The sequence below is a fragment of the uncultured Flavobacterium sp. genome, assembly GCF_963975515.1.
Lineage (GTDB): Bacteria > Bacteroidota > Bacteroidia > Flavobacteriales > Flavobacteriaceae > Flavobacterium.
In genome coordinates this window covers 57672-173014 of the sequence record NZ_CAXBGY010000001.1, presented here as the reverse complement: position 1 = coordinate 173014, position 115343 = coordinate 57672, and the positions used below count along the sequence as shown (strand labels likewise).

At 29.9% G+C, this 115343-nt stretch carries 112 protein-coding genes and 1 pseudogene (2 of these 113 cut by a window edge); 47 read left to right on the top strand and 66 right to left on the bottom strand.

Translation table 11 applies throughout. The annotated features are described in order from the left end of the window. The 9 genes and pseudogenes from AAC008_RS00800 to AAC008_RS00760 form a co-directional block, all read right to left on the bottom strand. Positions 1 to 189, bottom strand: a pseudogene (locus tag AAC008_RS00800) (aryl-sulfate sulfotransferase); its annotated part reaches 654 nt to the left of the window's first position; the annotation flags it as partial. Positions 190 to 204: 15 nt separating this feature from the next. Beyond that, the gene (locus AAC008_RS00795; protein WP_339886831.1) at positions 205 to 525 is read right to left on the bottom strand and encodes a hypothetical protein; all 321 of its coding nucleotides are present in this window, start codon (positions 523 to 525) and stop codon (positions 205 to 207) included. An 89-nt stretch (positions 526 to 614) separates the two neighbouring features. Then, on the bottom strand, positions 615 to 1973 hold the full coding sequence (locus AAC008_RS00790; protein WP_339886830.1) for a YHYH protein: 1359 nt from the start codon (positions 1971 to 1973) through the stop codon (positions 615 to 617). Positions 1974 to 2045: 72 nt separating this feature from the next. Then, positions 2046 to 4352, bottom strand: coding sequence for a CotH kinase family protein (locus tag AAC008_RS00785; RefSeq protein WP_339886829.1), 2307 nt, complete (start codon positions 4350 to 4352; stop codon positions 2046 to 2048). A gap of 61 nt (positions 4353 to 4413) precedes the next feature. Continuing rightward, entirely contained in the window at positions 4414 to 5442 is a 1029-nt protein-coding gene (locus AAC008_RS00780) for a cytochrome c peroxidase (RefSeq protein ID WP_339886828.1), read from the bottom strand. Continuing rightward, a complete protein-coding gene (locus tag AAC008_RS00775) occupies positions 5439 to 6143 on the bottom strand; it encodes an MbnP family protein (RefSeq protein ID WP_339886827.1) in 705 nt (234 codons plus the stop codon). Before AAC008_RS00775 ends, AAC008_RS00780 begins: the two co-directional genes overlap by 4 nt. Then, on the bottom strand, positions 6133 to 6618 hold the full coding sequence (locus tag AAC008_RS00770; RefSeq protein WP_339886826.1) for a hypothetical protein: 486 nt from the start codon (positions 6616 to 6618) through the stop codon (positions 6133 to 6135). The genes AAC008_RS00775 and AAC008_RS00770 overlap by 11 nt, the downstream gene beginning before the upstream one ends. Positions 6619 to 6622: 4 nt before the next feature. Next, positions 6623 to 6889: a hypothetical protein gene (locus AAC008_RS00765; protein WP_339886825.1), complete on the bottom strand. Its 267-nt coding sequence runs from the start codon at positions 6887 to 6889 to the stop codon at positions 6623 to 6625. An 86-nt stretch (positions 6890 to 6975) separates the two neighbouring features. Next, entirely contained in the window at positions 6976 to 7524 is a 549-nt protein-coding gene (locus AAC008_RS00760) for an RNA polymerase sigma factor (protein ID WP_339886824.1), read from the bottom strand. Between the two features lie 131 nt (positions 7525 to 7655). Here AAC008_RS00760 and fabG point away from each other — a divergent pair, with 131 nt between their 5' ends. The 3 genes from fabG to AAC008_RS00745 all read left to right on the top strand — a co-directional run bounded on the left by fabG (position 7656) and on the right by AAC008_RS00745 (position 10779). After that, positions 7656 to 8402, top strand: a complete 747-nt coding sequence (gene fabG / locus AAC008_RS00755) for a 3-oxoacyl-[acyl-carrier-protein] reductase (protein WP_339886822.1) — start codon at positions 7656 to 7658, stop codon at positions 8400 to 8402. Between the two features lie 48 nt (positions 8403 to 8450). Further along, the gene (locus tag AAC008_RS00750; RefSeq protein ID WP_339886821.1) at positions 8451 to 8657 is read left to right on the top strand and encodes a hypothetical protein; all 207 of its coding nucleotides are present in this window, start codon (positions 8451 to 8453) and stop codon (positions 8655 to 8657) included. A 94-nt stretch (positions 8658 to 8751) separates the two neighbouring features. Beyond that, positions 8752 to 10779, top strand: coding sequence for a hypothetical protein (locus tag AAC008_RS00745; protein WP_339886820.1), 2028 nt, complete (start codon positions 8752 to 8754; stop codon positions 10777 to 10779). A gap of 123 nt (positions 10780 to 10902) precedes the next feature. Here AAC008_RS00745 and AAC008_RS00740 read toward each other — a convergent pair whose 3' ends face one another. The 4 genes from AAC008_RS00740 to AAC008_RS00725 form a co-directional block, all read right to left on the bottom strand. Then, positions 10903 to 11391, bottom strand: coding sequence for a hypothetical protein (locus AAC008_RS00740; protein WP_339886819.1), 489 nt, complete (start codon positions 11389 to 11391; stop codon positions 10903 to 10905). A 25-nt stretch (positions 11392 to 11416) separates the two neighbouring features. Further along, on the bottom strand, positions 11417 to 11692 hold the full coding sequence (locus AAC008_RS00735; protein ID WP_339886818.1) for a hypothetical protein: 276 nt from the start codon (positions 11690 to 11692) through the stop codon (positions 11417 to 11419). A gap of 108 nt (positions 11693 to 11800) precedes the next feature. Further along, complete coding sequence (locus AAC008_RS00730) at positions 11801 to 12895, bottom strand: glycosyl hydrolase (protein WP_339886816.1); 1095 nt, start codon at positions 12893 to 12895, stop codon at positions 11801 to 11803. 70 nt (positions 12896 to 12965) lie between these two features. Continuing rightward, positions 12966 to 15059 carry an LTA synthase family protein gene (locus AAC008_RS00725; protein ID WP_339886815.1) on the bottom strand — a complete coding sequence of 698 codons (2094 nt, stop codon included), beginning with the start codon at positions 15057 to 15059 and terminating at the stop codon, positions 12966 to 12968. A gap of 176 nt (positions 15060 to 15235) precedes the next feature. Here AAC008_RS00725 and AAC008_RS00720 point away from each other — a divergent pair, with 176 nt between their 5' ends. The 19 genes from AAC008_RS00720 to AAC008_RS00630 all read left to right on the top strand — a co-directional run bounded on the left by AAC008_RS00720 (position 15236) and on the right by AAC008_RS00630 (position 35369). After that, a complete protein-coding gene (locus AAC008_RS00720) occupies positions 15236 to 15670 on the top strand; it encodes a thioredoxin family protein (protein WP_339886814.1) in 435 nt (144 codons plus the stop codon). Next, a complete protein-coding gene (locus tag AAC008_RS00715; RefSeq protein ID WP_339886813.1) occupies positions 15670 to 16653 on the top strand; it encodes an FAD:protein FMN transferase in 984 nt (327 codons plus the stop codon). Before AAC008_RS00720 ends, AAC008_RS00715 begins: the two co-directional genes overlap by 1 nt. After that, positions 16654 to 16863, top strand: a complete 210-nt coding sequence (locus AAC008_RS00710; RefSeq protein ID WP_339886812.1) for a DUF4266 domain-containing protein — start codon at positions 16654 to 16656, stop codon at positions 16861 to 16863. Between the two features lie 6 nt (positions 16864 to 16869). Further along, positions 16870 to 18345 carry a DUF3570 domain-containing protein gene (locus AAC008_RS00705; RefSeq protein WP_339886811.1) on the top strand — a complete coding sequence of 492 codons (1476 nt, stop codon included), beginning with the start codon at positions 16870 to 16872 and terminating at the stop codon, positions 18343 to 18345. Between the two features lie 185 nt (positions 18346 to 18530). Beyond that, positions 18531 to 19193, top strand: coding sequence for a response regulator transcription factor (locus AAC008_RS00700; RefSeq protein ID WP_339886810.1), 663 nt, complete (start codon positions 18531 to 18533; stop codon positions 19191 to 19193). A gap of 12 nt (positions 19194 to 19205) precedes the next feature. Next, positions 19206 to 20603: a HAMP domain-containing sensor histidine kinase gene (locus AAC008_RS00695; protein WP_339886809.1), complete on the top strand. Its 1398-nt coding sequence runs from the start codon at positions 19206 to 19208 to the stop codon at positions 20601 to 20603. 86 nt (positions 20604 to 20689) lie between these two features. After that, positions 20690 to 21067, top strand: a complete 378-nt coding sequence (locus tag AAC008_RS00690; RefSeq protein WP_339886807.1) for a hypothetical protein — start codon at positions 20690 to 20692, stop codon at positions 21065 to 21067. 100 nt (positions 21068 to 21167) lie between these two features. Next, the gene (locus AAC008_RS00685) at positions 21168 to 25505 is read left to right on the top strand and encodes a CusA/CzcA family heavy metal efflux RND transporter (RefSeq protein WP_339886805.1); all 4338 of its coding nucleotides are present in this window, start codon (positions 21168 to 21170) and stop codon (positions 25503 to 25505) included. 65 nt (positions 25506 to 25570) lie between these two features. Next, positions 25571 to 26686 (top strand): efflux RND transporter periplasmic adaptor subunit, encoded by a 1116-nt coding sequence (locus AAC008_RS00680; protein ID WP_339886804.1) that lies wholly within the window; start codon positions 25571 to 25573, stop codon positions 26684 to 26686. 3 nt (positions 26687 to 26689) lie between these two features. Further along, positions 26690 to 27397, top strand: a complete 708-nt coding sequence (locus AAC008_RS00675) for a VIT family protein (RefSeq protein ID WP_339886803.1) — start codon at positions 26690 to 26692, stop codon at positions 27395 to 27397. Positions 27398 to 27649: 252 nt separating this feature from the next. Further along, on the top strand, positions 27650 to 28507 hold the full coding sequence (hisG, locus tag AAC008_RS00670) for an ATP phosphoribosyltransferase (RefSeq protein WP_339886802.1): 858 nt from the start codon (positions 27650 to 27652) through the stop codon (positions 28505 to 28507). 35 nt (positions 28508 to 28542) lie between these two features. After that, positions 28543 to 29832 (top strand): histidinol dehydrogenase, encoded by a 1290-nt coding sequence (hisD, locus tag AAC008_RS00665; RefSeq protein ID WP_339886801.1) that lies wholly within the window; start codon positions 28543 to 28545, stop codon positions 29830 to 29832. Further along, entirely contained in the window at positions 29825 to 30874 is a 1050-nt protein-coding gene (gene hisC, locus AAC008_RS00660; protein ID WP_339886800.1) for a histidinol-phosphate transaminase, read from the top strand. The genes hisD and hisC overlap by 8 nt, the downstream gene beginning before the upstream one ends. After that, on the top strand, positions 30867 to 32003 hold the full coding sequence (hisB, locus tag AAC008_RS00655; RefSeq protein WP_339886799.1) for a bifunctional histidinol-phosphatase/imidazoleglycerol-phosphate dehydratase HisB: 1137 nt from the start codon (positions 30867 to 30869) through the stop codon (positions 32001 to 32003). The genes hisC and hisB overlap by 8 nt, the downstream gene beginning before the upstream one ends. Beyond that, on the top strand, positions 32003 to 32584 hold the full coding sequence (hisH, locus tag AAC008_RS00650) for an imidazole glycerol phosphate synthase subunit HisH (RefSeq protein WP_339886798.1): 582 nt from the start codon (positions 32003 to 32005) through the stop codon (positions 32582 to 32584). Before hisB ends, hisH begins: the two co-directional genes overlap by 1 nt. Before the next feature lie 126 nt (positions 32585 to 32710). Then, positions 32711 to 33433, top strand: coding sequence for a 1-(5-phosphoribosyl)-5-[(5-phosphoribosylamino)methylideneamino]imidazole-4-carboxamide isomerase (hisA, locus tag AAC008_RS00645; protein ID WP_339886797.1), 723 nt, complete (start codon positions 32711 to 32713; stop codon positions 33431 to 33433). A gap of 72 nt (positions 33434 to 33505) precedes the next feature. Next, positions 33506 to 34261 carry an imidazole glycerol phosphate synthase subunit HisF gene (hisF, locus tag AAC008_RS00640; protein ID WP_339886796.1) on the top strand — a complete coding sequence of 252 codons (756 nt, stop codon included), beginning with the start codon at positions 33506 to 33508 and terminating at the stop codon, positions 34259 to 34261. Between the two features lie 77 nt (positions 34262 to 34338). After that, complete coding sequence (gene hisIE, locus AAC008_RS00635; RefSeq protein WP_339886795.1) at positions 34339 to 34938, top strand: bifunctional phosphoribosyl-AMP cyclohydrolase/phosphoribosyl-ATP diphosphatase HisIE; 600 nt, start codon at positions 34339 to 34341, stop codon at positions 34936 to 34938. Between the two features lie 41 nt (positions 34939 to 34979). Then, positions 34980 to 35369: a hotdog domain-containing protein gene (locus AAC008_RS00630; protein WP_339886793.1), complete on the top strand. Its 390-nt coding sequence runs from the start codon at positions 34980 to 34982 to the stop codon at positions 35367 to 35369. Positions 35370 to 35380: 11 nt separating this feature from the next. On the opposite strand, the gene AAC008_RS00625 is transcribed toward AAC008_RS00630, so the two are convergent. Beyond that, the gene (locus AAC008_RS00625; RefSeq protein ID WP_339886792.1) at positions 35381 to 36421 is read right to left on the bottom strand and encodes a T9SS type A sorting domain-containing protein; all 1041 of its coding nucleotides are present in this window, start codon (positions 36419 to 36421) and stop codon (positions 35381 to 35383) included. Between the two features lie 169 nt (positions 36422 to 36590). Between AAC008_RS00625 and AAC008_RS00620 the strand changes: the two genes are divergently transcribed. Then, positions 36591 to 37262: a DUF2461 domain-containing protein gene (locus AAC008_RS00620; RefSeq protein ID WP_339886791.1), complete on the top strand. Its 672-nt coding sequence runs from the start codon at positions 36591 to 36593 to the stop codon at positions 37260 to 37262. Here AAC008_RS00620 and AAC008_RS00615 read toward each other — a convergent pair. The 6 genes from AAC008_RS00615 to AAC008_RS00590 form a co-directional block, all read right to left on the bottom strand. After that, positions 37239 to 37649 carry a glyoxalase gene (locus tag AAC008_RS00615; protein ID WP_339886790.1) on the bottom strand — a complete coding sequence of 137 codons (411 nt, stop codon included), beginning with the start codon at positions 37647 to 37649 and terminating at the stop codon, positions 37239 to 37241. The genes AAC008_RS00620 and AAC008_RS00615 overlap by 24 nt on opposite strands. 82 nt (positions 37650 to 37731) lie before the next feature. Continuing rightward, the gene (locus AAC008_RS00610; RefSeq protein ID WP_339886789.1) at positions 37732 to 39018 is read right to left on the bottom strand and encodes an OmpA family protein; all 1287 of its coding nucleotides are present in this window, start codon (positions 39016 to 39018) and stop codon (positions 37732 to 37734) included. Between the two features lie 139 nt (positions 39019 to 39157). Continuing rightward, a complete protein-coding gene (locus tag AAC008_RS00605) occupies positions 39158 to 40393 on the bottom strand; it encodes a mechanosensitive ion channel domain-containing protein (RefSeq protein WP_339886788.1) in 1236 nt (411 codons plus the stop codon). Beyond that, positions 40380 to 40670, bottom strand: a complete 291-nt coding sequence (locus AAC008_RS00600) for a DUF3817 domain-containing protein (protein WP_339886787.1) — start codon at positions 40668 to 40670, stop codon at positions 40380 to 40382. The genes AAC008_RS00605 and AAC008_RS00600 overlap by 14 nt, the downstream gene beginning before the upstream one ends. Further along, the gene (locus tag AAC008_RS00595; protein WP_339886786.1) at positions 40667 to 41275 is read right to left on the bottom strand and encodes a short-chain dehydrogenase; all 609 of its coding nucleotides are present in this window, start codon (positions 41273 to 41275) and stop codon (positions 40667 to 40669) included. The genes AAC008_RS00600 and AAC008_RS00595 overlap by 4 nt, the downstream gene beginning before the upstream one ends. A gap of 126 nt (positions 41276 to 41401) precedes the next feature. After that, complete coding sequence (locus tag AAC008_RS00590) at positions 41402 to 41770, bottom strand: hypothetical protein (protein ID WP_339886785.1); 369 nt, start codon at positions 41768 to 41770, stop codon at positions 41402 to 41404. Positions 41771 to 41948: 178 nt separating this feature from the next. Between AAC008_RS00590 and AAC008_RS00585 the strand changes: the two genes are divergently transcribed. Further along, positions 41949 to 43868 carry a DUF294 nucleotidyltransferase-like domain-containing protein gene (locus AAC008_RS00585; protein ID WP_339886784.1) on the top strand — a complete coding sequence of 640 codons (1920 nt, stop codon included), beginning with the start codon at positions 41949 to 41951 and terminating at the stop codon, positions 43866 to 43868. Between the two features lies 1 nt (position 43869). Then, a complete protein-coding gene (locus AAC008_RS00580) occupies positions 43870 to 44475 on the top strand; it encodes a 3'-5' exonuclease (protein ID WP_339886783.1) in 606 nt (201 codons plus the stop codon). Here AAC008_RS00580 and AAC008_RS00575 read toward each other — a convergent pair. The 18 genes from AAC008_RS00575 to AAC008_RS00490 form a co-directional block, all read right to left on the bottom strand. After that, positions 44472 to 45101, bottom strand: a complete 630-nt coding sequence (locus AAC008_RS00575) for a hypothetical protein (RefSeq protein ID WP_339886782.1) — start codon at positions 45099 to 45101, stop codon at positions 44472 to 44474. The genes AAC008_RS00580 and AAC008_RS00575 overlap by 4 nt on opposite strands. Before the next feature lie 3 nt (positions 45102 to 45104). Beyond that, positions 45105 to 45587 carry a 4'-phosphopantetheinyl transferase superfamily protein gene (locus tag AAC008_RS00570; protein ID WP_339886781.1) on the bottom strand — a complete coding sequence of 161 codons (483 nt, stop codon included), beginning with the start codon at positions 45585 to 45587 and terminating at the stop codon, positions 45105 to 45107. Beyond that, positions 45584 to 45838 carry an acyl carrier protein gene (locus tag AAC008_RS00565; protein ID WP_339886780.1) on the bottom strand — a complete coding sequence of 85 codons (255 nt, stop codon included), beginning with the start codon at positions 45836 to 45838 and terminating at the stop codon, positions 45584 to 45586. Before AAC008_RS00565 ends, AAC008_RS00570 begins: the two co-directional genes overlap by 4 nt. 39 nt (positions 45839 to 45877) lie before the next feature. Then, on the bottom strand, positions 45878 to 47149 hold the full coding sequence (locus AAC008_RS00560) for a beta-ketoacyl-[acyl-carrier-protein] synthase family protein (protein ID WP_339886779.1): 1272 nt from the start codon (positions 47147 to 47149) through the stop codon (positions 45878 to 45880). A gap of 56 nt (positions 47150 to 47205) precedes the next feature. Beyond that, positions 47206 to 47628, bottom strand: coding sequence for a 3-hydroxyacyl-ACP dehydratase FabZ family protein (locus AAC008_RS00555; protein ID WP_339886778.1), 423 nt, complete (start codon positions 47626 to 47628; stop codon positions 47206 to 47208). 151 nt (positions 47629 to 47779) lie between these two features. Further along, positions 47780 to 48832: a type III polyketide synthase gene (locus tag AAC008_RS00550; protein ID WP_339886777.1), complete on the bottom strand. Its 1053-nt coding sequence runs from the start codon at positions 48830 to 48832 to the stop codon at positions 47780 to 47782. 89 nt (positions 48833 to 48921) lie between these two features. Further along, positions 48922 to 49623, bottom strand: coding sequence for a methyltransferase domain-containing protein (locus AAC008_RS00545; protein ID WP_339886775.1), 702 nt, complete (start codon positions 49621 to 49623; stop codon positions 48922 to 48924). Next, positions 49623 to 50765, bottom strand: coding sequence for an NAD(P)/FAD-dependent oxidoreductase (locus AAC008_RS00540; protein ID WP_339886774.1), 1143 nt, complete (start codon positions 50763 to 50765; stop codon positions 49623 to 49625). Before AAC008_RS00540 ends, AAC008_RS00545 begins: the two co-directional genes overlap by 1 nt. 97 nt (positions 50766 to 50862) lie before the next feature. Beyond that, positions 50863 to 53346: a zinc-dependent metalloprotease gene (locus AAC008_RS00535; RefSeq protein ID WP_339886773.1), complete on the bottom strand. Its 2484-nt coding sequence runs from the start codon at positions 53344 to 53346 to the stop codon at positions 50863 to 50865. Between the two features lie 91 nt (positions 53347 to 53437). Beyond that, entirely contained in the window at positions 53438 to 55345 is a 1908-nt protein-coding gene (gene acs, locus AAC008_RS00530; RefSeq protein ID WP_339886771.1) for an acetate--CoA ligase, read from the bottom strand. Positions 55346 to 55467: 122 nt separating this feature from the next. Beyond that, positions 55468 to 57363: an acetate--CoA ligase gene (locus tag AAC008_RS00525; protein ID WP_339886770.1), complete on the bottom strand. Its 1896-nt coding sequence runs from the start codon at positions 57361 to 57363 to the stop codon at positions 55468 to 55470. A gap of 97 nt (positions 57364 to 57460) precedes the next feature. After that, on the bottom strand, positions 57461 to 57826 hold the full coding sequence (locus AAC008_RS00520; protein WP_339886769.1) for a response regulator: 366 nt from the start codon (positions 57824 to 57826) through the stop codon (positions 57461 to 57463). A 2-nt stretch (positions 57827 to 57828) separates the two neighbouring features. Beyond that, positions 57829 to 60540 (bottom strand): sensor histidine kinase, encoded by a 2712-nt coding sequence (locus AAC008_RS00515; RefSeq protein ID WP_339886768.1) that lies wholly within the window; start codon positions 60538 to 60540, stop codon positions 57829 to 57831. Then, positions 60533 to 60727, bottom strand: a complete 195-nt coding sequence (locus AAC008_RS00510) for a hypothetical protein (RefSeq protein ID WP_339886767.1) — start codon at positions 60725 to 60727, stop codon at positions 60533 to 60535. Before AAC008_RS00510 ends, AAC008_RS00515 begins: the two co-directional genes overlap by 8 nt. A 123-nt stretch (positions 60728 to 60850) precedes the next feature. Next, positions 60851 to 62608, bottom strand: coding sequence for a sodium:solute symporter family protein (locus tag AAC008_RS00505; protein ID WP_339886766.1), 1758 nt, complete (start codon positions 62606 to 62608; stop codon positions 60851 to 60853). A gap of 28 nt (positions 62609 to 62636) precedes the next feature. Continuing rightward, entirely contained in the window at positions 62637 to 62897 is a 261-nt protein-coding gene (locus AAC008_RS00500; protein ID WP_339886765.1) for a DUF4212 domain-containing protein, read from the bottom strand. A gap of 27 nt (positions 62898 to 62924) precedes the next feature. Continuing rightward, a complete protein-coding gene (locus AAC008_RS00495; protein ID WP_339886764.1) occupies positions 62925 to 64145 on the bottom strand; it encodes a hypothetical protein in 1221 nt (406 codons plus the stop codon). Positions 64146 to 64242: 97 nt separating this feature from the next. Beyond that, positions 64243 to 64662, bottom strand: a complete 420-nt coding sequence (locus AAC008_RS00490; protein WP_339886763.1) for a hypothetical protein — start codon at positions 64660 to 64662, stop codon at positions 64243 to 64245. Positions 64663 to 64907: 245 nt separating this feature from the next. On the opposite strand from AAC008_RS00490, the gene AAC008_RS00485 reads away from it, so the two are divergent. The 11 genes from AAC008_RS00485 (at position 64908) to AAC008_RS00435 (ending at position 76833) form a co-directional block, all read left to right on the top strand. Further along, positions 64908 to 65513, top strand: a complete 606-nt coding sequence (locus AAC008_RS00485; protein ID WP_339886762.1) for a flavin reductase family protein — start codon at positions 64908 to 64910, stop codon at positions 65511 to 65513. A gap of 1 nt (position 65514) precedes the next feature. Continuing rightward, positions 65515 to 65994: an SRPBCC domain-containing protein gene (locus AAC008_RS00480; RefSeq protein WP_339886761.1), complete on the top strand. Its 480-nt coding sequence runs from the start codon at positions 65515 to 65517 to the stop codon at positions 65992 to 65994. 124 nt (positions 65995 to 66118) lie between these two features. Beyond that, positions 66119 to 68404 carry an FAD-dependent monooxygenase gene (locus AAC008_RS00475; protein WP_339886760.1) on the top strand — a complete coding sequence of 762 codons (2286 nt, stop codon included), beginning with the start codon at positions 66119 to 66121 and terminating at the stop codon, positions 68402 to 68404. 50 nt (positions 68405 to 68454) lie between these two features. Beyond that, positions 68455 to 70041 carry an AMP-binding protein gene (locus tag AAC008_RS00470; RefSeq protein ID WP_339886759.1) on the top strand — a complete coding sequence of 529 codons (1587 nt, stop codon included), beginning with the start codon at positions 68455 to 68457 and terminating at the stop codon, positions 70039 to 70041. A gap of 75 nt (positions 70042 to 70116) precedes the next feature. Next, complete coding sequence (locus AAC008_RS00465; protein WP_339886758.1) at positions 70117 to 71697, top strand: FMN-binding glutamate synthase family protein; 1581 nt, start codon at positions 70117 to 70119, stop codon at positions 71695 to 71697. A gap of 15 nt (positions 71698 to 71712) precedes the next feature. Then, positions 71713 to 72213, top strand: coding sequence for a YqiA/YcfP family alpha/beta fold hydrolase (locus AAC008_RS00460; protein ID WP_339886757.1), 501 nt, complete (start codon positions 71713 to 71715; stop codon positions 72211 to 72213). Between the two features lie 18 nt (positions 72214 to 72231). Next, positions 72232 to 72654 (top strand): acyl-CoA thioesterase, encoded by a 423-nt coding sequence (locus AAC008_RS00455; protein ID WP_339886756.1) that lies wholly within the window; start codon positions 72232 to 72234, stop codon positions 72652 to 72654. A 63-nt stretch (positions 72655 to 72717) separates the two neighbouring features. Beyond that, positions 72718 to 73698: a carbon-nitrogen hydrolase family protein gene (locus tag AAC008_RS00450; RefSeq protein WP_339886755.1), complete on the top strand. Its 981-nt coding sequence runs from the start codon at positions 72718 to 72720 to the stop codon at positions 73696 to 73698. A 235-nt stretch (positions 73699 to 73933) separates the two neighbouring features. Next, positions 73934 to 75043: a cupin domain-containing protein gene (locus AAC008_RS00445; protein ID WP_339886754.1), complete on the top strand. Its 1110-nt coding sequence runs from the start codon at positions 73934 to 73936 to the stop codon at positions 75041 to 75043. Between the two features lie 48 nt (positions 75044 to 75091). Next, positions 75092 to 76000, top strand: coding sequence for a fumarylacetoacetate hydrolase family protein (locus AAC008_RS00440; RefSeq protein WP_339886753.1), 909 nt, complete (start codon positions 75092 to 75094; stop codon positions 75998 to 76000). 86 nt (positions 76001 to 76086) lie between these two features. Next, entirely contained in the window at positions 76087 to 76833 is a 747-nt protein-coding gene (locus AAC008_RS00435) for an Asp/Glu racemase (RefSeq protein ID WP_339886752.1), read from the top strand. A 137-nt stretch (positions 76834 to 76970) separates the two neighbouring features. Here AAC008_RS00435 and AAC008_RS00430 read toward each other — a convergent pair whose 3' ends face one another. Beyond that, positions 76971 to 79331, bottom strand: a complete 2361-nt coding sequence (locus tag AAC008_RS00430; RefSeq protein ID WP_339886751.1) for an ATP-binding protein — start codon at positions 79329 to 79331, stop codon at positions 76971 to 76973. Positions 79332 to 79685: 354 nt separating this feature from the next. Between AAC008_RS00430 and AAC008_RS00425 the strand changes: the two genes are divergently transcribed. After that, the gene (locus AAC008_RS00425) at positions 79686 to 80582 is read left to right on the top strand and encodes a J domain-containing protein (protein WP_339886750.1); all 897 of its coding nucleotides are present in this window, start codon (positions 79686 to 79688) and stop codon (positions 80580 to 80582) included. A gap of 4 nt (positions 80583 to 80586) precedes the next feature. Next, on the top strand, positions 80587 to 80877 hold the full coding sequence (locus AAC008_RS00420) for a chaperone modulator CbpM (RefSeq protein ID WP_339886749.1): 291 nt from the start codon (positions 80587 to 80589) through the stop codon (positions 80875 to 80877). Between the two features lie 7 nt (positions 80878 to 80884). Here the strand turns inward: AAC008_RS00420 and AAC008_RS00415 are convergent, their stop codons facing one another. The 3 genes from AAC008_RS00415 to AAC008_RS00405 all read right to left on the bottom strand — a co-directional run bounded on the left by AAC008_RS00415 (position 80885) and on the right by AAC008_RS00405 (position 83118). After that, the gene (locus AAC008_RS00415; protein ID WP_339886748.1) at positions 80885 to 81778 is read right to left on the bottom strand and encodes a hypothetical protein; all 894 of its coding nucleotides are present in this window, start codon (positions 81776 to 81778) and stop codon (positions 80885 to 80887) included. 204 nt (positions 81779 to 81982) lie between these two features. Beyond that, positions 81983 to 82504, bottom strand: a complete 522-nt coding sequence (locus AAC008_RS00410) for a GNAT family N-acetyltransferase (protein ID WP_339886746.1) — start codon at positions 82502 to 82504, stop codon at positions 81983 to 81985. Between the two features lie 107 nt (positions 82505 to 82611). Further along, positions 82612 to 83118, bottom strand: a complete 507-nt coding sequence (locus tag AAC008_RS00405) for a VOC family protein (RefSeq protein WP_339886745.1) — start codon at positions 83116 to 83118, stop codon at positions 82612 to 82614. A gap of 129 nt (positions 83119 to 83247) precedes the next feature. On the opposite strand from AAC008_RS00405, the gene AAC008_RS00400 reads away from it, so the two are divergent. Next, positions 83248 to 83574, top strand: coding sequence for a helix-turn-helix domain-containing protein (locus AAC008_RS00400; protein ID WP_339886744.1), 327 nt, complete (start codon positions 83248 to 83250; stop codon positions 83572 to 83574). Positions 83575 to 83689: 115 nt separating this feature from the next. On the opposite strand, the gene AAC008_RS00395 is transcribed toward AAC008_RS00400, so the two are convergent. The 16 genes from AAC008_RS00395 to AAC008_RS00320 form a co-directional block, all read right to left on the bottom strand. Continuing rightward, positions 83690 to 84325 carry an NAD(P)H-dependent oxidoreductase gene (locus AAC008_RS00395; RefSeq protein WP_339886743.1) on the bottom strand — a complete coding sequence of 212 codons (636 nt, stop codon included), beginning with the start codon at positions 84323 to 84325 and terminating at the stop codon, positions 83690 to 83692. Positions 84326 to 84347: 22 nt separating this feature from the next. Beyond that, positions 84348 to 84770, bottom strand: a complete 423-nt coding sequence (locus tag AAC008_RS00390) for an organic hydroperoxide resistance protein (protein ID WP_339886742.1) — start codon at positions 84768 to 84770, stop codon at positions 84348 to 84350. Positions 84771 to 84772: 2 nt separating this feature from the next. Then, positions 84773 to 85192: a MarR family transcriptional regulator gene (locus AAC008_RS00385; RefSeq protein WP_339886741.1), complete on the bottom strand. Its 420-nt coding sequence runs from the start codon at positions 85190 to 85192 to the stop codon at positions 84773 to 84775. A gap of 356 nt (positions 85193 to 85548) precedes the next feature. Further along, positions 85549 to 86238: a hypothetical protein gene (locus AAC008_RS00380; protein WP_339886740.1), complete on the bottom strand. Its 690-nt coding sequence runs from the start codon at positions 86236 to 86238 to the stop codon at positions 85549 to 85551. A gap of 3 nt (positions 86239 to 86241) precedes the next feature. After that, positions 86242 to 86433, bottom strand: a complete 192-nt coding sequence (locus AAC008_RS00375; RefSeq protein WP_339886739.1) for a hypothetical protein — start codon at positions 86431 to 86433, stop codon at positions 86242 to 86244. Between the two features lie 240 nt (positions 86434 to 86673). Continuing rightward, a complete protein-coding gene (locus AAC008_RS00370) occupies positions 86674 to 87444 on the bottom strand; it encodes a patatin-like phospholipase family protein (RefSeq protein ID WP_339886738.1) in 771 nt (256 codons plus the stop codon). A gap of 45 nt (positions 87445 to 87489) precedes the next feature. Further along, entirely contained in the window at positions 87490 to 88254 is a 765-nt protein-coding gene (locus AAC008_RS00365) for an alpha/beta hydrolase (RefSeq protein ID WP_339886737.1), read from the bottom strand. A 106-nt stretch (positions 88255 to 88360) separates the two neighbouring features. Next, positions 88361 to 88870: a hypothetical protein gene (locus AAC008_RS00360; RefSeq protein ID WP_339886736.1), complete on the bottom strand. Its 510-nt coding sequence runs from the start codon at positions 88868 to 88870 to the stop codon at positions 88361 to 88363. A 147-nt stretch (positions 88871 to 89017) separates the two neighbouring features. Further along, positions 89018 to 90013, bottom strand: coding sequence for a phosphotransferase (locus AAC008_RS00355; RefSeq protein ID WP_339886735.1), 996 nt, complete (start codon positions 90011 to 90013; stop codon positions 89018 to 89020). 30 nt (positions 90014 to 90043) lie between these two features. Beyond that, on the bottom strand, positions 90044 to 90274 hold the full coding sequence (locus tag AAC008_RS00350) for a serine hydrolase domain-containing protein (protein ID WP_339886734.1): 231 nt from the start codon (positions 90272 to 90274) through the stop codon (positions 90044 to 90046). Beyond that, positions 90223 to 90426 carry a hypothetical protein gene (locus tag AAC008_RS00345; protein WP_339886733.1) on the bottom strand — a complete coding sequence of 68 codons (204 nt, stop codon included), beginning with the start codon at positions 90424 to 90426 and terminating at the stop codon, positions 90223 to 90225. The genes AAC008_RS00350 and AAC008_RS00345 overlap by 52 nt, the downstream gene beginning before the upstream one ends. Before the next feature lie 240 nt (positions 90427 to 90666). Then, positions 90667 to 91044 carry a hypothetical protein gene (locus AAC008_RS00340; RefSeq protein ID WP_339886732.1) on the bottom strand — a complete coding sequence of 126 codons (378 nt, stop codon included), beginning with the start codon at positions 91042 to 91044 and terminating at the stop codon, positions 90667 to 90669. Between the two features lie 205 nt (positions 91045 to 91249). Beyond that, positions 91250 to 93967 (bottom strand): response regulator, encoded by a 2718-nt coding sequence (locus AAC008_RS00335; RefSeq protein WP_339886731.1) that lies wholly within the window; start codon positions 93965 to 93967, stop codon positions 91250 to 91252. A 40-nt stretch (positions 93968 to 94007) separates the two neighbouring features. Continuing rightward, the gene (locus tag AAC008_RS00330) at positions 94008 to 94436 is read right to left on the bottom strand and encodes a response regulator (protein WP_339886729.1); all 429 of its coding nucleotides are present in this window, start codon (positions 94434 to 94436) and stop codon (positions 94008 to 94010) included. A 4-nt stretch (positions 94437 to 94440) separates the two neighbouring features. Next, positions 94441 to 99150, bottom strand: a complete 4710-nt coding sequence (locus AAC008_RS00325; RefSeq protein WP_339886727.1) for a PAS domain S-box protein — start codon at positions 99148 to 99150, stop codon at positions 94441 to 94443. A gap of 441 nt (positions 99151 to 99591) precedes the next feature. Next, positions 99592 to 99957 carry a hypothetical protein gene (locus AAC008_RS00320; RefSeq protein ID WP_339886726.1) on the bottom strand — a complete coding sequence of 122 codons (366 nt, stop codon included), beginning with the start codon at positions 99955 to 99957 and terminating at the stop codon, positions 99592 to 99594. Between the two features lie 729 nt (positions 99958 to 100686). Here AAC008_RS00320 and AAC008_RS00315 point away from each other — a divergent pair. Next, a complete protein-coding gene (locus AAC008_RS00315) occupies positions 100687 to 101760 on the top strand; it encodes an ice-binding family protein (RefSeq protein ID WP_339886723.1) in 1074 nt (357 codons plus the stop codon). 501 nt (positions 101761 to 102261) lie between these two features. Here AAC008_RS00315 and AAC008_RS00310 read toward each other — a convergent pair. The 8 genes from AAC008_RS00310 to AAC008_RS00275 all read right to left on the bottom strand — a co-directional run bounded on the left by AAC008_RS00310 (position 102262) and on the right by AAC008_RS00275 (position 110725). Continuing rightward, positions 102262 to 102978, bottom strand: a complete 717-nt coding sequence (locus tag AAC008_RS00310; RefSeq protein WP_339886722.1) for a DUF6090 family protein — start codon at positions 102976 to 102978, stop codon at positions 102262 to 102264. A gap of 513 nt (positions 102979 to 103491) precedes the next feature. Further along, positions 103492 to 104064, bottom strand: a complete 573-nt coding sequence (locus AAC008_RS00305) for a hypothetical protein (protein WP_339886720.1) — start codon at positions 104062 to 104064, stop codon at positions 103492 to 103494. 370 nt (positions 104065 to 104434) lie between these two features. After that, positions 104435 to 104953, bottom strand: coding sequence for a helix-turn-helix transcriptional regulator (locus AAC008_RS00300; RefSeq protein WP_339886719.1), 519 nt, complete (start codon positions 104951 to 104953; stop codon positions 104435 to 104437). Between the two features lie 235 nt (positions 104954 to 105188). After that, the gene (locus AAC008_RS00295) at positions 105189 to 107102 is read right to left on the bottom strand and encodes a hypothetical protein (RefSeq protein WP_339886718.1); all 1914 of its coding nucleotides are present in this window, start codon (positions 107100 to 107102) and stop codon (positions 105189 to 105191) included. Beyond that, complete coding sequence (locus tag AAC008_RS00290; protein WP_339886717.1) at positions 107089 to 107592, bottom strand: ABC-three component system middle component 5; 504 nt, start codon at positions 107590 to 107592, stop codon at positions 107089 to 107091. Before AAC008_RS00290 ends, AAC008_RS00295 begins: the two co-directional genes overlap by 14 nt. 1 nt (position 107593) lies before the next feature. Beyond that, positions 107594 to 108184 carry an ABC-three component system protein gene (locus AAC008_RS00285; protein ID WP_339886715.1) on the bottom strand — a complete coding sequence of 197 codons (591 nt, stop codon included), beginning with the start codon at positions 108182 to 108184 and terminating at the stop codon, positions 107594 to 107596. Between the two features lie 4 nt (positions 108185 to 108188). Beyond that, positions 108189 to 108365 (bottom strand): hypothetical protein, encoded by a 177-nt coding sequence (locus tag AAC008_RS00280; RefSeq protein WP_339886714.1) that lies wholly within the window; start codon positions 108363 to 108365, stop codon positions 108189 to 108191. Positions 108366 to 108748: 383 nt separating this feature from the next. Next, positions 108749 to 110725 carry a dehydrogenase E1 component subunit alpha/beta gene (locus AAC008_RS00275; RefSeq protein ID WP_339886713.1) on the bottom strand — a complete coding sequence of 659 codons (1977 nt, stop codon included), beginning with the start codon at positions 110723 to 110725 and terminating at the stop codon, positions 108749 to 108751. Positions 110726 to 110902: 177 nt separating this feature from the next. Between AAC008_RS00275 and AAC008_RS00270 the strand changes: the two genes are divergently transcribed. The 7 genes from AAC008_RS00270 to AAC008_RS00240 form a co-directional block, all read left to right on the top strand. After that, on the top strand, positions 110903 to 111856 hold the full coding sequence (locus AAC008_RS00270) for a 2-oxoglutarate and iron-dependent oxygenase domain-containing protein (RefSeq protein WP_339886711.1): 954 nt from the start codon (positions 110903 to 110905) through the stop codon (positions 111854 to 111856). 214 nt (positions 111857 to 112070) lie between these two features. After that, a complete protein-coding gene (locus AAC008_RS00265) occupies positions 112071 to 112463 on the top strand; it encodes a GxxExxY protein (protein WP_339886710.1) in 393 nt (130 codons plus the stop codon). Between the two features lie 132 nt (positions 112464 to 112595). Next, complete coding sequence (locus tag AAC008_RS00260; protein ID WP_339886709.1) at positions 112596 to 112928, top strand: translation initiation factor; 333 nt, start codon at positions 112596 to 112598, stop codon at positions 112926 to 112928. A gap of 147 nt (positions 112929 to 113075) precedes the next feature. After that, on the top strand, positions 113076 to 113942 hold the full coding sequence (locus AAC008_RS00255; RefSeq protein ID WP_339886708.1) for a nucleoside phosphorylase: 867 nt from the start codon (positions 113076 to 113078) through the stop codon (positions 113940 to 113942). A gap of 84 nt (positions 113943 to 114026) precedes the next feature. Then, on the top strand, positions 114027 to 114569 hold the full coding sequence (locus AAC008_RS00250) for a DUF1003 domain-containing protein (RefSeq protein ID WP_339886707.1): 543 nt from the start codon (positions 114027 to 114029) through the stop codon (positions 114567 to 114569). Further along, the gene (locus tag AAC008_RS00245) at positions 114569 to 114958 is read left to right on the top strand and encodes a VOC family protein (RefSeq protein ID WP_339886706.1); all 390 of its coding nucleotides are present in this window, start codon (positions 114569 to 114571) and stop codon (positions 114956 to 114958) included. The genes AAC008_RS00250 and AAC008_RS00245 overlap by 1 nt, the downstream gene beginning before the upstream one ends. Positions 114959 to 115021: 63 nt before the next feature. Next, positions 115022 to 115343, top strand: the 5' portion of a protein-coding gene (locus tag AAC008_RS00240; RefSeq protein WP_339886705.1) for a GNAT family N-acetyltransferase. Its footprint extends 206 nt past the window's final position; the window shows 322 of its 528 coding nt (coding positions 1–322); it begins with the start codon at positions 115022 to 115024; its stop codon lies off the right edge, out of view.

Genomic DNA, 115343 nt, shown 5'->3' with positions numbered 1-115343 from the left:
AATAGTTCCTGAAGTTAATCCAGTTGGTTGAATTTCAATAATTTTTTCAGACCATATTGTAGATGTTACTAATGAAGGGTTTCTACCTTTTGCAATGGCTTCAGTATTTGTTTTGGATTCCCACACAATAGCTAAAACATTACCATTTAGAAGTTCTTTTATATCATGATGTAAACAATCTAAAGTGTTTGAAACAGTATAATTTCAAGTAATATTTCCATTCCAATCTATTTTTTGAATGACACCACCTTTTCCACCAGCATTGAAAGTACTATTGTTTGTATTTCCAGTTCTTAATAAAAACCCATCATTTGTTAAATAGCATGATAATGCAGGTCTATAAGTACTTGGCCACGTTTTAACTTGTTTTCCGCATTTATCAATTAAATAGGTTGTTGTACTGCTAATTGGTGCAAATAAAACATAACCATTGTTTAGTGAACCTGAATCATTTTGAGTTAACCCAACAGTTTGTGCATTAGAATTTAAAAATAGAAATAAGAATAATAAAGGTATTTTTTTCATCAATATATTATTTAATATTAGACCTAAATAAACAAAAAAGGTTTAATCTAATTAAAGACTAAACCTTATAAAAATATAACTAAACTTTTCTATTTATTGATAATTACTTTTATGCTTTTAGAATTTTTTCCGTCAGAAATTTTCACAAAATACATTCCATTATAAATGGTATCAGTTTCTATGATACAAAAAGTAGTTCCTTGTAAAATTTTACTCTCTTTAACTATTTGACCTAATTCATTAATAAGTTCTACTTTTAATTCATTTTCTACAAAATCAGTTTGAACCGTAAAAAAGTCACTTGCTGGATTTGGAAAAACAGTAATACTTGCACTATTTAATACAAAATTTTCATTGGCAAGTACATAAGTAGTTGTAGATTCCGTGACACTTGTAACTTTTGCACCTGTTTTATTTCCATAATAAGTTGGACCAATAACATAAGGATATGCAGAAGAATTATCAGCATTTACAGTTGCAAAATAACAGTAAATTCCGTTTGGATATTCTGGAGTTATACAAAAACGTCCGTTATGCTCATCTAAATAAGTTGGGTCAGTTGGATGTGCTATATATTCATAATCTTCTTTAAAATAACCATTAAAAAAAGTTTGAGTACCTACAACTTGATTAACCGTAGGACCATTTGTTCTAGTAGTTTGGTTTTTTAATTGGTAACTTGATTTCATTCTTGCAATTGCACCTGTTCCATTTACATTAGTATAAGCATAAGCACCATAAATTGGAAAACCATCATAAGCAAAACCAATTAATGGAGAATGAGTAGATGTATTAATAGTGTACAAACCTTCAGAATCATATAAGTTACAGATTGAAGAATAAGTATTTGAAGTTGTGCTATCATATTTAAAAGCACTTGGGTTTTGATGGTGGTGATAATTTGTTCCTGCAGGATGTCCTTTTGCACAATCAAAACCTAATTTCTCAGCAGGAACAGCATCTCTGTTCCAAGCTTGAGTTGCACCCATTCCACCAGGACAAGTAGAGTTTCCCGGTCCACCACAAAGAGTACTAGTTGTATTATTCCATGCAACACCATCTCTATAATCAAATAAAGAAACACCATTAATAAAAACACCACAATTTCCAGCATTAGTTGCAGTAGGCGTACCAGTGTTTTGTGTTGGGTTTAATGGAAATTTATAAATTGCATTTTGATTTCCAGCTACATTTGGGTTTCCGTCACCAGAAAAAATACCTGTTGGATAAGCTGGAATTCCTGTTGCATTAACGTAAATCCAATTGGTTGAATATCGAACTTGTTGACAGTTTACCAAAATTCCATTAGAAATTGGAGTAGAGTTACCTGAAACATAATATGTACCTGTAGTAGTTGTGTTTTGCAACCATTTTGTTATTGCTGGATTGGTTTGTGCATTCATTAAAAATGCTAGAAATAATGCTAAGAGACTAATAGTTTTTTTCATTGATAGATTTTAAGAAGTATATAAGACTTAGATTTATTAATAAGGTTTAATAAATCAAAGTCTTTTTTTAAATTATTTTTTAATCACTTTAATATTTGTTTTATTATTTACATTAACAAAATACATTCCATTAGAATAATTTGACAAATCAATAGTAACTTCATTTTGATTTAAAGCATTGCTTTTATATAAAACTTGTCCTTGTAAGTTGATTACTTGAACACTTTCTATTGCAAAATCATTATTTGATATAGTTAAACTATTTGATGTAGGATTTGGATATAATTTCAAACTTGAATTAAAAAGTTCAAATTGATTAGCACTTAAAGATTCATTATTAGCATTAAAAGTAGGAGCTTGAATTACAAAACTTCCTGTTCCGTTTGGAATTCTAGCATACCCCATATCTGTTGTTTGTGCACCAAAAACGATATTTTCAACTTCTGTACCATTAGCATAAGATAATATACAATTTTCTCCACCCGCAGAAAATTTAAAATCTGCATGATAACCTGTTTGTGTTAAATCTTGATCAGCCCAAATAATTAAATATGTACCTGGAGCCATAGTTATACCTGAAGGAAAAACCCATTTTAATTTATTTGTTTGAGAGTCAGAAGCATATAAATTATCTAAACTTAAGGTTACTGATGAATTGTTATATAATTCAAACCAATCTTCATATTCACCATCTTGATCAGTTACAGTAGTAGCATTAGAAGCCATTATTTCATTTACCACTAATTGACCTGCTGTAATAGTTGGATAAGTAGCATTTATTGTATAAAATTCATGTTCTGCTCTTGCTGGTGAAAAAGCACCAACATTTGTGTTTTCTGCATAAATATAATATTGAACAGCTACAGCATTTACAGGAATAGAAGCACCATAAACGTTATCACCGGCTGCACCATCATTATGAGCTCCATCATCAAACATTTGAGTTTTTACAAAAATATCGTTCAATGCTGATCTATACCCTAAATAAACAGTTGAAGTTGTAGTGTTGGTTACATTTGCAGTAATTGAAACCGTTCCACCAACAGAAGGACTAGTTGTTGAAGGAGTTACAGTTGTTATACTTGGTTGTGTAGCTGTAAAATCAGATAAAGCAGATAAATATGTATTTCTAGCAGATAATAAACCTGTTATACCAGGAGCTGTATTACCTGTAACTGAAACATCAGTTGAATTTAAGTTATTAGTAAAGTTAGCGGTAGTTTGATAACTAAACTTATTAACATCAGCAACAAAATCTGCATATATTAATGTTTGCATTGCTTGTGCATCAGTCAAGAAGTATTCACTTCCAGTACTTGAAACTACTTCTGAAAGCATAGTTTTATAGTGTGCTAAATATCTTTTTTTATAGGTAGGAATAGCTAATAATTTTTGTACCAAAGGCCAAGCTGATTCTGTTGAATGTAACGTATGAGATAATTGTTTTTTTTGTGTTGTAGATAGAGTTCCTCCACCAGGACCACCAGTGCTAGAACCAGTACTACCAAAAACCCCAAAACACATGTTTAAATCCCAAATTATTGGATTAAATTGCCCATTGTCTGATTTATATAAATAATAATTTTGTTTAAATTGACCTATATAACTATCAAGATTAACAAATAAATTATGATACGCTAAAAACCACATTGTTCTATCAATATCTAATTTTGCTTCAAGTAAAGCCGTGTTTGCAGAAGTTGTTGTAGATAAAGTATTTGTTAAATCAATTAAATCATCCCATCCAGTATCTGATTTCATTTCATAAGCAGTTTCATAACTTGTATAATTTGTGCCTAAATACTGTAAAGAAGGCAAATTAGTAGAAGTTGGTCCAGCTCCAGCTGGTGGACTACAATCAAAAAAAGCATTTGTTTTTGAGCCAAAACGACTATCCACAAACTTTTTAGAAATAGATTCAACATTTGTATATAATCCGATATAAGTTCCGTTTACATATACTTTAGCATAATTAGCCAATGGAACATCCATATAATTTCCTAATATCTTATACCCTAATGCCTCTCTTACAAAAGAAGGGTCAAATATTACATTACTTAATTTAATATCGGTATATCCTTGATAATTTTGATCTACATAAGTATCTAATTCTAAATGCCAAGGATTTTTAACTTGACTTGCGTTATAAGAACTATTTCCTTTATATTTTGCTCCAACATTAGGAAACACTGTACCATTAATTGAAACTGATTGAGCAGAAATATAAGCGTCTGAAGCTTCTGCCGCATCTAATAATGCATCCCAATTGCTTTGAGCAAAGGTAATTTCGATAGTTTGTATCGTATTTAAATCATATAGACTTTGCCCAAATGTAGCACTTGAACAAACAGTTAATAGTAATAAAATAATTTTTTTCATCTTTAATTTGTTAGGATATATTTCTTTAGACGAAGAGAAAAATTTATTCTTGCAGTTTTATTTAATTATTTTCTTTAGGAAATGAAAATCTAGGATTAAATAAAAACTCTTTATCGGTTAAAGTCTTTAAAAACGCTACTAAATCTGTTCTGTCATTATCTGAAAGATTCATAGGTTTTTGAAGTTGTTTGGCTAATGTTGGACTATTTTCAATATCTGAATTATAATGTTTAATAACATCATTCAGAGTTTTAAATCGTCCATCATGCATGTAAGGAAAGGTAAATTGAGCATTTCTAAGTGTTGGAGCTTTAAATTTCTGTTTGTCTTTAATATCTTGGGTAATTCGCATTCGACCAAAATCATTTAAAGTACTATCAATGGCTAAACCATTATTTTCAAAATTATCACTGGTAAATAAAGGTTCTTTGTGACAAGAAGCACAATGTTGCTTGAATAAATCATAGCCTTTTTGTTCCATTTCAGTGAACTTTTCTTCCTTTCTAACTACTTTGTCATATTTTGAATTAGAAGTTGTTAACATAACCACAAATTGTGACAAGGCTTTCAAAGTTAATTGTCCAGTAATTTTATCAGTTCCAAAAGCTTTTTTATATAATTCTTGGTATTTTGGAATTTCCTGAAGTTTTTTGACCACATTTTCCATGGTTTCATCCATTTCAACTTCACTAGTAATTGGATGAATAAATTGAACGTCTAAATGATTGACACCACCATCCCACATAAATGTTTTGGACCAAGCTAAATTCATTAAAGTAGATGAATTTCGAATTCCAATTCTACCTTCAATTCCGTGACTTAAATCATGATCAACGTGAGTGAAACCTGTTTGTTGCAAATGACAACTGGCACATGAAATAGTATTATCACGAGAAAGAATAGGATCATAAAATAAATTTCGACCTAATTGAAAACCTTCTTCTGTTAATGGGTTTTTAGAAAAATCATAGACTGGTTTTGGCCAATCTTTAGGGATATCTAAATAAATAGGAGTAGAGTACCATTTTGAAAAAGAAAAAATTCCAAAAATAAAAATTCCAAATCCCAATATTAGCGTTATTTTCTTCATTCGATAGAAAATATTTTAGTCGTCAAATCAGCTATTTTCATGGCTTCTTTTCCTGGAATCATTATGGTATTGGTTTCTTTAAGTGATATTTCTGAAAATAACTTACCTAAATCTAAAACTAAATTGATTTTATTGTTTGGAATTTGGGATTTAATTATTGGAATTTCAATAGATTTCATACTATAATAAGGTTCCAAATAGCCTCCAACATGAAACTGAAATTTATTCTTTCTGGTTTTACAACTCGGGCTTTGGCCTTCAATTTTAAAATTAATTAAACCACTTTGCCAAGCCCAATACATTCCTTTGGTAGCATCTAAATCTCCTTCCAAAGCTCCAGAAACACTGGCTAAACTATCAACACCAATTTTGAATTTAATAGATGTTATTTCTTTATTGATGTGATTTGCAATTGAAAACTGCATAGTTTCAGGATTTTCAACATCAATTAAATGATAACTATTGTTTTCAGTGTAAGTTGATTGGTCTTTAAATTCTAATTGAAAACCAGTTAAATAAAACTTTACGGTTTCAAAAGACAAAGTATCATTTTGAGTAGAAACATAATTTGCATTCAATTTAAAATCTTCTTTATTGAATTTTAAACTAACATTAATATATAAGGAATCTGTTTTGTTTTGAGCATTTAAGCTAATACAAAGTAAAAATAAGCCAATAAAAATTTTAAATTTAATGTTCACGGTTTCTTTCCATTGGTGGTGGAAGTTGTCTAGGATTAAAGATTTTAGCTAATTCTGATGTTAAAGCTTCATAATCTTTTAATTGTTCTGGTTTACATAACTTTTTAATATCTAAAAAATGATTGTAATGTAACTTTTCAATAGAAGTTTGTGCATCAGCTATTTGAACAAATAAACTTTCTACAACTTTTTGATTATCAGATTTAGCTAATTCGCTATATAAACTGTTTTTATACATCTTAATATTATCATCAATCGCAGAAATTGTATCTCGATGAATTTTAATTAAAGCTACATATTGAGACACTTGTTCTTTATCAAAATGTAGTTTTTTAATAACAATTTCTCTAGGCAAAGGTCTTTTACCTTTCATATCGTTACTTTTTTCTCTCTTAAAAATAAAGAATGACAACGTAACAATGTTGATTAAAAACAACACTATTACTGCAAAGATTAATAATTTTGACTTACTCATATTTTTAATATAATTGATTATCAGTTGTTTTAACTAAATCTGATAATTCATAATTTTGACTTGTTTTTTGATTGGAATTTGATAAAATCCCCACATTTAAAGAAACTAACAATAAAATGGAAGCTGCAATAAGCCATTTTGTATAACTTTCGGCAGGTTTTTCATCTTCAAGTTTTGCTTGAATTTTACTTAACAAATCTTCGTTTGGATTTATTTTAATAATTCCATTAGTACTGTTTAGTATGTTTTCTATAAAATCTTCTTTTTTCATTTTTTCTGAACTTGTTTCAGAATCTTTCAATTCTGAGTTATTGTAACTTTTTAAAGTCTGACTTCTACATTGTTTGACGCATAATATTAATTTTTCTTGCGGTATTCTTCAAATTTATTTGATAATTTTTCTTTTAAACTATTTTTTGCCCTAAAAACTAAGGATTCAATAGCCGAAATACTCATTTCCATAATTTCTGCTACTTCAGGATTGCTTAATCCATCTACTTTTGCTAATATAAATGCTGTCTTCTGATTTTCTGGTAAAGTATTGATGACTTCAAACAATATTTTTGCATCTTCTTGATTTTCTAACAATATTCCTGGATGTTCAAAATCAGATGAATTATTATACTCATATTCGTTATCTGACTTCGTACCAAAAATAAAAAAACGTTTTTTACTCTTCTTTTTCTTGATAAAATCTAAAGATTGATTAATTGTTATGCGATAAATCCAAGTTTTTATATGCGATTCTTCTTTAAAAGTGTCCATTGATTGATATACTTTTACAAAAACATCTTGAGTAATTTCTTCAGCATCTTCAACATTTTGCAAATAATTCAATGCAACATTATACACCAATACCTTATGGGCTTGATAAATTTTGTTTAAATCAAATTGGTTTTTTTGCATGTAATCTAAAGCTCTTTATACTTTGACGATAAAAGTAAATATTTCTTTCACTAAAAATCTTTAAAAATCTATTTTTTTTAGAATTGCAAATTAATACTATCTTTGAACTTTATAATTAAAATTATTAGTTTATGAAATTATTAGACGGAAAAGTTGCCATTATAACAGGAGCAAGTCGTGGAATTGGAAGTGGAATAGCAAAAGTATTTGCTGAACAAGGTGCCAATGTTGCCTTTACATACAGTTCTTCTGCAGAATCTGCATTAGTATTAGAAAACGAATTAAACGCTTTAGGAGTTAAAGCAAAAGGATACAAATCAAACGCAGCAGATTTCAATGAAGCTCAAAAACTTGTTGATGATGTTATGGCTGACTTTGGAAATATTGACATATTAATCAACAACGCTGGAATCACAAAAGACAACTTGTTAATGAGAATGTCAGAAGAAGATTTTGATAAAGTAATCGAAATCAACTTAAAGTCTGTGTTTAACATGACAAAAGCGGTTCAAAAAATCATGTTGAAAAACCGTAAAGGTTCTATCGTAAACATGAGTAGTGTAGTAGGAGTGAAAGGTAACGCTGGACAAGCGAATTACGCAGCATCTAAAGCTGGTATGATTGGTTTTACAAAATCTATCGCTTTAGAGTTAGGTTCAAGAAATATTCGTTGCAACGCAATTGCACCAGGTTTCATAGAAACGGAAATGACTGCCAAATTAAACGAAGACGTTGTAAAAGGTTGGAGAGAAGCTATTCCTTTAAGAAGAGGTGGAACACCAGAAGATATTGCAAACGTTTGTGTATTCTTATCGTCAGATATGAGTGCTTACGTAACAGGACAAGTTATTAATGTTGATGGTGGAATGCTTACTTAAAAAGTTGGCAGTGATCAGTATTTAGTAGGCAGTTTAATAAAAGTAAAAATGAAAAATAAATATTTAATTGGAATAATACTTTTTGGAGTTGTTATAACTATTTTTGGAGCTTTAATAAAGATTATGCACTTTCAATTTGGGGTAATTACAGGTAATGTGTTACTTTCTATTGGTATGTTAACTGAAGTACTTGGAATCATATTGTTAATTATAAAACTTACTACTAATAAAAACGATAATTTTCTAAATAAATAATTTAAGATTTAAAGTCTAGATATTAAACGGTTGGCTGTTATTTACTGTGAGCAAAACTGAACACTGATAACTGAACACTGAACACTAAAAAATAATGACCAAAACCACAATCTTCCTTCTAATTCTTTCAGTAGTAATCGCTGGATTATTGTCTTTTTATCAATACTTATATAAAGTCAAGAACAAGTCAACTTTAAATTTGTTTTTGACTTTTTTGCGTTTTGTTTCTTATTTTACGGTGTTTTTGTTGTTGATTAATCCAATTATTTCTCGAAAAACGTTGGAAACATCTAAAACTCCTTTGCCTATATTTTTTGATAATTCGCAATCAATCAGTGAATTAGAAGCTTCTGAAAATACTACAAAGATTTTTAAAGCTTTAAGTGAAAATAGCAAGTTGAAAGATAAATTTGAAGTTCAGACTTATTTGTTTGACGACGAAATTTATCAAGATAAAGCTTTGGATTTCAAAGGAAAACAGTCTAAAATTGATCAAGTTGCTAAAGATATAAAGCAATTGTACAAAGCACCGATTTTCCCTGTGATTTTAGTTACTGATGGAAATCAAACTCAAGGAAGCGATTATATTTATTCTTTTCAGTCGAATGCAAATATTTTTCCAATAATTGTTGGTGATACGACAGAAGTGGAAGATTTAAAAATCAATCAAGTAAACGTGAATAAATATGCGTTTTTGAAGAATAAATTTCCGGTTGAAGTATTTGTGCAATATAACGGTCAAAAGTCAATTTCTGCAAATGTTTCTATTACTGAAAATGGAAGTGTGATTTTTAAAGAAACCGTTTCCCTTTCTGCTAATCAAAAGGTAAAAACCGTTACTGCTTTGTTAAATGCGAATTCAATTGGAACAAAAAAATACACGGTTACTGTTTCAAGTAATTTAACCGAAAAGAACAAAACAAATAATATTAAATATTTTGCAGTTGAAGTTTTAGACCAAAGAAAAGAAATTGCGTTAATTTCTACTATAAATCATCCAGATTTAGGTGCTATTAAACGAAGTATTGAAGCTAATCAACAACGTAAAGTAACAATTCTTAAACCAAAGGAAATTAGCGATTTAACAAAATTTAATGTTTGTATATTTTATCAACCAACTAATGAATTTTCTTCTGTAATTAGTCAAGCTAAAAAACTAGGATTAAATGCATTTTTCATCACAGGAAAGTCAACTGATTTTAATGTTATGAATCAATCTCAAACCGATTTAACCTTTAAAATGGCTAATCAAAAAGAGAATTATGTAGCTTCATTTAAGGAACAATTCAATCTTTTTGCACAAGACAATATTGGTTTCGATTATTTTCCACCTTTGGAAAACGGATTTGGTTCTGTGAAAACGAATAGCAATGTTTCGGTTTTATTAGGTTCAAAAATCAATCGAATTGATGTTGAAAATCCAATGTTGAGTTTTTCTGAAAATGGTGCCAATAGAAATGCTTATTTATTAGGTGAAAATATTTGGAAATGGAGAATCGAAAGTCACGTTAAAACGAAAGAATTCACGCAATTTGATACGCTTATGGACAAAATTGTTCAATTCTTGACTACAAATAGTGCTAAAAAATCATTAGTTGTCAATCACGAATCATTTTACAATTCAGGTGAACCTATTGAAATTACAGCACAATTCTTCAATAAGAACTACGAATTTGATGAAAATGCTAAATTGGCCATCAATCTTCAAAACAAGACTAAAAACACTTCAAAAACTTACGATTTCTTAAAAGGAAACAACGAATACAAAGTGAGTTTAGACAATTTAGAAGCTGGAAATTACAGTTTCACCGTTACAGAAAAGAACAGCAACAACAAATATTCAGGTTCTTTTGAGATTCTTGATTTTGAAATCGAGAAACAATTCGTAAACGCAGACAAAAGTCGTTTAGATCAATTGGCTCAAAATACCAACGGAAAAGCTTTTTATCCTACCAATATTGATGCTTTAATTGATAATTTATTGGCAAACGATAACTACAAAGCCATTCAAAAAGAAATCGTTAAAAAATCTCCTTTAATTGATTGGGTTTGGTTGTTGGTTTTATTAGCTATTGCTTTGGCTACGGAATGGTTTGTTCGTAAGTATAATGGGTTGTTGTAGAGATTTGTTGAATAATTTTAAACTTATATGTTAAACATTCAGTATGTATTATAGAATTTTGAAGTGATTTTCGCTAACTTTCTAACTTTGATTTTTTTAAGAATATAGATTTTCAATCTAATATTAATATCTTGTTTCTAAATATTCCATTAAAATATTTTGATAATCTTTTAAGTTTTTATTTTCAGTTTTGATTATTTTTTCATTATTGTAAATTTTATAATTTCCATTTGTACCTTCATTCTTTGTCCAAATTATGCCATCTTTAATTTTTCCTAAGTCATTAGTTTCCAAGTAACAAATTGATAATGGTGTAAATTGTTCGGCATATTTTCCATAATAAATTCTTAGTAGAACATCTTCTTTTGAGAAAAAATCTGCAAGTGAATTTAAAATTAAATCAATTGCTGCTAAGTTTGATTCTCTTTCCATTCTTGCAAAAAGTTTAAAACTTTTATCAAAATTTCTATCATCACTATCAAGACTATCAATACTTTCCATGTTAGATTTGCTAACATAAGCAACTACTACGTCATTAATCAAGTTTGCCGTAATTATACTTTTTGAAGGTAATTTATTTAGGTCGAAATCAATAGTTTCTAAATGTAACAATTGCTTTTTTTTATAGATTAGTTCACTAACCTGCTTTTTTGTTTTTTAAATATATTTTTATTATTGCTTCTGATTCATCTGCATTTTCAATAAATATGGTATCATTTTTCTTTGAAAAGCTTAATATATTTCCATAATTAACAGCGTACAACTCTGTTTCAAAACTTTCAAGATTACCTTGAATATATTTTTTAATAGTTTTTCCACTTTCAATATCAACAGTAATCAATGAATCTTGATTTTGTCCGAAGCAAAAAAAAGTAAATAGAAAAATTAAAAGAGTTGAATATAACGTTTTCATTTCATTATGGTTTTAGCAAAATTGTATTTTATTCACAACTTATTAAATCAAATCTAACAAAAAAACCAATTCAGAAACTATTTCTGTAAGACTATTTACAGAAAAAAATCACTCTTCCAATTTCTCAAACAAATCTGGAGAAGCATTTAAATATCTTGGATTCATCAATTCTTCTTTCCATTTTTTGCTAATAGAATCACTTATTTGAATTCGAGAATCTACTTGTTCAAATACTTTGTTAGTAATCCACATAGGTTGTTTGGACCAATTAGCGTTGATATAACTAAAAGCTTTTATAACATCTTTGTTGTCTTTGATGGTTTTAAAAAAAGGAATAAACCATTTTTCCCAAGCTTCATAAGCCACTTTTGGATTGCCTAAACGAGAATTAAAATACAAACCATCAATACTTAAAGTTGGAGTAGCTTCAGCAATAAAAACAGGTTTTTGGTGTTTTCTTGCAAAAGTCAACATTTCAGTATCAGGATTATCAAAATAGGAGTAAGCACACCAATCTACAAATTCATCACCAGGATACCAATCTTCTAAAACTTGCTGACCAGAACCATTTCCTTTAGATTGCCAAACAAAAGCAACATTATCTACATTCATTTCTTTAAACATAGAATGAATGCGTTTCCAAGCCTCTAAATAGTGTTTTTTGTTATAGTGATTCCAACTCCAGCCGTCAAATTCGTACCCAATTCTCAAGAAAATAGGTCTTTTACTGTTTTTTATCCAAGTTCCTAATTCTTTTATTAATGCATCATGTTCTCCATTAGCAACCTTTTTTTCATTATCAACCATTGACAAACCTATTGAAATCATTGTATTGTCAAAATCTTTATCTTCTAAAACACATTGCAAACAAGTATCACCAGCACCCCAATTTACAATCGATTTCAAACCATCATTACCTTTTTGAAAATATCCGTACGATTCTTTATTGGGAGAAAATCCTGTGTAAAGTGTTATTCCAGCAGGCATTTCAAAAATATCACAATAACCATTAGTGTAGTTGTCTAATCCACCAATTGCTTCCAAATCTTGACCAATAAATACCAAACATTCACTATCCTTTGGTTCAAATTTAGAACTTGTTTTATTACTTGAATTAACTTTAAATACTTGATTCTTCTGAGTTGAAGAACAACTAATTAAAAATGCAAAAAAAAGGGTACTATATAAGTTTGCGATTTTCATAATAAAAAAATGAGTGCAAACAATTTTAAATGTCTGCACTCAAATTTAATGATTTTTGAATTATAAAATATTATTTTTCATATTTCTTCTTAGTTAACATATCAGAAGCAGTTTGATAATAAGCAGTTGATTCTTTGATTAAGTCTTGTCGTTTTGTAGTCATTAAGGTTTCATCATAGAAAATTCTAAAATCTTCTGTTAATTTAGGGTTATCCAATTGTTTTAAAGCAAATTGTTTTAATTGTTTTACGGGTGAAATAATCGTTAAAACATTATCTTTAATAAATCCTAAATCTTGGTATGTTGCAATAAAAGCTCTTGGTTTGTAATCGTCTTTTAAAACATCTTGTCCGTAAAATTTACTGTCATAATCAAAGTTTAATAATCCAAAAAGTGTTGGCATTAAATCTATTTGCGACATTAATTTGTTGTTGTTTGCTGGTGCGATAAATCCTGGTGCATAAATCATAGCAGGAATTCTGTATTTATCCATTGGCAATTCTGTTTTTCCAGAACTAGAAGCACAATGGTCGGCTACAATTACAAAAACTGTATTTTTAAACCATGGTTGTTTAGCTGCTTTATTAAAAAACTGACGCAAAGCATAATCGGTATATTTTACACCACCATCACGTGATTTTATAGTTGGAGAAATATCAATTTTTCCATCAGGATATGTAAAAGGTCTGTGATTACTCACGGTCATCCAATGATTAAAGAACGGTTTCCCAGTTTTAGCTTCTTCATTCATCGTTTTAAGGGCTTTGTTTGCCATATCTTCATCACAAACACCCCAAATATTCGCAAAAGTGATTTCTTCTGGTGTTAACGTTGTTTTGTCTACAATATCATAACCGTTTCCACTAAAAAAGTCACGCATGTTATCAAAAAACGCATCACCTCCATATAAATATTTAGTTTGGTAGCCTTTTTTCTTAAAAACACTTGCTGTACTGAATTTGTTTTTGTTGTCTTCTCGTTTTACAACACTTTCACCAGGAGTAGGAGGAATACTTAATGTCATAGCTTCCAAACCACGAACGGTTCTATTTCCAGTGGCATATAAATTAGAGAAATTTAGACTTTGCAAAGCCAATGAATCTAGGAAAGGTGTAATGTTTTGTTCGTTTCCATATAGTTTCATGTATTCAGAACTCAAACTTTCTATGGTAATCAAAACAACATTCATTTTAGTTTCTGTAGAATCTGAAGCAATATGCCTTAGTGTTGTGTCATTACCAATATTTGAAATCTGATTTTTCAATAAAGCATAAGCTTCGTTGTTTGGCATTGTTTCATAAAACTTAAAGAAATCCAATTCACTTTGCATAAAAGCACCATAGAATTTATAAATTCCGTTGGCTTGTAATTCATTCGTAAAAATATTTGAAGAATCTTCTTGATTTGCTAAAACCGGAATCATTTTTAAGGAGACTATAAATAATATAGTATAAACTCCAATCACTTTTAACTTATATATAAACGTTGGGAGAGTTTCTAAGTATATTTTAGATTTTTTAACGATGATATAAGTCGAAAGTAAAGCAACTAATCCAACACCAGCAAACAAAGGAACCACTGGATAAGATTCCATAATATTTCCGATAACTGTATTCGTATAAACAAGATAATCAACTGCAATAAAATTATAACGAACTCCAAATTCATTCCAAAAGAAGAATTCACTAACTGCATTTTGAATGATTATTAAGACAAAAATAAAAATTGTAATAGAGAAAACAGCTAATCTAATGTTTTTTCTTTGTTTAGGAAAGAACAATAAAAGTCCAATTAATAAAGTTTTTATACCTACAAATCCAATTCCTAATGCAGGCAAAACGCCACCATATTCATTTAAAATTGTTTTTCCAGATAAAATATAAATTAACAAAGCTAAATAAGCACCGAATAAGACATAACCCCAAGGTTTATTGAATTTTGAATCGGATAAAAAGATTAAATAAAGCCATAAAAAAGCACTTGCAACTGTAAATATAAGTAAGTCAGATAAAAGTCCGAATGAAAATATTTTTAAGATGGCTAAAACTCCAAATTTGGATTGTGTTATGGGATGAAATAAAAGTATCAATCTCAAAACAAATCCAAGAAGTAAATAAAAGATAGCTAAATTTTTAAAAGGTGCAATATGCTTAGGAAATTTCATGTTTATTGATTCAAATTTATAAATCAAAGGTATTTGAGAACTTCTTTTTTTAACTTAAGGATTACTTAAGATTGACTTAAGGTTAAGTAATTAAGAACTTAAGATTAGCTTAAATAAACTCATATTTTTATACTTAATAACTGTAAAATTCGTTATTTTGTTTAAAAATAGAAATTATGTATAAAGTACTAGTAATCATTTGTCTTTTAGTTACTTCATTAGTCTCTGCTCAAGATTGGAAAACCAGTTTTGATGAAGCAAAAATTGATGCTACTAATGAATCAAAAAATATAATACTTGTTTTTTCTGGTTCAGATTGGTGTGCACCTTGCATTAAATTGGATAAAAGTATTTGGCAATCTGAAGCCTTTAAACAAGCAGCTTCAGAAAATTGGATTCTTTTAAAAGCTGATTTTCCTAAGAAAAAAGCGAATGCATTATCAGAAGAGCAAACAAAAATAAATCAAGAATTAGCCGAAAAATATAATCCAGAAGGAAGTTTTCCTAAAGTTGTCATCTTAAATAACGAGGGTAAAGTACTTGGAATTATGGGTTATGAAAAAATAACGGACAAAGAATATATATTAAAATTAAAATCATTTAATAAGTAGTGAAAAAACTATTAGTTTTCATATCATTATTGTTTTCGTTTGTAGCATTTAGTCAAGTTACATTCAAAAAAACGGCTTCTCTTTTGGGAAGTCCTTTTGATATAACTGTAGTTGCTAAAGATTCTGTTCAAGGAAACTACTATGCAAACCTTGCTATTGATGAAGTAAAACGAATTGAAAATTTAATTTCCGATTGGATTCCAACTTCACAAATCTCAAGTGTCAATACAAATGCTGGAATTCAACCCATAAAAGTGGATACTGAAGTTTATGATTTAGTAGAAAGAGCTTTAAAAATCTCAAAATTAACAAACGGAGCTTTCGATATTTCCTATGCTTCGATGGATAAAATTTGGAAATTTGATGGAAGTATGACCAAAATGCCTACTGAAGAAGAAATTAAAAAATCAGTTTCAAAAGTAGGTTATCTAAACGTAATTCTAAATCCAAAAGACACTACAATTTTCCTAAAAAATGAAGGAATGAAGTTGGGTTTAGGTGGAATAGGACAAGGATTTATAGCCGATAAATTAAAAGCACTATTGCAATCAAAAGGTTGTGAAGCTGGAATTGTAAATGTTTCAGGAGATATTAGTACTTGGGGAAAACAAATAGATGGAAAACCTTGGACTATTGGAATCATAAATCCAATGAATAAGAATAAAGTTTTCGCTACATTTCCTTTAAAAGATACAGCTGTTGAAACTTCAGGAAGTTATGAAAAATTTGTTACTTTTGATGGTAAGAGATATTCTCATATTATTGATCCCAGAACGGGTTATCCTGCAAGCGGAATTGTAAGTATTTCAGTTTTTGCCCAAAAAACCGAAGTTGCTGATGCATTTGCGACCGGAATTTTTGTAATGGGAGTAGAAGTAGGGCTTGATTTTGTAAATCAAATTAAAGGAGTTGAATGTATAATTGTTGATGATAAAGGAGCAATTCATACTTCAAAAAATATAGATTTAAAAAAATACGAATAAATGAAAAAACTAATTTTTATAGGTATCCTTTTTATGGCTTTGCAATCTTGTAATTCAGTAAAAGAGTATGAGAAACAAAACATTAACGATCCTTCAATGAAGTTAACAGCTCAAACTACAGAACGTTATGAAACTGCCTTTCAAGTTTATAGAGAAGCTGCTGCAGGTGCAAATGGAGGAAAAACTGGTGGAGGTTGTGGTTGTAACTAATTGAATATGAAAAATTACATTTTATATAGCTTAATTTTATTTTCAACACTTTCTTTTTCGCAAGTTAAAGATAGTATTGTCTATAAAAAGCGTATTTTAGAAACTACAGAAGTAGATTTCTTATCAAGTTATTATAAGCAAGATGGTGTTCATTCTGCTGTTGCCGGTGGAATTGGTTCTGAAGATTTATCAGATTTTGCATCAAATATTGTAATTTCTGTTCCAATGAATGCAGATGATATTTTAACCATTGATGTTGGGATTTCTGCTTATACTTCAGCATCTTCTAGTAATATAAATCCATTTTATGCCGCTAATACTTCAAATGGAGATGATGATAAGCATTCCGCAAAAAATAGTGGTACAAATTGGCAAACTGCAACAGCTGCTTCTGGAACTGGAGACACATCTACACCAATAGGAACACCTTGGCAAGCGTCATCAGGTGCTTCGGCCTCTGATGCATTAGTTTCACTAGTTGCAAATTATAGCCACAGTAGTGATGATAGAAATTTCAATTGGAATGCGGATGTTTCATTTTCAAACGAATATGATTATACATCTGTTGGTTTTGGAGGTGGAATTGCCAAATTATTCAACAATAAAAATTCAGAATTATCTCTAAAAGCAAATGTATATTTAGACCAATGGAGACCAATTTATCCAACAGAATTAAGCGAATTTGGAAAATATGGAGCAAGTTATTCAACTAATGGCTATTTTAATGGGGTAACAATTATAAATGAAAATGGACCTGAAGCAACTGAAACTTATTTACCTTCTAAATTTTCTACTTTAGATAAAGTTAATAGAAATTCATATTCAGCTTCATTTGGGTTTTCACAAGTTGCTACTAAAAAAATGCAATTCTCATTATTCTTTGATGTAATACAACAACAAGGACTGCTTTCAACACCATATCATAGAGTATATTTTGCAGATAAAACTAATTTTTACATTGGTCTAACTCAATACATTCCTGTTTATGAAACCGAAGCAAACATTGGTGTTTATAGATTAGCAGATGATATTGAACGATTACCAGATTCAAGGACAAAAATTCCAGTTGGTGCGCGATTGAACTATTATCTGAATGAAAGAGTCACTATACGAACTTATTACAGGTATTATTGGGATAATTGGGACATCACTTCTCATACAGCAAGTATTGAATTACCAATTAAAGTTTCTGATAAATTCACTGTCTTTCCAATGTATCGTTATTATACACAACAACAATCTAAATATTTTGCAGGTTTTGAAAAACATCTTTCAACAGAACAATATTATACTTCGGATTATGACTTATCAACTTTTGATGCCAATCAATTTGGGTTTGGCGTAAACTACGTTGATATTTTTACCAATTTTCAAATTTGGAAATTTGGATTGAAAAACATTGACTTCAGATTTAATCATTATACAAGAAGTGATGGGCTTAATGCAAATATTGGAAGTATTGGGTTTAAATTTGTAATGTAACAAGAGTTTAGATTTAAAACTAAAATAAGTTAGTTTTGTAATCAGTTTTATTAGGTATTGTATCCTATGAAACTGATTTCCTTTTTTTATGAAACACTACTTATCTTAATATTTGATTAAATGATTATAATTAAATTTAATTTTGGATAGAATAGTATTAATTTTATATAGTAAATAATTTCAAAATGAAAATTTTAGTAATTGAAGATGAAATAGGTATTGCAAACTTTCTAAAACAAGGTTTAGAAGAAGAAGGTTATGAAGTTTTAACAGCTACTAATGGTCAATCAGGAATTGATTTAGCTATATCTGTAGATGTTGATTTAATCCTATTAGATTGGATGTTACCAAAAGTAACTGGAATTGATGTTTGTAAAACCATAAGAAAAACAAATCTTGATGTACCTATTTTATTCTTAACGGCAAAAGATACCGTTCAAGAAACGATTGAAGGATTAAAAGCAGGAGCAAACGATTATATAAAAAAACCGTTTAGCTTTGAAGAGTTATTAGAACGCGTTAAAATATATTTTAGAAAGAATACTACTGTTGATATTTTAACATTGGGAAACATTCAAATAAACTTATTAAAATACCAAGTTCTTGTTGATAATAAAGAAATTTCTTTGACACAGAGAGAATTCGAATTACTGACTTACTTAATTAAAAACAAAGGAAAAGTTTGTACTCGAAATCAAATCATTGAAGACGTTTGGAACATTCATTTTGAATACGACACTAGTGTTATAGATGTATTTATGAATGCTATTCGAAAAAAAATAAACTTTAATAAAGAGAATGATTTAATTAAAACTATTCGTGGAGTTGGTTATATTGCCAACGATTAAAACTAAATTACTATGCTTTCATTCTCATATAGAAACAGAATTGCCTTTTATTACATTATTACTACAGCTTTATTGATTTCTGTTGTATTTACTGTGATTTATATTAGTGTAAAAGAATCTGTTTATAGACATATTGAAAACGATATTGCAATAGAAAAAACAAAATTATTTGAAGAAATTAGTATTACAAATGAAGGCTTTATCCTAATTGATCAAAATGAATGGAAAGAAAAAGAGCATAATACTTTAGATGTAAATCCAATTTTTATTCAGTTTACAAATACTGAAGGAAAAATGTTTGATAAATCTCCAAACCTAAAGAATTCACAATTAATATTTCATAAATCAGAAGAAGGTGTACCACTTTATTTTGATGCTAAATTGAATCAAATTTTAATCCGACAATCTCAAATCGATATAACATATAAAGGAAAAACAGTTGGTTATTTAATTATCGCTATGTCTTTAGAAGATGCTAATTTAGTGTTACGTAATTTGCGATATACCTTATTGTTAACTTTTCCTTTAGTTCTAGGTATATTATTTTTAGTTGCTAGATTCATTGTTGGAAGAAGTATTGAGCCTGTTAAAACTATTATAGAAACATCCAATAAAATTACTAAAGACAATCTTAATACAAGGATTTTACTCCCAGATAATAGAGACGAATTATATGAATTATCAGACACAATTAATAATTTATTAAATCGAATTGAAAATGCAATTAAACGAGAAAAACAATTTACTTCTGATGCTTCTCACGAATTAAGAACTCCTTTAGCTATAATTAAAGGTACACTTGAGGTTTTGATACGTAAACCACGTGAAAAACAAGAGTATGAAGAAAAAATTAATTTTTGCATTAGCGAAGTTGATAGAGTAAATAAGTTGGTTGACGAACTATTATTATTAGCAAGATTTGAAAATGAAAAGCAAAATATTAAATCAGAAAGTGTTTTGTTAAATGCTCTTTTATTAGATACTTCAGCCCGTTTTTCAGAAAAAATAAAGGACAAACAATGCAAAATAAATAACCAATTTGAAGATGAAGTTTATATTCAATCCGATTATAATTTAGTTTCAATAATTCTTAGTAATATCTTTTCAAATGCTTTAAAATATTCTGAAGAAAACTCAAATGTTACAGTTAAGCTATACAATGAAAACAATGTTGTAAAATGTAGTATTACCGACGAAGGAATAGGAATTTCTGAAGAAGATAAAGATAAAATTTTCAATGCTTTTTTTAGATCCGAAAGCTTAAATCATCCAGACATTAAAGGAACTGGTTTGGGTTTATCAATCGTAAAAAGACTTTGCGAATTATTAAGCATAATAATAAACATAGAATCACAATTAAACAAAGGAACTACAATAGTTTTAAGTTTTCCCGAAGAAGAAATTAAGTAACTCTTAATCTTTCTTAAAGTTAACTAGCTTATATTTGTGTGATTTAAGTTACATAGTAAAGTAATTTTTTTTACTAATTTTACAAGATGAATAAAGTATTTGCCATTTTTCTAATAACTATATTTTTGTGTGCCAACACATCAATAGGGCAATTCTTGAAAATCCCTAATCTAATTGAACATTACAAAGAATACCAAACAGAAGTAAATAGTGATTCAAATTCTTTTACTCAATTTATAAAAGTTCATTATTCTAAAAACACGGATAATAACGACAAAGAACATGAAAATTTACCTTTCAAAACTTTTGATAATTCTACTCATGTTTTGTTTACATTTTCAGCGGTAACCTTTCAACTTGAAATTATAAAACCCTTAATTTCAGTTAAAAAGAAGTTTTTTTATACTAAATCATTCAAATCAAATTTATTTACTTCGATTTGGATGCCACCTAAAATAGCCTAACATTTTATTGTTTAGAAATTATAACTAATTTCTATTTTATTAATTATATTTATCTGTTAATTAGATAGATATTCTTTATTAATTATTCAATTTAATTAAAATGTTAGAAAAAATTATAGCTTTCAGCTTAAAAAATAAATTCATTGTTCTATTATTTATTTTAGGAATTGCTGGTTTTGGAGTGTATTCAATCACTCAAATTTCCATTGGTGCTGTTCCTGATGTTACCAATAATCAAATACAAGTTATCACAACTTCTCAAAATCTTTCTACACAAGATATTGAACAATATATTACTTATCCAGTTGAATTAGAAATGGCAAATTTACCTGGAGTGGAAGAAATTCGTTCTATTTCAAAATTCGGATTATCAGTAGTAACAATAGTTTTTACTGACGAAATGGGAACCTATTTACCAAGACAATTAATTGCCGAAAAAATAAAATCAGCTTCAGAAAAAATTCCGGAAGGATTTGGAATTCCAGAAATGGGACCAATTACAACGGGTTTAGGAGAAATTTATCAATATACTTTAGAAGTAAAACCAGAATATAAAGATGAATACACAGTAACCGATTTAAGAACCTTACAAGATTGGGTAGTTAAGCGTCAATTATCTGGTATAAATGGAGTTGTGGAAATAAATACGTGGGGTGGATATCTAAAACAATATGAAGTTGCAATAACACCTTCAGCTCTTAAAGCGATGGATATTTCAATTAATGATGTGTTTTCGGCTTTAGAGAAGAATAACAGTATTGCAGGTGGAGCTTATATCGAAAAAACCAATCAAAGTTATTTTATTCGTGGAGAAGGAAAAGTAAAATCTATTGAAGATATCAATAACATTGTCGTAAAAAATGTAAATGGAAATCCAATTTATGTTAAAAATGTAGCCAATGTTCGTTATGGTTCAGCCAATCGTTTTGGAGCCATAACAGGAAATGGTGAAGGTGAAAAAGTTTTAGGTCAAGTCATGATGCTTAAAGGAGGAAACTCTAAACAAGTTATTGATGATGTAAAAGCAAGAGTTTTAGAAATCGAAAAAACATTACCAAAAGGTGTTTATATCAACGGATTTTTAGAAAGAAGTGAATTAGTAGGAAAAACAACGTTCACAGTAGCTGAAAACCTTATTTTAGGTTGTTTAATCGTGATTTTTGTAGTGGTTTTATTATTAGGAAATTGGCGTTCAGGATTAGTGGTTGCATCAGTAATTCCATTATGCTTACTTTTTGCAATTTCATTTATGAATATTTTCGGAATTGATGCTAACTTAATGAGTTTAGGAGCAATTGATTTTGGAATTATAATAGATGGAGCCGTAATTATAGTCGAGTTTATAGCTTTTCAAATCGCTCATAAATCCAAGCATTTAGTTGGATTATCTAAAGAAGATCAACAAGTTCAAATTGATGAAATAACGTATAAAAGTGCCTCCAAAATGATGAATTCGGCTATATTCGGTCAATTAATCATCTTAATTGTATTTATTCCAATTCTGTCTCTTTCAGGTGTTGAAGGAAAAATGTTTAAACCAATGGCAATGACATTTAGTTTTGCTTTAGTTGGAGCTATGTTATTCTGCTTCACTTATGTTCCAGTAGTTTCATCATTATTTCTAAAACCAACTGCTGAAAATCCAAAATCCATTTCAAAACGTTTAATAAATAAACTGAATTCTTGGTATTTACCACTAATTACTTGGGCAATAGCCAATACAAAAAAGGTATTATATGGTGCTTTAGGTTTATTGGTTTTTGCAATAGTCTTATTTACAACTATGGGTGGTGAATTTATTCCAACTTTAGATGAAGGAGATTTCGTAATTCAACCGGTTTTAAAAACGGGAACTTCATTAACCAAGACTATTGAAACAACAACTAAAATCGAACAAATCATATTAAAAAACTTTCCAGAAGTTGATCAAGTAGTTAGTAGGATAGGAGCTGCCGAAGTTCCAACAGATCCAATGAGTATGGAAGAAAGTGATGTAATTGTCAAATTAAAACCAAAATCAGAATGGGTTTCAGCTAACTCTAAAGACGAATTAGCCGATAAAATAAAAGAAGCCATCGAAAAGAAGATTCCAAATATGGAAATCGAATTCACGCAACCAATAGAAATGCGTTTTAACGAATTAATTTCAGGAACACGTTCAGATGTTGCTGTGAAGGTTTTTGGTGACGATTTAGAAATCTTAGCCCGAAAAGCAGACGAAATTGCCAAAGCAATCAAAAATGTAGAAGGTGCTTCGGATATTATTATCGAAAAAACAGAAGGTTTACCACAAATGGCTGTAACGTACGACAGAATGAAAATAGCTCAATTTGGGATGAATATAGCCGATTTAAATGATGTTTTATCTTTAGCTTTCGCAGGAAAAACGGTAGGAAATGTGTTCGAAGGTGAAAAACGTTTTGACATGGTAATTCGTCTAGATAAAGAAAATCGTTCAGGTATTCAAGATGTTCAAAATTTATATGTTTCGGCTCCAAATGGACAACAAATTCCATTACAAGAACTAGCAAATATTGAATACACAACTGGTCCAGCAAAAATTTCAAGAGATAATACCAACAGAAGAATTGTAGTTGGAATTAACGTTAGAAACCGAGATTTACAAAGTGTTGTAGATGATATTCAGAAAATTGTAGATACAAAAATCAAATTACCAACAGGTTACAGAGTCACTTATGGTGGACAATTTGAAAACCTTCAAAGTGCAAAAGCTCGTTTGCTAATTGCTGTTCCAATTGCTTTATTTTTGATATTTATCTTATTGTATTTTGCTTTTGGTTCTGTAAAAGAGGCTTTAATGGTTTATTCTGCGATTCCTTTATCTGCAGTTGGTGGTGTTTTATTTTTATGGATTCGCGATTTACCTTTCAGTATTTCAGCTGGAGTTGGATTTATTGCTTTATTTGGAATAGCCGTTCTAAACGGAATAGTATTAATAGAACATTTCAAAGAATTAAAACATGAAGGCATGAAAAATATAGATGAATTAATTCTAAAAGGTACAACAGATAGACTTCGACCAGTTTTATTAACTGCTGCAGCTGCAGCTTTAGGATTTTTACCAATGGCAATTTCATCTTCAGCTGGTGCAGAAGTGCAAAGACCTTTAGCAACTGTTGTAATTGGTGGTTTATTCACAGCTACATTATTAACAATGTTAGTTTTACCTGTTTTATATAAGATTATGGATACCAAAGAATTTAAAAAGCCAAAATTCAAAAAACATACATCAGGAACTTATATCATTCTGTTTTTTATGTTTACAGGTTTCGGATTTGCTCAAAACAACAACCCTGAATTAGATAGTTTAGTATCAAAAGGAATTGCAAATAACAATAATATCAAAGCAATGCAATTGCAAGTAGATAAAGCAAAAGCATCTATAAAAACGGCTTATTCTATTGACAAAACTAATATTTATTATAGTTATGATCAGAACAATTTACCTGCAAATAATATTCCGTTAAAGGTTTTTGGAGTACAACAAAGTTTTGCGTTTCCAACAGTTTATGGAGCACATAAAAAAGTATTACAAGCTCAATATGAAAAAGAAATTTCAAATTTAGATTTACAAAAAAGTCAATTGACTCGTGAAATTTCTACAGTTTATAATCAAATCGTATTTGTACAACATCAAGAAAAATTATACAATTATTTAGATAGTTTGTATCAAAATTTTTCAAAAGCAAGTGATAGAAGATTCGAATTAGGAGAAAGTAATTACTTAGAAAAAATTACAGCTCAGGCTAAATTTCGTCAAATTAACACCAAATTAATTCAAATTAAAAAGGATAAAATTGGGTTTTATGACAAGCTTAAATCTTTAGTGCAAACAGATGAAAAATTAGTAATTTCTTCAACAGAATTAAAAGCAGAAAATAATTTAAGTAATACTAATAATAAAGAATTATACAAATCATATTATGAGAATGTTACAGATATTTATAAAAAACAAATATCCTTTCAAAAACAACAAGCTTTACCCGATTTACATTTAGAATATTTTCAAGGAAAAAACACAGGCTTATCTTCTTCTTTATATGGATTTCAAGTGGGAATTTCAATACCTTTATTCTATAATGGAAATGTGGCCAAAAACAAAGTGGCTAAAATTGAATTACAAAGTTGGGAAGCTCAAAAAGAAAATGAAATGTTTAAAATCGAAGCACATTTAAGCCAACAAAAACAAACTTTAGAAAAATTTCAAGAAGGAATCAATTATTATAATCAATATGGAAAGAAATTATCCGAAGAAATCATAAAAGTGGCTGACATGAGCTACAAACATGGAGAAATTGACTTTTTTCAATACATAATGAGTTTAGAAAATGCAACTTCCATTCAAATGGATTATTTAGAAACTCTTTTACAATACAACTTAACGCAATTAAATTTACAATACATAACTTTAGAATAGATTTTCAGATTTTCAGATTTCAGAAAACAGATCCTTAATTAGTTACAAAAATAAAACAAAAACAAATGAAAAAGCTACTATATATATTTCTATCAGGATTACTCTTAACGGCTTGTAAACAAGAAGCCACAGAAGTAACTGTTGCAAAAAATGAAGACGAAATTTCAATTTCAAAAGAACAATTTCAAACCATGAAAATGGAAATTGGTTCTCCAATGGAACAAGACTTTAATGTTGGTGTAAAAGCTACAGGAAAAATTGATGTTCCACCAGAAAACAGAGTTAAAATCACTTCATTTTTAGGAGGTTATATCAAATCAACCCATTTATTAATTGGTGATAAAATCAAAAAAGGACAAGCTTTAGTCACTCTTGAAAACACTGAATTCATTGACATTCAGAAAGATTATTTAGAAGTGGCTGAACAAATCAGTTATTTAAAATCTGAATATGAAAGACAAAAAACCTTGTATGATGAAAAAATCACTTCCCAAAAAAACTATCTAAAAGCACAAAGTGATTATAAAAGAGCTAATGGAATGTACCAAAGTTTAAAAAAGAAACTACAAGTATTAAACATTTCTCCAGCTCAAGTGCAGAAAGGAAATTTGACTTCAACTATTACAATTTATGCACCAATTGCAGGTGATGTAACGGTTATGAATGCAAATGTGGGGATGTTTATGGCTCCTTCAGATATTATTTTAGAAATTGTTGATACAGATCATTTACATGTTGAATTAGCTGTTTTTGAAAAAGACATTCTTCAAGTTAAAGAAAATCAAAATATTGTTTTTACGGTTCCACAAGCTTCAAAAGAAGAATTCAAGGCTAAAGTAGTTTTGGTAGGAAAATCTATTGAAGGAAACGACAGAACAATCATGATTCACGGACACTTAGATGATGCAATAAAACAACGATTATTAACTGGAATGTTTGTAGAAGCAACAATTTTAACAGATTCTAAAAAAGGATTAGCTATTCCAACTGATGCTTTAATTACTGAAAATGATAAAAATTATGTACTTTTAGTTAAAAATAATTCAAAAGTTGATTATATCTTTGAAAAAACAGAAGTCAAAGTAGGAGAGAAGTCAGCCGAATCTATAGAAATTATTGAAAGTAATAAAGTAAATAAAAACTCAAAAATACTTACAAAAGGTGTATTTGATAGCATTTAAACTATGGAAAATCAAGCAGATGACTATTTAGACAATCATTACATTCATAAAAGCAACTGGTTAAGAGCAGCGGTTTTAGGAGCTAATGACGGAATTTTGTCAACCTCAAGTATTGCTATTGGAGTAGCAGCAGCAAGCGATTTTCGTGAACCAGTAATTCTAGCAACTTTAGCCGGCTTAGTTGCTGGAGCTTTATCTATGGCTGCAGGTGAATATGTTTCTGTAAGTTCGCAAACTGATGTCGAAAAAGCAGATATTGAACGAGAAAGAATTGAACTAGAAGAAATGCCTGAACTCGAGTTGCAACGTTTAACCGAAATATACGTAGAAAGAGGTTTGAAAAAGGAAACCGCTTTACAAGTTGCCATAGAATTAACCGAACATGATGCATTAGGAGCTCATGTAAGAGATGAGTTAGGAATAAACGAAATAAGTCAAGCAAATCCATTACAAGCCGCTTTAGCATCTGGAGCAGCCTTTACAGTTGGTGGAATTTTACCATTTATAGTAACTTTATTTTTACCAATGAAAACAATGGAATATTCGCTTTACGGATTAGCCATATTATTTTTAGCAATTTTAGGTGCATTAGCAGCAAGAACTGGAGGTTCAAGCATATTGAAAGCTGTACTAAGAGTCACTTTTTGGGGTACGATTGCTATGGTGTTAACTGCTTTAGTCGGACACTTTTTTGGAGTTCAATTAGCTTAAACAAACTATAAATTTTCATAAAAATTTGTTTATTCAGAAAATATGCCTTTATATTTGCAGTGTTAAAAAATAACAACAAATTATGTTTACAAATCAATTACATCATCATCATCATTTAAACCAAGCTCAAGCTAGGCAATGATGTTTTTGTGTAATAAACCAAAATAATTATAAACCCGTTTGAGTATATCAAACGGGTTTTTTCTTTCCAAGAATTGCACTTGATATATTCAGACATTTCTCAAAATTAAAATGAATATATTAAAAATTGCTATTCAAAAATCAGGTCGTTTGTACGATGAAAGTATTCAGCTCTTAAAAGATTCAGGTATTTCTGTTTACAATGGAAATGACCAACTTAAAGTAAAGGCTTCTAATTTTCCACTTGAAGTTTACTTCTTAAGAAATTCAGATATTCCACAGTATTTAATCGATGGAGTAGTAGATATCGCTATTGTTGGAGATAATCTATTAGTCGAAAAAGGAAACGACATTCAAGTAGCTGAAAAATTAGGTTTCTCAAAATGTAAAGTTTCTGTAGCTGTTCCTAAAGCCTTTAAATACAACACTGTAAATGACTTAAACGGATTAAGAGTTGCAACATCTTATCCAAAAACAGTTACTGATTATTTTTCTTCAAAAGGAATTTCGGTTGACATTCACCAAATTTCAGGTTCCGTTGAAATTGCTCCAAATATTGGATTATCAGATGCAATTGTTGACATCGTTTCTAGTGGAAGTACTTTATTCAAAAACGGATTAAAAGAAGTAGAAGTCATTTTAAAAAGTGAAGCTGTTTTAGCCGTTTCTCCACAAATTTCTGAAGAATCAAAAGCTATTTTAAGCAAACTTCAATTCAGAATGCAATCAGTTTTACGTTCTAGAAAATCGAAATATATTCTAATGAACGTACCTAATGACAAAATAGAAATTATCAGTTCAATTCTTCCTGTTTTAAAAAGTCCAACTGTAATGCCTTTAGCGGAAGAAGGTTGGAGTAGCGTTCACTCAGTAATTGAAGAAGATACTTTTTGGGATGTTATTGACCAATTAAAAGAAGCTGGAGCAGAAGGCATTTTAGTTTGTCCAATCGAAAAAATGGTTCTTTGACTAATTAATTTTTACTAATCACTAATTACTTCAAAATGAACAAAATATATAATCCACAACCCGAAAATTGGGATGAAATTTTAAAAAGACCAACTCAAACTTTTGATGATGTTGAAGAAACCGTAAAACAGATTTTTAAAGAAGTCCAACAAAAAGGAGATATAGCTGTTGCGAAATATACTTCTTTATTTGATGGAGTGCAAATAGAAGATTTAATAGTTTCAAGTGTTGAAATTGAAAAAGCAGTTGCACAAGTTTCCAATGAATTGAAAGAGGCCATTCAATTAGCTAAATCGAACATCTACAACTTTCACAAAGCTCAAAAAACCGAAAAAATAAGTATTGAAACCACAGAAGGAGTTCAGTGTTGGCAAGAAAAAAGACCAATTCAAAAAGTTGGTTTGTATATTCCAGGTGGTTCTGCTCCTTTGTTTTCAACGGTTTTAATGTTGGCTGTTCCAGCTACAATTGCGGGTTGCAAGGAAATTATTTTGTGTACACCACCTGATAAAAACGGAAATATCAATCCAGCTATCTTATTTGCAGCTTCTCTTTGTGGTGTGACTAAAATTTATAAAGTTGGTGGCATTCAAGCAATCGCTGCCATGACTTTTGGAACAAAAACAATTGATAAAGTCTACAAAATTTTTGGACCAGGTAACCAATTTGTAACGATTGCAAAGCAATTTGCTTCTCAAAATGGAGTAGCTATTGATATGCCTGCTGGTCCGAGTGAATTGTTAGTTTTTGCAGATGGAACAGCTGTTCCTTCATTCGTAGCTTCTGATTTATTGAGTCAAGCAGAACACGGAAAAGACAGTCAAGTCATTTTAGTAACTACTTCAAAAAACATGTTAAATGATGTTGAAGAAGAAATTTACAAGCAATTAGAAGCTTTGCCTAGAAAAGAAATTGCTCAAGTTGCCATAAACAATTCCAATCTAATTTTAATGGATTCAGATGAAAAAGCGTTGAATCTAATAAACGAATATGCTCCTGAACATTTTATTGTTTGTTCTAAAAACGAAGATTTTTTCATCAACGGAATTGAAAATGCGGGTTCTGTTTTTGTCGGAAATTTCACACCAGAAAGTGCTGGTGATTATGCATCAGGAACTAATCACACGTTACCAACTAACGGATATTCTAAAAGTTATAGTGGGGTGAATTTAGATAGCTTTTTAAAAGCTATGACGTTTCAAAAAATATCAGAAAAAGGAATTCAAAATATAGGTAAAGCGATAGAACTTATGGCTGATGCCGAAGGATTACAAGCTCACAAAAATGCCGTTTCACTAAGATTAAATACTTTAAAAAATGACTAATTTCGATATTAATAAACTAACTAGAACTAATGTTTTAAACATGAAACCTTATTCGTCAGCAAGAGATGAATTCAAAGATTTCAAGCATGAAATGATTTATTTAGACGCTAACGAAAATCCATTTGACAATAGTGTAAATCGTTATCCAGATCCTCAGCAATTGGAATTAAAAGAGCTTCTTGCTGAAAAAAGGAATGTTAAAGTAGAAAATATCTTATTAGGAAATGGTAGTGATGAAGTTTTAGACTTGTTATACAGAGCTTTTTGTGAACCATATAAGGACAACGTAATTACACTACCACCAACTTATGGTATGTATGAAGTTTTAGCCAATATAAATGCCGTAGAAAATAGAGCAGTTCTTTTAACAGATGATTTTCAACCAAATGCTGAAGCTATACTAAGCAAAACAGATGAAAACACGAAAATTTTATTTTTATGTTCTCCAAATAACCCAACTGGTAACTCTTTTTCAGACAAAATCGTATTTGACTTGTTAAGTAATTTTAATGGTTTGATTTTGATTGATGAAGCCTATATTGATTTTTCTGAAAGAGACAGTTGGTTGTTATTGCTAAAAGAATATCCAAATTTAATAATTTGCCAAACACTTTCTAAAGCATATGCCATGGCTGGAATGCGAATTGGAATTTTATACGCTTCTTCGGAAATTATATCGGTTTTAAATAAAATAAAACCACCTTATAACATAAATATACTTTCACAAGAGAAAGCTATCAAGAAAATACAACAAAGCACATTAGATTTTCAAGTCAAAAAAATTTTATTAGAGCGAGATAAATTATTTGAAGCTTTAAAAACGGTAGATTTTATCGAAAAAGTTATACCTTCAGATGCTAATTTCATTCTAATAAAAGTAGATGACGCTGATTTGCGTTACCAACAATTTATTGATAACGGAATTGTTGTTAGAAACAGAAGCAATCAACCTTTATGTGATAACTGTTTAAGAATAACCATAGGAATAAAAGAAGAAAACGAAAAAGTGATACAACTTTTAAAAACATTACAATATGCCTAAAAAAGTATTATTCATCGATAGAGATGGAACGATAATAAAAGAAACACAAGACGAACAAATCGATGCGTTTGACAAAATGATTTTCTATCCAAAGTGCATTCCTTTTTTGAGTAAAATTGCTAAAGAATTGGATTATGAATTGGTAATGATAACTAATCAAGATGGTTTAGGAACAAATATTTTTCCTGAAGACACTTTTTGGCCTGTTCACAACTTCATAATGAAAACCTATGAAAATGAAGGTGTTGTCTTTGATAAAGTCTTTCTAGACAGAACCTTTCCAAAAGATAATGCCAATACAAGAAAACCTGGAACTGGTTTACTAACAGACTATTTTTCTGAAGCGTATGATTTAGAAAATTCATTTGTAATTGGAGATAGATTAACTGATGTTGAATTAGCTAAAAATTTAGGTTCTAAAGCAATATTTATCAATGATAACACCAATTTGGGAACTACTGAAATCTTTGTAAAACAAGAAGAATTACAGCCAACTATCGCTTTAGAAACAAACGATTGGGAAAAAATTTATGAATTTCTAAAATTGGAAAATAGAACAGCATCTATTCAAAGAAAAACAAATGAAACGGATATTTCTATTACTCTAAATCTTGATGGAACAGGAAAAAGTAAAATTTCAACCGGAATTGCCTTCTTCGATCACATGTTAGACCAAATTGCTCGTCACGGACAAATGGATTTAGATATTCAAGTCAATGGTGATTTAGAAGTAGACGAACACCACACCATTGAAGACACAGCGATTGCTTTAGGAGAAGTTTTTGCAAAAGCTTTAGGAACTAAATTAGGAATAGAACGTTACGGGTTTTGTTTACCTATGGATGATTGTTTAGCACAAGTAGCCATTGATTTTGGTGGAAGAAATTGGTTAGTTTGGGAAACAGAATTCAAAAGAGAAATGATTGGACAAATGCCAACGGAAATGTTTTTTCACTTTTTCAAATCGTTTACCGATGGAGCAAAAGCCAACTTAAACATAAAAGCGGAAGGCACAAACGAACACCACAAAATTGAAGCTATTTTTAAAGCTTTCGCAAAAGCTATAAAAGTAGCCGTTAAACGTGATGTAGAAAAAATGATTTTACCATCAACAAAAGGAATGTTATAATGAATATTGTAATTATTGATTATGGTGCTGGAAATATTCAAAGCATTCAATTTGCCTTAGAAAGATTAGGTTTTGTTGGAGTTTTGAGTAACGATTGGAACAAAATTCAAAAAGCTGATAAAGTTATCTTTCCTGGTGTTGGTGAAGCGAGTAGTGCTATGAAAAAACTGAAAGAAAGTGGTTTAGATTTGTTAATTCCAACTTTAAAACAACCTGTTTTAGGTATTTGTTTAGGAATGCAATTGTTATGCAAATCTTCCGAAGAAGGAAACACAAAAGGACTCGGAATTTTTGACGTAGATATACTGAAATTCTCAAATAAAGTCAAAGTTCCCCAAATGGGTTGGAATACTATTTACAATTTAAAATCACCATTATTTCAAGACATTAAAGAGAATGAGTTCATGTATTTAGTCCACAGTTATTATGCTCCAAAATGTTCAGAAATGATTGCAACAACTAATTATGAAATGGAATATGCAACGGCTTTACAAAAAGATAATTTCTACGGTGTACAATTTCATCCAGAAAAAAGTGGTGTTTTTGGAGAACAAATATTAAAGAACTTTTTAAACTTATAATAACTAAAGAGAAGGAACACAGATATGAGAAATAAGAGAAATTATTAAAATTAAAATATAGTAAATAAGAAGATTATATAAATTTCTCAAATTATAACAATCTGTGTTCCAAAAAAAAAATTAATAATGAGAATTATACCAGCCATAGATATCATAGACGGAAAATGCGTTCGTTTATCAAAAGGAGATTACAATACGAAGAAAATATATAATGAAAACCCATTAGAAGTTGCCAAATCATTTGAAGATGCAGGTATTGAATACTTACATTTAGTTGATTTAGATGGTGCAAAATCTAATAGAATTATCAATCATAAAGTATTAGAACAAATTGCTTCAAAAACAAATTTAAAAATTGACTTTGGTGGTGGATTAAAAACCAATGAAGATTTAAAAATTGCTTTTGAAAGTGGTGCAAATCAAATTACTGGAGGAAGTATTGCTGTAAAAAATCCAATTTTATTCAAAGAATGGATTTCAATTTATGGAACGGATAAAATAATTCTTGGAGCAGATGCAAACAATAGAAAAATTGCCGTTTCTGGTTGGTTAGAAGAAAGTAATGAAGAAGTTATTCCGTTTATTCAAAACTATCAAAAAGACGGAATTACTTATGTAATTTGTACAGATATTGCTAAAGACGGAATGTTAGAAGGACCAAGTTTTGATTTATATAAAGAGATTTTATCTAAATGTGAAAACGTTAAGTTAATAGCTTCTGGGGGAATTTCAACTTTTGATGAATTACCAAAATTAGCCGAATTAGGATGTGAAGGAACAATCATAGGAAAAGCCATTTACGAAGGAAGAATCACATTAAAACAATTAGAAAAATATATAAGTAACTAGTGAAAAGTAATTAGAGATTAGCCTCGTTTTAAAGCTAATCACTAGTTACTAATTACTAATAACTAAAAAAAAATGCTTACAAAAAGAATAATACCGTGCTTAGACATCAAAAATGGAAGAACTGTAAAAGGTGTCAATTTTGTGGATTTAAAAGATGCAGGTGATCCAGTTGAACTGGCTAAAAAATATTCAGAAGAAGGTGCAGACGAATTAGTTTTTCTAGATATCTCTGCTACAGAAGAACGAAGAAAAACTTTAGTTGATTTAGTTAGAAATGTCGCAAAAGCTATTAATATTCCGTTTACAGTTGGTGGTGGAATTAGCTCTGTAGAAGATGTTTCAATTTTATTAAAAAATGGAGCTGATAAAGTTTCAATCAATTCATCTGCAGTAAAAAATCCGGATTTGATTAATGAATTAGCTCAAGAATTTGGAAGTCAATGTATAGTTGTTGCGATAGATGCTAAGAAAATAGATGATGATTGGATTGTACATTTAGTAGGAGGAAAGGTTCCAACTGAATTAAACCTATTTGATTGGGCTGTTGAAGTTGAAAAAAGAGGAGCAGGTGAAATTTTATTCACTTCCATGAATAATGATGGAACCAAAAACGGATTTGCTAATGAAGCTTTAGCTAAACTTTCAACTTTAGTTAATATTCCAATCATAGCTTCAGGTGGAGCAGGAACAATGCAACATTTTACCGATACTTTTATGGTCGGAAAAGCAGATGCAGCTTTAGCAGCAAGTGTTTTTCACTTCCAAGAAATTGAAATTCCTGAATTAAAAAAACATTTAAAAGAACAAAACATAGAAGTACGAATTTAGGTTTAAAAGAAATTATGATTTTTACAAATAACATAATCTTTCAATTTTAAATCATTCAATCTTTAAATTAAAAAAACATGAAAATAGATTTTACAAAAAATACAGACGGATTAATTCCAGCCATAATTCAAGATAACGAAACAAAAAATGTTTTGATGTTGGGTTATATGAATCAAGAAGCATACGACAAAACTTTGGAAACCAATAAAGTTACATTTTTCAGTCGTTCAAAAAACAGATTATGGACAAAAGGTGAAGAAAGTGATAACTTTTTGAACCTTATTTCTATCAAAAATGACTGTGACAATGATACTTTGTTAATTCAGGTTAAACCAGTTGGTCCAACATGTCACAAAGGTTCAGATACATGTTGGCAAGAAGAAAACAAGCAAGACTATGGATTTATTTCAAAATTAGAAGAAACCATAAAAGACAGAAAAGAAAATGCTAATTCAAAACAAAGTTATGTAGCTTCTTTATTTGCAAAAGGCATCAATAAAATAGCACAAAAAGTTGGAGAAGAAGCTGTTGAAGTTGTCATTGAAGCTAAAGATTCAAACGATGAGTTATTTTTATCGGAAAGTGCAGATTTATTGTTTCACTATTTAATATTATTACAAGCTAAAGGATTTCAATTGAATGATGTTATTTCCGTTTTAAAACAAAGAGAGAAATAATTATTTCGTAAATTTACAAGACAATAAAATAAACATCACAAATGAAATTTCACACAAGAAAATGGGTTAAACCCGAAGATTTAAACCCTAATGGTTCTTTATTTGGAGGAAAATTATTGGCTTGGATTGATGAAGAAGCAGCTCTTTATACTTGTATTCAGTTCAATAACCAAAAAGTTGTTACTAAATTCATGACAGAAATTAATTTTATGAGTTCTGCCAAACAAGGGGATATAGTTGAAATTGGTATGGAAGTAACAAAATTTGGAATTACTTCAATAAATTTACGTTGTAAGGTTAGGAATAAAATGACTCACGAAACCATTATTACTATTGAAAATATAACGCTAGTTAATCTAAATGAAGAAGGAAAGCCTACACCACACGGAAAAACAGAAGTTGAATATGTGGTTGATAGGCTTAAAGGTTAACTAACAAATAATTAATTCTTAATAATTTTTGTAGTTCGACCATTAACAGATAATAAATATGTTGCAGTGTTCAAATTAGAAATATCAATTTGATTGTTTTGAATGTTTAAATTTGAAACTAAATTTCCTTTTAAATCATAGATTTGTCCATTTTCAATCTGTATATCACTTTTAAGATTTATTATTCCGTTAGAAGGGTTTGGATATACAACAAGTGATTCAGAAGGTTTTATAGGTGAATATGCATCAAGCGTAGTATTGTTTAAAGTATTTAAAGCTACTTTAGAAATTTTACCAGATACAGTTTGAATAAAATATAAATCATCATTTACAATAGTTATTCCATTAGGCCAAGAACTTGGTGGTAACTGAATATTGCTTGTCATCTGAAAATTAGGTAAAGAATAGTATGATATTGAATTTCCTGAACTTTCACAAATAAATAGGTTATCATTATTTAAAACAATACCAGCAGCATAATTTAAACCACTTAAAGTAGTTGTAACTGAATTTGTACCACAATTATATTTGTATAAAGAATTTGCTGTATTAGATGTGAAATATAATTCGTTATTCAGTAAAGCAAAAAAATTAGGCTTGTAATTGGTCAAAACATCAGTAACTACAATTGTTGATAAATTAATTTTTGAAATTTTTTCAGCTACATATTGGCCTACATACAAATCATTATTAATTTGCGCCATTGGACCAGCAATATCTGCTAATTTAATTGGCTGTACATTTTGCAGTGATAAATCAATTTTATAAGTCTTGTATGGGCTTTCTACACCAACATATAAAATATTATTATTAATATAAATAAAATTAGGGTTTTCATTAAATTGATAAACTAATTCTACTGTAGGATTAGAAGAAGTATAATCAAATTTATAAACCTTCTTATGACTGTAAGCAGTAAAATAAATATAGTTACCTTTATGGGCAAGATTAGTAATTCCTGCCGAGCTATAATTAATAATAACATCAGTTACTTGACAAAAAGATACATTTGCCATTAGTATGGCTACGAATAATAATAATTTAGTTTTCATAAGTAGGTTGTTTTATTTTTGAAATTAAACCAACATCAATTTATCGATTAAGAGCAATATTTTATCGTTAAAGTGTAAATCTAGATTATTTTTTCATACTAATACTTAATAGACATACTTTTTTTATAAAATATGCGGTAAAACCGTAAAATTTTAACAACAACGCTTTATGAAACTTATATTACCTAGTACTTTAGTGTATTTATCACAATTAAAAGACAATAATAATAGAGAATGGTTTGCAATAAACAAATCAACTTTCGATAAAGAACAGAAGAATATAAAATTATTTTTTAAATTAATCAAAGAAGATCTTGAAACAGTAGATAATATTGAAAAAATGCAGGTTTTTAGAATTTATCGTGATGTTCGATTTTCAAAAGATAAAACTCCTTATAAGTCACATTTTAGTGCTGGTTTTGTACGTCAGAAGCCTCAATTACGTGGAGGCTATTATTTACATATAGAAGAGAATAATTCTTTTGTAGGAGGAGGATTTTGGGAGCCAAATAAAGAAGATTTACTTAGAATAAGGAAGGAATTATCTATAGACGCTTCAGAATTAAGAGAAATTATAGGTCAAAAAGAATTTAAAAACTATTTTGGAACTTTACAAGGTGAAGAATTAAAAACTGCACCAAGAGATTTTGATAAAAATCATCCTGATATTGATTTGATTAGAAAAAAACAATTTTTAGTTACAAGACAATTTACAAATGAAGAAGTACTTTCTCCAAATTTTGCCAATGAAATAATAGCTAGATTTAAAGCAATGCGTCCATTTTTTGATTATATGAGTGATGTTCTATCAACTGATTTAAACGGCATTTCGCTCTATTAATTCAAATAATTGTATTTGATTCTTAATACGTTCAATCAATAAATTCATCATTCTTTTGTTTAGATTAGATGAATTTAGAATATACTCTTTGTATTCAGTAACAGTAAACATTCCAATAATAATACCTTTCAAGGAATTTCTAAATTTAATGTCTCTTTGAATAGTGTTTTCTATATAGTTCATTTTTTTTTCTGGTGAAAGAGAAAAAAACAAACCTTTCTGTTTAATGGCATAATTTCTAAAAACCTCTATAAACAAGTCATTTTGAAATTTTAAAATAGGACGTAGGGTTTCATTTTGAAATTTTTCTTCAGGAGAGGAATCTTTTGTTACAATTCCAATAGTAGTTCCTTTATAAGCTAAAAGTAATTCATCACGAGTTTCCATCTTTTTTCTTTTAAAGGTAAAAAAAAAATAACCTCTAATTTCTTAGAGGTTATTTAAGTTATTAAAAACTAATTGTTTATAATTATTTTATTTTGAACGTAACTTTTCTTACTAAAGAAAGATTTGCAGAACCATCACCTAAATTAGCTTCACCTTGAGGAACGATTGTCATTCTTGAACCATCAATACCAGCTTTTTCAACAATAGATTTAACTCTTTCAGCTCTTTTTGCAGATAATTTTTGGTTATATTCGTTAGTACCTCTTGTGTCTGCAGTTCCAATTATTTCAGCAGATGCACTTGGGTTATCTCTTAAATAGTTTATAACAAAGTATAAATCGTTAGTAGATGAAGATTTTGGATCAAACGAATCAGTATCAAAGAAAATGTTTATGTATCCTTGATTAATTAACTCCAATGGAGATTTATTTGCTCTTCCACCTGAAGAACCATTAGTTCCATTTGAAACAGCAACAGCTTCTTTAGTTTTAGCTTCAACATATCTTTCTAATTCATCTGGAATTCCATTGTTGTTTAAGTCAATAGCTCTTCCTTTAGCATCAACAGCAACACCATTTGTAGTGTTGTTTTCAACGTCTAAATAGTCAGGCACACCATCTCTATCCGTATCATTCATCATAGTTTCAATTTCAGCCATTCTGTCTTCCATCTCAGCTTGTCTTTCATCTTGCATTTCATAAGCCCAGTCAGCATGCATATCATTACTACCTAAATAGATTGATAAACCAAGAGTAGCATTATATAATGTACCATTAAATCCTCTATCATCAGGTAAATTTCCAAAACCAGAAGCTCCATCGAAAGTATAATGTTGTCTAATGTTGTTAATCATAGTGAAGTCTGCATTTAAAGCAACTTTTTCTGATAATTTATATTGTCCGGTTAAACCAATTAGCACGTTTGCCATGTTATCTTCACCGTCAAAATTATTAGAAGTCATAAAAGAATAACCAAGTCCACCGTGTGCTTGAATGTTAAAACTTTGAGTAAATTCTTCAAAATTTAAAGCTCTACCTACATTTAAAACTCCTTGTAAGTTTACTCTATAGTATTGAGATTTAAAAGCTAAGACATCTTTTGGGTTTTCGAAACTGTCATATCCAAAATCCATTTTCATACCAAATTTTGGATTAAACATATATCTTGCACCTAAATCTACGTGAAAGAAAGATAAATCTTCAACATAATAACCTGGTAAAAAGGGTGTAGTAGGTCTAGAAAGACCACCATTGATATCAATCGACCATTTATTATAGATGCTTGATTGCATTGCACCATTTACTTCTTCTTCTTGAGCTATTGCACTTGTTAATACGAATAACGACAATAATAGTAATAATTTTTTCATGAATTTGTTTATTGTTAATATAACTTTACAAAAGTATTAAAATTATTATTAACAAATACCTTTTTTTTACAAAAAAACCATATTTAATATGTTTCTTGTTAAGAAATTCCTTAAAAATATTAAGGCTTAAAATTAAAACTTAACTATTTTTATTGAAATTTAATTCCAATATTTCTAAATCAAAATAATTTACTGAAGAAATTGTATAATCAATTATATCAGCCATTATATGCTCGTAATTTTCCCATATCTTATCTTTTGAAAAACAATATATTTCCAAAGGAATTCCTAATTCTGTTGGTTGAAGATAACGAACCATTAATAGCATTTCTTTATTAATGCCTGGATGATTTTCAATATACTGTTGAATAAACTTTCTAAACAAGCCTAAGTTTGTTAAGTTTCTTCCATTAAGAATAACAGATTTATCAATCGAATTAGTAATATTATATTTTTGGATATCAGTCTGTCTATGAGAGATATAAGATTTCAATAAATCTAGTTTTTCAAATTTCGGCAATTCTTCATCAGAAATAAATTTAACGGAACTAGGTTTTATTAAAAAACTACGTTTAAAACGTCTTCCATCAGAGTTTTGCATTCCTCTCCAATTTCTAAAACTATCGGAAATTAAACTATAGGTTGGAATTGTGGTGGTAGTATTATCAAAATTTCGAACTTTAACAGTTGCTAAATTAATTTCAATTACATCACCATCTGCTCCAAATTTTTCCATAGTTATCCAATCTCCAATTCGAACCATATCGTTGACAGAAACTTGAATACTAGCAACGAAACCTAAGATAGTATCTTTAAAAATTAAAAAGATTAAAGCTGAAATTGCTCCAAAATAGGTAAACAATTTTCCTGCTTCTAAGTCAAAAATAATTAATATAAATGATGTGATTCCAAAAGTCCACAAAACTATCATAAATACTTGTATGTAACTATCAATCGGCTTGTCACTAAAACGAGGTATATGTTTTAGAAAATCCTTAAGAGAATGAAAAACACTTCTAATTATCCATAAAGACAAAATAATTATGTAGATTTTTACACCTTTTGAAAAAAAATCCTCCCAATACTCAAAATCTTTTAATATAATAGGTACAGTTTTATAAACGTAATATAAAGGTATAAGATGGGCAATATATTTTGCTGTTTTATTGGCTACTAAAAAATCATCAAATGTAGATTTTGTTTTAGCAGCAACAATTGCTAAAGAAATAATAAGTATTTTCTTAAAAACACTATCTAATAATAAAGCTATTGCAATTACTAAAGCAATATTAATTATTAAACTAATGTATAACGCTAAACTTCCGCCAACATCAAAATATTCTAGTAATTGATATGCCCAATTATATATTTTCATTTTTTAAGTACTTTTTTTCAATATAAAATGTAGCAAAAGGTATTAATGAAGCTACACAAACAATTAAAAATGTATTTACTGACCATTTAACTTTTACTTTTACTACTAAAGCTAATATAAGATAAGTTATAAATAAAACTCCATGAGCCATTCCTAATGGAAATAATATTGTTTTGTATAAATCGATATTTATGTTTTTGGTTATTAACATATTAGCAAATAGAAAAAGGTATGAAAACCCTTCTAAAATAGCAACAATTTTAAATGTTTTTATCATGATAAAGCAGCATAAATTACATATCCATATATTACGAATCTAAATACACGGAATAAGGCAAATAAGAAAAAGTGTTTTCTAGAAAAATTAATCATACCGGCAGCTAGACAAGCCATTGCAAAAGGTAAAGGCAACAATGCTCCAACGATTATTAAAAAACCACCCCATTTTTGCATATTAATAATATGTTTGGTCATTTTGCCATACATATATTTATTTACAGAAGGAATAGCTGCTAATGCTTTACCCATAAAATATGCAATTACACCACCTGCATAAGATAAAACAGCTAGTATAGAAAGGTAGAGTAGAGGTGAATCGGTATTTTTTGTCCAAGCAATAAAAATATCAGGAGGAATTAAACCTAAAATACTTTCGGATAATAAAAAAATTGAAAACAGGAAAAAATCGCTAAAGTTTTTGGTTGCATAAACCATAGCTTCATTAAGATTAATTATTTTTTCGTTCACATAAAACAAAACACCAACAATTAATAATGTAGGAATTATTGCTTTTTTAAGACCTTGCCATATAAACGAGTAAAAACCAGTATATTTATAATACTGATGTAATAATTTAAATCGTGTTTTTTTTGTACTAGACATTTTTATTTTACTATGTTTCTTTTTCTTCTGCAAAATTAGTCAGTTATAAAATAGAAATACGTTAAGATATATATAAAAAAATCGGCTTTTCAACCGATTTAATATTATGTAAAATAGAAGTTAGAATTACATAGCTATAAATGCTTTGTTGTATTCTTTTAAATCTAATAAGTTGTTTTTCTTTGAGCAGTCTGTTAATAGAGATAGAAAATATTTAAAACTTTCTAAATTATTCTCAGCAGAATAAATAGAAACTTCTTTCTCATTTTCTTCATCTATTGGTTCATCACTTGGAACTTCAATTAAAAATGCGTCATTTTTATCTAAGTGTTCATAAGATAAACGTAATGCTTTAGTTAAAACTGGATTTTTTAATTCCATAGTAATTTCTCTAACTTTTTTTAAATCTTCAATTATGGAAGAAACAACATATTTCTTTGTAGAAATTTCTTTTTGAATTTTCTCAATAAGTTGTATTGCTTGTTTGTTTTGCATAGTATATTTATAATGGCACAAATCTAACCTTTATCTAAATTAGATGCAAACGTTTTTTTATGTATTTTTGTATTAGTATATATTTGACTTATAATATACATTATGTAAAATAGAATATTTTAATACTCCTTTGATTCTAGATAAAAGAATTGTAATTTCGTATGTAATAATCATACACATGAACAACTCTATCGCACAACGTATAGCTGATTTTTTAAAACATTATGAACCTTTTACTTATTTAGGTTCAGATGATATTTATGCAATCGCTACTCAAGTAAAAGTTTTGTATTTCGAAAAAAATCAAGTTTTATTTCAAATAAACGATAAAACGCATGAGAATTTCTATGTTGTAAATTCTGGTGAAATTGGTTTAAACATAACTTCTGATTCAGATGATGTTTTAATTGACAAATGTGATGATGGTGATATTATTGGTTTAAGACCTTTTTTTGCAAAAGATAATTACTTAATGACTGCAAAAGCTCGTGAAGAAACAATTCTTTACGCTATTCCAATTGAAATATTTAGACCATATGTTTCTCAAAATCAATCGGTTTTAAACTTTTTATTAGAAAGTTTTGCTTCTAACACAAGAAATCCACACAGTAAGGAAAATAAAGGAAAATTAATTTCTGAAAATGTTATTTATAATGAACAAACAGCTGAAATTCAATACTATCAACCTATAAAGTACACAAAAAATCCAATCACTTCTAAGGCAAATCATATCGTTAAAGATATTGCCAAAAAAATGGTAGATCATAAAATTGGGAGCATTATTGTTGAAAAAAGCAACTTACCTATCGGAATTATTACGGATAAAGATTTACGTTCAAAAATTGCTACAGGCTTATTTCCTATTGATGTTGATGCAAAACAAATAATGTCAACTCCAGTTATTACTGTTGCAGAAAACCTTTCCATTGCTGAAGCTCAAATTATGATGCTAAAGTATAATGTAGGTCATTTATGTGTTACAATTGATGGAACTATTCATTCTGAAATCAAAGGAATTATTTCTGAGCATGATATTGTGGTAGCTCAAGCAAATAATCCTGGAGTTTTAATAAAACAATGTAAAAGAGCTTCAAATTCTTCAGATTTAAGAATTATTCGAGAAAAACTAACAGAATTAATCCAACAATCTTTAGATAAAAACATACCAATCAATCATTTATGTTCTATTGCTGGTGAAATCAATACAGCTATTTCTAAAAGAGCTATTGAATTGGCTATCGAAAAAATAGGAACTCCTCCTCCAACCCGTTTTTCTTGGATGGCTATGGGAAGTCAAGGTCGAAAAGAACAATTATTGATGACCGATCAAGATAATTTTATAATTTTTGAAGATGTTCCTGATAAAGAATATGATACTGTGAAGTCTTATTTTCTACAATTAGCCGAACGTGTTACCAAAACTTTAAATAAAGTAGGTTATGAATTTTGTCCAGCAAATATGATGGCAAGCAATCCTCAATGGTGCAAGTCAGTAACTGATTGGAAAAAACAATTCAATTTATGGATTAATGCTCCTGGTGATAACGGAATTTTAATGTGTTCTATCTTTTTTGACTATGATTTAGTTTATGGCGATGAAGCATTTGTAGATAAAATAACACAAAACATATTTGACAACACAAACAAAAATGAATTGTTCTTTGCTTATTTAGGAGCTGATGCTATAAAAAGTCCACCACCATTAGGATTCTTCAAGCAATTTATTGTAGAAAATGATGGTGAGAACAAAGATTCATTCGATATAAAAGCTAGAGCCTTAATGCCTTTAATTGATGCAGCAAGATTATTGGCTTTAAACAAAGAAACTAGAAATGTAAATAACACTTATTTAAGGTTTAAAAAATTAGCTGAATTAGAACCTCAAAATAAAGACTTACATGAAGCTTGTGCAGATGCATTTTTGACTTTATTAACCTTTAGAACCGAAGAAGGTTTGTTAAATGAAAATTCTGGTAGATATCTGAATTTAAAAGAGTTATCGAAATTAGATAAAGTAAAACTTAAAAACTGTTTTAGTCCTATTGAAGGTATTCAGGAATTAATAAAAACGCGATTTCAATTAACTTATTTTACGTAATATGAATTGGAATTGGTTTAAGAAAATAACAAAAGACAAACCCAAATTTTGGGAAACGTATTTATCTAATTTTGAAGATAAAGTACGAAGCAATCGCTATGTGGTTTTTGATTGTGAAACGACTGGGTTAGATTACAAAAAAGACAGAATTTTATCCATTGGAGCAGTTGCTATTGTTGACAATATGATTCAAGTGAATGATTACTTTGAAGTTTTTGTAATTCAGGATTTATTTAAACCTGAATCTGTTCCTATTCACGGAATCATGCGAAATGGTAACGAAGATAAAATTGTAGAAGTTGAAGCTATTATTCGCTTTCTCGATTACATCAAAGATGCTACTTTAATTGGCCATCATGTGAATTTTGACATTGAATTAATCAATGAAGCTCTAGATAAACTTAATTTAGGTACGATTAAAAACGAATACATGGATACAGATGCTATGTATCAAAAATTAAAGCATTTACCTTTTGAAGAACACAGAAGTTTAGATGAATTGTGTGATATTTATAAGATCAGGAAAAGCGACAGACATACGGCTTCTGGTGATGCTTTTATAACTGCACTACTCTTTTTGAAATTGAGAAAGAAGTTGGAGATTTAGTTTTTTTTTATTTTAATTTCTTGATTTTCAATATCCCAAACTAATTTTTCTTTATTTAATTCAAACCAATTTTTCCATTTTGTGAAAGTTATTTCTTGGTAAGAAAAACTCTCATTTTCCTCACTATATAATTCATCATCTAAAATTGAAACATCTGTTAATCTATGAAGTTTCTGATTTATATAATCAAATTCTTCTACATAATAATGCTGATTATCAAACATTTTTCTAATGATACTAACATATGTTAAATAAAGTTTTTTGGGTGCTTTTCTTATATATTTTACATTTTCTGTTACTTTTATAACCTTATATTTTGAGTCAAAATAGATATTGTTTTTATTCAATTTATACCAATTTTCCCAATCTTCAATATTTTCTTTACTTGGACTTGGAAAAGAAACAAATTGTTCTGTATAATTTGATTTTACTTTTGTTAATTTATAAAGTTTTTCGACAGGAAAATCTAATGAATCCATATTAATAGGATAATTTGGTTTTTTGATTTGTCTAACATAATTTTTGTATTCTTTTCTACCTTTTTTAATATCCAAATTACTTGTTCCTTGAGTAATGCTTGAACATGAAATAAAAATCAATAAATATATAAATACAAATCTTTTCATTTTTTAAAATTTAAAACCAACAACTTCTATGACTCTACCATGATGACTCACAGATATTGGTTTATTTGAATGTAATTCAATTGGTAAACCATTCACGTTTTTACTATAATCTGAAGTTTTCAAGTATTGAACTCTATTAAAATCTGATTTATGTAAAACTGCAATCGTTTTTATAAAATCCTTATCAATAGTAGTTTTCCCATAGAATAAAGTTCCAAATAATTGAATAATAGATTCGTTTTTGGAATTTATTTCAAAAATTTCAATTTTGATAGGATAAAACCCTTCATTATAATTAATTCTCTGATAAGCCTTATAAACACTCTCTTTTATACTCCAAAGCATCCAAACCATTTCATCTTGATTTGGAGCTTTTTGAATTAAATCTTGTTCAAATGATGTAAATAGTTTGTTTAGAAAACCTTTTCGTTTCCAATCGCTTTCTTTTTGGGCTAAAACTAAATCTACAACATCATTTCCTATCATTTTTCAGCTAATTTGGTTTGAATTATGGCAATGGTATTTTCTAAATCCAACATTTTTTCCATAGATTCATTGTCGATTTCAATATCAAATGCTTCTTCTACATCTAAAACAACATCAACTAAATTAGCTGAATTAATATTCAAATCCGTTATAAAATGTGTGTTTTCATTGATGTTATTAAAAGCTTCATCATCTTTAACAAATGGCTTTACAATAGGTTTTAATTTTTCTATTATTTCTTCTTTATTCATGTTTTATATCTTAATACTTAATACTCAAATCTTAATACTCTATTTATACTTTTTAAAGATAACACAACCATTCACATCACCAAAACCAAAACTAGCTTTGGCCACAATATTTAGTTCTTTATGCAACAATTGTTGTGGAATTTTATCTTCCGAAATTAGTGCTTTTATTTCATCATTCAAATCTTCACAGTTGATATTTGGGAAAAAGAAACTATTATAAATTTGAAGAACTGTTGCCACAGATTCAACACTTCCTGCACCAGACAAACAATGTCCAACCATTGATTTTAGTGAGTTTATAAATGGAAAATCAGTTCCTTTTCGACCTAAAGCTTGACTCCAATTCTGAATTTCCAAACTGTCTTTTGAGGTTGCTGTTAAATGTCCGTTTATAGCATCAATTTCGTTTGGATTTACATTCGCATCTTTCAAAGCATCAGTAATGCATTTTTGAACCGCAACTGAATTTGGTGCTGTCATTGTTCCTTCACCTCTTTGTCCTCCTGAATTGATGTTTCCACCTAATATTTCAGCATAAATTCGAGCGCCACGTGCTAAAGCAGCTTCTAAATCTTCAATAACAAAAGCTCCTGCTCCACTTCCTGGTACAAATCCGGAAGCAGTTGCACTCATTGGTCTTGAACCTTTTTCTGGTGTTTCATTATGTTTAAAAGTACAGACTTTCATGGCATCAAATCCACCCCAAATGTATGGGCCAGAATCACTTGTACTTCCTACCAACATTCGTTTGGCTTTTCCTTGTTGGATTCGTTCAAAACCCAATAAAATACTTTCTGTTCCTGTTGTGCAAGCAGATGAATTGGTTGTAACTTGATTTCCTAAACCTAATTTTCCACCTAAATAAGCCGAAATTCCGCTGTTCATGGTTTGTGCAACGGCTGTACTTCCTAATCTTCTGGTTTGAAAATCGTCAATTTTATAGATTGATTCTCTGAATTTTTCAATTCCAGATGTTCCTGTTCCGAAGATTGTACCGCTTTCCCAATCAGGGTTTTCGTTATTTTCTATAGTCAATCCTGCATCTTTCCAAGCATCAATTCCAGCAATAACGCCATATAATATGCCGGTTGAATTGAAATTTCGCAATTCTAATTCGGTAAAGTATTGTCTTTTAAGTTCTTCAGAAATTTTTGGAGTACCTGAAATTTGACAGGAGAATTTTAAACGTTCCAGTTCAGCATCAAATTCAATTCCAGAAACACCATTTTTTATGGCATTTGTGAACGCTTCGAGCCCTACTCCATTTGGTGCAACAATTCCTAAACCTGTTATGACTACTCTTTTTTTCAAAATTTAATTAGATTATTAGATTGTTCGAAAAATCGATAATTCGAAAAATCGAACCCTCATAAAATCATTCCTGCCAAAACCCCAGAACAAACTTCCTCGTTCATTTCATTTAACATCTTGACTTTACATTTTAGTTTTCCAAAGCGATAATATACTTTTTCTGAAATCACCGTTACTTTCTCGTTTGGATAAACTGGTTTTAGAAACTCAACTTCAGATGATGTGAAACCTATATTTTGGATTTCTTTTCCTTCATTCAAATAAATTCCCAAACAAACTAAGCCAATTTGTGCCATAGTTTCGGTTAAAATAACTCCTGGTGTAACTGGATTGTCTTTGAAATGTCCTTTATAGAAATCTAAGTTTTCATTAAAAGTAAAAGTACCTTCTACTCTATTTTCATCAATTGACAAAATTTCATCCACAAACAAAAAAGGCTTGGAATACGGTAATTTTGATAGGATTTCTTGTTTTGTCATTTCTTCTATTTCTTTAACCACATAGGTTTCATAGCATTGTTTTACTAAAAAGTCGCTTCGCTCAATATAGTAGGCAAAGCTATGTGTAAATAAAATTTCTATGTATTTCTTCTATTTTCATAAAGTTATTTAAACTATGTGGTTCAAATATTTACCATTCTAATAAAACTCTTTGTGCTGTAAATCCTGGTCCAAAACTCAACATTACACCTTTTTCACCAGCTTTTGGTTTATTGTTCATGATTCGTTCTAAAACGTATAAAACCGTTGCACTTGACATATTTCCATACAAACGAAGTACTTCTTTTGTATCGTCTATGTTTTTTCCTAAATCAGAAAATAATCCTTCTACTAAGTTAACGATTTTTTTTCCACCAGGATGAAAGATTAAATGTTCAATATCTTTTATTTCCAATTGATTTCGCTCTAAAAAAGGGTGCAAAATAGCTGGGAAATGTTCCTCAATAGTGTCAGGAACTTCTATGTCTAAAATCATTTTCAACCCTTTATTAGTCAATTCAAAGCCCATCATATTTTCTTTGTCATAGAAATGATACATGGATTCGTCTACAATAGTTGGTCCAACTTCATTTTCATACGAAGACATCAACACACAAGCTGCACCATCTCCAAAAATTGCAGCACTGACAATGTTTGCCATCGAATAATCATCCAATTGAAAGGTTGCTGTTGGACTTTCGACTGCTATAACAACAGCTCTTTTATTTGGATTAGCTTTCAAGAAATTTTTAGCATAAATAATTCCGGAAACTCCACCAACACAACCCATTTCTGTGACTGGTAATCGAACTACATCTTGACGTAAATTTAATTTATTGATTAAATAAGCATCCAAAGACGGAATCATTATTCCAGTACAACTTACTGTGATGATAAAATCTATCGTTTCTGGTTGCCAATTGGCTTTATCTAATGCTTTTTTTAGGACTTTTTCTCCTAAAACAATCATTTCTCTGGCATAAATGGCATTTCTTTCTTCAAATGAATGTAAAGAAAATACTTCTTCTGGTTGCATTATGGTGTAACGTTTGTCAACATTTGCTCCTTCAAAAATTTTTTTGACTTTACGTTTAAATCGATCATCTTGATTCACTAACCAAACATCTAGAAAAGGTAGAATATCTTTAGTTTCTCTAGAGAATTCAGGTAATTGAGTAGCTACATTTATTATTTTTACAGGCATTTTTATTTTTTTTAATCCCATAGCTAAAGCTAAGGGTAATTCAGGTTAAAGACAGAGGCAATTCATTTCTAATTTCTGAATTCTGACTTCTAACTTCTAACAATCCATTGATAGCGGAAAGCCCATTTCCAATGAATGGTATAATTTTTTAATTCATTTCTTTCTGAGAAATCGATTAATTCTTGTTTTTTAAAACCTCTTAAAATGGAAACTAAACCATCTTCTTTTGACATTCTATTCAATCTAAATATAAAACAAATTAGTTGAAAAGCTCTGTAAGCAATTATATTTCGATGTAAATCATTAATTACAATTCCGATTTTTGCTTGCTTGTTAAAAAGTTGAATTAAATAATCAATTTGTCTATTTTTAAAATGATGTAAAGTTAAGGTGCACAATACTATATCATAATTTAATTGACTAAAAGCTTCACTAAATATATCTTCACATTTATAACTTATATTTGGATATTCTTTTGATAATTTTATAGCATAATCAATCGTAAAAGCGTTGGCATCAATTCCAATTAAGTTGAATTTGAAATTGTTTTTAGAACCAAAATCGGATAAAGTTCTCAACATGTCACCATTTCCGCAACCTACATCTACGATTGTAATCTCAGTATTAGAATTTATTAATTTTTTGACTCCTTGTAAAGTTAGTTGATTTCCACCCAAAAACTGATTTATAGACGCAATTTTGTCCAATGCTTCACGAAGTTCTTCACCTTCTAATGAAAAATCATCCATGATTTCTTCTTCTTCAGTTCTATGTTTGGTATTTATTATCATTATAGAGGTTTTCCGTGTGTTTTTTTAATGATTATAGGTAACAAAAAAGGAAATACTATCAACAAATTCATTGTTATCTTAGAAAGATACGAATTCAATAAGAGTTTGGATAAAAATTTTCCGAATTGTAGCCTTTTTTTAAATGTTTTATTCCAAATTGTGATGTATTTTGATTCCATTGATGTTCTTGAAATCTTATTTTGAAGGAAGTCATCAACTAAATTACTGACAATTTTAGCACTGTGAATAGCCATTGCCATTCCGTTTCCACACAACGGATGAATTAAACCCGCTGAATCACCTATCATTAAAACATGATTTTCAATTTTGGGTTTATCTTCAAATGAAATTTGGCTTATAGTTAATGGGTTTTCAAACAAGAGTTTACTTTCTTCGAATATGTTTTTGAGATTATTGTTTTGATACATTACATGTTCTTGAAAATCAGTTATGTTTTTATATTTTTTAAAAGACTCATATTGAACTAAATAACAAATATTAATAGCTTCGTTTTCGACTTTTGAAACACCACAATAACCACCTTTAAAATTATGTAATCCAACTAAATCATTTGAAAAAATCCCAGAATAATGCGCTTTTACAGCTAACCAAGGAGATTTTTGTTGGATAAAATTCCGTTTTAACTCAATGTCTAGGTTTGAACGTTTTCCAAAAGCTCCTAAAACAATTTTAGCTTTAAATACTTGATTAGATTGTGTTGAAATTGTGAAAATATCATTATAAAATTCAACTTGAATAACTGAGTCTTTCACAACCTTTCCTCCTAGTTCTAGTACTTTTTTATACAAATAATTATCTAAAGCATAACGACTTACACCAAAACCACCTAAAGGTAAATTGGTTTTAATAGTTTTTCCAGAGTGCGTTGAAAGTTCCGTTTTAGTAATATTTGTAGGTCGAAGTGATTCAACATCTAAAGCTAATCCTCTTAAATAGGGTAAAACTTCGTTGGAAATAAATTCGCCACAAACTTTATGTTTAGGATAATCATTTTTTTCGAAAAGTGTAACATTGAAACCTCGCTTCAATAAATCAATAGATGCTGTAAGTCCAGCTAAACCACCACCAATTATAGAGATTTCATTGTTGATTTTCATATTACGAATGTAAGAATTATTCATGTTTTAATTTACAAAAACTTTTAATTAACACTTGTTTAATCAAAAAAAAACTGCTCCATTACTGAAGCAGTCAATTTATTCTATATCAATTAACTCTTTATTTAGGGTTTAAAATAGCATCAATTCTAAACAAACAATCTTCTAAATGATATTTTGATTCTAAAGATGTTTGTACTCCTTTTTTATTTTGAATTGTTCGTTCCAATTGAGATAATTCACCTCTAACCAAAGCTCTGACATCGGATTGAGAAACATTGTAATATTCTTTAGATGAAGTATTTTTAAATTCTTCTTTCATTAAAAATTCCATTCTTTCAATATAAGCTCTTTGTAAATTTCTTCTATAGATTGAAATACTTTGATTGTTACTTAATTCACTCCAAATTCCTACTCTAAGTTCTTGTAAAAATGTAACGGGTTTATAACTGTCATTATCAATTATTGTAGCGTTTTGTAGCCTTCCTAATGTTTCTAAACTTAAAATTTTATTGAAGATACGAACTTGTAAATTTCTAAATTCTTCAATATATCCAGTATATGCAGTATTTTTTAAGATTGAAGTATTAACCAACCAAGTAGGACTATTAAATGCGTTATTTTGCAACCAGTTCAAGGCTTCTTGTTGTTTTATTTTTGGCACATTACTATAAATATCGCCTATTTGACTAGGCTTTTTATAGGTTTCATAAACACCACCAATATTAGTAGCTACATGTCCAATATACCTATTCCAACAGCTTAATAATTCACCGTATAATTCTTCAACATCATCAAAGTCGTTAGTTTGTTCGCTTGTCCATTGTTCTAAGTTTTCAGATACAATTTTTAAATTTTTTAAAGCGTATGTACTTGCTTTTATGGCATCATTTCCTATATCTTCTGTTTGAGAGCTTGGATCGAAGTTACTTCCTTGACTTCCAAATTTATATAATCTATCGTTAGCTTTTTCTTCAATCCATTGATCAAGAATAGATACTTCATATTCAGGAGAATACACATTTGGTATTTTTCTATATCCCCAATTTACAGCATAATGATCATAAGGTCCCATTTGACGAATAAATCGAACGTCTTTATCACCTGGTTGAGCAATGTAATTATATCTTGCATAATCCATTATACTTGCTGAAATTCCCATTTTTTTTGTAAAAGCTGGTTGTCTATAGCTTTCTACATCATAAGCACAGCTAGCTCCCATGTTATGAGGAAATCCAATAGCGTGTCCGACTTCATGTGCAATAACCATTTGCATCATTTCTCCCATATCTTCTTCAGAAGTGTTTAAAGTTCTTGCTTTTTCATTGGCAGCACCAGTTTCTAATAAATATCTATTTCTATACGAACGCAAATGATTGTGGTACCAAATTATATCACTTTCAATAATTTCTCCTGTTCTTGGATCTGAAACACTTGGTCCGATGGCATTTCTAGTTGTACTAGCCACATATCGAATAACTGAATAACGAATATCTTCCGGACTAAAGTCAGGGTCTTCTTCAAAGGTTGGAGCATCTTTGCAAATTATTGCATTTTTAAAACCAGCAGCTTCAAAAGGTTTTTGCCACTCTTCTACTCCTGCTTTAATATATTTTCTTAATTTTTCTGGTGTAGCAGGATCTAGATAGTAAACTATGGGTTTTATAGGTTCTACTAACTCACCTCTATTATAAGCTTCTGAATCTTTAGGTTCTAATCTCCATTTTTTAATAAAAGTTTTCTTGTCCGATTTTAATGCTTCACTAGAATAATCATATTGATTCACGGTAAACCATCCAACTCTCTTGTCAAAAATTCGTGGTTGCATAGGCTCTTCAGGTAATAAAATCATGGATTGATTCATTTGCAAACTTATCGTTTCTGTATCGGCAAGCGTTGAAGGTTTAGCTGCATTATAGGTAAAGTCTTGAACAACTTCTATATTTTGAGGAAAGGACTTTACAGATGTAATAAAACTTCTAGAATCATCAAGGTTTTTTACTTTATAGGTTTCTCGCATTTGAGTATTTAATCCACTTAAAGCTTTTATATCAGAACTATAAAATTTTGTTACATCAATAACTACAGAAGTAGAATCTTTAGAGAACGCTGCAATATCAAAAGCATATAAAGTTGGATCGTAATTATTGGCTTTTACAGATATATTTATGGGTAAACTATCATTAGCAATGGATGCAAAAGATTTTACTTTTAGAAGTATTTTGTCTTGAAATTTTTCCCAAACAACTAATTGTTCGTTTACCGAAGTACCCGCATTTACATAACCACCGCCAAGTCCAGAAGGAAGTTTTGAAATTCTACTTACCAATAACATTTCCTTGTTTAATAAAGCATTAGGGATTTCAAAATAGAATTTATCTTCAACTTTATGACTTTTGAATAACCCTTCATCTGAAATAGCAACTTTAGTAACTACTTGGCTATACTCTTTAACCTTAGCCTCTTTTTTCTTTTCAGATTGCGATTGATTTTTTAGCAGTAATGCCTTTTCTTCTAATTGCTTTTTCTTTCTTTTTGATTGTGAATAAGAATAATTTGTTTGAAAAAACAAACTCAGAATCAATAGTAATGTGATTTTATACATATAATTTATTTTGAAAATCAAATATAATGTTTTCAAAATAAAAAAACTGCCTCATTTCTGAAGCAGTTTTAAAATTAAATTAAAATATAAATTAAAGCTTTCCTTCTTTTATTTCTTCTACAATTTCTGGATTTAATAGTGTTGAAATATCACCAAAGTTTGAATAATCTCCTTCAGCAATTTTGCGTAAAATTCTACGCATTATCTTTCCTGAACGAGTTTTTGGTAAACCAGATACAAATTGAATTTTATCTAGTTTTGCAATTGGACCAATTTGATTAGAAATCATTTCGTTAATTTCTTTTGCTAAATTAACTCTATCTCTACCTTCACCAGATTCTTTTAGGATTACATAACCATAAAGAGCATTTCCTTTGACATCATGAGGGAATCCAACAATGGCACTTTCAGCTACAGCTGGATGTTCGTTTATTGCATCTTCGATTGGAGCTGTACCTAAATTATGTCCAGAAACTATAATAACATCATCTACTCTACCTGTAATTCGGTAATAACCTACTTCATCTCGTAAAGCACCGTCTCCAGTGAAATATTTTCCTGGAAAAGCAGTAAAATAAGTTTCTTTATAACGCTGATGGTCGTTCCAAATAGTTCTTGCCATAGATGGCCATGGAAACTTAATACATAATGCTCCTGTAACTTGATTTCCTTCAATTTCGTTACGTAATTCATCCATTAAAACAGGCTGAACTCCAGGTAATGGTAAAGATGCGTAAGTTGGTTTTGTAGGTGTTACAAACGGAATTGGCGAAATCATTATGCTTCCTGTTTCAGTTTGCCACCATGTATCTACTAAAGGGCAACGTTTTCCTCCAACGTGATCATTATACCAGTGCCATGCTTCTTCATTAATTGGTTCACCAACTGAGCCAATAACTTTTAAGGATTCTAATTGAAAACGTTGAACATAATCAAGGTTTTCTTTAGCTAAAGCACGAATAGCTGTTGGAGCTGTATAGAATTGATTTACTTTATGTTTTTCAATAACTTCCCAAAAACGACTATAATCAGGGTATGAAGGAACACCCTCAAAAATTACGGTTGTTGCTCCGTTTAATAAAGGTCCGTATAAAATATATGAATGTCCAGTAATCCAACCTATATCAGCTGTACACCAATACACATCATTTTCTTCATAATTAAATACATTTTTGAATGTGTAAGCAGTGTTAACCATATAGCCACCAGTTGTGTGAACCATTCCTTTAGGTCTACCGGTTGAACCAGAAGTGTAAAGTATAAATAAAGGATCTTCAGAATCCATAATTTCAGCTACGTGAGAAGACATTGCAGCATCTAATAAAGGTTGTAACCATTTGTCACGCCCTACTTTCATTGCAATTTCTGTATTTGTTCTTTTAGCAACTAAAACGGTTTCAATTGAAGGACAATTTTTTAAGGCTTCATCAACAATTCCTTTTAGGTCTATGGTTTTGTTACCTCTAAATCCTCCATCAGAAGTGATTAGCATTTTACAATCACTATCATTTATACGAGCAGAAATAGCAGAAGCAGAAAAACCTGCAAATACAACAGAATGTATGGCACCAATTCGAGCACAAGCTAAAGTTGCTATAGCTAAATCTGGAATCATAGGTAAGTAAATGCAAACTCTATCCCCTTTTTGAATACCATGTTCTTGCAAAACATTAGCCATTTTAGCTACTCTTACATATAATTCATTGTAAGTTATATGTTGTGCTTTTTCTTTTGGATCATTTGGTTCAAAAATAATGGCTGTTTTATCACCTCTTTTGTTTAAATGTCTATCAATACAGTTTTTAACTATATTTAATTTTCCGTTTACAAACCATTTAAAATTTGCTTCTTGCATATCAAATTCAAAGGTTTTATCCCATTTTTGATACCAAGTAAACTCTTCATCGGCAATCTTGTCCCAGAATTTTCTAGGTTCACGAACCGATTTTTTATACATTTTGAAATAGTTTTCTAAATCTTTTATTTTATAGTAACTCATCTTGATAATTTTCTGTGTTCAGTTGTTTATATTCAGGAATTAGCTTTTAGCAATTTATGAAATGTAAATATATGAAATCTGTTTGTTTTGATAAATTATATATTGCTAAATTAATATATATTCTATTTGAATGCTCCTATTTTATATTTTTGAAATTCTTCTTTAACTTCTTCAATAATAGCTTCGTCATCAATAGTTGAAGGAATTTGATAGTCAGTGCCATCTACAATACTTCTCAATAATTTTCGTAAAATTTTTCCTGAACGAGTTTTAGGTAATCGTTCTACTACAACTACATTTCTTAAGCTAGCAACTGCTCCTATTTGGGTTCGTACTAATTGAACTATTTCATGTTCTAATTGGAAGTTTTCCATTAGTTCACCTGTTTTTATTACTACTAATGCTAATGGAATTTGACCTTTTAGCTCGTCATTTATTCCGATTACAGCACATTCGGCAACAGTCTCATGAGAAGATACAATTTCTTCCATTTCTGCTGTTGAAAGTCGATGACCTGCAACATTTATAACATCATCTACTCTACCTGTTATGAAAATATAATTATCTTCATCTTTAAAACCACCATCACCAGAAAAATAATAGCCTGGAAATTTATTTAAATATCCTGCTTTAAATCTTTCATTATCTTGCCATAAATCTAACAGTGTTCCAGGTGGCAAAGGTAATTTTATAACTACATACCCTTCTTCGTTTGGTCCAACTTGTTCTCCATTTTCATCAAAAATTCTGATATCATATCCTGAAACAGCTTTTCCTGCAGAACCTGGTTTTATGGGTAGATATTCAACGCTCATCATGTTTGAAATCATAGGCCAACCCGATTCAGTTTGCCACCAATGATCAATGGCCGGAATTGGAATATGTTTTTGATACCATTCTAAAGTGGCAACATCACAACGTTCACCTGCTAAAAACTGAGTTCTTAAACTGCTTAAATCGTATTGTTTAATAAATTCTCCATTTGGATCTTCTTTTTTGATAGCTCTAATCGCTGTTGGAGCGGTGAACATTACATTGACTTTATGTTCAGCGATAACTCTCCAAAATGTTGAAGCGTCTGGAGTTTTTATTGGTTTTCCTTCAAAAATGATGGTTGTATTTCTATTTAATAATGGGCCATAAACGATAAAACTGTGTCCAACAACCCAACCAACATCTGATGCAGCCCAAAATATTTCACCTTCTTTTACACCATATATTTTTTGCATTGAAAATTTAAGTGAAGTTGCATAACCTCCTGTATCTCTGACAATTCCCTTTGGCTTTCCTGTTGTTCCTGAAGTGTATAAAACATATAAAGGATGTGTTGCATTTACGACCACACATTCTGCTTCATCAGAACCATAAACTAAAGCATCATAATCGACATCGTATTTCTTAAACGGAACTCTTGCTCCTAATTTTCTATTAAAAACTATAACTTTTTTAGGCTTATGTTCAGCTAAAGTTATGGCTTCATCAACCATTGGCTTATAGGCAATTACTCTGTCAACTTCTATTCCAGAAGAAGCGGTTATAATTACTCTTGGTTTGCAATCGTCAATTCGAATTGCTAATTCGTGAGGTGCAAATCCCCCAAAAACTACGGAATGCGTTACTCCAATTCGAGCACAAGCTAACATAGCAAAAGCAGCTTGTGGAATCATGGGCATGTAAATAATAGCTGTATGACCTGCTTTTAATCCTAATGATAATAAACCACCAGCTAATTTAGCTACTTCTGTTTTTACTTCGTTGTATGTATACTTTTTTACAGTTTGTGTGACAGGTGAATCAAATATCATTGCAATTTGTTCTCCAAATCCATCTTCAACATGTTTGTCTACAGCTAAATAACACATATTTAGTTCACCATCTTTAAACCAAAGCGGATAATCGTTATTGTCTTTTGATAAAATAGTTTCAGGGTTTTTATACCAATCTAATTCTTTTGCTTGTGCTTCCCAAAATTGTTCAGGTGAATCAATACTTTGAGAATAAATTTCATTGTAACTCATTACTATATATTACTTTGAGGTTGTGTTAATTGTATATAGTAAATATAAAAAAAATCAGAATGCAATATGGAAAAATGTTGCTAATTAAGTATAGCTTTTATAACTCCACCAACTCAAAAACCTTATCCACTACATTCTTTACGGAAAAAGGTTTGGTTAAATAAGCGTCAGCACCAAGTGATAATCCTTTTTCAATGTCAGAAGTCTTATTTTTGGCAGAAAGAAAAATAACTTTAGTATGATTCAGGTTTTTATCTTTTTTAATTTGTTCTAATGTTGCATAACCATCAACCATTGGCATCATAACGTCCAAAATAATAACATCAGGGAAATTTGATTTTAAAATATCCAATGCTTCTTGTCCGTCACGAGCTATAAATACTTCAAAGTTATTTTTCTTGAAAGTGTATTCTAATGCCATTATGATGTTTGGCTCATCGTCAACTAGTAGTATCTTTTTCATATTTATGCTGAATTTATTTCAGTATCTTTTGTTGATTCTATTGGCAAAGTAAATGAAATATTTGCACCATTCATACAATTATCTACCCAAATATTTCCATTGTGATGTTCTATAATTTGTTTACAAATGGCTAAACCTAACCCACTTCCAACCGGTTTTTTAATATTTTGATTGGTTGATTGATAAAATTTATCGAAAATAGCCTCAAAATCATCTGTATTTATTCCTTTTCCATTATCTATAACGGAAGTTTTTACAAAATCGTTTTCAATTTTACATTGAATTGTGATTTTTCCATCCGTTTCTGGGCAAAATTTAATTGCATTTGATAATAAATTAGTAATTACCTGCACTATTCTATCTTCATCATAATAACAGAAAACCTTATCATTACTTGTGATTTCTATACAAATTGATTTGTTCTTAATCAACTGTTGCAAAGGTTCAATCGATTTTTTTATAGTTTGTACTAAATTATTATTTGTGGGATGAATCGTTTGTTTTCCAGTTTCAAATTTCTCTAAATCTAGAATTTTATCAATCAAACGGTTTAATCTATCAGATTCTGAAATGATATTCTGCAAAAATTGTTTTTTAAGTTCTTCCGGAATTTCATCATCATCGTGTAAAATCTCACTAGCTGCACGAATAGCTGTAATTGGAGTTCTTAATTCGTGAGTTACAGTATCCAAAAATTCATCTTTTTGTTTGTCTTTAATCACTAAGTTTTCATTGGCATTTTTGAGTTGTGATGATATCTTTTTCAATTCATTAGAAGTTTCGGTCAACTTTTTATTGATGATGATATTTTCTTTAGATTCTTCTAAGATCTTCAAAACTTCAGGTAAAGTTACCTTTTCTTCTTTTACAACACTTGAAATTAAAATTCGAGCCGAAGCAGTTCCGATATGACCTGTCAATAAATTTTCTGCAAATTTGACTAATCTAGCATCAGCTAATTCTTCAGTAATATCTACGTTATACTTTGTATTGAAAATATTTAAGGCTCTTTTGGTTCGTTCTTCACCCAAAAATCGAATTAGCACTTTTTTGATATCACTTGTGTATGCTGTTCCTTTCCATACAAAAGCGTTTTCGTGATTAGTTATGTATTTGTCTATATCAACGTACATTTCTGCATAATTTCTTTCTCTGTAATTTCCTTTAAAACTAACTGAAACAGCAAAATAGACCAAAGCATTAAATAATAAACTCCAAAATAAAGCGTGAGGAACAGGTTGTAAATAATCTAATCCAAATAATTGAAAAGGTTTTAATAATTGAATTTGAAACAAACCTTCATTAACAAAAGTGCTTGATGAACTTGAAATTCCAATAGCATACGGAATAAGTAACGTATATAAACATATCGAAAATCCAATTAAAATAGACCAAATTGCTCCTAATCTTGAACCTCTTCTCCAAAATATAGCTCCAAAAAAAGCTGGTGCTAATTGTGCTATAATGACAAATGAAATTAAACCAATGGAAACTAAATTATAATCTAAAGCGAAAAAACGATAAATAAAATAAGATAAAATTATTATAGAGAAAATTCCGATTTTTCTAATGTTTACAATCTTTTTGTTGTTGATGATTTGTTCTTCATTTTTTAATTTTCCCAAAAAAGTATAAGGAATTAAAACGTTATTACTCAACATAGTCGACAAACTAATACTCGAAACAACAATCATAGAAATTGCAGCAGAAAATCCTCCTAAAAAAACCATAATAGTTAGGACTTCATTATTAAACAATTGAGGTATTAATAATGAATAGGTGTCTGCATTTACATTTTTCCCTTCAAATAAAACATTTCCGCCCCAAGCAAGTGGATAGACAAAAATATTAAACAATAATAAATACAGAGGAAACAACCAAATAGCAGTTTTTAAATGTTTTTCTCTATTATTTTCGACAACTGACATGTGAAATTGTCTAGGTAATAAAAAGATAGCAAACAATGAAACCATACATAAAAAGAACCAATTGATTCCTTGCGTAAGTCCTCCTATTTTATTCTTTTCTTCAAAACCATCAAGTTGAGATGCTTGTTGGTAAATATCTCCAAAACCATCAAATACAAAATACGTTACATAAATTCCAATAATGATAAAGAATACTAATTTTAAGATACTTTCCATTGCAACAGCCATAACGATTCCTTTTCTTTTTTCGGATGCATCTACATAACGAGTTCCATAATAAGAGGCAAATAAGGCTAAAGCAATAGCAACATAAGTAGTTGTATCGTTAAAAATTAAAGAGGAAGAACTTGTTTTTGTAACTAAATGAAATGTTTCAGCAATGGCTTTTAATTGTAAAGCTACATAAGGTAAAATTCCAAAAAGACATACAACCGTTACAATTGCTCCTAAAAACCGACTGTTTCCATAACGAAGCGAAATAAAATCGGCTAAACTAGATACATTGTTAACTCTTGAAATTCGAATAATTTTTCGCATAACAATTATCCAGGCAGGAATTATACAAATTGGTCCTATATAAATTGCCAAATAACTTAAACCTGAATTAGCAGCAACTCCAATACTTCCATAGTATGTCCAAGCTGTGCAATAAACGGCTAATGACAAAGTATAGATATAGGAATTATTTGTCCATTTTAAATTGCCTTTTTTTTCTGCCCAATGAGCAATGTAAAAAAGGAAACCTAAATAAGCTAATAAAATTAAAATAAGACTTATGCTACTCATAATAACGATTTACAACTAACATAGAAATTAATACTGAAAGTAACCAAACAGAAAATATATAAATATAAATTACAGGAAAACCAAGCAATACGTTTGAACTATCAAACAACAATAATATTGGCAAATTAAATGCAATTAATAAAGTTATAGTTAAAACAATAAGTTTTTGTTGATGCCTTTTTTTCATATAATTTTTAAAAATTCTTTGAAGTAAATATATTAATATTTTTTTGAATTAAAACCTAAAAAATCCCTACTCTAATAATTTAAGAGTAGGGATTTACTTAGTTTTAACCAATAAACTAATTTTTTAATGTCCAGTTGCTTCTCCTGCTCCTGATGGAATTCTAATATTTTCTACAATATCTTGTACTTCTTGTGGTGGTGCAGGTGTAAAACTTTTTACTGCAAAAGCAACAATAAAGTTTACAACCATTGCAACAGATCCAAATCCTTCTGGAGAAATTCCAAACCACCAACTAGCTTTTAAACCATCAACAGCTTCTTTTCCTCCATCAAAAATTCCAAATTTGAATTTTAACATATAGAAAAGCATTAATAAAAGTCCTACTATCATTCCTGCAACAGCTCCTTCTTTGTTCATTTTTTTATGGAAAATTCCTAAAATAATAGCTGGGAAGAATGAAGCAGCAGCTAGTCCGAAGGCAAGTGCCACAACAGCAGCTACAAATCCCGGTGGATTTATTCCAAAGTATCCTGCAATTATTACAGCTACAGCAGCAGCTCCACGTGCAGCCCAAAGTTCTCCTTTTTCAGAAATATTTGGGTTAATCATTTTCTTAATTAAATCATGAGATACTGAAGAAGAAATTACCAATAACAATCCAGCAGCAGTTGATAAAGCGGCAGCTAAAGCTCCAGCAGCAACTAAAGCAATAACCCAGTTTGGCAATTGTGCAATTTCAGGATTAGCTAATACCATGATATCATTATCAATAGTTAATTCACTTCCTTTTAAACCTTTTGCAGCTTGAGCCGCTAAGAATTCTTCATTTTTAGATTTATCATTATAATATTGAATTTTTCCGTCACCGTTTTTATCTTCAAACTTTAATAAACCTGTTTTTTCCCAATTGGTAAACCAAGCTGGCATAGTTGCGTATTCTTTATTGCTAACCGTTTCAATTAAATTGGTTTTAGCAAAAACAGAAACAGCAGGAGCAGTTGTGTATAAAATAGCAATTAATAATAAAGCCCAACCTGCTGATTTACGAGCATCTTTAACTTTTTTCACTGTAAAGAAACGAACAATTACGTGTGGTAAACCTGCCGTTCCAACCATTAAAGCTAGAGTAATTGCGAATACATCAATCATTGATTTTGAACCACTTGTGTATTCAGCAAAACCTAATTCTGTAGATAGGCCGTTTAATTTATCTAATAGATAAACATTTCCTTCACCAACAACCGTTCCACCCATTCCTAATTGTGGAATCACATTTCCTGTCATTTGAATAGATATGAAGATAGCCGGCACCATAAAGGCAAAAATCAAAACGCAATATTGTGCTACTTGTGTATAGGTAATTCCCTTCATTCCTCCTAAAACTGCGTAAAAAAGAACTATAATCATTCCAATTACTACTCCTGTGTCAATATCAACCTCTAAAAATCTCGAAAACACTAGTCCTACTCCACGCATTTGTCCAGCCACATAAGTAAACGAAACAATTAAGGCACAAAATACTGCTACAGTTCTTGCAGTGTTAGAGTAATATCTTTCCCCAATAAAATCAGGTACCGTAAATTTTCCAAATTTTCTTAAGTAAGGAGCTAATAATAATGCTAGAAGCACATATCCACCAGTCCAGCCCATAAGGTAAACCGCACCATCATATCCCGCAAAGGAAATAATTCCAGCCATTGAGATAAAAGAAGCAGCAGACATCCAATCGGCAGCTGTTGCCATTCCGTTTGCTAAAGGAGAAATTCCTCCACCAGCAACATAAAATTCTTTAGTTGACCCAGCACGAGCCCAAATTGAAATTCCGATATATAAAGAAAATGTAATTCCTACGATTATGTAGGTCCAAGTAAGTACATCCATGATATTTTTTGTTTAGTTTATTAGTTAATTATTCGTCAAATCCGTATTTCTTGTCTAATTTGTTCATCAATCGTACATAGACAAAAATTAATACGACAAATACATAGATTGAACCTTGTTGGGCAAACCAAAATCCTAAGGGAAATCCACCAATTTTGATTTCGTTTAAAACGTCTTTGAATAAGATTCCAGCTCCATAAGAAACCGCAAACCAAATACTTAATAAAATTAGAAGGTATCTTAAATTTTCCTTCCAATACGCAGTTGCGTGTTTTTGTTTATCGCTCATAATATTTATAGTTTAATTAGTTAGGTTTTATAGGTAAATCATTGCTTGAACTGTGAAAGTATTTACAGCTTTGTTTGAAGCATATTTTAAAGATTGATATTCTAAAGTTATTTTTGAGTTATGACCACTAAAGTAAAAGTTAGTTCCAACACCAACTTGATTAGCATTATCGTTTAAGGCATCAATTTTTCTAGCATCATAAGACAAATAAGGCTGAATTTTAGTTGTTTTCTTTGATGGAAGTACATAACCAACATGTCCATGTAATAATGTTCCAGTTTCATAAGTTGTTCCTAAAGTAAAATCTTTTCCATAATCATTATTTTGAAACATGGCATAAGCTGTTATTGCTCCTCCATTAGCACCAATTGGAGCATCATAAAATACATCAGCAGCTAATATTTTTACATCTTGACCACTTAAATTTCCTGAAGCATCTGCAACCACAGAACCACTTGGATGAACAAAAAACCCTGCTCCTACATTAAATACTTTTTTTCCTCCTAAATAAGTTCCGACTTTGTAAGGTAAAAAGTTACTTTCACTATCTTTTAATGCATATTCAAAATAACCAGCAAAGTTTTTTCCAGCATCTCTTGAGCCTAATAATCTTCGACCTGTATAAGTTGCTGCACCACCATTTACAGGAACAGTTGCAGCTTGCAAATTATTTGTCATTGCTTCATTTATAGAAACTCTGTATTGAAATTTATCAATTGCACCTTTAGCATAAAAACCAATATGTCTAGCAAATTGATCCGATAATCCTAACGTAGCCCATGCTTGACGTTGGTTATCCAATGTCATAATATTTAAAGTACTTTGATTGTTTAAACGAGAAATTCCATTCCAATAATGCAAACCACCTCCAATAGCATGTTCTTTTCCTAAACTATATTGTGTCCAAACATCGTGTAGAAAAAATTGAGAAGATTCACCTTTTCCAGTTGGAGTTAGGTTGTTGGCATTCAAACTATTTAATCCGAAATGAGTTAAAATTAAAAAATCTTTATTGATTTGAGCATACATCAAAACACGTGCTCTTCGTACATTGAAATTCAATTTGCTATCAGTAACAGGAACATCATCATTATATTGAGCTTGCACTTGTGCCCATGAAATAATTCTAAAATACTTAGAGCCATCTTCATTAATATTGACCTTTAATCCTCCTCCATAATCAGGAGAGCCTTGAGAAAAAGCTATTGTAGTCAATAAAAATAAAGCTAAAATGGGTAATTTTTTCATAATTTTAGTTTGGTTAGTTTTTTGTTTTCGCTTGACCAAAGTCTAAAATTTTGTTAATGAAAAAAATTATGATATATATATATGTAAAGTAGTATAGTTAATCCTTAAAGCGCTCCCACTTAATAAGCATGAATTTATCACCTAGCTCGGTTATTATCATACCTGCACCAGATAACAATTCTTTGTTTGAAAGGAATTCTACAAGCTCTTGATGTTTAAATATTTTATATGTTGGATGATAATTTGGATGTGGTGGTTTTTTTATTTTAAACTCTTTTACCCAATTACTAATAGAAACGTGTGAAACACCTATAATTCGCTCTATTTCACGATAACTTAATCCTTCTAAATATAACTGTAAAGCTTTAGTTACATAGTAATCATCAATTTTTTTACCCAACTTATTTACAGTGAAATAATAGTTGCATTTTTTACACAAATAACGTTGTCTTTCTTTAATAATTCCGCTCTTAACAACTTTATCATTTTGGCATTTTGGACAGGCATTTATTTCCATATATAAAAATTTTGCATAAATATATTAAATTAGCAATTATAAAAATGATTTTAATATAATTTTTTTATGTTTTTTTTATGAAGTTTATAATTTTATACTGAAAAAAATAAAGCATTACTATTATTGTATACTAAGTACAGTTTAGTTGATCCATAAAAAAAATTAAAATTTAGCTAAAACATTAAATCAAATTCATTACAATATTTGCTTAAATTTTACGTAATTTGTAAAAACTATCCACAAAAATGCAATTTAATTGTCAAGAAACAGACGAAACTGTTTTATACAAACTACTTACAGGAACTATAATTCCAAGACCAATTGGTTGGATTTCAACAATTGACGATATCGGAATCAATAATCTTGCTCCTTTTTCGTACTTCAATATGGTTTCAAGTGATCCACCTTGTGTAATGTTTTCAACTCGTAGAGATAATAATAAATATAAGGACACTTTGAATAATGTATTGAAAAATAATGAGTTTGTTGTAAATTTAGTAACACTAGATGTTGTTGAGCAAATGAATGCAACTTCTGCTTCAGTTGACGCTTTAACTGATGAATTTGAATTGGCAAAACTAACACCAATTGATTCTGTATTGGTTAAACCGAAAAGAGTTAAAGAAAGCCTAGTTCATCTGGAGTGCGAAAAAATTCATCATTACTTTATAGATAACGAAACCAATGGTGGTGCTTGTGTCGTGATTGGTAAAATAAAAATCATACATATTGATGATTCTATATTAAAGGATAATAATCACATTGATTTAGACAAATACAATCCTGTAGCACGTTTGGCAGGATCAAATTACGGAACATTAGGAGAAATTTTTTCAATAAAAAGAGCATAAAATGACAACAGAAAAATTAGAAATTGAAGTAGCAATGCAAATTCAGAAACCCGTTCATCAGGTTTTTGACGCTATTATTAATCCGGACACGATGAGCTATTACTTTATTTCTAAAAGTACTGGAATGATGGATGAGGGAAGTGAATTGATATGGAATTTTCCAGAATTTGAAATGGATTGTCCTGTTAGAGTTGGAAAAATTATTAAAGATGAATATATTTCATTTTATTGGTTAGTAGATGAAATTGAGCTTTTAGTTGAAATGACTCTAACTGAAAAAGAAAACAATTCTACTTTGGTTACAATTACTGAAAAAAGCAGAGATAACGATTTAAAAGGATTGAAATGGCTTTCAGGAAATTCTTTTGGTTGGGCTAACTTCTTAACTTGTTTAAAAGGATATTTAGAATATAGAATAAAATTAAGAAAAGGAGCATTTGACTTTATGAGAGAAGAAAATCAATGTTCTTTTGAAAAATAATTATTTAAAAAGTTACTTTATAATTCAGATTAAAAATTCAGAATTCTAAAAGAAATTCTGAAACAAAATTCACAGAATACTTTTTATCAATTAAGTTAGTGAAGTAAATAAATTCAGAATAAAAATGAAAATAACAGTAATTGGTGGTGGTCCAGGTGGATTATATTTTTCTATTTTAACTAAAAAAGCAATGCCTGATTGTCAAATTGATGTTTACGAACGTAATCATCCTGATGATAGTTTTGGTTTTGGAGTAGTTTTTTCAGATGAAACTTTAGGTGAATTCTTAAAAAAAGACATGAGATCATACGAGTTAATTCGGAGTAAATTCGCCTATTGGGATGACATAATTATTGCTCGTGATGGACAAGAAGTAAGCATTGCTGGAAACGGTTTTTGCGGTTGTTCTAGAAAAACACTTTTACAATTACTTCATCAACGTTGTGAAGAAGAAGGAGTAAATCTTCATTTTGAAGCCAATGTAGAAGATTTAAACCAATTTGCTGATTCAGATGTAATTGTAGCTTGTGATGGTTTATCAAGCCTAACCAGAACACAATTTGAATCAGATTTCGGAACAAAAGTAGAACTAAAGAAAAACAAATTCGTTTGGATGGGTTCTACAAAACCTTTAGATGCATTTACGTATTTCTTCAAGCAAACGGAACACGGAGCTTTTGCAGCACATACCTATCAATACGAAGAAGGAATGAGTACTTGGATTTTTGAATGTGCACCTGAAACTTGGGAGAAATTCGGATTCGATACATACAACGAAGAAGATACAGTTCAAAAATTACAAGAATTATTTAAATCCGAATTAGATAATCATGGTTTAATCACCAATAAATCGCACTGGAGGCAATTTCCGCATGTAACGAATGAAAATTGGTATCATAACAACATCGTTTTATTAGGAGATGCAAAGGCTACAGCCCACTACTCTATTGGTTCTGGAACAAAATTAGCCATGGAATCTGCTATTGCTTTATCCGATTCAATTATTGCAAATCCAAATAATATTCAAACTGCTTTTCAAAACTATGATAAATCAAGAAGAAATATCGTAGAAATGATTCAGTACGCTGCCAATGTTTCCCTGGATTGGTTTGAAAACATGGACAGACATATTCAACATCCATTTTATCAATTTGCTTTTGGATGCATGACGCGTTCTAAAAAAGTTACTTATGAAAATCTACAAATTCGTGATAAATCATTTACCGATAAAGTTTTACATGAGTTTAATGACAATGTCAATGACAAAAATCAATCGGCAGCATTTTCGATTTTCAAATTAAGAGATTTAGAATTACAAAACCGAATTGTATTATCTCCAATGGGTCAATATTCAGCAGAAAACGGCTTAGTAAACGATTGGCATTTTCAACATTATTCTTCAAGAGCAATTGGTGGTTTAGGTTTAATTTTAACCGAAATGACTGCAGTTTCAGAGACTGGACGTATTACTTTAGGCTGTACAGGTATTTACAATGAAAATCAAATAGTTGAATGGAAACTTATTAATGATTTCATTCACAAAAACACACAAACAAAAGTCGGAATTCAATTAGGACATTCAGGTCGAAAAGGTGCTACAAAAAAACCTTGGGAAACCGAAGATTTAAAGGATAAATGGGAATTACTTTCAGCTTCTCCTATTTCATTCAATGAAAATTTCAGCACTCCAAAAGAAATGAATTTGGAAGACATGGATTTGATAACTTCTCAATTCGTTCAAGCGACAAAAAATGCTGACAAAGCTGGGTTTGATATGATTGAATTACAAGCTCATCACGGATTTTTATTGGCTTCTTTTCTTTCACCTTTAACAAATATCAGAAAAGATGAGTTTGGAGGAAGTATCGAAAATCGTTTAAAATTTCCATTACGAGTTTTCAATGAAATGAGAAACGCTTTTCCAAAAGATAAACCAATGTCAGTCCGAATTTCAGCAACCGATTGGGCAGAAAACGGAATTTCAGAAGAAGATGTTTTAACTATTGCAACAGCTTTCAAAAACGCTGGAGCAGATATTATAAATGTTTCTACAGGAAATACAGTAACCAATCAAAAACCGCAAACCGGAAGAATGTGGCAAACACCTTTTTCGGATACTGTTCGAAATACAGCTAATATTCCAACAATTACAACGGGTTACATTCAAGATATTGACCAAATAAACACTATAATTCTTAACGGAAGAGCTGATTTAGTAGCTTTAGGAAGACCTTTGTTATTAGACCCAAATTTTGTTAGAAACGCTCAAGCTCACGAAAAATTTCAAGCAAACGATATTCCAAATCAATACAAAATGGGAATTTCTCATTTATATCCTTTAAAAGTTTCTGAAAGAAAACAAGTTGAAGGAATGAAAAAGGCTTTGAAACCTAAAAGTAATAAGATATAAAAACAACCCTTCCAGAGTTTAAAACTCTGGAAGGGTTTTATAAATAATCTATGAAACATTATACAGACAATTTCGCTCACAATAATCTACCAAGCTTAGACTTGCAACCCGATTATTTGTGTGATTTACCTCAATTTCAACATCCAGAAATGTTGAATTGTGTCGAACGTTTGTTAGATAATCATATTAAAAACGGAAATGGTGATGCCGTTTGTATTCGTACTTTCGAAGAAACATGGACTTATAAGGATTTATACGAAAAAGCTAATCAAATTGCTCATGTCTTAATTGATGATTTAGGATTGGTTTCTGGAAATCGTGTTTTATTACGTTCAGCTAATAACCCAATGATGGTCGCTTGTTGGTTTGCAATTCTTAAAGCTGGAGGAATTGTTGTGGCCACTATGCCGCTACTTCGTACTAAAGAGTTAACTACAGTTATAGATTGTGCAGAAATAGCAATTGCCATTTCGGATAGTGATTTGGCAGAAGACATGAATCAAGTTGAATCAAAATTCTTAAAGAAAAAAAGCTTTTTCAGAAAGGGTGATTTAGAACAATTAATGCAATCAAAACCCAAAACCTTTGATAATTACCATTCAAAATCTGATAGTGTTTGTTTAATTGGTTTCACTTCTGGAACAACAGGTTTACCTAAAATGACAGCTCATTACCACAAAGATATTTTAAATATTTGTGAAGCGTTTCCTGCATATTCATTGCAACCAACAAAAGAAGATATTTTTATAGGAAGTCCACCACTTGGATTTACATTTGGTTTAGGAGGTTTAGTTTTATTCCCAATGTATTTTGGAGCTTCAACTTTTTTAATCGAAAAACCAAGTCCAGATTTGCTTTTAAAAGCTATTCAAGATTATAAAATCACAATTTGCTTCACAGCACCAACAGCTTGGAGAGTTTTGACTTTAAAACTTGATGAATTTGATGTTTCAAGTTTACGAAAATGCGTTTCAGCTGGTGAAACTTTGCCTTTACAAGTTTGGAAAGATTGGTATGATGCTACAGGTTTAAAAATTATAGACGGAATTGGAGCAACAGAAATACTTCATATTTTCATCTCATCTAACGAAGAGAATATGATTCCAGGTGCAACAGGTTTACCGATTTTAGGCTACGAAGCTAAAATTGTTGACGATAATGGAATTGAACTTGCAGCAAATGAAACAGGAAAATTAGCCGTTAGAGGAATTACAGGTTGCAAATACTTAAACCGTGAAGAAAAACAAAAAGCCTACGTTCAGAACGGTTGGAACATTACAGGTGATATATTTAAAAAAGACGAAAACGGTTATTTTTGGTTCGTGGCTCGTGGTGATGACATGATTATTTCTTCGGGTTATAACATTGCAGCCATTGAAGTTGAATCTGTACTTTTAACGCATGAAGATATATTTGAATGTGCAGTAATTGGAATTCCAGATAAAGAACGTGGAATGCTGGTTTGTGCACATATAGTATTAAAAAAAAAACATAAAGCTTCAATAGATTTAGAGAAGCATATTCAGCAGTGGTTCAAAGAAGTAGCTGCTCCCTATAAATACCCAAGAGTAATAAAATTTATAGATAATTTACCCAAAACAGAAACTGGAAAAATACAACGATTTAAATTAAAATAAACACAAATTTTGTCATTCTGAATTCGCTAGTGCTGAATTTATTTCAGTAATTCAGAATCTAACATAAAAATAAAAATGAGAAAAACCTTTTTAGTAATTAGTTTTACTTTATTATCCTTAACTGCCATATTAACTTATATTAATTGGAAATTTAGTTTTCTACTGTTTATTTTAATTCCATTGATTCTTATGGGACTATATGATATGTATATTTCTGACAGAACTATTAGAAGAAACTTTCCTCTTCTTGGTCGAATGCGTTATATTTTATCTGCTATTGGTCCAGAAATGCGTCAATATTTCATTGAAACCGATTTAGACGGAAAACCATTCAATAGGTTGCAACGAGATATTGTATATCATCGCAGTAAAAAAGAAAATGACACTATGCCTTTCGGAACACAACTTGATGTTTACGATGATGGCTATGAATGGATTAACCATAGCATTCGCTCGATTCCTTTTTCTGAAGCACAGCATGACCCAAGAGTAAGAATTGGCTCTTCTCAATGTACAAAACCATACGAAGCAAGTTTGTTCAATATTAGTGCCATGAGTTTCGGTTCTTTGAGCAAAAACGCGATAATAGCTTTAAATAATGGTGCAAAACAAGGAGGTTTTTTTCACAATACTGGAGAAGGTGGACTTTCACCTTATCATTTATTAGGTGGTGATGTTGTTTGGAATATAGGAACAGGTTATTTTAGTTGTCGAAATTTTGATGGAACTTTTTGTGTAGATGAATTCGAAAAAAGAGCCTTACTAGATAATGTAAAAATGATCGAAATTAAGTTCTCTCAAGGAGCAAAACCTGGTCATGGTGGAATTTTACCAAAAGAAAAAGTTACCGATGAAATTGCAGCTATTAGATTAGTTAATAAAGGTCATGATATCGTTTCTCCACCAACACATTCAGCTTTTACAACTCCTTTAGAACTAATGGATTTTGTAAAATTATTAAGAGAAAAATCAGGAGGAAAACCTATTGGAATGAAGATTTGTATTGGAAATAAATCAGAATTCATTGCCATTTGCAAAGCCATGGTTGAGACAGAAACTTATGTGGATTTCGTTACTGTTGATGGTGGTGAAGGTGGAACTGGTGCTGCTCCACAAGAATATTCAGACCATGTCGGAATGCCTTTAAGAGATGCAGTAGCTTTTGTTCATGATGCTTTGAATGGATTTGGAATCAAAAATCAAATCAAAATTATAGCTTCAGGTAAGGTAATTACAGGATTTGACATCATTAGAAATCTATCTTTAGGTGCGGATTTATGCAATTCAGCCAGAGGAATGATGTTTGCTTTAGGTTGCATTCAAGCTTTGGAATGTCATGCGAACACATGTCCAACCGGAGTTGCTACACAAAACCCTTCTCTAATGAAAGGATTAGTTCCAGAAGATAAAAGCATAAGAGTAACTCGTTTTCAACAAGAAACCGTTAAAAGTGCCGTAGATTTAATGGCTTCTGCCGGAATAATACATCCAGATCTTGTCACAAGAGATGTAATTACAACAAGAATAGAAAGAAACAAAGTAGAAACATTTGCTCAAATTTTCCCAGATTTAGTAACAGGATGTTTGCTAAAAGAAGAAACTGTTCCTAAAGAAATGTTGTATTTTTGGAAAAGAGCAATTGCAGAAAAATTTTAAATCAAAATATAATTTATGAAAATAGTTTATTTACATGGATTAGAATCAAATAATTTAGGACCAAAAAATGATTGGTTAAAATCAAATTATGATATATTTGATCCATATGTTGATTATCATGAATCAAATATTTATCAAAATTTAAAATCAAAAATTTCTGTTTTTGAACCTGATTTAATAATTGGTTCATCAATGGGTGGGTATTTTGCACATGAAATTGCTAAAGAGTTAAATGTAAATGCTATTTTATTCAACCCTGCTTTGCATTCAAGAAGTTTTGAACCTGATATAAATGGACATTCTAAAGGAAAATATAAACCAAAAATATATTTAGTTCTTGGAGAAAATGATATAGTTATTAATCCATTAAGTACAATTGATTTTATCAAAAAGGAAGGAAACATAAATTACACATATGCTTTATTAAGTCATGAACACGGAACATCTTTCGAACTATTTAAAAAAGAAATTATTTTTTTTATAGAACAAAATTTAAACGTAACTCCAAAATTATAACTAATAGTAATTAGAAAAATGAATAACTACTTCACAAAACAAGAAAAAATCAAATTCAAGCATGTAGATTATGCTGGAATTGTCTTCTATCCTAGATTTTTAGAAATGCTAAACGATTTAGTTGAAGATTGGTTTGAAGAAGCGTTAGAAAGACCTTTCTCAAAAATGCATGAAACTAACGGAATTCCAACCGTAGATTTAAAAGTACAGTTTAAAAAAGCAGCTCGTTTAGGAGAAATCCTGACCAAAAAACTTTGGGTTAAAAACCTTGGTGGTGCTTCAATCTTATGTGGATTCAAATTCGAAGATGAAGAGGGAAAAATTTGTTTAGAAGGAGAAGTTACTCTAGTAAATGTAGCTTTCAGCGAAAATAGAAATAATATTAAAGCTGAAGGTTTTAATGAAGAAATGAAAAATAAAATTATGAATTACAAATTATGAATTACGATTTAATCTCGTTTTCAATTCATAATTAGTAATTCTCAATTCGTAATTAAAAAAATAATGGACTTTAAAAAATTCAAAGCCGCAACTGTACAAACTTCACCTGTTTTTCTTAATGTAGAAAAAACTATTGAAAAAGCTATAGGTTTCATCAAAGAAGCTAGTGAAAATGGAGCTACTTTAATTGCTTTTCCTGAAGTATTCGTAGCAGGTTATCCTTATTGGAATTGGATAATGACACCTGTTCAAGGAAGCAAATGGTATGAAAAACTATACAAATGTTCTGTAAAAACAGATGATGAATCCATGCAACCCTTGTTTCAAGCTGCAAAAGATTTCAATATGCATATTGTTATTGGAATTAACGAACGTGGTGATTCGTATGGTGAAATTTACAACACTAATTTAATCATAGATAACAATGGAAAACTAATCGGAAAACACAGAAAACTAGTCCCAACTTGGGCAGAAAAGTTAACATGGTCTTCTGGTGATGGTTCTTCGTTAAAAGTGTATGATACAGAAGTAGGACCACTCGGAACATTAGCTTGTGGAGAAAACACCAACACTTTAGCACGTTTTACACTACTTTCTCAAGGTGAATTAGTGCATATAGCCAATTATATTTCGTTACCTGTTGCACCACCTGATTACAATATGGCAGAAGCGATTAAAATTAGAGCAGCAGCCCATTCTTTTGAAGGAAAATTATTTACAATTGTTTCCTGTTCAACCATTTCTCAAGAAATTAAAGATGCTTTGCGCGAAGATGTTCCTAATGTTGATGAAGTATTAACTCGTAAAAATTCAGCTTTTTCAGGATTTATTGGCCCAAATGGAGCAACAATCGGAGAACCTTTAATTGATGACGAAGGAATTGTGTATGCAGAAATTGATTTAGAAAAATGCATACAACCCAAACAAATGCACGATATTTTGGGACATTACAATAGATTCGATATCTTTGATTTGCGAGTAAATATAGCTCCAACAAGAAAGATTACGTTTATCGATAATCACGAAGAATTTAATAAAAAATAAAGAATTATTTCACAGAGATGCACAAAGAAACACAGAGATACACAAAGAAATAGTATAAACTTTGTTAGACTTTGAGAAAATTTTACGAAACTCTGTGTAATCACTAAAAAATAAAGATTTGTTTCATATAAACACGCTAATAAACAAATAGTTACACAAAGAAATAGTATAAACTTTGTTAGACTTTGAGAAAACTTTGAGAAACTCTGTGTAATCAAAAAAAAAAAAACAAACCATGAACGAAAACCAGTCAGACGATCAATACGGAAGAGCTAGAGTTCAAGATTCTCCAGAATTAATAGCCTACTACAAAGAATTAGAAAACCTTGGTGCTGGTGCTTTATGGACCGTTGCTAATGACATTGAACCTTGGGAACCAAAATCCAATTCAGTTCCCATGTTATGGAAATATGACGATTTACGCGATTTAGTTTTAAAATCATCCGAATTAGTCACACCAGAACAAGCAGGAAGACGAGTAGTTTATTTAGTAAACGACAAACGAAAAGACGTTGCCGCTGCTGTAGGTTGGTTATATTCTGGAATTCAAGTTACACGTCCAGGAGAAAGTACTTCGGCTCACAAACACAAAGCATCTGCCTTACGTTTCATTATGGAAGGTGAAGGTGGTTATACGGTTGTTGATGGAAATAAAATTACTTTTGAAGTCAATGATTTTGTAATTACACCAAATTCTACTTGGCACGAACACGGAGTTGATGCTGATGGAATAACTTGCATTTGGCAAGATGGTTTAGATATTCCATTGATTAACGCTTTAGAAGCGAATGATTATGCGGTTTATGATGGAAAACAACCCTTAGATGTTCCTTTAAATTATTCTCCAATCAATTACGGAACAGCTGGAATCATTCCTGCAGATAAAGTTTGGGATAAACCCTATTCTCCTTTATTCAAGTTTTCTTGGAAAAAAGTCTATCCAGCTTTAGTTGAAGCTTCAAAAACGAATGAAATTAATCCAGTTGATGGTGTTTTTATGCATTATTCAAATCCTATGACTGGTGGGCATGTAATGCAAACAATGGGTGCATCAATGCAATTATTACCAGCAGGTTTCAAAGGAAAAGCACACAAACATACAGGTTCATTTGTTTACCAATGCGCCAAAGGAAAAGGATACTCAATTATAGATGGAAAACGCTACGATTGGAAAGAACGTGATATTTTCTGCGTTCCTTCATGGGCTTGGCACGAACATCATAATTTATCTGATACAGAAGACGCTTGTTTATTCAATTTCAACGATTTACCTGTAATTGAAAAACTAGGATTGTATCAAGGAAAAGAATACACAGAAAACAACGGACATCAAACAATAATATAAAAATAAGTACAGACGTTGCAATGCAACGTCTCAACAATAAAACAAAAAATGAAACTACTTACGTACAAAACAGAAAGCACAGAACCAAGATTAGGATTTATTCACAATGAAATGGTTGTGGATATGGAAGACTTTGGAAATATTTGCAACTTTCCATTACCAGATGACATGTTAGATTTAATTGATTTAGGATATGAAATAATTTCTGAAATTCAAGATCTAATTGATGACACTCGTGAAGTTGATTTTGAAGAAATCTCGTATAAAATAGACGAAGTTACCTTCCTTGCTCCTATTCCAAAACCTAGAAAAAATGTAATCGGAATTGGTTTAAATTATACAGAACATGTTGCCGAAAGTGCTCGTACTTTAGACACTTCTAACGAATTGCCACAGCAACCAATTATCTTTTCAAAACCTCCAACTTGTGTTACTGGAACAAATACTGAAATTCTATTAAACAGAAAGCTTACCAATCAATTAGATTGGGAAGTTGAATTAGCTGTAATTATCTCAAAGAAAGGAAAATACGTTCCTCAATCTGAAGCTATGGATTATGTTTTTGGATACACAGTAATTAACGATATTTCGGCTAGAGATTGTCGTAGATCTGGACAATGGATTGTTTCTAAAGGACAAGATACTTTTGCACCAATGGGACCCATTTTAGTAACCAAAGACGAAATAGAAAATCCGCATAATTTGAATTTATCATTAACGGTAAATGGAATTGAAAAACAAAATTCAAATACTCAATTTATGTTATTCAATATTAATGCATTGATTGAAGATTTAAGTACCGTTTTCACCATAGAAGCTGGAGACATCATCGCAACAGGAACACCAGCAGGAGTTGGAGCCGGAAGAACACCACAAGAATGGCTAAAAGATGGTGACGTAGTAAAATGTACCGTTGAAGGAATTGGATCAATTGTGAATACCGTTAAAGAAATATAAAAATATAGGAACACAGATTTAAGAAATTAAAATAATTTTTAAAATTTCTCAAATTTCTTAAATCTGTGTTCCAAAAACAAATAAAAATGAAATACAGAATAGGCCAAATAGTTCCATCCTCAAACGTAACGATGGAAACCGAAATACCAGCAATTTTCCGATCAAGAGAAACTATACTTCCAGAACGCTTTACGTTTCACAGCAGTAGAATGCGCATGAAAAAAGTTACTAAAGAAGAATTGGCAGCAATGGATGCCATGAGTTTAAAATGTGCTCAAGAATTATCAGATGCACATGTTGATGTTATGGGTTATGCATGTTTGGTTGCGATTATGAGCATGGGAAGAGGTTATCATTGTGTTTCAGAAGTGAATTTACACCAAGAAACGGTTGTGAATGACTTCCCTACTCCTATTGTGACTTCTGCAGGTGCTTTGATTAATGGTTTGAAAATTTTAGGAGCTAAACAAATTTCAATAATTACTCCTTACATGAGACCTTTGACTGATATGGTTGTAGATTATATCGAAAATCAAGGCATAAAAGTTAAGCAAAGTATTGCTTTGGAAATTCCAGATAATTTGGAAGTGGCTGCTCAAGACCCTATGAATTTAATGGAAATCTATAAACAATTAGATTTGACTGATGTTGATGTTTTAGTAGCTTCTGCTTGTGTGCAAATGCCTTCTTTGGAAGCTATTGATTTAATTCAGGCTGAATGTGGAATTCCGGTGACTTCTGCAGCTGTTTGTACGACTTATGAAATGATGAAGAAAATCGGAATTGAAGCAAAATCTGCAATTGGTGGTGAATTGTTAAACGGGAACTATTAAAAAACTTAATTATTTTGAATCAGTTGTTATATTATTATAACGTATTAGGTAGTAAAGAATAACCTATACTATATTGAGTAATTTTAGTTAATCAAAAGCCTTAACTGATTCAAAACTATTATTATATACCTCTTATTTTATTTGAAATATTTACCAATTACTTGTTTTAGTTCATTTACTTGAATTGGTTTTGCTATGATTTCATTGCATCCAGCTTGTAACATTATTTCATTTTCATTTGAAAGAACATTTGCTGTTTGAGCAATAATTAATACTTTTTTATTATTTTTTCTAATTTCCTGCGTGGCTTCATAGCCATTCATTATTGGCATTTGCATATCCATTAATACTAAATCAATATCAGGATTATCAATAAAAGCTTGTACAGCTTCTTCTCCGTTTTTTGCATAGATAATTTCGCGAACTAAATTTTTAATGATGTGAGTAATTAATAGCTCTGAAATTTTATCATCTTCAGCAATTAATATTTTTAGTTTATTTGTAACGAACTCCAATTCTACATTTGGTTTAATTGCTTTTGTATATTTTGCGACCGACGAATCTTTAAAATAAGGAAGTGTGAAATAAAAAGTACTTCCTACTCCTACTTTAGATTCAGCCCAAATTTGTCCACCAAGTATTTCTACAAAAGCTTTTGAAATAGAAAGTCCTAGCCCTGCTCCTTGTAATTCCCTTTTATTGGTATTGTCGGCTTGAATAAATCGTTTAAAAACAGCTTCAATAAGGTCTTCTGGTATTCCTATTCCAGTATCTTCTACAAAAAACTGAAGTAAATTATCTTTTTTAATATATCCAAATTTTATATGACCTTCTTCTGTGTGTTTAATTGCATTTTTTACAAGGTTAGTTAGTATTGAAAATACTTTTTCACGATCAGTAGTAATTATAGCTTCATCATTCGAAAATGAATTATGAAAGGATAATTTCACTCCTTTATTTTCAACTTCTGGAAGGAAAAAATTGTAAATATACTCTACCTGTTCATTAATATTAGAAAGTTCATTATGCAGTTCCACAGTCCCAGATTCTATTTTAGAAATGCTAATAATATCATTGATAACGTTTAACATTCTCTCACCACTTTCTTCTATGATATTAATATATTCTTGCTGTTTTGAACCCGAAAGATTAGGTTCTTTTAATAATTCTGCAAATCCTAATATTCCATTCATTGGAGTTCTAATTTCGTGACTCATATTTGCCAAGAAAGATGATTTTAAACGATCCGATTCTTCGGCTTTTTCCTTTGCTAAAAGCAATTCAATGCCGGCTATTTTTTGATCGGTTATATCTCTAAATTCAACTGATCTAGCCGTTTTTTCTTTATAAGGAATATTTCTTGCCTCTAATCGAATTGGGTATTCTTCACCATTTTTTCGAAGTCCATATTCTTCATAAGGTTTTTCATAACCGCTTAAGATATTTTGCATTACTTGCTTTCTTGATTTTTCAGCAATCAACTTTAAGCCATCCATTCCAATTAATTCATTAATTGAATATCCCGTAATGTCAGATAAACCTTGATTGCATTCTAAAATCATTCCTTTATCATGAATTGCAATTCCACCAAAAGAGGCATTGTGTAAGGCTTTGTAACGCATTTCATTTTCTTCTGCTACTTTTTTTGCAAATGTTAATTCTAACTCAATTTTTTTTCGTGTAGAAATATCATTAATGAATGCCAAAACTTCATTAGATTCAACAGGTATAATATGAGCTTCAAAATAATGTTCAATTGAGTTTAACAATAGTGAATATTCAACTAAAACTACTTTCTTTTCAGAAATTGCTTTTTCTATTGATTGATCAAATAAATTCGCTATGTTTTCTGGTAAAACACTAGAGGATTTTTTATTTATAAAATTTTTAGGATCTGTAAAAAGTAATTCTTGTTTAGAGGCACGATAATTTAAAATTATACCTTCTCTATTTATTCTAAAAACGATATATTCAAAAGCTTTTAGAATTGCACTATTTTCATTTTCTAAATTTTTTAAATTTTCTTCAATTAGTTTATGTTTTGAAATATCAATTACATAAAAAAAATATTCATCTTGTTTTTGTCTATAGACACATGAAATATGTACGAATTTTACTTGTTTGTTTTTTAATAAAAGTTGAATTTCACAAGATTTAATTACATTAGTTTTTACTAAACCCTGAAAAAAATCATTAAATTCTGATTGACCTTCTGGAGCTATATAATTTTTAAAATTACTATCAATAATAACAGAAATTGTATTCCCTAAAATCTTTGCACCATATTTATTTACATCCTTAATAGAACCATTTTTATCGAGTTTAAAATGTCCAATTGGTGCAAAATCATAAAGATTGGAATAGCTATTAGCTTCTATTTTAGTTTTATTAACAGCAATTCGTAACTCTTCTTTTTTTAATTTAAGTTCAAGTTTTATTGCGTCAAGTTCATCTTGAAATTTAGAAATAGTAAACGCATTCACATTATTTTCTATCATATTTTAAAATGTGTTAAACTTGTAGTTATATTAAATAGCAAAGCCATTTAATATAACTACAATGAATAATTATTTGCCTATTAAGTATTAGTATTAAAATTATAAAAAAAATAACAAAATAGCAATTAATTTTTAAGAACAATTTAATAAAAGACGGACAAAAGAATTTGATGTTAACTTTTTTAAAAACGTTATTAAATACAAATTCTAATGTAGAATGAAAGTTATCATGCAATAAGAGCCATTTATTTATTTTTGAATAAAAAGCCTAACAATTCTTTGAAAAATTCTATAGAAATTCTTAAATTTACATAAGCATTTTAAGCTAATTAAACTGTTTAATTTACTATTCTTATGGAATTTATTGATTACTACAAAGTCCTTGGTATTACTAAAAGCGCAACTAGTGATGAAATTAAAAAAGCCTATCGTAAACTAGCTAGAAAATTACATCCAGACATTAACCCTAATGATAAAGAGGCACAAACAAAGTTTCAACAACTAAATGAAGCTAATGAAGTCTTGAGCAATCCAGAAAAAAGAAAGAAATACGATAAGTATGGTAAGGATTGGGAAAAAGGAGAAGAATACGAAAAGTATAAACAACAGCATTCAAATACTGGTCAACAACAATCGTATTCAAGTGGAGATTTTAATGGTGAAGATTTTTCAGATTATTTTTCTTCTATGTTTGGCAATCAAGCTGGTGGCAGTCGAAGAAGTCAAGTAAAATATCGTGGACAAGATATTCAAGCACAACTTCAAATTAATATAAAAGAAGCTTATACAACACACAAAAAAGAGTTTACGGTAAACGGAAAAAGTATTAGAATTGCTATTCCTGCTGGAATTGAAGATCAACAAACTATTAAAATTAGTGGATATGGTGGACCAGGAGCTAATAACGGTCCAAATGGTGATTTATACATCTCTTTTTCTATTCTGAATACCACTGCTTTTAAACGAGTAGGAAATGATTTGTTTTATACGCAAGATTTAGATTTATACACAGCTGTTTTAGGTGGCGAAATTACTATTTCCGATTTCAATCAATCAAAATTGAAACTAAAAGTAGCTGCTGGAATCCAAAATGGAACAAAAGTACGTTTAAAGGGAAAAGGTTTTCCAATTTATAAAAAAGATGGTCAATTTGGAGATTTGTATGTGACTTATAACATTGTTATTCCTACCAATCTTTCAGAAAAAGAAACAGAGTTATTCAAGGATTTAGCTAAAGCTGCCAAAAACTAAAAATATGGAAACGCAAGAATTAATCATAGTAGATCTATTTTGTCAAGAATACCAAATCGAAAGTAATTTTATCCACGATTTAGAAGCTTTTGGATTAATTAAAATTATAGTTGTTCAAGAACAAAAATATTTAGATAAAAACCAATTAGCAACCATCGAAAAAATTATTCGTTTACACAACGATTTAAACATCAATAAAGAAGGTATTGATATTATTTTAAGCTTACAAGAAAAAGAAAATCAATTACTTGAAGAAATCAAATACCTTAGAAATCGCTTAGGTTTATATGAATAATTTATTCTTAAAACGCATATTTATAAATAAGTCCAGCTGTAAATGAACGTGTTAAACCGTCTGGTCTTTCGTCTCTAATTGCGAATGGAGAAGCTAATGATAATTCTAAACTTTTATGGTTTGATATAGCATAACTCGTAATAAGGTTTCCGTTTAGAGTTAAACCATCTGAACCTGCAATTGAAGTTCGGTTTCCGGCTAAATTTTCATAAGTATCTTCCCCTAAATGATAGATAAATAATAAATTAGGCTTAAACGTAAATTTTTTGTTGGTAGTAATGGTATAAGTTGTTCTAAACAAAACATCGGGTTTTCTTTCAAATAAATTGGTGGAAGAAAAATCATTTGACGCTGAAAACTCATCAAAGTACGAATTCTCATTATTATTAATAAGTGGCAATTGCAAAGCTGTATTGAAAAACCATTTTTTATAGTTTAATCCAACACCAGCAATTAAATCATAAGTACCTAAACTTGATTGATAAGCCAACGGAACAGCCACACCATCAATTTTAGCGTCAGAATTTGTAAGTGGAATTTTTAAACCAAAAAGTGTACTCCATGTTTTAGCATTTTTTTCTTTAAAGGTATAATTTCCTATTACAAAAGCATCACCTAACTGACCATTTGAACCAAAATCACCATCAGCATTCGAATATGTAAGTTTAGCACTAATAGAAAAAGATTTCGTAAAGTTACGTGTATAAGTCACATAAGGTGAAAAATGAGAAATCTCTTGTTCACCAGAACCTATAATGGCTCCAAAATCAAGTTGGTTTTTAGTTTTAATAATATCGTCTGTAAAAGTGTTGCCTACCGAACAAAAACCTGCATCACTACAGCCTTGTGCATATATTGAAAAACTTCCTAAAACAGTAATAATAAGTAAAATATTCTTCATAAGATAATTGATTTAAAATAGCAATCAGACTAAATCTAAGTAAATTGCTTTGCCCTAAAGTTAAAAATCAAATATAACAATTGCAAATTAAATGTGTTGTCAGCTAGCTAACAGTTCTTGAAATTAAACTAGCTCTAACTCCCAAAAAGCAATTTATTTTAAACTTGAAAAATAAAACTAAGCATTAGTTTGTTGTTATAAACGTTACCTTTCAATCGTTTTTTTTAGTATTAATTTCCAATTACATAATGTTTCTGTTTCTCCTATTTTTAGAAAATTATTTTTTTCTAGGACTTTAAAAGAAGCAGTATTATTTTTTTCTGTAGAAGCAATAATTGCTTTTATTTCAGGTTGAATTATAGCCCATTCAATTAGTCCACTTACTCCTTCTGTCATAAAACCTTTATTCCTAAATTCATCATAAGTTCCATACCCTATCTCTATTTCTCCGTCAGCGTTAGGTTCACCAACAATACATAAATCGCCTACCATTTTGTTGTCAATTTTTGAAATAACTGTCCAAAGTGTTGAATACAAATAATTTTTACTCTTATCTGCAACGTTTGGAAGTATGGTTTGTTCAAAAGCTTCTTTCAATTCTGGTGAAATTGTCCTTGAATTTTCATTAAGTTTCAATTCAATTTCCAAAGAATTATCACATTTTATATATTTTATCAACTGCTCATAAGTCAGTGGTTTTAAAATAAGTCGTTCCGTTTCTGTCATTAGTCAATTAATTTTAAATCATGCAAATTTAACAAATAAAAAATTACAAAAAATAATAAAAACACAATAGACATCTTACTATCAAAAAAAATGGGTCTTAGATAAGGTTATTTAGCATAAGCTCCAGAAGAATAAGTTAACTCATAACTATGGGTATATACTTCAAATACAATTCCGAACGGATCTTCAACATAACACATTTGGTAAGGCTTATCATTCGGATAATACGAACGAATTGGCATACGTTGTTTTCCTCCGTAAGCAACAATTTTAGCAACCAAAGCCTCTATATTAGGATCTTGTATACAAAAATGAAACAAACCAGTATTAAATGGATTAAAATCTGGAGCTTCCTTTACTCCATGAGGAAAAGAGAACAGCTCTATCCCTATTCCGTCTGAAGTAGATAAATGAGCAATTTCAAAGGTTTCCCAGTCATCACCAAAAACATCTATACACATTTGACCTATAGCAGTTTCGGCTTCTTTTTTAACAGTTGAGGGTTCCATAATGATATACCAACCCATTACTTCAGAATAGAATTTTACAGCTTCTTTTATATTGGGTACCGTTAATCCAATATGGGAAAATGATTTTGGAAATGTGTTATTCATAATTAGGTTGTTTTAAATAATAAGGCAAAATTAAACTATATTTGCCACCATGACAATAACTTACTAAAAAGTACTATAGTTACCAAAAGGGGTTATTTGTTGATTTATAGCTAATTAAACTTTAAAATAATGCTTAAAAACATTGATTGCCCTCTAAATCATACCATGATTTTGATTGGAAACAAATGGAAACCTCTTTTATTGTTTCATTTATTAGAAGGTGCTTTACGTTCGGGTGAACTTCAAAAAAGTGTTACGGGAATTTCTAATAAAATGTTTACACAAACCATAAGAGAACTTGAAAAAGATGGCTTAGTTGAACGTAAAATATTCCCTGTAGTTCCACCAAAAGTAGAATATAAATTAAGCGAAAGAGGGAAGTCTTTAGAACCTATTCTAAGAAGCCTAGACCAATGGGGATTAGAAGATATGAAATTTTATGCTTCCAAAAAATAAGAATCTTTTATAACTAAATAAAAAACCTAAACCAAAACTTAGTTTCGATTCAGGTTTTCTTTATAAAATACAGCTTGAACATAAAGAACAAAACTACATATCTTTATTTATAGATTTATTTGAATTCAATTACAAATTCATCTTTAGGAGTTCTCACTTTTTTCATCGGAGCAATCCAGTCTTTTGGAGTATCAGCGTAACCTACATACATTAGAGAAACACTTTTTAAACCTAGTTTATCAAGTTCTAGAATTTCATCCACAACACTATTGTCAAACCCTTCAACGGGAGTACTATCTACTTTTAATTCAGCCGCTTGACCTAAAGCTAAACCTAAAGAAATATAGGTCTGTCTTGCAATGTGTTCAAAGTTTTCTTCAGCAGGTTGTGACAGATAGATTTTCTTTAACATATCTGTATAACTACCAAAACGACCTCTTTCTAATCCACGCTCATCTGTTGTATGGTTATATACTTTATCAATACGCTCTTCTGTGTAACGATCCCAACCAGCAAAAATGATAACATGAGAACAGTCTCTCATACATTCAGGATTTAAAGCTCCTTTTACCAATTTTTCTTTTAATTCTTGATTTTCAACTACCAATACGTTGAAAGGTTGCAATCCAGAAGAACTTGGAGCTAAACGTGCTGCTTCTACAATTTTATTGATATCTTCTTTGCTTACTTTTTTGCTAGAATCGTATGCTTTTACAGCATGTCTCCAGTTTAAATCTTCTATTAAAGCCATTTTTATTTGTTTATTTATTGAATTATTCGTTTGAAACTGTCAATTTTACAGGCATGTTTCCTCTAGTTGCATTTGAATAAGGACAAACTAGATGTGCTTTTTCTATCAGCGATTGTGCTACTTCCATTGTTACTCCTGGAATAGTAGCATGTAGTTCCGATTCTAAACCAAAACCTCCATTGTCATTTGAACCAATACTAACATTTGCCGTTACCGTAGTCGTTCCGGTTGTAATACCTTCTTTTTTAATGACCAAGTTAAGAGCGCTATCGAAACAAGCCGAATAGCCTGCCGCAAAAAGCATTTCTGGATTAGCGTAATCGTCATTAGCACCACCTAAACCTTTTGGATGTCTTACTTGAAAATCAACAATTCCGTTTTCGCTTTTTACATGTCCGTTTCTGCCACCAGTTGCAGTAGCTTTTGTTGTATACAATGTTTTCATAGTTATTTTTTTAAAATTTTAGTAATAATGTTTTTTAATGTTGTTAAATCTTCCGTTGAAACATTCATTGATTCCATTAATTGAGTTGGAATACAAGAGGCTTTTTCTTTTAAAAATTTTCCTTTTTCGGTTAATGAAATATTTACGATACGTTCATCCACTGTACTTCTATCTCTGGAAATAAACCCTTTAAACTGCATTCTTTTAAGTAATGGTGTAAGTGTTCCGCTATCCAATTTTAATTTTTCACCCAATTGATTGACCGTTAGTACTTCTTCTTCCCACAAAACCATCATAACCAAATACTGTGGATAAGTAAGTTCTAACGCTTCTAACAAAGGACGGTATTGATTAATAATTTCCTTAGCAAAAACGTAAACAGGGAAACAAACTTGCTCGTTAAGTTGTAATGGATCATTCATGTTTTCAATTTGATGAAACAAATGTAAAACATAAATAAATTGTGCACAATATAATTGCGCAACATTAATAGTAATTTAACAAAAGGAGTAAGTTTTTACTCAATTTTATAAAAAAAGGCAAAATACCTTTTTTCCTGTTTGTTCACTTATTAAGTATTGCTTCACTAGTTCTATAAAATATTTGGTTTTTTTTAACAAATTTAATGCGTTTCTATTTCCAGCAAAAAATGCATTTTCATACTTATTTTAAACTTTTTGTATTCAATAAAACAATAAAAAAGCAGATAGAAAAGTACTATCTGCTTTTTTAATAATTGTATTTGTTTTCTAATTTCTTAAAAAAAATCTAGTCTCTTTTATAAATTAATGTTTATATTTAAAGCAGCTCTTCTTTCTTGAAGTTCCAAAATTCGAGTCATGTATCCATCATAAGCAACAACATCAATTTCATTTGCTTTTCTTTTTTGAGCAAGACGGGTGTTTAAAAGATTGATTTTATAATCGGTTTCGTCATACAAAAAAATATTGCGTGTGTGAATTAACCTAAACCCCTCAACAGCTTGGTATTCATAAACAGGGTGGTATTTTTTGTGTTTCATTTTTGCTTGCTTTGAACGCCATTGTCCATAATTTTTATGTGAAAAATAACCGTGTTTATTAACAAAAACGTAGTTGAAATTAGGATGTCCTTTTTCATAATGCTTTTTGTCTTTATGCCCTTCGTTTCCATAGTTATGTTTTTTGCTAACTTGTTTTATGGCATTGTTACTTTCCTTATTTTTTTTTGCAAAATTCTGCTGATTCTTCTTATGAGATTTATTTCCTTTATCTTTCTTGTTTCCTTGTTTCCCTTTATCTCCTTGATGTTTTTGATCGAAAGTTATACTGTTATTTTGGGTGTTCTCATTTGTACTTATATCGAATACTACTTCACCTACTATGGGAGAAGTCGCTTTGAAAGCAGTAAGTTCTTCAGCATTTGTTTTTGGTTGTTTAAAAGCCATTATCCCAACAGCTAATAAAATTGTAAGTGTTAATTTATACATAGTTTAGTTGATTTTGTTTAACAATGAGTCCAATTCTCCATCTATTTCTTCTAATTCAGTATTTAAATCTTGAGCTTCTTCAATGGTTTTAGTTGTTTCGGAAGTCACTTCTAAATTTTCATCATCCACTTTCTCTGCAGAAGGTCCACATGCTGTTAATATGGCTACAGCAAAAATCAGTAGTATTTGTTTCATTTTTTTATGTTTTAATTTTCCTTAATTTATGGGGAAAGGATGAATGTATTTGCACTACAAATTTGATAAAAATACCTTTAGTAAGTATTACATAATAATAGGTTTAAGTTACATGTTTCACGGATTTTATTCGGAATCGCACATACTATAAAACACTAGTAAGTAATTAATTAATGGGAATTGTAAGACTAAGTTCTTTTAAACTATTACAAAAACATGATGAGTGAAATACTAGTAAAGCTACTTACTAATGATTAACTCTTTTATTTTTGATTCAAGAGTTAAACCGTATTGATAACCATAAGCATAAATCGAGTCAATTTTATCTAAATCTAATAACCCAAACTGACTCATTTTTGGAGGTTCAATGTACAAATCACATAAGGTAAATTTGTGGCTATTAGCACTATTTAAAGCCAAATGAAAACTTCTATCCAATACGTTTTTAGTGGGTATTTCATGTTTTACTTTACTAATAGAATTTACATTAATTCCTATAATTTTATGGCATTTATCCAACAAAGGCTCAATAGGGAAATTATTTAGCACACCACCATCAACATAATGTGTTCCTCTATAATGTACGGGCTGAAACAATACCGGAATACAACTTGAAGCTAGTAAAGAGGTAGATAATTCACCTTCTGAAAAATAATTGATTTCTCCTTTTAAGATATCAGTAGCTGCAATATAAAGAGGGATTTTCAGGTCATCAAATGAATTGTTTTTAAAATAGGTTTTATAGATGTGTTCAAAACCTTTCATAGAAAAAACACCTTGTTTTACGATATTTAAATTTGAGAAGTTAAAAAAATGACCGTTTTTAATTATAGAAAGTATTTCGTCCACTTCAAAACCTTTGGCATAAAAAGCACCTGCAATAGCTCCAGCACTTGTACCCGAAATAATAGAAGGTTGTATGCCAAATTCTTCTAAGGCTTTTAGGATTCCCAAATGGGCTATTCCCCTTGCTCCTCCTCCAGACAATACTATTCCGTAATCGTATTTCATAGTGTTAGCTCTGTTAAACCTTTGCTTGTTTTTGTGTATTCAAATTTAAAATAATGTTTTAATAAAAGTAGAAGTTTTCAATAAAACTTTTACTGGAGTTTCTTTATGTGGCGTATGTCCAATTTCAGGAATGATATACTTTTGAGTTCTACCATTCACCTGCTCTAAAATGCTTTCTACTTGTTTTAGAGTACCATATTCATCCTTTTCTCCTTGTATAATGAGAGATGGACATTGAATAGCTAAGAGAAATTGTTCAATATTCCACGAAATAAAATCGGGTTTGTTCCAAGTAGTAGCCCAAGCCCAAAACATAGCATCTGCATTGGAACCATGGTATTTTTCTAGCTTTACTTTTAAATCAGATGTTTCATAAAGTTGTATTGCTTCTTTAATTCCTTTTATCGTAATATCTTCTACAAAAACATGAGCTCCTTCTGTAATAATTCCTAAAACTCTTTCTGGATATTTGGCGGCCATCAATAAAGCAATAGAACCACCATCACTGTGTCCAAAAAGGATGACTTGATCTAACTTCCAAAAGTCTAATAAATCATTTAGAATATCGGCTTCGTCTTCCATATAGGTGTTTTCTCGTTGGTCATAAGAAAAGCCACAAGACTTTCCGTACCCTTGTCGGTCATAGATAAGCACATTGCATTGCGTAATTTCTCCCAACTTTATAGGAAAATCTCTCCACAAAGCAATACAACCTAAGGAATCATGTAGAAACACAATCGTAGGTCTATTAGGATAAGTATCTATTCTTGTATAAGCGATTTCAGAAAGGGAAAGGTTTTGACTTGGCATAGGATTAGAAATATTGAAATGAGTTCAAAAAAAAACTTCTCAAATTTATTATAAAATTTGAGAAGTTTTTTTTTAGTTTAAAAATTATTCAGAATATAATCTAACTTTATTCTTTTGTAAAAAGAGCTTTTATTTCTTTAAGACTAACTGTTTTAACTTCTTCAGTCATCCAATTTGTAGTGGTTCCTTTTTTGACATCTGCACTTAAATAACGTTCACCGCATTGAGCAATAAAGTAATCAGAACTCTTTTCTCCAGGATGAGATACTTCAGTAGAATTCTCTACTACTTTGTCTAAAGCCATTACATAATATTGATCTTTTTTGAATTTGTTTAAAAAAGGTCTGCAAATATTTACGTCTCCACCCCAAACTGTAATTTTTCTTTTCTTTTCTTTTCCTTTATATGTTTCAATAACCTCAAGTTCCATTGAAATTGGGGTTTCAACACCATAAATATTTTTATAAGTCAAATATTTAGTCACTTTTACCAAAGCTACAAATTCTGCTTCTGGAGCGGCTTTTTTAAATTTGTCTTGACTGTTGCAGTCACATGCGAATGAAAACTGTCCGATTGTTAAACAGATAATGGTTAAAAGTATTGAAAGTCTTTGCATAGTAATTGGTTTTAAATTTGGCTTGTAGTATGTTTTTTAATTTTTTAATTAACATTTACTACTGTTAAAACAAATATATAGTAAAAATTTGAAAACTTCAATGTTTTGCTTTAAAAATAACAAACACGTATTAAATAGTGATATTCACTACTCTTTTTTGTTTTTTATTTTTTCATAATAATCAAGCCAAGATTTTATTCTACCTACAAACATTTTAAGATAATTCTCTGACAAGAATATATTAGACCAATCAAATCGTTGGGCTTGAACGCCTAGATAAAAGATAAAAATAGAAGCTCCTGCTTCAGGAATTAATTGAATTTCAGTATTCGATAAAGGTTTAACTTTTTGGTAGCCTTTTAAGAAACTTGCCACTTTTGATTCATATACAGTTTTGTCTGTTTCTATAAAAAATAATTGTTTACAAAAATAACCCACATCTAAAATAAAAGCTCCATTACCACAATTATCAAAATCAAAAATAGTGATTTCGTTAGCGTTAAGAACGCTCAAATTATCATACCAAATATCTAAATGAACTATTCCTTTTTGTGAGGATGATAAGCTTGTATTTAAGAGTGTTTTTGAGAGGGTTGAACCCATTTGCTTAATGAGTTGCATTTCATTCAAATCCTCACTAAAAAAGGGCTTTAAATGGTTGTATGATTGGTTTAATAATACATCGGTAGAATAATACATTCGATCCATTACTCTATTTGCTGTAACATTGTGAATTTTAGCCATAAGCGAACCAATAACAGAGCAAGTCTCTTCTGTCATGAATCGCATTTTTTCGCCTTTAGCAAATGAAAAAAGTACTACATATCGAAGTCCTTCGGGAGCATTAATTTCTTGAATAAAGTTTCCGTTTTTATCGGCAATTGGAAAAGAAATCGAAATATTGTTTTGTTTCAACAAAAGTAAAAGACTTAACTCTGCTTCTATCTCTTCTTTAGTTCGCCATTTGTAGCAATATACTCTGACAGCGTATTTAGAGGAATTGTCATTCAAAAAATACGTATGATTTATGCCTGTTCTAAACAATTTACACTCAAAGTGTTCTCCTAATAAATAGTTTTCTTTTATGAAAGTGCCTAAAGCATCCGAAGATAAGGTTGAAGTAGTAACAGGAAAGGTGTTCATTTATAGGGTTTTGTATAAGGTTATATCAACTTATTTCAATTGATTGATTTTAGTAATGTATTCGTCTACTAAATACTTTCTAATATCATCATCCAAAGTAAGTTTATTTTCTAAATCGGCTTTGGCTGCAAGGGAACCAGCAAAGACTTTAGAGACAGAAGCAATTTCATAAAGTGTTTTATCATTTGGTGGATTGTTTGAATTTTTATCTAATTCACCATAATAATTATGATAAAATTTTCCATCGCTATAAACAGCCAAGGCAATAGAATTAATAACACCATTTTCAAGGATTCTTTTGCATAATTATCAATTAAACCCTTTAATTCGTTAAATGGAGTGGTTTCGTTTCTTTTTGCAGACTGATAACTTATAAATAGTACAACTAAAAAAGTTACAAGTATTTTTTTCATAAATCATGTTTATCTATTGAATGTTTATTTATTTATTTATTTTAGATTATAACTTAATCTTTTAAGGCATAGAGCTCAAGTAATCCAATTTTATAAAAGATAAATTTCCTTACGTTTATCCTATTATAAAAGTTTTCTTCCATCAAACAAATCTAAAAAAAAGAACCATATAAAAGAGGCAAAATACCTTATTTATATGGTTGTTACTTTTTTAACCTATGTTCTGTTAGCTGCAACAAGCTAACTCCCAAAATATTTTTTAACAAAAGCACCTCTTTCATTATCCGTCATTTTATCGGCTGCTTCTACATCAATTTTTATCATTTTAAAATGAGAATCTTTATTCAAGTAATTATGCAATTCTGTTTTAGCGTTAGTTGGACCAAATAATAAGACATGATTGTAGTTTAAAATGGCACTAGCTATTTTTTTGTAATAAGCTTCTTGCATTTGTTGACGCTTATTATGCATAACGTTTTCACTTCTGCTTAAAGCTTCTTCTTTAGTCTCAAATGTGAAATCTGAACTTATAACTTGACTCTTTTTATCTGAGTTTAAATCTATCAATTGGGCATTGGCGTGATCCATCCAAACACCTAGTTTTTTTTGAGTTTCCATTTGTTTTTTTTTAATAATTCTTTAAAAACCTAATTGTGTATTCATAGCATAATGTTTTAAATCAAGCTATTTCCTAAAGTTACAAAAATAAAATTGGAAATAACTGAACGCTTTCAACTATTTAAAAGTATTATATCTTTATAGAAATTAGTTCCAATTAAATACACAAAATCACTAATCTTATAAGCTTACTATTGACAAAAAATCACAGGTTTTCTTTAATAGCTAAATACAAAGCTTCTTTTTTAATAGGTTTGTTGATATAACTGTTGCACCCTGCATTTTTTATTTTTCCTTCATCACCAGATAAAGCAAAAGCGGTTTGAGCAATAATCTTTACATTTTTGTTTAAAAGTCGAATTTGTCTAGTAGCTTCAAAACCATCCATAATCGGCATTTGTATGTCCATTAAGATAATATCGATATCAGGGTTTGCTTTGTATAGTTTAACGGCTTCTTCTCCATTTTTAGCAATAAGCAATTCGTTAGCGATAGGTTTTAGTAGAAAACTTAATAGTGTTTTTGAAATTTCGTCATCTTCGGCAATAAGAATTTTTAGTTTATTTGGAAGTCCAAAGTCTGCACTATCCATAGACTGCTTTTCTTCTTTTATCACTAGATTTGTAGCAGTATAAGGCACAGTAAAATAAAAGATAGATCCTTTACCTTGTTGGCTTTCAACACGAATGTTACCACCCATTAGTTCTACAAAAGCCTTTGAAATAGAAAGTCCTAGGCCTGCTCCGTGTCTTGCATGTCTATCTGTAATATCTGCTTGAATAAATCGCTTAAAAACCACATCTTGTTGGTCCGCTGAAATACCAATACCAGTATCGGAAATGTAAAATTCTATATAGGAATCTTTGTTTAATTTTATTAATTTATAGCCTATTTCAATTATACCTTTATCCGTATATTTTATAGCATTTTTAATTAGATTTAGAAGAATAGAATATAATTTTTCTCGGTCTATATTTAAAAAGGCTTCTTGTTTTAACAATGAAGAATTATGAATAAGCTGAATTCCCTTTTTCTCCGCTTCGGGTTTAAAGAACGTATAAGCATACTCTATTTGATCATTTATATTTGTTTCAGAATTTGATAATTTTACCAAGCCTGCTTCAATTTTAGAAATATCTACAATATTATTGATAATATTCAGCATACGATTTCCACTTTCTTCGATAATTTCGAGGTATTTTCTTTGCTCATCACCAGTAAGACTAGGTTCTTTAAGCAATTCTGAAAATCCTAAAATTCCATTCATCGGAGTGCGTATTTCGTGACTTATATTGGCTAAAAATGCCGATTTAAGTCGATCGCTTTCTTCTGCTTTTTCTTTTGAAATTATAAGTTCATCTATTATTTTCTTCTTTTCAGTAATGTCTGTTTTTACAGCAAGGTAATGGGTTATTTCTCCTTCTAAATTTTTTATAGAGGAAATTGAAGCTTCCTCCCAATACAAGGTTCCATCTTTTCTTTTATTGTGAAATTCTCCTCTCCATTCTCCACCATCAGCAATTATTTTCCATATTTTTTTATATTCTAAAGCAGATGTATGACCCGATTTTAAAATATTTGTATTTTTTCCAATTACTTCATCCAATGCATAGCCTGTTATTTCAGTAAACTTTGGATTTACATATTCAATTATACCATTTGTATCTGTAATAACTATAAGGGTTGGGCTTTGTTCTACAGCACGAGAAAGTTTTAGTAATTTTTCAGAAATTATTTTACGATCAGAGATATCTCTTGTTACACCCAATATCCCAACAGGTTCCTTTTTTTCGTCTAAAATAAGCGAAGTTTTTACTTCTGTCCAAATAGTGGTTCCGTCTTTTCGAAACATTTCTAATTCTATAGATTTCTGTAAATCTATATGCTCTTGCAGATACAATTTTTCGGAGAGTAATTCTGAAATTAGCTTTATTACTTTTTGGTATGAAGTATATGTTAACACTTCATTTAATTTTTGTTTAATAGCTTCTTCAGGTTCAAATCCTCTCATGTATTTTACAGCTGGACTTATATAAGTAAAGTTCAAATCCATATCAAGAGCAAAGATGATATCTGCTGAGTTATCTGCCAAAAGTCGGTATTTATACTCACTTTCTTTCTGAGCTAAATGTTTTCTATTTAACTCCCAGTGTTGATATGAATTTATTATAAGGTTTGGAAGTCTAATTAAATAATCTTCACTCTTTGTGAGGTAATCATTTGCTCCAACCTTTAGTGCTTGTACAGCTAATTCTTCACTTCCTTGTCCAGTAACTAAAATTATTGGAGTATTTAACTTTAGTTGTTGACGAATAGTTTTTATCAATTCTAAAGCATCCATTCCAGGTAATCTATAATCCATTAGAATTACCTTATATTTTTCTGCATTTTTTGTATTTAATTTTAATAAAGCTTCATCGGCAGTGGATACAGCTTTAATATGTATGTTTGGAGCGTATTGTGCAAAATGTCGAATTGTAAAATCAACATCTGCAGCATGGTGTTCTATATATAAAACATCAATAATTTCTGATTTATTTAATACATTCTTTTTAAAATTAGTTATGGCTTGATCTATTATTTCTGGAAGACTTGAAATATAATCAGCATGTTTCAAAACATAGTCCTCTGCTCCTATTTTTAACGCTGTAACAGCTGAATCTTCATCCCCTGAACCTGTAAGTATAATAACAGGAAAATCCAAATACTGCTGTCTAATTTCCAAAAGAAATTCAATACCATTACCGTCTGGTAAACTCACATCAAAAAGAGCAATATCAAAGGAAGGATTTGCATGCAAAAACATTCTTGCTTGTTCTACAGTTGAAGCATGTTTTATGACAACATCTGGAATAAGCCTAGAAAGTCCTATTTTTGCTAAATCGGCATCTGAAGAATTATCTTCGAGTAGTAATATTTTCATACAACTTATATTTTAAGTAAAGTATATAGGCTTAATATTTTTATAATGGCTTGTTCGTTAATCTCCAATACAAATCTATATGACCTACTACATCTAAAAAGTTTTCAAAACTTACAGGTTTTACAATATACGAATTAACTCCCAATTGATATGCTTTTTCTAAATCTGAAGATTCTGAGGAAGTTGTTAAAACTACTACAGGTATTGTTTTATAAATAGGATGTGATTTTAACTTTTCAAGCACCTCCAATCCATTGATTTTTGGCATATTCAAATCAAGTAATATTACAATAGGTGTTGGTTCTCCGTTTTTCCATCGTTCAAAATATTTTAAAGCTTCTTCACCATCTCTTGCTACCTGAATGGGATTTGAAATTTTTTTTGTAGCAAAAGCACGTAGCGTAAGATCAAGATCAACAGGGTTGTCTTCAACAAGCAAAATAGCTCTTTCTGTATTATTTGACGGCATATTATTAATTTTTTGGTATTTCTAAATAAAAAGTTGAACCTACATTTGGGATACTTTTGGCCCATGCCTTGCCCTGCATCCTTTGCATTGCTTTACTTACTAGCGCTAAGCCAATACCTGTACCAGGAAAGTCTTCGGATCTTTGTAGGCGTTGAAAGATATTAAAAATTTTATGATGATATTGCATGTCAAAACCAATTCCGTTATCATTTACACTAATAATCCACGATGACTCTGTCTCTTCAATCTCTATTTTAATGGTAGGATTGTCTTTTTCTTTAGTAAACTTGATGGCATTTTCAATAAGATTTCGAATCGCAATAATTACACCCTTCTTATCTGCAAAAATTTCAATATCCTCAATTTTATTATCTATTTTAAAATATCCAGCTTCTAATTCTAACGTATAAATTGACAGAACAGATTCAATCAAATCTTTTATTTTTATTTTTGCAATCTGCAATTGGCTTCTTTCCAAACGAGAGTAATCTAAAAGATCATCAATAATTTGATTCATCTGTAGTGTAGAAGTTCGAATGTTTTTTATAAATGTTTGTGATTCCTCATTTAAGTCAGGTTTGTAAGTGTCCAAAAGTAATTTGCTATAGCCATCAATACCACGCAAAGGAGCTTTTAGATCATGAGAAACTGAATAGCTAAAAGTTTCTAATTCTTTATTTATAGCTTCAAGTTGTGCTGTACGCTTCTTAACTTTTAATTCAAGTTCAGAATTTAATTTTATAATTTCTTGTTCTGCATTTTTCCTTTCTGAAATATCATGAATAATACCAAGATACATCTTTCTTCCATTAAGCTCAATAACGCTTGCAGACAAAGAAAAAACACTTATTTCCCCAGATTTTTTAATTAACTGCGTTTCTTTTTCGTTTATGTGTTCATTGTTTTTCAAAAGATTAATGAATTTAACACGATCTTCAGGATTAACCCACAAAGGATGTTCGATAGCATTAAGTGTTAGAAACTCTTCTTTTGTATATCCAAGGGTTGAAAATATACGATCATTCACATCAATAATTTGACCTTCTAACGTACTAAGTGTAACTAAAAAAGGACTTAATTGAAATGATTTCTTAAATTTTTCTTCAGATACTTTAAGAGCTTCTTCTACTTGTTTTCGTTCGGTAATATCATAGACAATTGTAAGACATGTTTTTATTCCATCAAGTTCAATAATACAAGCCGACCAAGAAAAAACACCTATTTCTCCAGATTTTTTATGAAATAGAACTTCCCTAGCACTTACGTACTCATCTCTTTTTAAAAGGTCAACAAATTTTTGACGCTCCTTTATGTCAACCCATAAAGGATTATCAATAGCATTACGTGCTATAAACTCATCCCTAGTATACCCAAGCGTCTCATAAATACGATCATTCACTTCAATAACTTGGCCTTCATACGTGCTAAGTGTTATTAAAAAGGGACTTAATTGAAACGATTTCTTAAATTTTTCTTCCGATAATTTAAGAGCTTCTTCTACTAGTTTTCGTGCAGTAATATCAATGCTTATACCAGATGCTCCTATAATTATATGGTCTTCAATAATAGGATTTAATGTAGTTTGAAAATATTGAACTTCATTATTTATTTCAAATGTAAATTCAAAAGTATCACTCTCTCCTTTAAAAACAGATTCAAATTTTGGTACCCAAAAATTCGTTTCCTCCTCAGTAAGGTTTTCAATTAAGCTCATGCCTTTTTTTAACTGAATATTGTATTTATTATTTATAAATTTTTCAAAAGTGTTATTGAAAATAATATAGTTAAAATCACGATCAATAGAATAGATTGAATCTTGTCTATTATCAATCATAGATCTTAAATTAGCTACTGTTTCCTTAAGGTCTTGTTCTGCTTGTTTAAGTTTAGTTATATCTCTTGTTATAGTAAGAATGTGTTGTTCATTATTTATTTTAAACAGTCCAGCTGACAAAAGGCCATCAATAACATTGCCGTTTTTAAGAATAAATCTTGCTTTCATGTTTTCAACATATCCATTTTCATTTAATAAAGAAAGCATACGATTTCTGTCTTCAGGGTTATGCCATATATTTATTTCGATAGAGGTTTTTCCAATAATTTCTTCTCGAGTATATCCTGATTTTTGCAAGAAATTTTCATTAACATCTATATATTTTTTATCTTCAATATTAGAAATAGTAACAAAATCTGGACTTGTAAGGAATATTTGTTTAAATTTTTCTTCACTTTCTTTTAAAGATTCACTTGCTATTGTTTGTTCAGTTATATTATGAGAATTATACAATATATATTGGCATTTACCTTCGTCATTTAATATAGAACTTATAGTTACTTCAGAAGTATATGTTTTTCCAAAAACTTCAATACTTTCATTAAATTTCAATGATTTTCCGGTTTTTGCAACTTCTTTATATTTAGCAATTGTAATGTCATAGTAGTGATCACCTAAACCTAAAACTTCATTTAATACATTTACTGGTTTTCCAATTATGGCATCAAGATCTAGAGTAATTCCATAAAGTTTTGCTGTTTCTATATAAGGTTTGTTAATTGTATCTACTATAAAATCACCTTTGTTATCAAAATTTAATAATAATTGAAGATCATTGTGATTATTAAATATAACCGAAAGTATTTTCTCTCTTTCTTGTATTCTTTTTTTAGCTTGCTTAATATTCGTTATATCTCTTGTTATGGCAAAAAGATGTGGTGCATCATTTATTAATAGTACGGAGGCAGATATTAGACCATTTATAATTCGACCATTAGGTAAAAAAAGTTTTACTTCTAAATTTTCAACTTTTCCAAATTCCTCTATTTCTGCGTACAAATGAACCTTGTCATCTTCATCAATAGAAATATTTAATTCATCAGCTGTTTTTCCAATTATCTCTTCACGAGAATATCCAGTAACATTTAAATAATTGTCATTAACATTAACATAGATTCCGTCTTTTATTAAAGTTAGGGTTACAAAATCTGGACTTGTAAGGAAAATTTGTTTGAATTTTATTTCGCTTTCTATTAAAGCATTATTTACTATTGTTTGTTCGGTTATATTATGAGAATTATAAAGTACATATTGACATTTTCCATTCTCATTCATTATTGGGCTTAGGGTTATTTCAGAATTATAGATATGTCCTGAAATACTAATAGTTTCGCTAAAACTTATTGATTTTTCCTTTCTTATTACTTCATTATATGTTGCAATAGATTTATCATAATATTCATTACTTAAACCAATAGTTTGAAATAAATTATGAATCGATTTGCCTATTATTTCGTCATTATCAAGTGTAATACCAAATTTAGAAGCTGTTATATTGAAAGGATTATTTATAGCTTCAACAAGAAATTCCTTTTCATTTGTTATATTTATTAACAACTGAAGATCTGTATGGTTATTAAAAATAACAGAAAGTAATTTCTCTCTTTCTAATAAGGCTTTTTCTGCAAGTTTACGTTGCGTAACATCTCTAATTATATTTAAAAATTGTCCTTCGCTAATCTTTTTAATACTTAATTCAGCATCAATATAGTTACCGTCTTTTCTACGCAATCGATATTGTGTATATATTGTATTTCCTTGTAGTAGAATTTCTAAGGCATTAGCATAATCTTTGTTTTTCAAATCATCGCTGTGGATAATATCATTTGCATTTAACAAAATCAACTCTTCTTTACTGTAATTTAGTATTTCGCAAATCTTGTTATTGAGTTCTAAAATATTACTTTGTTCATTCACTACAAAAATACCATCAGCTGAATCTTCAAACAAACTTTTATATTTGTTTTCACTTTTTGTTAGCGCTTCTTTTATTTTTTTCATTTCAGAAATGTCTGTAGAAACCCCAACTATGGCTTGAACCTGACCCATATCATTATAAAGAGGAAACTTCTGTGAAATATAAATATGCGTACCATCAGCTTCTATATTTTCTTCTTCAATGATTATAGGTTGCTTTAATTGTATAACCTTAAGATCATTAGCACGATGTTGATCCGCTATTACTTTCGGCATAATATCCAATCGATTTTTTCCAACTATTTCCGATTTTTGTACCCTAAGTTTTTTTTCAAATTCTTTATTTACAAGTTTAAGCTTTCCTTCGATATCTGCAACATAGATTAACGCTGGACTGTTATCAATAATGTTTTCAAAAAAATGACTTCTACTAATTAAAGCTTCAATGGATTCATTATGACTCATTTTTTCAAAAGCCATTTCAATACTAAAATGCAAGGTTTCATTTAAAAAGCAAATAGAATCTTTAATTTTTTCTAAAGAAACTACAGGTAAAAGTTCTATAGCATCAACATAAGCTTTAACATTAAATCCATAGTGCTTTGCTTCCTTAGTTAAAAAAGTAACATCAGGTTGCTGTTCCAAAAAAGGTCCAGAAAATAGATTTGCAAAATGGATTCCATCAAACATAATTGGAAGAGCTATTTCACACAATCCATTTGGATTTTTAAAAATATAAAACGCTTTATTTTCACTAAAATCAATTGTGCTATTATTAAACCAGTCTGAAGTTTCTGGGTTGCTCGAATAAAATTGAGTAGTAAGTTTTCTCCATTCAAATTGAGACACAACAGCACCATCAATATCTAAAATCGCTGTTGATAATCCCGTTGTGCTATTAAACCCTTTTAGTAGAGAATCTATTTTTTTTAAATCTAATAATTCTAGATTTTTAATCTTCATAAAATAAAACTTAATTATCTTTTAAAATTAAGCTTTATTACTACAATTACAACTAATGTTTTGAATTATAATTTTATTTCACCCTTAATTTAACATTTTCACCTCATTTATAATAAACATTTTGCCTTTTAATCTAAAAAAAACTAGTTTCAGCTTATAAAAGTATAATAATGAATTTCTTTACAAGAAAACCCTTCAAGAAAACAATCAAAACTTCATGCAAAATATAGGAATATAGATGACATAGCTTAAACGAATTTTCGAAAATTATTTTAAATTAAAAATTTTATAATTTCTAAATTAGTGTTCCAATAGCTCGCAACCCACAACCGTCAGATCGAGTGATTTTGTGCAATGCAATGGAACAAAATTATATCGAGAACCGTTAATTTAAAAACTATTTCCTACTTAGCAAATAATTCATTTAAAAGACATTTAACCTTATAATTTCAAAATATCAGTAGGTGTTTCAACTAAAACAGTAGCCTCACCTCGCAAAGCTATGGGCTGTTTCATAAGTTCTGGATTATGTTGTATCATTTTTATCCAATCGTTTGTAGAATAATTGTGCTGCTCAAAATCTGCCTTATAAGCTGGTAGCTCTTGGTTTACAAGGTCAGCTACTTCCATCTTTAATCGGTGAGCAAGCTCTACTATTTGAGTCCCTGTTAGTGGTGTTTTTAGAATATCAACTTCTAAAACGGGTACACCTTCAGCTTTAGCATACGCCAAAGTTTGTTTTGCTATTACGCATTTAGAATCGTAAAACAATGTTATTTGTCTGTTTGATGTGGCAATTTCTCCCATAATTTGTAATTAGTCTCAAAGTTAGTTATCATATCTAAAATTCTCTCAGCAGTCTGTATAAACCTTTTATAAGAATAATAATAGAAATTTTAATAGAGTACTAAGGTACTAAATTTAGCTTACAAGCTAACTACAAAGAAAAGTTTACAAAGTTTTTTCCAATTTCTCAAATAGTGTTCGAAATAAAATCTGCGTGCCAAAACCTCTACACAAAACAAGAAGAACACAGATGACACAGATTAAACGGATTTTCACAGATTTTTTTAAAATTATAAAGATTTCTCCAATTTTTAAAATCAGTGTTCCAAAAAACTCATAATTCATAACTCATAACTCACAATTCACAATTAAAGTAAACCGTGTTCCAAATAAAATCCGCGATAATCAGCGTTTGACGAAGTCAATCCGTCTCATCCGTGTTCCAGAAACCAACACGCAAAAATTTTAGGAACACAGATGACACAGATTAAACGGATTTACACAGATTTTTTAAAAATTATAAAGATTTCTCCAATTTTTAAAATCGGTGTTCCAAAAATTCACAATTCATAACTCACAATTCATAATTAAAACAATCAGTCTTCCAGAAAAAAAACACTAATCACTAATCACTAATCACAAAACACCGTAATGATATAACTTAATACTATTGTTATGTAACTTAAATCGTTGTTCGCTAGCCTAGATTTGTCCTGTGATGATTACGAAATTTCACAAAAACCTATAAATATGAAAATTAAAAATCTATTCCCAACATTTGCACTTGCATTCGTTGTTTTGTTCACCGCTTGTTCAAATGATGATGAAACGCAGACCAGCCCTGCACCGACTGTGGTTTTAACAAATCCCACAAACAGTCAGAGTAACGTGGCTCGAAACAAAGTAATTACAGTAAACTTTAGCAAATCAATGGAAGCATCAACCATTAACGCTTCATCATTTACAGTAAAACAAGGAACTGTTTCTGTACTCGGAACTGTTTCTTATTCAGGAACTACGGCAACGTTTATTCCTGTAACAGTACTTGCAGCTCAAACACAGTATACAGCTACAATCACTACAGAAGCAAAAGATTCTGAAGGAAAAGCACTTGCAGCTGACATGCAATGGAGTTTTACAACTAGTTCAGATGCAGCAGGTTTATCAGCAGTTGCTTTAGGTGCAGCAGGAAATTATGCAATTCTAGCAAAAACGGCAATCAACAACGTTCCAACGTCTAACATTACTGGAAATCTTGGGTTAAGTCCAGCAGCGACATCGTATATTACTGGATTCTCTTTAACAGATTTTACAGGATATGCAACTTCTGCACAAATTACCGGAAAGGTATATGCTGCCGATATGGTTTCACCAACCTCTACAAATTTAACTACAGCAGTTGAAAATATGATAACGGCATACAATAATGCAGCCGGACGTCTTTTTCCAGATCATGTTGAATTAGGAGCAGGTAATATTGGGGGTACAACACTAAGTGCTGGACTTTACAAATGGTCAAGTACTGTAACAATCCCAACAAACGTAACCCTAACAGGAACAGCTGATGATGTATGGATTTTCCAAATTGCAGGAGATTTAAACATGAGTTCGGCAGTAAACGTAACGTTACAAGGAGGTGCAAAAGCATCTAACATTTTCTGGCAAGTTGCTGGAGAAACAACAATCGGAACTTCATCGCATTTTGAAGGAGTAATCTTGTCAATGACAGGCATTACTTTTCAAACGGGTGCTACTTTCAACGGAAGAGCTTTAGCGCAAACTGCTGTTATTTTAGATGGAAATACAGTGGTACAACCACAATAAACAGTTAGCAATAACTACTAATAAAAAGAGGTGTTCTTAATTGAGCACCTCTTTTTTATGTTTTATAAAACCATTAAAACTTTTTTTAATCAAATAATTAACAAAATCCGCGATAATCAGTATTCCAAAACCTAAAACAAAAATTAGGAACACAGATGACAAGATTAAACGGATTTCCTCAGATTTTTTAAAAATTATAAAGATTTCCCTAATTTCTAAAATCAGTGTTCCAAAAAAAATACGCTAAATTAGGAACACAGATGACACAGATTAAACGGATTTCCACAGATTTAAAAAAAAATATAAAGATTTCTCAAATTTCTTTAATCAGTGTTCCAAAAACTTATAATTCATAACTCACAATTCATAATTAAAAACAATCAGTGTTCCAAAACATTATGCTAAATTAGGAACACAGATGACACAAATTAAACGGATTTCCACAGATTTCTCTAAAGAACTTAATCATTTGGTTAGTGGTGTTTAATTTTTCTTCTAAATTCAATTAATAGCATCTATTTGTTTAATAATTTCTTCTCCATTTTTTTTGAATTCTTGTATTTCTTGTACATAAATTTTATAGGCCATATAATAGCTGGTAATTCTATTTTTTTCTAAGGGGTTATTCATCATAAAATCAATTACTCCCTTTGTTTCTTTATGAAGTAAAAAAGAGGAAAACCAAGCTGATTTTTTGTGTTCATTCAAGTTATATACAAATTCTCTCATGATTTCTATTGCTGCAATGTTAATTTCAATCAAATGTTTATTGTAAAATAGATTGATTTTTGACGTAAGATTTTGGTTGCCAATTCGCATATCATTTGACTGATTTTTGAGTAATTCGAAACCACGTTGATTGATGGCAAAATCTTTATAACCGTCCAAAACGGATAAGTATTCAGGATGCTTTTGTAAATCTTCTTTTGTTAGATTTCCGTTTAAAACAGCCTCGAAAGCGGGTTTTCTTATCTTTTCATAATCATCGACAAAGGCATCTATTTCAACAATATCAGTAGCAATATCTTCTTTTATGATTTGATAAATACCTTGTAATGTTTCATTTTGCTTTCTATGTTCATTCCAATTATTAATTTGAAGCGCAATCAAAATTCCAATAACCACAAGCACAATTTCGCCAATGGCATATTTCAAATACTTTCCCGTTTTTCTTTCAGAAAGCATGTTTTTTCGAATTTTTCTAAAGAATTTTATCATATCTATTGCCCTTCAGACGGGTAACTATTAAGTTAAAATAATGTAGGCTAATGATTAAAGGTTGAGGCAGTTGTGTAAATTTACACTTAATTTTTTATATACAAAGCTTGTTTATAATTTTTGGAGAGAATTTAAATGAGCATTCCTCCAATTTTTTAAATTAGTGTTCCAAATAACTCACAATTCATAACTCATAATTCACAATTCATAATTAAAACAATCAGTATTCCAAAACCTAAAACAAAAATTAGGAACACAGATGACACAGATTAAACGGATTTTCACTGATTCTTTAAAAATTACAAAGATTTCTCCAATTTCTCAAATCTGCGTTCCAAGTAACTCACAATTCATAACTCATAATTCATAACTCACAATTCATAATTAAAACAATCAGTGTTCCAAAACTTTAAGCAAAATTAGGAACACAGATGACAAAGATTAAACGGATTTTCACAGATTTTTAGAATTATAAAGATTTCTCAAATTTCTTCAATCAGTGTTCCAAAAAACTCACAACTCACAATTCTCAACCCTTACCTTTTCTTTTCTATTAAGTAGCAAAACTAAGCCCAATGCAAAAAGTACACAGCTCAACAACATCAAATTGCCATTCTTTAAAACAAAAAAGGAAACGCCAACTGCAGGTGCACCAACAATTACCATTAAAGCTGGTAAAGTATAAGTTTTAATAAAATTGGACGCATACAAAGCCAATCCTAGAAAAAGTAAAGAAGGACCAATAATAATAAAAGGATATAAAATAGAAGGTGTATTACTAATATGAACAGCCAATGCTTCTTTGCTAACTTCATCAGCTCCAAAGCTCCACATGATAAAATCTATAGTGCAAAGACCAACATGGGCTATAACTCCCAAAAACAAAACAAAAGAAGCAATTGAATTTAAAGTATTCTTTGGAAAAACTTTAGTAAACGAAAGCAACAACACTGCTCCTATCAAATTAAACCAATGCGCAAAATCTATAGGTTTTTGGAAATAAGAAAAAGCCTCACCTTGAGAAAACAAAATATAGCTACTTACAAAAAAGAACAAGCCAAGCAAACAAAGACTTTTAGGTTTCATCGAATATTATTTATATAAAAGTAAACTTATTATTTAATTTTCAAATTTTAAAGATTTTACCAATTTCTTTAATCCGCGCTCTAAAAACCAACACGAAAAAAAGTTAGGAACACAGATGACACAGATCAAACGGATTTCCACAGATTTAAAAAATTATAAAGATTTCCCCAATTTTTCAATCCGTGTTCCAAATAAAAATCGTTTAAATCCTTTTAAATCTGCGTGCAAAAAGCCTTCACACAAAACAAAAGAACACAGATAACACAGATTAAACGGATTTACACAGATTGCTTTAAAAATTATAAAGATTTCTCAAATTTCTCAAATCCGTGTTTCAAAAAACTCATAACTCATAACTCACAATTCATAACTAAAAAAGTTTTTCCAATTCTTTACAAAATGATTTTAGCCCTTTTATTTTTAGTTCCAATTTAGTTTGCTCCAGTACACTATACTTCTTACTCTCATTTTCTGCTTTTCTTTTCAGAACATTGATGTAATCTTGCGAAGGTCTATCCTCTACTCTAACTTGAGTTTCTAAAATGTGAACCAATTTAATTTGTTTTTCACTTTTTTGAAATCTTATTTTGCATTGCTTTAGTTTTCGTTCTAAAACTTGCTGTTTATATTGATTCTCCAAAAGTTCATTTTTGACTGTTACTTTAAGTAACTCATCTTCCTTTAATTTTTTAGTAGAAATGGATGCAACAGGCTTTTGTTGTTCTTGAACTAAATTATAAAGCGTTATCAATTGAAGCTTGATGGTTTCAGGCAAGTCTCGTTGTCCTATTTCAAACATGCCTAAAATGCTTTTGGGTATTTTAAGTAATTGTGCCGCTTCTTCTTGTGTTAATCCAAGGGCTTCTCTGTATTGACTTGCATTTTTCATACTATACTAGCAAATTGTGATTTTATATTTAAAAACGAAGATTTAATCACAATATTGTGATTGTTTTTATATAAATTAAAATTTGGACACAACTTGTCCGTAAATATTATTTTGTAAAAATGTAGGTTAAGTCTGTTGTGTTAATTTACATTTAATTTTTTATATAAAAGCTAACTTTAAATTCAAGACTAAAACCCCAATTTTTGCAAATCTATTATGGCAGTAGTACTTTTATTTATTCCAATTTTAATGTTTTACTAGTTTCCGTATAAAATTCTCCAACGCATAATTCTGAATTGTCTAATTCTGGTGAAATCATTGAAGTTGTAATTATTATTTGATGTCTAATTTCACTTTCAGATGAAATTTTTACAATTTCATTTTGAAAACTTTGACTTCTAATTGCTTCCATTCCTTTATCTTCAATATTATCACATAAAATAAATCTTGGATATCTAAAAAATTCTTTACCTAATGAAGCAAAGAAAATAGCAAAACGGACACTATTTTTTAAATACACGTTAGAACTTTCTGAAAAATTATTTTCGTTGTCTAATGAAAAAGTATTTTTTTCAAAATCTAATTCAATATTTGTTCCCGTTTGAAATTCAGGTTGTCTTCCTAAATCACTGTGTAAAAGTCTTAAAGCGAAACTTTGAATTAAATCGAAAGCACTTTGTAATCTTTTAAATTGTTCTGCTTCTTTGTAATTAATATTTGATCGTAAAGAATCAATTTTAATTTTGAGACCAATAAGTTCTTTTCTAATAACTTCAATTTGTTCTAAAGCCTTTAATTGTTTAATTAAGTAATCATTTTTTGACCTTAATTCTCCTTTTTTTATTAAAAGTTCATCTAGTTCTTGATTTCTAGTTGTATTCACATTTGTTAAAGCTTCATTAAGTTCACGTTGAAAAGCTCTTACTTTTAGTTCAAGAGTTGGAAAACTTGTTTTAAGTTCTAATAATGTATGTTCTTTCTCTAAAAATAATTTTTTCGATTCTCTAATTTGATTATCGATTTCTTGTTGCATTCTTTTTATTTGCGATGAGCCTTTGTCTTCCGGTAATTGTTGTTTACACAATGCGCAATGGTTTTCTTGGATTACTTTATCGAGCGCTGAAAGACAATTTGGACAATGATTCATTTTAACATCAACAAAAGTTTCACGAGTTAATAAAGAGTCAGAAAGAGCGTAAGCTCTTTTTTCAAGACTTTTTATAAAATCTGCGGAATCAATTAATTCAAATTCATATTCGCTTATTTTGTTTTGCAATAAAGAAAGACTATTTCTAGCGGATAAAAGATTTGTTTTGATAGTAACTATTTTTAAATCTCTTTCTTGATTAATATCATTATTTTGAGTTTTTTCAGAATCAACCTTTACAAGATAATTTTCAATACTTGACAATTTATTGATGTTTTCCTCTATTAATGCATTGATAATGTTTGGATTCAATTCGTTATCGCTTGATTTAAAAATCTGTTCAATTCCTTCAAATTGTTTTTTCTTAACATCAAAATCTTTTTCAGATTCTCTTAATAAAATTTTATCTGAATACAACGAATCATCATAAACACCAAATAATAAATCTGCAATTGTTTTTCTTGTAATTGCTGAATCGAATGAATCCGTCATTAATAAGTCTAATGTTAGACTTTTTTGGTCGATGTATAATAATCTCAAAATTTGATGCATAGTTATATTGCTATCAACATCGCCTCTTAATTCAGGAAAACCGAGAGAAAGAAACAATGCATTTGAGAAACTTTTTTTATTATCACTTCTACGATAGGGAAATATTTGCCAACCTTCGCTATTTGATTTTTTGGCTTCTTCATAAGTTCCCCAAAAGATTGACATTGGTTGATTTCCAGACACAGAAACCGTTCTTTTTATAGTTATTGGTTCTGTATTTATAACTACTTCAGCGTAAACATCACCACATAAAATAGCTGATTTTGTCCATTTTTTAAAATCACCACCAAGTACAAAAAAAATAAAATTACCTATTGTTGATTTACCAGCACTATTATGACCTCTAATAATGTTAACACCATCGTGAAAAAGTTCGTCATATGCTTTTTTACCAGTTAAAGTAAAAATCACAAGTCGATTTAATTTAAGGAAAGGATTATATTGCGTCATACTTAAATTCAATTAGATTTGTTCTGACTTTTAATCCTAAATGACCAAAAAGATTCATTGATGCTAAAGGACCAGTTATCAAAGTTATTAGATTTGGATTTTCTTCATTTGCTTGATTAATTCTAATTGAAAGTTTTTCAGAAAGAATTAAATCTGTTCTTTTAATTATTCCGTTTTTAAATTCATTAGCATCAAATAATCCATATGAGATTAATGCTTTAATTGCTAAAATCTGTATATTTTCCATTTTAAAAAATAGACGTTTTCTATCAATTATACGCTCATAATTATTACTTTCAGCCTTTATGTATTTTTCATATTTCTTGAATCCTTGAAAACTCCTAATTTCTAAAAGTTCTGTAGGAAATGCCAAATAGAAATCTAGAATTCTTAATTTATCTACCTCAAGATTTTCTTCTGTCTTTTCAGTTATTTGTAAGATTCTAAACATTGTATGATATATGTCGTAAGCTTGATTGTATATTAACATACTAATTCCATTTTATATGACAGTTTCCAGTTAAAAAATAAATCATTCCATTTATTTCATCATCATAAATTCTTAGTAAGTTATTACCAAGTATATCTTCTAATGGTTTAATTATGTATTCGGTTACGAGTTGATTTATGAACTCTTCAGAAAGTCCTTCATAAATTCTTGGATAAATATTTGTTTGAAAACTTGAATAAACTTTTGCTAGTAAAAAAGCATAGATTAATTGAGCAGTTTCTGAATGTTCATTTTTCAAAAGTTTTTTTGCGAATTTTTCTTTTGAAGTTTCTGCAAAATGTAAATAATTAATTCTATTTCCATTCTCTAACTTTTTTTCTAAACCAATAAAACCATTGTCGTCAGCATTTGATTTAAAATGCAAAAGTTCATCTACAATTTCGCTAAAAATTGTAGATTCATTTTTTTCTTTTTCAAGTCTTTCATATAATTTTTCAAGTTGAGATTGTCCACCAAAAGTAATCCGACCTATGTTATAAGTTGATTTATTTATATCACGACCAGCTAAATCACCATTTTCAATGATATTGTCAGATTGGGTAACTTCATTTAGATTTTCATTATCCAACATAGAATTATTTATTTATATCTCTTCCAGACATATCTCCGCCAACACGATTTCCTTTTTGATTGACTTTGTTAGTGTTTTTCTTTTTTGAACTTTTTTTGATGTTAATTGTAGCTGTAATTCCTACAAATACAGCTATTAAAGCTAAAATTATTACTTTCAAATTTTCTGTTATAAATTCCATAATCCTTTATTTTACGCGTTTCAGAGTATTACTGTCAACTTGTATATATGAATGACAAATCAGATAAAGTCATCCATTTTTGGATAGATTGGTTTGATAAACGTCATACTTTTCTAAATCCAAATATATAACTTTTAACTTACAAATACATTTGCACTTAATTTATTTTCAACAAATATGCACAAGTAATTTTAATAATCCTTACGGTTTCCCGCAATGGTCTCATTTTTTTTTTTAACAAATCAAATCTAAACAAAAAAACAACCACAAAAAAACAGGAAAAACACCCTATTTTTTATGATTGTTTATTTTTTAAGATATTCGGATATTCAGATAATAGATTTTCGGAAGATAGCAGTAAACTTACAACCTACAACTTACAACTAATAAGAAATCAAAGCCAACAACTCCTCCTCAAAACGAACCTTAGGCAAATACTGATCCTCAATAGCCTTCACAAACGGAATAGGACTATCTAAACTCGCTACACGTTTCACAGGAGCATCTAACGATTCAAAACAGTTTTCCATTAATAAAGCTGAAATATCACTGGCAATTCCACCAAACATAGTGTCTTCTTGCAAAATAATACACTTACCAGTCTTTTTAACCGACTTAAATATAGTTTCGGTATCTAAAGGTTGTAAACTTCTTAAATCAATTACATCAGCCTTAATTTCAGGATGTTTGTCTAAAGTAGCTAAAGCCCAATGCACACCTGCTCCAAAAGAGATAACCGTTACATCAGTTCCTTCACGAAGCATAGCTGCTTTTCCAAAAGGAATCGTATAATAATCTTTAGGCACATCTTGCGTAATGCTTCTATACAATTGTTTGTGTTCAAAATACAATACAGGATTAGGATCATTAATCGCTGTGTTCAATAAGCCTTTAGCATCATAAGGAAATGCTGGATAAACCACCTTTAAACCTGGTGTTTTAGTAAACCAAGCTTCATTAGTCTGCGAATGAAAAGGTCCAGCCTGAGTACCACCACCACAAGGCATACGCACTACTACATCTGATTTTTCATTCCAACGGTAATGTTGTTTAGCCAATAAATTCACAATAGGATTAAAGCCTGAAGATACAAAATCAGCAAACTGCATTTCCATAATCGCTTTATAACCATTAATAGACAATCCATTAGCTGCAGAAACTACAGCACTTTCACAAATAGGAGTATTACGAACTCTTTCTTTTCCAAAAGCTTCTACAAAACCATCTGTTATTTTAAAAGCACCACCATATTCAGCAATGTCTTGTCCCATAATCACCAAGTTAGGATGACGTTCCATAGACTCTCTCATACTGGATGATATAGCATCAATAAATCGAATATTCTCTGTTGCTTCACTTGGGCTAAACTCCTCAAAATCATAAGGTTTAAATACATCATTTAACTCTTCACTTAACACGGCCGTGAAGTCGGGTTCAGCTTGTGTTTTTGCCCAATGTTCATCAATTTCAGCTTTAATTTCAGCCTTAAAAAAGGCATCATCATCTTCATTTAAAGCAGCTATTCCAAGTAAATATTCTTTAAAATTAGCAATAGGATCTTTAACAGCCCACATATCCATCAACTCTTGTGGTACGTATTTAGTACCACTAGCCTCTTCATGACCACGCATTCTAAAAGTTTTAAACTCCAACAACACAGGTCTTGGATTATCAACCATAGATGCTTTTAAGGCTGCAATCTTAGTATAAACTTCTAATATATTATTTCCATCAATAATGTGACTTTCCATTCCGTAACCAATACCTTTATCAGCTAAGTTCTCACAACGATATTGCTCGTTTGTAGGTGTCGAAAGTCCGTATCCATTGTTTTCTATGACAAAAAGAACAGGTAATTCCCATACAGCAGCAATGTTTAAGGCTTCATGAAAGTCTCCTTCAGAAGTTGCTCCTTCTCCAGTAAATACTGCGGTTACTTTTCCGTTCTTTTTTAGTTTGTTCGCTAAAGCGATTCCGTCAGCTACACCCATTTGTGGTCCAAGGTGAGAAATCATTCCAATAATCTTGAATTCTTGTGTTCCAAAGTGAAAACTTCTGTCTCTTCCTTTCGTAAATCCAGACTTTTTACCTTGCCATTGTGAGAATAATCGGTGCAAAGGAATATCTCTTCCTGTAAAAACACCTAAATTTCGGTGCATGGGTAAAATATATTCATCTTGGTCTAAAGCTGCCGTAATTCCCACTGAAATAGCCTCTTGCCCTATTCCAGAAAACCATTTAGATACTTTCCCTTGACGCAAAAGAATCAACATCTTTTCTTCTATAAGCCTAGGTTTTAGTAGCTTTTTGTATAAATCAACTAAAGTTGCATTGGATAACTCTTTTCTATCGAAATTCATTGTAAAATGTATTTGTTTTTAAAACATCAAAAGTAATAAAAATAACAGATTTGACTCAAAATGTTATATTTTTATTTTAAATAATTATAACAATTATTAATAGTTCAAAATTATTCTTACTTTTGTTTTAGATAGATACTTAAGTCTATTGTAAGTTAGTAACAATAAAGAAATACAATGCAAAAAATTCCTAGTGTTGACTTACGTGATTTCCTGTCGGATGATCCGGCACGTAAACAAAAATTTGTAAATGAAATCGGAAAAGCCTACGAAGAAATTGGATTCGTAGCATTAAAAGGTCATTTTTTAGATGACAAATTAGTAGAGGGTTTATATGGTGAAGTGCGAAACTTCTTCACATTACCTCTAGAAACAAAAGCTAAATATGAAATCCCAGGTATTGGAGGCCAACGTGGTTATGTTTCCTTCGGGAAAGAGCACGCAAAAGGGCGTTCTGCTGGAGATTTAAAAGAGTTTTGGCACTTTGGGCAATATGTAGAAAAAGATTCTAAATATGCTCATGAATATCCAGACAACGTAGAAGTAACTGAATTACCTAATTTTAATAAAACAGGTAAAGAAGCTTATCAAATGTTAGAAAAAACGGGTATCTATGTACTAAGAGCCTTAGCCATATACATTGGTTTAGACGAGTTCTATTTTGATAAATACATCAAAGACGGAAACTCTATCTTAAGACCAATCCATTACCCACCTATAACTGATGAACCAAAAGACGGTGCCGTAAGAGCAGCCGCTCATGGGGACATCAACTTGATTACTCTATTAATGGGTGCTCAAGGAAAAGGGCTTCAAGTTCAAAACCATAACGGTGATTGGATTGACGCCATGGCAGAACCAGATGAGTTAATGATAAACGTAGGTGATATGTTATCAAGACACACCAACAACAAATTAAAATCAACCATTCATCAAGTAGTAAACCCAGCAAGAGAAAACTGGGGTAACTCAAGATACTCTATCCCATTCTTCATGCACCCAGTAAGCGACATGAAGCTAGATGTGTTAGCAGATTGCATCGATGCTAATAATCCTAAAAAGTACGAAGACATCACAGCTGGTGAATTCCTACACGAAAGATTAGTAGAATTAGGATTGATTAAGAAATAAACTTATTAAGATTACTATAGAAAATTCCAAATTCCAATTGTTTTGGGGTTTGGTTTTTTTGTTTTGATTATCATTAATAAAGATTTTGGAACACAGATTGAAGAAATTAGAGAAATTTTAAAAATCTCTTTGCAATGCTAAAAAACACTATAAATTAAATTATTTAGATTTCTTGAATTTCTTAAATCTGTGTTCCTTTTAATTTAAATCAAAAATGAAAATATTCCCTCATCAAGAATTAACAAAAAACATTATTGGAGTATATTATGATGTTTATAATGAGTTAGGCTATGGTTTTCTTGAAAAAGTATATCATAAAGCTATGCTTATAGAATTACACAAAAGAGGGTATGTTATAGAATCTGAAAAAAAGTTAAATGTTTATTATAAAAATGAAATTGTTGGAGAATATGTACCCGATATAATTATTAATGAATCTGTAATAGTTGAATTAAAATGTGTGGAATATTTAATTGAAACACACGAAAACCAGCTACTAAACTATCTAAAAGCAACAAAATGTGAAGTTGGATTAATCTTAAATTTCGGAAAAGATCCACAGTTCATAAGAAAAATATTCACAAACGATTTAAAGAAACACAAGTAAAAATTATTTAGATTTCTCTAATTTCTTCAATCTGTGTTCCAAAAATTATTAAACATTGATAAACAACATTATGACTCATAGATTTTATTAATTTCTCTGATTTCTTAAATCTGTGTTCCAAAAAAAATAAAAATGAACCTAGAAGACCAATTAAAAAAACTATTCCCAGACCACGAAGTTTCTAACGAACCAGAAACCGTTGAGGAAAAAGAACACGAATTATTCGTTCAAAAAGAACCAATGATTTGCAAATACGAAAAACGAAAAGGAAAAGCAACAACCATAATATCAGGCTATGAAGGAGAAGACGAAGACTTTAAACTACTAGCCAAAGAAATAAAAAACAAATTCGCAGTAGGTGGAAGTTTTAAAGAAGGAGAAATCATCATACAAGGTGACTATCGAGATAAAATAATGAAGTTCCTTCAAGAAAAAGGATTCAAAACAAAACGAGTCGGAGGTTAAGAAAGTGTTCAGTGTTCAGTGTTCAGTGTTCAGTGTTCAGTGTTCAGTGTTCAGTAAAATATACACAAACCCTTTTAAACTCATAAACTCTTAACCTTTTAACCACAATTAAACAGTTAAACAATTCAACAGTTAAACATATAAAAAATGATCCAATCATCAGAATTAATACTAAATCCAGACGGTAGCGTTTACCATTTGAATTTAAAACCAGAAAACATTGCACACGACATCATCTTTGTAGGAGATCAAAATCGTGTAGAGAAAATAACAAAACATTTTGATTCTATTGAGTTTTCAACACAAAAAAGAGAATTCAAAACCCAAACTGGTATCTATAAAGGCAAAAGAATGTCAGTCATGTCAACCGGAATTGGTCCAGACAACATAGATATCGTAATGAACGAACTAGATGCATTAGTAAATATCGATTTAGAAACTCGAAAGCCCAAACAAAACCTAACATCGTTAAACATTGTTCGTATTGGAACTTCAGGTTCTTTGCAAGCAGATATACCTTGTGACAGCTTTGTATTAAGCGAATACGGATTAGGGTTAGACAACATGCTTCGCTCCTATTTAATTGATGCTATTTCAGAAATTGAAATAGAAGACGCTTTCATAGCACATACTAATTGGGATGCCCGAAAAGGACGTCCTTACGTTATCAAAGGAAGTGAAAAACTAGAGAAACGATTAGAAAGTGATAAGATATTCAAAGGTTTCACAGGAACAGCTGGAGGATTTTATGGTCCACAGGGAAGAGTCTTGCGTTTAGAAATTCAAGACAATGACTTGAACAGAAAAATGGATAGCTTCAACTACAAAGGAACCAAAATGACCAACCTAGAAATGGAAACAGGTGCTATTTATGGTTTAGGAAAGCTATTAGGACACGAATGTTTATCCTTAAATGCTATTATAGCCAACAGAGCAACAGGAAACTTTAGTGAAGATCCATACAAAGCTGTGGATGAATTAATTGCTTATGCATTAGATAAATTAGCGGAGTAAAAAAAGGAACACAGATTTAAGAAATTAGAATAATTTTAAAAATTTCTCAGATTTTTTAAATCCGTGTTCCCAAAAATTATAACAATGGAAAAATCTTCTAAGAACTTACTCAAGTCTGATAAAGACCAACAAATAAAACTTCAAAGAATTGTACAACAGGCTATTGATGAAGAAAAATTGATGGTGGAAAACCTTTTGCATCAGCCTGAAGAAGTGATGAGTAAAGGACAAAAAATCTCAGACAAAGTAGCCAGTTTTGGTGGAAGTTGGAAGTTTATTATTCTGTTTGCCATTGTTTTATTTATTTGGATTTTATTCAATTCCTTAGCCTTAACAAATACTTTTAAATTTGATCCTTATCCTTATATTTTAATGAACTTGATTTTGTCTTGTATAGCAGCTTTACAAGCGCCAATCATCATGATGAGTCAAAATCGTCAAGAAGAAAAAGATAGAAAACGCAGTGAAAACGACTATTTAATTAACTTGAAAGCCGAATTGGAATTAAGAAGTTTACATCAAAAAGTAGATTTATTGTTAGAAGAACAAATTCAGATGTTAATAAAAAGTCAAGCTGAACAAATGGAAATACTTAAAAAACTGCAAAAGCATTCAATTCCTAAATAATGAAACTCAGAGTTGCAAGACATACCAACGATTTAGATAAAATTAAAACATTTTACACCACTGTTTTGGGTTTTGAAGTCTTAGGTAGTTTTGAAAATCATGATTCTTATGATGGATTATTTTTAGGCAAACCCAATTTAGATTGGCATTTAGAGTTTACAAAATCAGATGAAATAATAGAATTCAATTATAATGAAGATGATATTTTAGTGTTTTATCCAGAAACAAAAGATAAATTTGATTCACTTATTCAAAACATTCAAAAACAAAATATTACATTTATAAAAGCTAAAAACCCATATTGGAATGAAAATGGCAAAATGATTTTAGATCCTGATGGTTATCAAATAGTAATTTCAAATATAAAAATAGAAAGAACACAGATTTAAAAAATCAGAGAAATTTTTAAAATTATTCTAATTTCTTAAATCTGTGTTCCAAAATAATATAAAATGGATTTAATACTAGAAACAGAACGATTACTACTAAGAGAAATGCGTCATGAAGATGCAGAAGCTTTATTTGATATGGATTCTAATCCAAATGTTCATACTTATTTATGGCAAAAACCATATACAAATATCGATGATATTCACACGTATATTGAAATGGTTCGAAAGCAATATGATAAAAACAATATTGGTCGATTCGCTACAATAATCAAAGCAACAAACGAATTAATAGGCTGGACAGGAATAAAATACATTGACGATCATGTTGAAAACGGAAAAACAAATTTCTATGATTATGGCTATCGTTTAAACGAAAAATTCT

Bases quoted from the DNA above. Each gene is read 5' to 3' on its own strand.
- hisB (WP_339886799.1), top strand. From the start codon at position 30,867: ATGCCTAAAAAAGTATTATTCATCGATAGAGATGGAACGATAATAAAA.
- AAC008_RS00730 (WP_339886816.1), bottom strand. From the start codon at position 12,895: ATGAAAATCGCAAACTTATATAGTACCCTTTTTTTTGCATTTTTAATT.
- AAC008_RS00600 (WP_339886787.1), bottom strand. From the start codon at position 40,670: ATGATAAAAACATTTAAAATTGTTGCTATTTTAGAAGGGTTTTCATAC.
- AAC008_RS00250 (WP_339886707.1), top strand. From the start codon at position 114,027: ATGGAAAAATCTTCTAAGAACTTACTCAAGTCTGATAAAGACCAACAA.
- AAC008_RS00370 (WP_339886738.1), bottom strand. From the start codon at position 87,444: ATGAAATACGATTACGGAATAGTATTGTCTGGAGGAGGAGCAAGGGGA.
- AAC008_RS00265 (WP_339886710.1), top strand. From the start codon at position 112,071: ATGAAAATATTCCCTCATCAAGAATTAACAAAAAACATTATTGGAGTA.
- AAC008_RS00440 (WP_339886753.1), top strand. From the start codon at position 75,092: ATGAAACTACTTACGTACAAAACAGAAAGCACAGAACCAAGATTAGGA.
- AAC008_RS00555 (WP_339886778.1), bottom strand. From the start codon at position 47,628: ATGACAAAACAAGAAATCCTATCAAAATTACCGTATTCCAAGCCTTTT.
- AAC008_RS00325 (WP_339886727.1), bottom strand. From the start codon at position 99,150: ATGAAGATTAAAAATCTAGAATTATTAGATTTAAAAAAAATAGATTCT.
- AAC008_RS00540 (WP_339886774.1), bottom strand. From the start codon at position 50,765: ATGAATAATTCTTACATTCGTAATATGAAAATCAACAATGAAATCTCT.
- AAC008_RS00550 (WP_339886777.1), bottom strand. From the start codon at position 48,832: ATGCCTGTAAAAATAATAAATGTAGCTACTCAATTACCTGAATTCTCT.
- AAC008_RS00345 (WP_339886733.1), bottom strand. From the start codon at position 90,426: ATGAAAAAAATACTTGTAACTTTTTTAGTTGTACTATTTATAAGTTAT.
- AAC008_RS00285 (WP_339886715.1), bottom strand. From the start codon at position 108,184: ATGTTGGATAATGAAAATCTAAATGAAGTTACCCAATCTGACAATATC.
- AAC008_RS00270 (WP_339886711.1), top strand. From the start codon at position 110,903: ATGCAAAAAATTCCTAGTGTTGACTTACGTGATTTCCTGTCGGATGAT.
- AAC008_RS00395 (WP_339886743.1), bottom strand. From the start codon at position 84,325: ATGGCTTTAATAGAAGATTTAAACTGGAGACATGCTGTAAAAGCATAC.
- AAC008_RS00320 (WP_339886726.1), bottom strand. From the start codon at position 99,957: ATGGGAGAAATTGCCACATCAAACAGACAAATAACATTGTTTTACGAT.
- AAC008_RS00760 (WP_339886824.1), bottom strand. From the start codon at position 7,524: ATGCAAAAAAACCAATTTGATTTAAACAAAATTTATCAAGCCCATAAG.
- AAC008_RS00785 (WP_339886829.1), bottom strand. From the start codon at position 4,352: ATGAAAAAAATTATTTTATTACTATTAACTGTTTGTTCAAGTGCTACA.
- AAC008_RS00375 (WP_339886739.1), bottom strand. From the start codon at position 86,433: ATGAAACAAATACTACTGATTTTTGCTGTAGCCATATTAACAGCATGT.
- AAC008_RS00585 (WP_339886784.1), top strand. From the start codon at position 41,949: ATGAACAACTCTATCGCACAACGTATAGCTGATTTTTTAAAACATTAT.
- AAC008_RS00455 (WP_339886756.1), top strand. From the start codon at position 72,232: ATGAATAACTACTTCACAAAACAAGAAAAAATCAAATTCAAGCATGTA.
- AAC008_RS00565 (WP_339886780.1), bottom strand. From the start codon at position 45,838: ATGAATAAAGAAGAAATAATAGAAAAATTAAAACCTATTGTAAAGCCA.
- AAC008_RS00425 (WP_339886750.1), top strand. From the start codon at position 79,686: ATGGAATTTATTGATTACTACAAAGTCCTTGGTATTACTAAAAGCGCA.
- AAC008_RS00275 (WP_339886713.1), bottom strand. From the start codon at position 110,725: ATGAATTTCGATAGAAAAGAGTTATCCAATGCAACTTTAGTTGATTTA.
- AAC008_RS00435 (WP_339886752.1), top strand. From the start codon at position 76,087: ATGAAATACAGAATAGGCCAAATAGTTCCATCCTCAAACGTAACGATG.
- AAC008_RS00720 (WP_339886814.1), top strand. From the start codon at position 15,236: ATGTATAAAGTACTAGTAATCATTTGTCTTTTAGTTACTTCATTAGTC.
- AAC008_RS00360 (WP_339886736.1), bottom strand. From the start codon at position 88,870: ATGCAAAGACTTTCAATACTTTTAACCATTATCTGTTTAACAATCGGA.
- AAC008_RS00505 (WP_339886766.1), bottom strand. From the start codon at position 62,608: ATGGATGTACTTACTTGGACCTACATAATCGTAGGAATTACATTTTCT.
- AAC008_RS00335 (WP_339886731.1), bottom strand. From the start codon at position 93,967: ATGAAAATATTACTACTCGAAGATAATTCTTCAGATGCCGATTTAGCA.
- AAC008_RS00595 (WP_339886786.1), bottom strand. From the start codon at position 41,275: ATGTCTAGTACAAAAAAAACACGATTTAAATTATTACATCAGTATTAT.
- AAC008_RS00385 (WP_339886741.1), bottom strand. From the start codon at position 85,192: ATGAATGATCCATTACAACTTAACGAGCAAGTTTGTTTCCCTGTTTAC.
- AAC008_RS00705 (WP_339886811.1), top strand. From the start codon at position 16,870: ATGAAAAATTACATTTTATATAGCTTAATTTTATTTTCAACACTTTCT.
- AAC008_RS00330 (WP_339886729.1), bottom strand. From the start codon at position 94,436: ATGCCGTCAAATAATACAGAAAGAGCTATTTTGCTTGTTGAAGACAAC.
- hisH (WP_339886798.1), top strand. From the start codon at position 32,003: ATGAATATTGTAATTATTGATTATGGTGCTGGAAATATTCAAAGCATT.
- AAC008_RS00695 (WP_339886809.1), top strand. From the start codon at position 19,206: ATGCTTTCATTCTCATATAGAAACAGAATTGCCTTTTATTACATTATT.
- AAC008_RS00795 (WP_339886831.1), bottom strand. From the start codon at position 525: ATGAAAAAAATACCTTTATTATTCTTATTTCTATTTTTAAATTCTAAT.
- hisF (WP_339886796.1), top strand. From the start codon at position 33,506: ATGCTTACAAAAAGAATAATACCGTGCTTAGACATCAAAAATGGAAGA.
- AAC008_RS00470 (WP_339886759.1), top strand. From the start codon at position 68,455: ATGAAACATTATACAGACAATTTCGCTCACAATAATCTACCAAGCTTA.
- AAC008_RS00575 (WP_339886782.1), bottom strand. From the start codon at position 45,101: ATGAAAAGATTTGTATTTATATATTTATTGATTTTTATTTCATGTTCA.
- AAC008_RS00480 (WP_339886761.1), top strand. From the start codon at position 65,515: ATGACAACAGAAAAATTAGAAATTGAAGTAGCAATGCAAATTCAGAAA.
- AAC008_RS00295 (WP_339886718.1), bottom strand. From the start codon at position 107,102: ATGACGCAATATAATCCTTTCCTTAAATTAAATCGACTTGTGATTTTT.
- AAC008_RS00790 (WP_339886830.1), bottom strand. From the start codon at position 1,973: ATGAAAAAAACTATTAGTCTCTTAGCATTATTTCTAGCATTTTTAATG.
- AAC008_RS00445 (WP_339886754.1), top strand. From the start codon at position 73,934: ATGAACGAAAACCAGTCAGACGATCAATACGGAAGAGCTAGAGTTCAA.
- hisIE (WP_339886795.1), top strand. From the start codon at position 34,339: ATGAAAATAGATTTTACAAAAAATACAGACGGATTAATTCCAGCCATA.
- AAC008_RS00750 (WP_339886821.1), top strand. From the start codon at position 8,451: ATGAAAAATAAATATTTAATTGGAATAATACTTTTTGGAGTTGTTATA.
- AAC008_RS00260 (WP_339886709.1), top strand. From the start codon at position 112,596: ATGAACCTAGAAGACCAATTAAAAAAACTATTCCCAGACCACGAAGTT.
- AAC008_RS00745 (WP_339886820.1), top strand. From the start codon at position 8,752: ATGACCAAAACCACAATCTTCCTTCTAATTCTTTCAGTAGTAATCGCT.
- AAC008_RS00605 (WP_339886788.1), bottom strand. From the start codon at position 40,393: ATGAAAATATATAATTGGGCATATCAATTACTAGAATATTTTGATGTT.
- AAC008_RS00500 (WP_339886765.1), bottom strand. From the start codon at position 62,897: ATGAGCGATAAACAAAAACACGCAACTGCGTATTGGAAGGAAAATTTA.
- AAC008_RS00380 (WP_339886740.1), bottom strand. From the start codon at position 86,238: ATGTATAAATTAACACTTACAATTTTATTAGCTGTTGGGATAATGGCT.
- hisC (WP_339886800.1), top strand. From the start codon at position 29,825: ATGACTAATTTCGATATTAATAAACTAACTAGAACTAATGTTTTAAAC.
- hisA (WP_339886797.1), top strand. From the start codon at position 32,711: ATGAGAATTATACCAGCCATAGATATCATAGACGGAAAATGCGTTCGT.
- AAC008_RS00475 (WP_339886760.1), top strand. From the start codon at position 66,119: ATGAAAATAACAGTAATTGGTGGTGGTCCAGGTGGATTATATTTTTCT.
- AAC008_RS00245 (WP_339886706.1), top strand. From the start codon at position 114,569: ATGAAACTCAGAGTTGCAAGACATACCAACGATTTAGATAAAATTAAA.
- AAC008_RS00405 (WP_339886745.1), bottom strand. From the start codon at position 83,118: ATGAATAACACATTTCCAAAATCATTTTCCCATATTGGATTAACGGTA.
- AAC008_RS00680 (WP_339886804.1), top strand. From the start codon at position 25,571: ATGAAAAAGCTACTATATATATTTCTATCAGGATTACTCTTAACGGCT.
- AAC008_RS00525 (WP_339886770.1), bottom strand. From the start codon at position 57,363: ATGAGTTACAATGAAATTTATTCTCAAAGTATTGATTCACCTGAACAA.
- AAC008_RS00460 (WP_339886757.1), top strand. From the start codon at position 71,713: ATGAAAATAGTTTATTTACATGGATTAGAATCAAATAATTTAGGACCA.
- AAC008_RS00420 (WP_339886749.1), top strand. From the start codon at position 80,587: ATGGAAACGCAAGAATTAATCATAGTAGATCTATTTTGTCAAGAATAC.
- AAC008_RS00535 (WP_339886773.1), bottom strand. From the start codon at position 53,346: ATGTATAAAATCACATTACTATTGATTCTGAGTTTGTTTTTTCAAACA.
- AAC008_RS00780 (WP_339886828.1), bottom strand. From the start codon at position 5,442: ATGAAGAAAATAACGCTAATATTGGGATTTGGAATTTTTATTTTTGGA.
- AAC008_RS00365 (WP_339886737.1), bottom strand. From the start codon at position 88,254: ATGCCAAGTCAAAACCTTTCCCTTTCTGAAATCGCTTATACAAGAATA.
- AAC008_RS00430 (WP_339886751.1), bottom strand. From the start codon at position 79,331: ATGATAGAAAATAATGTGAATGCGTTTACTATTTCTAAATTTCAAGAT.
- hisG (WP_339886802.1), top strand. From the start codon at position 27,650: ATGAATATATTAAAAATTGCTATTCAAAAATCAGGTCGTTTGTACGAT.
- AAC008_RS00315 (WP_339886723.1), top strand. From the start codon at position 100,687: ATGAAAATTAAAAATCTATTCCCAACATTTGCACTTGCATTCGTTGTT.
- AAC008_RS00545 (WP_339886775.1), bottom strand. From the start codon at position 49,623: ATGATAATAAATACCAAACATAGAACTGAAGAAGAAGAAATCATGGAT.
- AAC008_RS00450 (WP_339886755.1), top strand. From the start codon at position 72,718: ATGGACTTTAAAAAATTCAAAGCCGCAACTGTACAAACTTCACCTGTT.
- fabG (WP_339886822.1), top strand. From the start codon at position 7,656: ATGAAATTATTAGACGGAAAAGTTGCCATTATAACAGGAGCAAGTCGT.
- AAC008_RS00620 (WP_339886791.1), top strand. From the start codon at position 36,591: ATGAAACTTATATTACCTAGTACTTTAGTGTATTTATCACAATTAAAA.
- AAC008_RS00415 (WP_339886748.1), bottom strand. From the start codon at position 81,778: ATGAAGAATATTTTACTTATTATTACTGTTTTAGGAAGTTTTTCAATA.
- AAC008_RS00675 (WP_339886803.1), top strand. From the start codon at position 26,690: ATGGAAAATCAAGCAGATGACTATTTAGACAATCATTACATTCATAAA.
- AAC008_RS00735 (WP_339886818.1), bottom strand. From the start codon at position 11,692: ATGAAAACGTTATATTCAACTCTTTTAATTTTTCTATTTACTTTTTTT.
- AAC008_RS00465 (WP_339886758.1), top strand. From the start codon at position 70,117: ATGAGAAAAACCTTTTTAGTAATTAGTTTTACTTTATTATCCTTAACT.
- AAC008_RS00305 (WP_339886720.1), bottom strand. From the start codon at position 104,064: ATGAAACCTAAAAGTCTTTGTTTGCTTGGCTTGTTCTTTTTTGTAAGT.
- acs (WP_339886771.1), bottom strand. From the start codon at position 55,345: ATGAGTTACTATAAAATAAAAGATTTAGAAAACTATTTCAAAATGTAT.
- AAC008_RS00610 (WP_339886789.1), bottom strand. From the start codon at position 39,018: ATGAAAAAATTATTACTATTATTGTCGTTATTCGTATTAACAAGTGCA.
- AAC008_RS00590 (WP_339886785.1), bottom strand. From the start codon at position 41,770: ATGCAAAACAAACAAGCAATACAACTTATTGAGAAAATTCAAAAAGAA.
- AAC008_RS00310 (WP_339886722.1), bottom strand. From the start codon at position 102,978: ATGATAAAATTCTTTAGAAAAATTCGAAAAAACATGCTTTCTGAAAGA.
- AAC008_RS00485 (WP_339886762.1), top strand. From the start codon at position 64,908: ATGCAATTTAATTGTCAAGAAACAGACGAAACTGTTTTATACAAACTA.
- AAC008_RS00630 (WP_339886793.1), top strand. From the start codon at position 34,980: ATGAAATTTCACACAAGAAAATGGGTTAAACCCGAAGATTTAAACCCT.
- AAC008_RS00510 (WP_339886767.1), bottom strand. From the start codon at position 60,727: ATGAAAAAAAGGCATCAACAAAAACTTATTGTTTTAACTATAACTTTA.
- AAC008_RS00340 (WP_339886732.1), bottom strand. From the start codon at position 91,044: ATGGAAACTCAAAAAAAACTAGGTGTTTGGATGGATCACGCCAATGCC.
- AAC008_RS00490 (WP_339886763.1), bottom strand. From the start codon at position 64,662: ATGGAAATAAATGCCTGTCCAAAATGCCAAAATGATAAAGTTGTTAAG.
- AAC008_RS00580 (WP_339886783.1), top strand. From the start codon at position 43,870: ATGAATTGGAATTGGTTTAAGAAAATAACAAAAGACAAACCCAAATTT.
- AAC008_RS00520 (WP_339886769.1), bottom strand. From the start codon at position 57,826: ATGAAAAAGATACTACTAGTTGACGATGAGCCAAACATCATAATGGCA.
- AAC008_RS00390 (WP_339886742.1), bottom strand. From the start codon at position 84,770: ATGAAAACATTGTATACAACAAAAGCTACTGCAACTGGTGGCAGAAAC.
- AAC008_RS00765 (WP_339886825.1), bottom strand. From the start codon at position 6,889: ATGAAAAAAGAAGATTTTATAGAAAACATACTAAACAGTACTAATGGA.
- AAC008_RS00300 (WP_339886719.1), bottom strand. From the start codon at position 104,953: ATGAAAAATGCAAGTCAATACAGAGAAGCCCTTGGATTAACACAAGAA.
- AAC008_RS00515 (WP_339886768.1), bottom strand. From the start codon at position 60,540: ATGAGTAGCATAAGTCTTATTTTAATTTTATTAGCTTATTTAGGTTTC.
- hisD (WP_339886801.1), top strand. From the start codon at position 28,543: ATGAACAAAATATATAATCCACAACCCGAAAATTGGGATGAAATTTTA.
- AAC008_RS00255 (WP_339886708.1), top strand. From the start codon at position 113,076: ATGATCCAATCATCAGAATTAATACTAAATCCAGACGGTAGCGTTTAC.
- AAC008_RS00495 (WP_339886764.1), bottom strand. From the start codon at position 64,145: ATGAAAAAATTACCCATTTTAGCTTTATTTTTATTGACTACAATAGCT.
- AAC008_RS00410 (WP_339886746.1), bottom strand. From the start codon at position 82,504: ATGACAGAAACGGAACGACTTATTTTAAAACCACTGACTTATGAGCAG.
- AAC008_RS00685 (WP_339886805.1), top strand. From the start codon at position 21,168: ATGTTAGAAAAAATTATAGCTTTCAGCTTAAAAAATAAATTCATTGTT.
- AAC008_RS00625 (WP_339886792.1), bottom strand. From the start codon at position 36,421: ATGAAAACTAAATTATTATTATTCGTAGCCATACTAATGGCAAATGTA.
- AAC008_RS00725 (WP_339886815.1), bottom strand. From the start codon at position 15,059: ATGAAATTTCCTAAGCATATTGCACCTTTTAAAAATTTAGCTATCTTT.
- AAC008_RS00355 (WP_339886735.1), bottom strand. From the start codon at position 90,013: ATGAACACCTTTCCTGTTACTACTTCAACCTTATCTTCGGATGCTTTA.
- AAC008_RS00280 (WP_339886714.1), bottom strand. From the start codon at position 108,365: ATGGAATTTATAACAGAAAATTTGAAAGTAATAATTTTAGCTTTAATA.
- AAC008_RS00770 (WP_339886826.1), bottom strand. From the start codon at position 6,618: ATGAGTAAGTCAAAATTATTAATCTTTGCAGTAATAGTGTTGTTTTTA.
- AAC008_RS00615 (WP_339886790.1), bottom strand. From the start codon at position 37,649: ATGGAAACTCGTGATGAATTACTTTTAGCTTATAAAGGAACTACTATT.
- AAC008_RS00570 (WP_339886781.1), bottom strand. From the start codon at position 45,587: ATGATAGGAAATGATGTTGTAGATTTAGTTTTAGCCCAAAAAGAAAGC.
- AAC008_RS00690 (WP_339886807.1), top strand. From the start codon at position 20,690: ATGAATAAAGTATTTGCCATTTTTCTAATAACTATATTTTTGTGTGCC.
- AAC008_RS00710 (WP_339886812.1), top strand. From the start codon at position 16,654: ATGAAAAAACTAATTTTTATAGGTATCCTTTTTATGGCTTTGCAATCT.
- AAC008_RS00400 (WP_339886744.1), top strand. From the start codon at position 83,248: ATGCTTAAAAACATTGATTGCCCTCTAAATCATACCATGATTTTGATT.
- AAC008_RS00290 (WP_339886717.1), bottom strand. From the start codon at position 107,592: ATGTTAATATACAATCAAGCTTACGACATATATCATACAATGTTTAGA.
- AAC008_RS00700 (WP_339886810.1), top strand. From the start codon at position 18,531: ATGAAAATTTTAGTAATTGAAGATGAAATAGGTATTGCAAACTTTCTA.